The following is a 110615-nucleotide window of genomic DNA, read 5'->3' on the forward strand; positions in this document are numbered from 1 at the left end:
AGGTCCGGTCGCGGTAGCCGTTGCGCTGCGCCAGACGCTCGGGGTTCTTCTCGCCGTAGGCGGCCCCGGTCTGGCCTTCCACTTCCAGCTCCATCAGGCGCTGGGCAGCAAAGCCGATCATCTCGCGCAGCAGATCCGCATCGGGGGTCTTCTCCACGAGCGAGCGGAGGTTCATCATCTCATCGGTCATCGGTGGTTCCTCGAATCAGGTTGGTGTCAGCAACCCGACCCTACCGGCGAACTGCCGGTGACCACCGCAAAGCCGCCCGCCCGCTACGGCGCCATGGGAGGGCGCGCGTGCGGACGGCTTTGCTCTACCGAGCTACACCATCACCGGGGACACGACCTCGCTGGGAGCTTTTGCAGCGAAGACCGAAGGATGGCGTGAGGAGTTCGACTATGGGGATGTATTCGACGCCCAGACCATGCTTCTCAGGCTCGGAAATGTTGCGCTGGTCACAACGTTCAATGACGCATGCGGAGCGATAAATGGCGCGATGCCAAAACTTGAGAAAATCGAAGGATCGTTGTCAGAGCTCCAAGCGCGCGAGGTCATGGTTGACTTTGCCTTCATGAATCTGAGCCTGAAACACCGCCCACGTTTTTATACCGAGTGCGACATGGGGAACGAGACGATTACCGAAAAGGCCGTGATGCCAGATCGCTTCGAGTTGGGTGAACTCAACTTTGCGCTGCGAGGACGCCTGCTGCGCGACTCGCTCGGCGAAAGCGTGAAGCAGATACGAGTCGCGGGGAAGACACAGCAGGAGATCGAACAGGCGATCGACGGTGGCCGCTTCAGCCTTTTGGTCGATGAAACTGGCACCTTCATCAAGCAGAGTTTCACGCCTGATTCTAAAGTGACTAGCGCGGTCTGATGATCCCTACAGCAGGTGCTCGTGACGATCTCAATGTACGGCAGAACAGGGCGAACTTAGTAAGCGATGGAAGCGAAAATAAGCTGCGGCTGGGCTTACTGATTGGCGCGGCGAAGTTCGCCAACGTTCGCCGGCGCTTATTCAACGGATATTCGACGACTTTGCTATAACAGACCTAAGTCATTGAAATTTATGGCGCTCCCTAGGGGAATCGAACCCCTGTTTCAGCCTTGAGAGGGCCGCGTCCTAACCGCTAGACGAAGGGAGCGTGAGGGCTAGCCAATAGCCTCGAAATTTGTCCGCCGCAAGGACCCCGAGGGGCGTTTTACGGCTCATTGGCGAATTTCAGCCGTCCGGCCGACTTCAGGGTATGGGCATCGAAGGTGCGGATCTCGATGATTCCGCCGAGATCCAGCGTCACTACGAGGCGGTCGCCGGCGACCCCGGTCGAGACGATTCTGGCGCCCTTGGGCAGGGTGGCAGTGACATCGCTTGCCGCTTCGACCGCCCTTCCCTCAGACTTGAAAAGGCGGTAGCCCACCGCGATCAGCACGGCGCAGAACGCCAGCGCCGTGGTCAACCCCGCGATCAGCATCATCCGCCGCACCCGCGCGAACAGCGCGGCCTGCTCGGGGGTCGGTTCGGGAACAGCGGTATCAGACGTCGTCATGGAAAGCCCTGGGTCAGCGCAAAGGTTGGAGGTTGTGGTCGAAGGCTCCGAGGGCTCGGCCCGGCTCGACCGCGTGCTGGCGGCGCGCCTGCCGGAGCTGTCGCGATCGAGGCTGAAAGCCCTGATCCTGGCGGGCGCAGTGCACCTGAAGGCCTCCGCGGTCCGCGACCCCGCTTATCACGTCGCATCCGGCGATACGATCATAATCGACGTGCCGGAAGCGGCGCCCGCCGAGCCCAAGGGGGAGGACATCGCCGTCGATATCGTGTTCGAGGACGACGACATCGTCGTCCTCAACAAGCCCAAGGGCCTCGTCGTGCACCCCGCGGCCGGCCACGAGACCGGCACCTTGGTGAATGCGCTGATCGCCCATTGCGGCGCCTCGCTCTCCGGCATCGGCGGAGTGCGCCGGCCCGGGATCGTGCACCGGCTCGACAAGGACACGACGGGGCTGATGGTGGTTGCCAAGAACGATCTCGCCCACGCTTCATTGACGGCGCAATTCGCCGATCACGGCCGCACCGGCGCGATGCGGCGCGGCTACATGGCATTCGCCTGGGGCGTGCCGAACCGGCACCGCGGCACCGTCGATGCGCCGATCGACCGGCATCCGCATGCACGCGAGAAGATGGCCGTACGCCAGGGTGGCCGCGAGGCGGTGACGCATTGGGAAATCCTGGAGAGCTTTCATGGACGCGACGGCAAGGGCGTCGCCGCCCTGCTCGCCTGCGAGCTCGAGACCGGCCGCACCCATCAGATCCGCGTCCATCTCGCCCATATCGGCCACCCGCTGATGGGCGATGCCGTCTATGGCCCGCATTTCAAGACCAAGGCCAACCAGCTCGGCCCCGAGTCGCAGGCAGCTTTGGCGGCGCTGGGGCGGCAGGCCTTACATGCTTACCTGCTGGTATTGGAGCACCCGAGGACGGAAGAATTACTGCACTGGGAGGCGCCTTTGCCGGAGGATTTGCTTCTCCTGGAACGTGCGCTCAAGGCGGCGCTATGACGCAGGCCGCTTCAGAAAGCCTTTACATTACAAAAAGTTATAGCTGCCACACGGGGACGTGACGTCAGCAATCCTTCCCTTTTTGACCCCCGATGGGGTATATTGCGTCTGCGTTGAAATGACCAACGCGGAACATCGCAGCTACGGCCGGCTTTAACACAGCGGTCGTCTGCCTGGCCCGCCGCTATCGGGGGCCTGAACCTTTTGGAGGGCGCACTATGGCCCGTACCGCTGCTTTGCCGGTCCTCAATGGAGAATCCGGCCTTTCTCGCTACCTCGCCGAGATCCGCAAATTCCCGATGCTGGAACCGCAGGAGGAGTACATGCTCGCCAAGCGTTGGCGTGAGCATGACGATCGCGACGCGGCACACCAACTCGTCACCAGCCATCTCCGCCTCGTGGCCAAGATCGCCATGGGCTATCGCGGCTACGGCCTGCCGATCTCCGAGGTCGTCTCGGAAGGCAATGTCGGCCTGATGCAGGCGGTGAAGCGATTCGAACCCGAGAAGGGATTCCGTCTCGCCACCTACGCCATGTGGTGGATCAAGGCGTCGATTCAAGAGTACATCCTCCGTTCGTGGTCGCTCGTGAAGATGGGCACCACCGCGAACCAGAAGAAGCTGTTCTTCAACCTGCGCAAGGCGAAGAGCAAGATCAACGCACTGGACGAAGGCGATCTCCGCCCCGACCAAGTCAAGTTGATCGCCAAGCGCCTCGGCGTCACCGATCAGGACGTGATCGACATGAACCGCCGCCTCGGCGGCGACGCGTCGCTCAACGCACCGATCCGCGACGACGGCGAAGCCGGCGAATGGCAGGACTGGCTGGTCGACAACACGCCCAACCAGGAAGCCATGATGGCGGAGCACGAGGAGTATGATCACCGCCGTGACGCGCTGAACGGCGCCATGGGCGTGCTCAACCCGCGCGAACGCCGCATCTTCGAGGCCCGCCGCCTCGCCGATGAGCCGATGACGCTGGAAGACCTTGCTGCCGAGTTCGGCGTGTCGCGCGAGCGCGTCCGCCAGATCGAGGTCCGCGCCTTCGAGAAGGTGCAGTCCGCGGTCAAGGGCACGATCGCAAAGGCCGAACAGGCCGCGCTGGAAGCCGCGCATTAAGCGCGGCGGCTCAGCGCCAGAGATTGGCGGATCGAAAGAGACGAAAAGCCGGCGGCAACGCCGGCTTTTTTGTTGGTGTGATGCGAACTGCGCCCGATAGCGGTGCGTGTGGGCACACCGCCTACTCCCCCCATTGCCTTGCCATCGTCGCGAGCGTGCAGCCTTCGCAATAGCGGGCGTCCTTGTAGTCGATCCAGTTGTGCGCGTAGACCCGCTCGAGCGGGATGTCGTAGCGCGCGCGCAGCACTTTCACGAGGATCCTCCACGCCGCGACCTGTGCCTCGGTCGGCCCCGCCGTCACGTCGGGATAATTGCCGGCGAACTCGACGCCGATCGAATTGTCGCGCACCACCTGGCGGTAGGTCGGACGGTTGTCGATGTACTTGTTGTCGTTGCGGTTGGCGCCGTCGCTGTGGGTCGGCACGAGGTTCTCGGCGACCGCCCAATAGACCGTGCCGTCGGTCTCGACCCAGACCGTGACGCCGCGCCGCGTCGGGTTCTTCGCCTGGGCCTGCGCGCCGCCGCGGGCAGAGCCCGCCGGTCCCTCGGTCTGGTGCACGATGATGTTGCGCCAGGATCTTGCGCTAGCGAGGTCGCCCCACGGCGCCAGCCAGACGATCTTCAAGCCGGGGATGTCGGGCGTGCCGGAGGCGCGCGCGAGCCTGGCGAGCTCGGCATCCGCAGCAGCGGCGGGGAAGATCGGAAGGAGAGCGGCCAACACGGCCGCGAGCAGGCGAAATATCATCATGCAGGGTCCAATGCGACCCAAGCCTAACAGGCTTTACGCGAATGTCCTCACCGTCCCGACAGACTCGGGCGATAACGGCGGGGTGGGGTCATAGACCGCAAAATCGTTCTTGCCGTTCTTCTTGGCCGCATAGAGGGCATGGTCGGCATTGGCCATCAGGCGGTCCGGGAATTCCCCGATGCCGCGATCCCACTCCGCAACCCCGATCGAGATCGCGATCGGAATGTCGCGGCCGCTGCAGCTGACGGCATCCTGCCGGCAGACCTCAAGCACGCGGCGGGCGATCGCGGCAGCCTCGCGCAGCGACGAGGACGGCAGCACGATGCAGAACTCGTCGCCACCGGTGCGGGCGAGCATGTCGCCGGGCCGCAGGCGCGTCTGCGCCATCAGAGTGAAGTGCTTGAGGCAGGCATCGCCGGCGGCATGGCCATGGGTGTCGTTGATGGTCTTGAAGCCGTCGAGGTCGATCAGCAGCAGCGAGAACGGCTCACCGCTGCGCCCCGAACGGGCGCATTCCTCGGTCAGGCGCTGCAAGAGATGCCGCCGGTTGGCAACGCCGGTGAGATCGTCGAGCAACGCGAGGTCGGCAACCTCGCCCCGCAACCGGTCCATCGCCATCAGCAGGAAACCGAAATTGAGCGTCATCGACAGGAACAGCAGCCCGAGCACCATGATCGCATGGGCCTGGCCGCCGGCGCGCGCCGAGAGATCGTAGCCGAGCAGATTGCCCACGGTGCGCACGAGCAGGATCGCGATGATGCTGAGGATGACGATGCCGGACAGCTTGGCGCCCGGACTGACGCGGCCTTCCGGCGACAACAACAGACGCAGCGCCAGCATCAGCGGCAGGGCCTGACCGAACGTGTAGCTGAGCATGCGCAGCTGCATGTGCTCGAATCCGACCATGAAGAGCACGACGCCGACAAGGCTCAAGCACCCCGTCGCGGTCATCAGGCGCCACGAGACCGGCCGGTCGTAGAAGCGCTGAATTCCCATGGCGGCAAGGCAGCTCGCAGCGATGACACCGCCGGCGCCGAGCAGCAGCGGCAGGGGAGAGGCGACGAACAGACGGATCAAGGCCGTCATCGCGCCGGCGGCACCGACGAAGGCCGATGCCATCCAGAACCGCGCAGCCGCGAAATTCGGATAGGAACGCGTCACGTAGGCCCAGATCACGCCGAGCGCCAGGAAGTTGACGACGAAGACCGTCCACAATGTCGGTACGTTCAGCATGACGCGTACAGCACGCGCAGCGTCCCGCCCCCCGATCCCGGCAGCCGTCCGTCCATGACCCATCCCCGTTTTCTTGCGGAAGACAATGCGATGGTTGCGCTTAATGGAGTCTCACTGCGGCTCGCGAAAACGCGCCCTTGGTTTTGGATTCATGAACGGCACGCGGCTATTGCCGGATCGTTAAGGCTGCCGCGGCCGATGGCCGTGCTGACGCGTAGAGCGGATTCGCGCCAAAAATCACCCGAAAGTGCATCTGAGCTGTGGATAACAGGATGACACGGATGTGACGACGCGGGGCAGCCGGCTCCGAATCTGCTGAGTTTGTCGTCGAGGATGTTGCGAGGCTGGCCCTCCGCCGAGCACCCTCGTGTCGCGTTCCACCATTAACCCTTGAGAGGATACTATGGCTAAGAAAGCGAAGAAGGCGGCGAAGAAGAAGGCGAAAAAGGCCAAGAAGGCGAAGAAGAAGTAACGAGGCTTCTGTTTCTTTGCCCGGGTGGAGTGAGCTCCGCCCGGGCGTCGGGTCGATCGAAGGTGGCGGGCGCAAGGCCCGCTTTTTTATTGTGCGAGAGTTCGAAGTGTACCCGCTCTAACAGCGTCATGGCCGGGCTTGTCCCGGCCATCCACGCCTTGCCGCACAGTCCGAAGAGCGTGGATGCCCGGGACAAGCCCCGGCATGACGAGACCTTTCGAGAGGTGACGAAGACCTACCTTTCCGACAACGCCAGCTTGGCGCCGAGCGCGGCGAAGCCGGCGGCAAAGGAGCGGCGCAGCCAGGCCATGACGGCCGGGCGGGAGATGACGCGCTCGCGCACCGCGGCGGCGCAGAGGCCGTAGAGGACGAACACCGCGAACGTCATCGCCATGAAGGCGCCGCTCAATTCCAGCATGCGCGCCAGCACATGGGCCTCGTCCGCCGCGATGAATTGCGGCAGGAAGGCGAGAAAGAAGATCGACAGTTTTGGATTGAGGATGTTGATCAGGAAGCCGGTGACGATGACACGGCTGCTCGATCTTTCCCTGATCTCGCCGCCAACCGCCAGCGCCCCAGTCTCGCGCAGCGCCTGCCAGGACATGTAGAGCAGATAGGCGACGCCGCACCATTTCAGCGCGGCGAAGGCGAGCGCGCTGGTGTGGAGCACGGCGGCAAGACCGAGCATCGCCGCCGCCATGTGCGGCACGATGCCGAGCGTGCAGCCGAAGGCGGCCGCCACGCTGGCGCGCGAACCGCGGGTCAGCGCCGCGGCCAGCGTGTAGAGCACGCCGGTGCCGGGGGAAGCGACGACGATGAGCGAGGTGAGCAGGAAGGACCAGGTCATGGTCCGACCTTATCACCGCAGGGCGCTGCGAGAAAGCGGGCGCGTCAGGACAGCTGAGCGATCTCGGCCTCGCGCAGCACGTCGAGCGGCGCCCAGGGCTTGGCCCAGAACTTGGCGCCGTCGGGCAAGGCCTGCTTCAAGGGCCGGCCCGAGGTGACGACGACGTCGAGCTTCGGATTGCGGTCCTTGGCGACATGCGCGAGCTCGACACCGTTCATGCGGCCGGCCAGCTGGACGTCGGTCAGCATCAGACAGAGCGCGCCGGCGTTCTTGTCGAGCACGCGCTCGGCGGCCTCGGCGCTTTCGCACTGGATGACCTGGTAGCCGCTCTCCTCCAGGAGGACGCAAAGCATCTCCCGCTGCATGGCGTCGTCTTCAACGATCAGCGCTGTCGCGCGTAATGGCGTCGCTTGTCCCATCGGCGGCTCCCAATGCATGCCCTCATAACGGATGTTAAAAACCCAGGCGGACGTGGGTTCGGTTTCATTTCAAAAAAAAGTAATTCATAGTTCCATCATCGGGGACTTGACGGGGGAACTCATGACGACGATTCGGGGCGCCGCCGCCATCACGGGAGCCGCGAGCGGCATCGGCCGGGCGCTGGCGATCGAGCTCGCGCAACGCGGCTGCGACCTCGCACTGGCCGATCGCGACGAGGGTGGATTGAAGGCGCTCGCGGCGGAGATCGGAACAACGCGCAAGGTCAGCCTGCACCGCGTCGACGTCGGCGAGGCCGGCGACATCGCGCAGTTCGCGAGCGAGGCCATCGCCGCGCATCCTTCCCTCGGCATCGTCGTCAACAATGCCGGCGTTGCGCTGATGGGCACATTCGAGGAGATCGACCAGGCCCAGATGGACTGGCTGTTCGACATCAATTTCTGGGGCGTGGTGCACGGCACACGCGCCTTCCTGCCGCACCTGAAGACGATGAGCGAGGCCCACATCGTCAACCTCTCCTCGATCTTCGGCATCATCGCCCCGCCGGGCCAATCGGCCTATGCCGCGGCGAAGTTCGCAGTGCGCGGCTTCTCGGAGAGCGTGCGGCACGAGCTCAGCGTCGCGGGCAGCTCGGTGAAGCTGTCGGTCGTGCATCCCGGCGGCATCGCCACCGCGATCGCGCGCAACGCCCGCACCGGCGTCGGCGTCACCGACAATGCCCGCCGCGCGCAATCGATCGAACGGTTCGAGAACGCGGCGAAGACCTCGCCGAAGGACGCGGCACTGCGCATCATCAGGGGCATCGAGCGCAACGAGCCGCGCATCCTGATCGGCAACGACGCTCGCTTCATGGACCTGCTGCAGCGCTTCCGCCCGGGCACGTATTGGGCGCCGCTGCAGCGGCGGCTGGAGAAGATGGCGAAGGGGATAGAAAAGTAGCCAGGAGCGCAACGGCCTCCACACCCACCGCTGTCATTCCCCGCGAAGGCGGGGAATCCAGTACGCCGTGGCTTCTCGGCTCTAGCCGCGCCGCTCTGGAATACTGGATCACCCGCCTTCGCGGGTGATGACACCGATGATGTGGTCACTGCCCCATCAGCCGATCGGCGAAATAGCCGATGGTCTTGCGGTACACCACCGCCCTGTTCCACTCGCGCATCGCCTCGAAGTTCGGCGTTCCCTCGCCATAGGGCTGGCCCATCTTGAAGCCGCTCGTGTGCAGGAGGTTCGCGGTCGAGGCGAGCACGTCGGGGATGCTGTGGCGGAGATCGACATGGCCGTCGCCGTCGAAATCGACGCCGTACTTGATGTAGGACGATGGCAGGAACTGGGTCTGGCCGATCTCGCCGGCATAGGCGCCGATCATGTCGCGCAGCTGCAGGTCACCGCGCTGCACGATCTTGAGCGCCGCGAGCAGCTCGCCCTGGAACAGATCGGTGCGGCGGCAATCATGCGCGAGCGTCGCCAGCGTGCGGACCACCGGCAGCTTGCCGGTGTCGCCCTTGCCGAAATCGCTCTCCAGCCCCCAGATCGCGACCAGGATATAGCGGGGCACGCCGAACTTCTGCTCGATGCGCGACAGCAGCGCGGCATGCCGCTGCAGCATCGCGCGCCCGCCATTGACGCGGCCGGGGCCGACCCGGGTCGAGACGTACTGCTCGAAGGTCTTGTTGAAGGTGTAGCGCTGGCGCCGGTCGAAGGCGAGAACCGCAGGGTCGGGCGTCACGCCGCCGAGCGCCGCATTGGTCACGCCAGCCGAGACGCCGGCGGCCTGAGCCTCCTGCGCCATGCTGGCGACAAAACTGTTGAAGTCGCCGCCGCAGCGGGCGGCCTGCGCCGACCCGCCGGCCAGAGACACGACAAAGGCGGCAGCGAGAAGCAGTCTCAGCATGTGGAGCAATCCCCAAGAATCCCAGCGCGAAGCAGCGCTGAGGATCATGCCCGGGAACGCCACGAGCGTCAAAGCGCAAGGCTCGAAGGACAAGGCTCGAAGCAAGGCTTGATCCGCATCAAACCGTCTCACGCCATGCTTTCTAGACTGGACCGAGCAGGAGAACCGCACATGACCGGAATTACCTTGACCGCCGAGCAGATCCGCAATGCGCCCGCCCCGGTGCGGCAATGGATCGAGCAGGAGGTGATCGCCGCGCTCGGCCTTGCGCCACGGACGCCGGCGGCCGCGCCGCCGCAAGTCCCCCACCTCGTCGCCTGCAGCGTGGAAGACATGGCCGGCGTGCTCGAGCACATCCGCGGCGTGCTTCCGGCCGTGAACGTGCTGTTCGAGCTCGGCCGCCCCGGCATCAGCTTCGGCCGCCCCGCGGTGATGACGTTCCGCCTGATGGACCTCCTGCATCACACGCGCCTCTCGGACGTCAGCGAGGTCATGACGTGCCTCGAGATGATCAACCAGGCGCTGACCGAGGTGAAGAAGGACGCTTCCGTGCGGTTCTGCGGCTTCGACAATGAGGGCCATTGCCTGATCGCGCCGCAGACGCAACAGAGCATCGCGACGTTGTGGCAGACCATGATGGAGCGACAGCAGGCCGCGCGCGCCGCGCCGGCGGCGTGAGGGGAACGTCATCGCCATGCCCAATCGCCAGCAGCCTCCATCAACCCGCTCGCTCCTCCGCATCCCGCTATTTCGCCTGCTCGCCATCAATCTTGCGATCGGCGCCTGCGCCGCAATGCTATTGGTCGGCGGCCTGCTCTGGCTCAATCCCGGGCATCTGCGGGAGCTGATCTTCGCCGACCGCGCACCTGCCATTGCGCTCGTGCTGCTGCTCGCTTCCTTCCTCATCACCTTCGGCTCGGCCGCGATGGGCAGCGCGATCATGGCGCAGGGACGCAAGGAGCGTAGCAACAAAGGCGGCGGACGGGGATCGCGGCTCGCCGTGCAGGAGGTGGTGCACCGCCGGCGAGATTGAGGCGCGCAGCGCGAAGCGTGCGCGGCGGCGCCGAAACAAAACCGCAAAAACAACCCCATGCACAGTAGAAGTCTTGATGTGATCTTTGCGATTTTTCCGAATCGACGTTGACCGTCGGGCAAAACAGTGGTATGGTGCCAACATCGCAAGACTCCAGACGCTGACGCCCGCGCGCTCTCGTTGCCTTCCGAGAGCGCAGCAAGATGAACAAAGTACTTCGAGGATCCAAAGCATCTGATTTTCGAAATTGTGGGAAATCGCGATATCCATCAGCTGCATATCTGATGCGCCTGCTGCGACATCGTCGCGCGACGATTTACCTTGCCATCGCGGCGCGCCTTCTATAGCCTTCTATTTTAGGTTGTCGCCCTGCCAGCCCCGGGCGACGCTGAAAAGATAAACGGCGGGCTTCGGCCCGCCGTTTATTGAAGGGCGTGGCGACGATCGCGAAGGTCACAATCCCGAAAGTCATTTGACTGCGGCGTCCTGATCGAGGACAAGCCGCCATGGCCAAAAAACCCGGAACCAACCCCAAAGGCGAATTCGCCTTCTTCAACGTCGTCTACGAAGACGATTCCCAACGCTCCAACCGCCGCGTCCCTTCCGAACTGCTCGGCGGCCTCGACGGCGACGAACCCGCCCGCAACTTCATCATGGAACAGGACCGCGAGATCGCGGAAAAGAGCGGCCGCCCGGCGCTGGAGATCAAGCGGATCGAGCGGGTGGGAGCGAAGAAGAAGTAGGCGGGCACAGCGGGGCGTTCACCAGCGCCCGCTCCATTTATTCCAGGCAAATAGCAGATCGGCAAACCGGTCATAGGCAAACCGCGTGATCGGCAGCGCCACGCGATTGCCGAACAGCACCGCAAGCCACCCCTGCCCCGGCGTCAACCGCCACAGCGCAATCGCGACATCAGCGCCGACGACGAGCCGCCCGGCCTCATCCGTCGCGTGTAGGCGCCGCCTGATGTCGTCGAGCGAAGCGCCAAAGTGCGCCAGTGCATCAGGCTGCTCGTTGATGTCCCTGAACTCGACGGTGCCCGCGCGCACCAGCGCCAGCAGCTTGTTGCGCTGCCAGTCAATGCCGGCGTCGCAGACGGGGCAGCGGGTGTTGTAGTAGACGGTGAGGTGGGGTGGCATCAATGAGCCTTTCTCGTCGGAATTATAGTCCGAGAGAAAGCCAGATAAACGCCTTCGGCTGAAGCTGCCGATACAAAGGCACAAAGAAGGACGACCCGACCTCGGCCCGCCGAATTGCGCGGCAGCCTCGACGGCGGCGAGCCGCGCGCAACCTCATTGGGAGCAGGATCGAGAGTCGCGTAAAAGAGTGGGAGGTCGGCGCTGGAGATCGAGCGGATTGAAAGGAGGCGAAGAAGAAGCAGGGTTCGGCCCTATCCCCGTCATTGCGAGCGCAGCGAAGCAATCCAGAGATGCGTCTGTGGGGATGGGCGGCAGAGCAGACCTGATTTGCTCAACTTGAGTTCTTCGCATTGTGCCCCCGAAGCGGACATGATGCAGCGAATGACAACTCGACTATCGAGCCCTCCATTGCTCGCGGAATTGCCCGGGCGTCACGCCTGCAACCCGGCGGAATGCACGGGTAAAATGGGCGGGATCTGCGTAGCCCGAAGCAAACGCAATCTCGATGATCTTGGAATCCGTATCTCGCAAAAGCTTTCTGGCATTTTCAAACCTCACGGTATCCAACAGCCGCGAATATGTCATCCCGGCGCGAGATAGCTTGCGTTGAAGGCTGCGTGCGCTGACCCCCGCCATCTCCGCGACTTCCGCCAGCGCCGGAGGCCGCTCGTCCATGTAGGATGGCAGCATCAGCTTAAGTGCGTGGATAAAGTCAAAGTTCGAATGTTCGACAAAGTCGCTCTTCGGATGAGAAGGAGCTTGCTTCAATCTGTTAGGAAGGCCCAGCAATGAAACAGGTACGTCGATCCACGAAGCTTCTTGACCAGACAGGAATTGAGACGTCGGCCAGAAAGACCGACATGCCGGACCCGGCGTGTACCGCGCCTCAAAGGCGATAGTTGCCGGAGCCCAGTCCGGTCCGGCGAATTGGCGGACGATGTAAATCGGGAAAACGTTCTGAAGCCATTGTGAATGCTCGAGATGCTGAAGTCCGGCAGTGCCGGCTAGCTTGCTGCAATAGCGAACATGGTCGCCGTGGCGCTCGACCCAGTTGCTCAAGTTTGAATCTTCGAGCGAAGCTAATCTACAGGCCTGGTGCAGCGCGACGAGCAAAGTCGGAGAATGACTGATTAGATACCTGGTCTTCTCACTAAGGTGTCCGAAATTGAGCGACTTAGCAGCGTGGAATCCAAAATCTTCAATACCTTGCGACCGGCTGGCAAACTCCGCAAATTCGATAGCAGGCAAAATCGGGACGTAATGATCGGCTTTTTCCTCCAGAGAAGCGGGCAGCAGATACTTTTCCAGTAAAGAAGCGGTTGGCGCGCCGAGATTATCCAGAATGTCAGCGAAGGGACTGAGGTGCTGACAACGCGTCAAATGAATCTTTGGCATTGGTGCGTCTCGATCACTTAATTCAGCGCACGAGCGGCGTCGCAGGACGACAACTCCCTAAACAGGGAGCGCCGACGCCTGTCACACGCTTAGATTATCAGGACTGCAAGGCTCTTTGCGTGCTTTTTGTCGCCTGGCTATGCCTCCAGAGGATCGCAGTCTCAGCTCATTCCATTCGACGAACATTTTGGCGCCCAATGGCCAGATGCGCCTCTCAGCTTCCCTAATCCTATGGATCGATTTTCCGCTGTAGGAGCATAGGCTTCAGGCCTGACGTCAAACGATGAGAGCCGTCCGCTTGCCTTCATCCACGGCGGTCCGCACCGCCATCGTTGCATCACTGCGGCACGGTGACGCAACCCTCGATAGCACAGCGCATGCGCTCAGAATTAGCGGGCGCACATTACAGCGTCATCTAGAACGCATGGGCACAAGCCACAGCAAGATCCTCGACGAAGTCCGATTGGAGATTGCGTGCCGCCTGCTGGCCGATACGAGTAAGCGCTTGTCGGATATTGCAGAATTTCTAGGATACACGAACGCCAGCAGCTTCAGCCGCGCTTTCGTGCGTTTGATGAAAATTCAACCCATCGTTTATCGGCGGCAGCAACGCGGCCGCAAGCATGATCGGTCGCTCGTCCGCCGACGTTCTCACCCCACCAACCCGTTGAATGATTCCTGACGATTGGCGCGAAATGGCAAGACGCGCCGCGTGATTTGGCGCGAAATGCAGAGATGCCGCCGCCACTAGCGACGCTCTTGTCGCTTCCGAATTGCTCACGTGCTGTTCGAGGAAGAACGACCAGCCTGCAAAGGAGAGGATCATCATGACAATCCGCGTTGCCTTGATTGCGGTCTGCGCCGCTGGCTTAGTTGCAATTCCGCACAAGCTTCTTGCTCAATCTCAGGCCGAACCCAAGCCGCACATTCCGCTTGAGAAATCGATTGGTCAGGCCAAGCCGGAAGTGGTCCCATCGCTTTTTGTACTCAACTCACGCGGGGTGAGCCTGAAGGAGGGTAAGCTGGTGCTGAGTGCAATTTCTCCGAATGCGATCGTGTTTGCCGACCGGCCGGTTCGTGCCGCCGGGCATGATCTGACCTCCCGGATTATCGAGGACTGGGGCAATGGCAGCGACAACTTCGCTAAAGACCCGCCCAACGCCACGGTGTCAGGATTCAAGAAAGACGGATCGTCGGTGTTGGATGCCGTCGTCGTGTTGAAATCCCCCAAGCTTGAGGGTGATAAGCTGACGTTCGACGTCGATCTCCTCGAAGGTGATCTCGCCGGGGCGGACGGGCCGGCATCTGTCTTTATCGATATCATTGGCCGTCCGTTGACGCCGTTGTCTTTCGCCGGCGTCGCTCGCCGCACCGCCTGGCGCGGAGCGTTCTACCGCGGCGCTGCCGTGGCAGGAGCCGCTGCTGTGGCCGGGGCTGCGGCGTATCCCTATTACTCACCGCGCTGCGGCTACTACCCCTATCCGCCCTGCTATTGAACCGTTCGCCCGAGTGGCTCCGTTACAAAGGCGTGAACTGCGAATCCACGTGACTGGTTTTCTATAGGAAGGAGATTAGCGATGAACATCACCCGTCGATCCCTTGCATTTGGCGGAATGGGGCTGCTCGCGGGAGCCGCCGCCACACGACCGGCTCTTGCCCAGGATTCATTTTTCGGAGTGGGACAAGGCCTGGAGGATTTCTGGCTGGCCAGCGACGCCTACATCTTTGGCTACCCGCTGGTGACGATGGAGATGACCCGGCGGATCATCACGAATGTCGCCGAGCCCGTCGGCACGCGCGGTCCGATGGGACACATCATCAAGCTGCGCCAGTATCCCGATGCCTCCTTCAGGGATGTGACGGCACCGAATGCCGACACCTTGTACACGACATCCTTCTTCGACGTCGGAAAGGAGCCGTGGATACTCAGCATTCCGGACATGAAGGGCCGCTATTTCCTGATGCCGATGCTGGACGGCTGGACCACCGTGTTTCACGTGCCAGGTAAGCGCACCACCGGCACCGGGGCGCAGACCTACGCGATCACGGGGCCGGGTTGGAAGGGCACGCTGCCGGCGGGTGTCAAGGAGTACAAGTCTGCCACCAATATCGTGTGGCTGCTCGGCCGCATCTATTGCACCGGCACGGCGGACGATTACGCTGCGGTGCACAAGTTGCAAGACGAATGCAAGCTCGTTCCGCTCAGCGCTTATGGCAAAGCCTACACGCCCGCCCCCGGGAAGGTGGATCCAACAATCGATATGAAGGCGGCGGTCCGCGAGCAGGTCAATCGCATGGACGCGGTCTCATACTTCAAGCTGCTTTGCGAGTTGATGAAGACTAATCCGCCATACGCCGCGGACGCGCCTCAACTTGCGAAGTTTGCCCGCATCGGCATCGTCCCAGGGCAGGATTTTGATGAGAGTAAGCTGAAGGCAGACTTTCTGAGGCGCCTGCCGGAGGTGTCGTTCGACCGGATCATGCTGCAGTTCAAAATCAACAAGGCCATCAAAGACGAGAATGGGTTCGCGTTCACGACCAAGACCGGCATCTACGGCACCGACTATTTGATGCGGGCTTTGGTAACCGCGATCGGGCTTGGTGCCAACCGGCCGCAGGATGCCGTCTATCCGACCTCGCAAAAAGACGCCGACGGTCACAAGTACAGCGGCGCGAACAAGTACGTGATGCGATTTCCGAAAGGTCACTTGCCTCCAGCGGAGGGATTCTGGTCGCTTACGATGTACGACAGCGGCTATTTCTTCGTGAAGAACCCGCTCAACAGGTACTCCGTCAGCGCTCGGGAAGACTTGAAGGAGAATCCGGACGGATCAACTGATCTGTACATCCAGAAGGACTCTCCCGGCAAAGAGAAGGAGTCGAACTGGCTACCTGCGCCTGAGGGAGATTTCATCCTCATGTTGCGTATGTACTGGCCCCAGGAGACGGACCCCTCGATCATCAACGGCACATGGACGGTCCCGGCCGCCAGAAAAGTTGGAGCCTAGAGCAGGCAATCATGCCGGCGCGCATGCGCCGGCATGATTGCTAGGCCGCTCCCAGATGCCCCACAGCACGCTGTACTCGCTTTGGGTTTTCTGGGGCGAATGACACGGCATTCGCGATGCAGGAGGCCATGATGTCGGCACTTCACCTTGGAAAAGGAAAACAGCGCGTTGGACGGAGCGCGACAAAGCCGTCTCTCTCTTCTGCGTTCAGGAATGCAGCCATTGCCTCGGCAGTCATGACGCTGTCGGTGCCTGCTGCCACGGCTTACGCCGACGAAGGTGGCGTTTCCTACTGGCTCCCTGGCCGCTTCAGCAGCCTTGCCGCCACCCCTCAAGCCCCCGGCTGGTCAATGGCAGCGGTCTACTACCACACCAGCGTAAGTGCATTCGGCACCGCGGCTGCCGCAAGGGAAATTCACGTCGGCAGAATCCCCGCAACAGTAAACGTCGATCTGAACTTGCGTCTGAATGGGCGAGGGGATCTCGTCCTGCTCAATCCTACATACACGTTCGCAACCCCCGTGCTGGGCGGGCAACTGGCCATCGGAGTGACAGGACTGTTCGGACGATCGAGCGCTGATCTAGCAGGAACGCTCACCGCAACTGTCGGCCCCCTGGCCGTGACGCGCACGGGCAGCTTCGGCGACTCGATCACGTCAGTCGGGGATCTCTACCCGCAGGCGACGCTCAAGTGGAATGCAGGCGTCCATAACTTCATGACCTACGTAACCGGAGATGTTCCCGTCGGCGCTTACAGTTCGTCCCGTCTCGCCAATCTCGGCATCGGGCATGGCGCCATCGACGGCGGCGCCGGCTACACCTACTTCAATCCGCAAACTGGCCACGAGTTTTCCGCGGTGGCGGGCCTCACCTACAATTTCAAGAATCCGGATACGCAGTACCAGAACGGCATCGATCTTCACGTTGACTGGGGAGCCTCGCAGTTTCTGTCAAAGCAAACTTTCGTCGGCCTCGTTGGTTATGCCTATCAGCAGATAACTGATGACGTTGGCCAGCATCCCGCCCTAGGCGGCTTTCGGTCCCGAGTCTTCGCAGTTGGTCCGCAGATTGGCTTTCTATTTCCGGTAGGCGATATGCAGGGGTATTTGAATCTGAAGGGATATGGCGAGTTCGCTGCGGAGAATCGGCCGGCTGGCTGGAACACTTGGCTGACGTTCTCAATATCGCCGATAGCGCCGACCAGAACTGTCGCATCAACCCGGCGGATCACAAAATAGCAGCGTGGCCGCTTAGCCGATCTCGCCGACACACCATGGGTCGGTCGAACGTCTCACGTGAACATATCGAACTGAGCTGGTTATCTGCGTAGCCTCGAACCTTCCACCTGCTGAACAAAGCTGGCGTGAAGGTAGTCGAGAAGATCTACCTGCATCGAAATCCCGCACTTTGAAGAAGGAAAGTCGCCCCCCGGACCCGCACTTCCGCTTTCGGCCCATCTCGGAAGTCGGGCACCGTCCGCACTTTTGTTGCTGTTGGAATGGAATCGGACATGGGTAGGGCAATCGCCTGGTGGATTGCTTCGTCGCAAGCGCTCCTCGCAATGACGGGGCGAGAGCCGAGTCAAAGAAAAACGGCGGGCTGTTGGCCCGCCGTTTTCGTTCTGATTGAAATCGGATCAATTATCCAAAAAGCTCCGCAGCTTCCGGCTCCTTGACGGATGCTTCAGCTTCCGCAGCGCCTTCGCTTCGATCTGGCGGATACGCTCGCGCGTCACCGAGAACTGCTGACCCACCTCTTCCAGCGTGTGATCGGTGTTCATGCCGATGCCGAAGCGCATGCGCAGCACGCGCTCTTCGCGCGGGGTGAGAGAGGCGAGGACGCGCGTGGTGGTCTCGCGCAGGTTGGACTGGATCGCGGCGTCGATGGGGAGGATCGCGTTCTTGTCCTCGATGAAATCGCCGAGATGCGAATCCTCCTCGTCACCGACCGGCGTCTCAAGCGAGAGCGGCTCCTTGGCGATCTTGAGGACCTTGCGGACCTTCTCCAAGGGCATGCCGAGCTTTTCGGCGAGCTCCTCCGGGGTCGGCTCGCGGCCGATCTCGTTGAGCATCTGGCGGGAGGTGCGCACGATCTTGTTGATCGTCTCGATCATGTGCACGGGGATGCGGATGGTGCGGGCCTGGTCGGCGATCGAGCGGGTGATCGCCTGCCGGATCCACCAGGTGGCGTAGGTCGAGAACTTGTAGCCGCGGCGGTACTCGAACTTGTCGACCGCCTTCATCAGGCCGATGTTGCCTTCCTGGATCAGGTCGAGGAACTGCAGGCCGCGGTTGGTGTACTTCTTGGCGATCGAGATCACGAGGCGGAGGTTGGCTTCCACCATCTCCTTCTTGGCCTGGCGTGCCTCGCGCTCGCCCTTCTGCACGGAGTGCACGATCTTGCGGAACTCGACGATCTCGAGGCCGGTCAGCGCGGCGAGCTGATGGACCTCGTGGCGGAGGTCCTTGATGCGGTCCTTCTCGTGGTGGACGAAGTTCTTCCAGCCCTTGGCCGACAGCTTCGAGACGCGGTTGAGCCAGCGCGGATCGAGCTCCGAGCCGGTGTAGTTGCGCAGAAAATCCTCGCGGGCGACACCGTGGCTGTCGGCAAGGCGCATCAGGCGGCCCTCATGCGAGACGAGGCGCTTGTTGATGTCGTAGAGCTGCTCGACGAGGCTATCGATGCGCGCCTGGTTGAGGCGCAGCGACTTCACCTCGACGATGATCTCGTCCTTCAGCTTCTTGTACTTGCGCTCCTGATGCGGCGAGAGCGACTCGTTCTGGAGCTGGTTCTGGATGTCCTGCTCCTGAAGCTTGCGCAGCTTCTTGTAGCTGTCGGCGATGCGATCGAAGATCTCGACCACCTTCGGCTTGAGCTCGGCCTCGATCGCCGCGAGCGACATCTGGTTCTCGAACTCGTCGTCGTCCATGTCGGACTCGGCGGCGGCCTCGCCCGGATCCTTCTCCTCGCCCTCGGGGGCGGCCGCAGGCGCGGCGCGGAACGGCGTCGGCGACGGGGGCGCGGCAGGCGGCGCGACATGCGCGGGCGCAGCGGCGGACGCGGTGGCTTCGCCGCCCTCGGCCGAGGCTTCGCCGCCCTCGCCATTGGGTCCTGCGATCATCGCGGCGTTCATGCCGCCCTTGGCATCCGGGCCGGCATAGGTGGCTTCGAGATCGATGATGTCGCGGAGGAAGATCTTGCCCTCGTTGAGCTCGTCGCGCCAGATGATGATGGCCTGGAAGGTCAGCGGGCTTTCGCAGAGGCCCGCGATCATCGCCTCGCGGCCGGCCTCGATGCGCTTCGCAATCGCGATTTCGCCCTCGCGCGAGAGCAGCTCGACCGTGCCCATCTCGCGCAGATACATGCGCACGGGATCGTCGGTGCGCTCGCCCGGCTCGCTCTTCTTGACCTCGGTGACGGCCTTCTGAGTGACCTCGACGAGCTCGTTATCCGTCTCGTCGTCGCCCTCGTCCTTCTCTTCCTCGCCTTCGGTGTCGTCGGCTTCGGTGACGTTGATGCCCATGTCCGAGAGCATCGACATGATGTCCTCGATCTGTTCGGGCGAGGTCTGGTCGGACGGCAAGACTTCGTTGAGCTGATCGAAGGTCACGAAGCCGCGCTTCTTGGCCTGCTTGATCATCTTCTTCACGGCGGCGTCGGACAGGTCGAGCAAGGGCGAGGGCGCGTCCTGGGAATCCTTCTCCGGCGCATCCGCTGCCTTGTCGTCTTTTTCCTTGTCCTTCGCCTGCAGCGTCTTTGCCTTGGTGGCCATCCATTGCTCCTAAACGCGCTTCATGCGAGACGCGCCGCGCCTTCGCGTGAATTCACATGAACCTGTTGCTCGACGCTCTCGCTTCGGCAGCTCTCGACACGGAAAGGGCGGCGCACAAACCTCTCGCCACCCCCAACTCTCTCTCGCCGGAATTGCCTAACGCTTCGTCAGCCTCTTTGTCGCGGCGGATGCAGGTGTAGTGCCAACAGCGATTGCGCGGATTCATTCCTGACGCGTCTGTTATGCCTGCGGCCGCCTCTGGGCCAAAGTGCTACAAGACCGTTAAGCCTCGATTAACCCTGTTTTTGCCGCCAAACCTAGGATTTGGCGAGTCTTTTAGCGGTTCCAGCCGTGGCCGTCCGCATGTTTCTTTCATCACATGCTCTTCTGGAGCCGGCCCGACAGCTCGCCAAAACCCTCGATCAGGGCCTCGGTACCGTCGACTTCACCTATCCGAGCCTTGACGTCACGCAGCCACGCCAAATTGGCCTCGCTGGGATCCTCCCCCAAGGCCAGCTCGGCGTCTTTCAGCTCTCTAAGTAGTGAATGCCATTGCCGATGCAAGGCAACCAGCTGGTGCCAGGTGGCAAGAACGTCGTCCCTCGCCGCGCCCTCGCGGGCGGCCCACACCGCCTGGGTCGTGATGACATTCTCAACCCTTTGAAGAGTTTGAGAAAATCCGCCCTTTGCGAGGTCGCCGCGCATCTTTTCTGCCTGCTCGCCGGGGTCCGGCGAGTGGTGATGGTCGTTGGCGAAGGCGTCGATGATGCCGGCCCTGAGCTTGTGGGCCTCGGGATGGGCCAGCTCCAGGGCGGCGACCTCCTCCAGATGCTCGTGCAGCAGCCAGGGGTGGTTGATCAGGCATTGCAGGATCAGCGCCTCCCGGCGGGAGATGGCGCTGCGCTGGCCTCGCAGGATCGGGCTTGCCGCCAGCTGCGGGCTCGCCGCCTGGTAGGGGCCGGACGGCAGCGGGGTCGGACCCGGAGCGCCGCGGCGACCGCCGCCGAAGCCTTGTCCACCGAATCGATTCGCCCCGCCTCGCGGCTGGAACGGGCGGCCGCCACCGGGGCGGAAATTGCCCCGGCCGCCAAAGCCGCGGCCGCCTTCGGGCGCGAAGGCGCGCTGCAGCCGCTCGACGAATTCGTCGCGATAATAGCGCCGCACCACCTCATCGCGGATGCCGTTCGTGAGCTCCCTGATGCGCGCCTCCAGCGCGGCGCGCCGCTCGGGCGTGGCGAAATTGCCGCCCTCGAGCTCGCGCGACCAGATCATGTCGGCGAGCGGACGGGCGGCGGCGATGACCTCCTCGATCGCGCCGTGCCCGCCCGAGCGCACGAGATCATCGGGGTCCTGCCCTTCCGGCAGCAGCGCAAAGCGAAGACTCTTGCCGGGCGCGAGGAACGGCAAGGCAAGGTCCGCAGCACGATAGGCCGCCTTCTGTCCGGCGCGGTCGCCGTCGAAGCAGAGGATCGGCTCGTCCGCCATCTTCCAGAGCAGCGCGAGCTGGCTTTCGGTGAGCGCGGTGCCGAGCGGCGCGACGCTGCCGGCAAAGCCCGCGGTGACCATGGCGATGACGTCGACATAGCCTTCGACCACGATCAGTGGGCTGCCGTCATGGGTGGCTTTGCGCGCGGTCTGGTGGTTGTAGAGATTGTCGCCCTTGTGGAAGAGCGGCGTCTCCGGCGAATTCAGGTATTTGGCCGGAACGTCCTTCTCCAGCGCGCGCCCGCCGAAGGCGATGACGCGGCCGCGCAGATCGGCGATCGGAAACATCACGCGATCGCGGAAGCGATCGTAGGGAACGGGGATGTCGTCGCCGCCGATCAACAGACCGGTCTCGACCATGTCCTCGACGGAGACGCCGAGCTTGCCGAGATGCTCCTTCAGTGCGAATCTTTCGCCCGGCGCATAGCCGAGGCGGAACTGCAATTGCGTCGCCGGCGAAATGGCGCGATCGGCGAGATAGCCGCGCGCTTTCGCGCCCACGCGCGAGGCCAGCGTCTCGGCGAAGAATTTCGCCGCGAGATCCATCACGTCATGCAGCGAGCGCCGCCGCTGCTCCTCGCGCGCGGCGTTGGGCGTCACCGCCGGCAGCGGCAGGCCCGCCATATTTGCAAGCCGCTCCACCGCTTCCGCGAACGGCAGGCCGTCGGTCTCCATCACGAAGTTGATGATGTCGCCGTGCTTGCCCGAGGAGAAGTCGTGATAAAAACCCTTCTGGTCGTTGACGTAGAAGGACGGCGTCTTCTCCTGCTGGAACGGCGACAGCCCCTTCCACTCGCGCCCGGCCTTCTTCAGCTTGACGCGCTTGCCCACGACCTCGGAGACCGAAAGCCGGGCACGAAGCTCGTCGAGGAACTGGGGCGTGAAGCGCATGGGGCGAGTTTAGCCGAGCGTTTGAGTCGGGCGAAGGATCAGGGATATAGGGACGGCCCGGTCAAAGGCCAGGTTTGTCGGGCTTATCCGCGCTGTTCACAGCCCTCCGTCATTCCGGGGCGCCCCGAAGGGGCGAGCCCGGAATCCATCGAGCCACTGGAATGCTGGGAGAAATGGATTCCGGGCTCGCGCTGCGCGCGCCCCGGAATGACGAGCCACTTGAACCGCGCCCGGTTCCACGCTTCCATACCGCCATGTTCAGGACCTTTCGGGGCGGCCAGACCGGGGGTTGGCGGGTGACCTCGCTCTCGCCTGTGACGGGCGAGTCCCTGCCCTTCGTGCCGGCGCTGTCGGTGACCGACAGCGAGGCCGTCTCGTTGCCGCTGGTGCCCTCGCGCAATGCCTGGCGGCTGGTCGGCGTCGCCAGCAGCCTGCGCTACACCGAGCGGGCCGAGAAGCAGCAGCTCGTCGCCGTGCAGGCCGGCCTCGGCCGGCTGGAGGCCACCAGCGCGGCGCTGATCCCGATCCGCAAGTCGCAGGCCTGGTGGGAGCTGACCCAGGAAGAGCGCCGCAAGATCTTCGAGGACAAGTCGCACCACATCGCGAGCAGTCTTCGTTTCCTGCCCGCGATCGCGCGCCAGCTCTATCATTGCCGCGATCTCGGCGGCCCCTTCGATTTCCTGACCTGGTTCGAATTCGCGCCCGCGAACGCCTCGCTGTTCGAGGAGCTGGTGGCGATGCTGCGGCGGACCGAGGAGTGGACCTATGTCGAGCGCGAGGTCGACGTGCGCGTGGTCAAGGAAGTGCTGTCGGCTTAGCGATCGAGGAAGTGCCCGGACTCGATGATCGGCAGATCGGTGACGGGCCAATTGTAGACGTAGGTCCACACGTTTTCGCTGGCGCCGTCGGGCAACGTCACCTCCACCATCTGCCGCAGATATTCGGTCGGCTCCGGAAAGCCCTCGCCGCAGGCCTCGTACATGTCGAGCTCGCGCAAGAGTTCGTCCGGCACGCGCAGCTGAAACAACTCGCCATGGACGATGTCCGACGGCGCCTCGGAGAGCAGCAATCCCGGATAGTGCTTCACCAGAACGAGCCGGCCGCGGCAGGTGGCTTCACTGATGAATTCCGCATGGCCGGCGAGCAGCCGCGCCATCGGGTGGTCGAAGCCGCGCATCAGGGTGCCGTAAACGAAAAGTCGATCCGAGCTCATGCCGTTCCAACGTTGCGGCATCGGTGCGATACCGCTACTCCGTTTACACAGTTTGTCATTCCATAGGCAAATCAGGATGGCTTTGGATATAGCCGACGCAACCGACCAGCTGCTCGGCGAGGGCGACATTCCGCCCGTGCATGAGGTGAATGCGGCGGGGACATCGCCGTTCCTGCTCACCGCGGACCATTACGGACGGGTGCTGCCGCGCGCGCTCGGCGATCTCGGCGTCGCGGATACCGATCTTGTCAGGCACATCGCCTGGGACATCGGCATCGCCGGTGTCGCCGAGCGGCTCGCCGCGATGCTCGATGCGCATCTGATCGCGCAGCGTTATTCGCGGCTGGTGATCGACTGCAACCGCCCGCCCGGCGTCGCAAGCTCGATTCCCGTGATCTCCGAGGCGACCGCCATCCCCGGCAATGAGGATCTGTCGGCCGCGGCCAAGGAGATGCGCCGGCGCGAGATCTTCGATCCCTATCACCGCCGGATTAGCGCTGCGATCGATGCGCGCATCAGGGCGGGCAGGCCGACGGTGCTGGTGGCGCTGCACAGCTTCACGCCGGTCTTTTACGGCGAGCCGCGGCCCTGGCACATCGGCACGCTCTATCACCGCGACACCGTGCTGCCGCTTCTGATGCTGCAGCATTTGCGGGCCGAGAGCGCGCTCGTCGTGGGCGACAACCAGCCTTATGCGGTGAGCGACATCACCGACTACACGATTCCAATCCACGGCGAGGCGCGCGGCCTCGTCAACACCGGCATCGAGATCCGCCAGGACCTGATCGCCGACGAGGGCGGCCAGCAGCAATGGGCCGAGCGGCTGGCGCGGATCCTGCGCGAGATCGAGGCCGCGCTACGCGAGCAGGGAATGAGTTAAGCGGTCACTTCGCCCGCGTCAGTGCCAGCCAGATGCCGCCGCCGATCATGAAGCCGCCCGAGATGCGCGACACCATCCGCGTGCGCCGCGCCGAGAAGAATTTTCGGGCGCGCCCGGCGGCAATCGCGTAGAGCGCATCGGTCATCACCGCCGTCACCATGAAGGTGGCACCCAGCAGCGCGACCTGCGGGAAATGCGGCTGGCTCATGTCCATGAATTGCGGGATGAAAGCGCCGAAGAACACCAGCACCTTGGGGTTCGACAGCAGCACCAGGAATCCCTGCAGGAAGAAGCCGCCGCGCGGCGGCGGAGGCGGCGCGTCGACATCGACACCTTCGACCGGCTCCCAGATCAGCTTGATGCCGAGCCAGATCAGATATGCGGCGCCGGCAAAGCGCACCCAGTCGAACCAATAGCCCATGGTCGCCATCAGCGAGGTCAGGCCGATCGCAACGATGCCGATGACGATGGCAAGCCCGGCCTGCGCGCCGGCCACGTTGATGAGCGCCGCACGCGTGCCGTGGCGCAGGCCATTGGCGACGACGAGGGTGACGATCGGCCCCGGCAGCAGCGCCAGCGCAATGCAGGCGGCGACGAAGGCGAGGTAGGCTTGCATGGACATCATGGGAGGGACTCGCTGAAGGCGGTTTCGCCGCATTAATGCATGGCGAGCGCTGGAACGGAAGACGCGTCAGTCGCTCCAAGCCGATCCCTTGACATGCAACCATTTAGTTGCCTATTATCGCCGCCATGGATGAGGTCTTCAAGGCGCTCGCGGATAGCTCGCGACGTTCGCTGCTCGACAGGCTTCACGCCAGAAACGGCCAGACACTGAACGAGCTCTGCGAGGGGCTTGCGATGACGCGACAGGCCGTCACCAAGCACCTTGCCATCCTGGAGGAAGCGAACCTCATCACCACCATCAGGCATGGACGCGAGAAGCTGCACTACCTCAACCCGGTGCCGATCCATCAGATCGGCGAACGCTGGATCAGGAAGTTCGAGCGCAGCAAGCTCGCCGCGCTCAACGAGCTGAAACGTCAGTTGGAGAACGGCGACGAGTGAGTCCGCTCAACGAAGGATTTGATGCACGATGAACCTCGATCAATTCAAGCCGCTGACCGTCTACACCATCTACATCGCCTCGACGCCCGAGAAGGTGTGGGAGGCGCTGACGTCCGCCGAGTTCAGCCGGAAATATTTTTCCGGCTTTGCGGTGGAGATGGAGCCGAAGCTCGGCGGCAGTTTCGTCGTGCACGCGCCCGACGGCTCCGAGCACATCCGCGGCGAAGTGTTCGAATACGATCCGCCGAGGAGGCTCACGGTGAGCTGGAACGTCAATTGGCCGGACCTCGTGGAAAAGCTCGGCACCACCATTGTCACCTACGAGATCGAGCAGGCCGGCGAAGCCGTGCGCCTCACCCTGAGCCAACGCCACGACCGCGAGCTCAGCGACGACATCCTTTCCGGCGGCCGCACCGGCTGGCCCGCGATCCTCTCCGGATTGAAGAGCCTGCTGGAGACCGGCAAGGCGCCGCATATCGAGATGTCCCCGCCGGTGCGGTTGCTGGAGGCGCTGAAGGCGATGGGGATCAAGGTGCCGTAATTGAAGAAGGACAAGCGTAGGTCGCTTCTTCCCCTCTCCCCTTGTGGGAGAGGGTGGCTCGCCGCGAAAGCGGCGAGACGGGTGAGGGGTCTCTCTCCGCGCACACTTCTCTCAATGAGTCCGCGGAGAGAGACCCCTCATCCGGCGCTTCGCGCCACCTTCTCCCACAAGGGGAGAAGGAAGAGCGCCGACACTAAGCCACCGGCGCCACCAACCGGCGGTACAGGTGCCATGTCGCATGCCCGAGCACCGGCAGCGTGACCACCAGCCCGAGAAAATAGGGCAGCGCCGAGACGATCAGCAGCATCACGATCAATGCGGCCCAACCGATCATCGGCAGCGGGCTCGTCACCACCGCGCGCACGCTCGTCACCATGGCCGTGACGAAATCGACCTCGCGATCGAGCAGCAGCGGGAACGACACCACGGTCAGCGAGAACAGGATCAGCGACAGCACGGCCCCGACCGCATTGCCGATGGCCAGGAACAGCAGGCCCTCGCTGGTCGTCAGCACCACCGTCATGAATTCCTGCAAGCTCGAGAACGAGGCGTTGAGGCCGAGCAGCAGCGCGATCAGGAGCCGCACCTGGTACATCCAGACCACGAAGACGAACAACGTCACGAAGGCCATCCAGCCGATCTCGCTGCGCGAGCGGATCGCGGACCAGATCGCAGCGAACGAGACCGGCTCGCCGCGCTCGCGGCGCCGGCTGACTTCGTAGAGGCCGATCGCAACGAACGGTCCGATCAGCGCGAAGCCGGCAGCGAGGGGATAGACCAGGTAGACCATGCCGAAGGCGGTGAGACAGAGCATGATGACGATGCCGCCGGCGGCATAGAGCGCGCCGAAGCAGAGACCGTAGAGCGGCAGCGCCTGGAAATCACGCAGGCCCTCGACCAGCGCCTCGGCGATGTCGACCGCCGCCACGGGACGCACCACCGGATCGACCTTGCCCGAGATGGACATCAGCTTCCTCCGCACATCGGCGCGATCTTCGTCGCGCGCATGCCGCGATATTAGCGCCGCCGCGCGGCGGCGCAACTTGATGCCGGCCGGCGCAAAGGGTGGCAGTGAAAAGACGATGCTCGCACGGCGAAATCGTTAGCCTTTCGCGCGATTTTTGCACCGCCCGCTATGGACGGGGCAGATGATCGTGCCGCAAATTGCACCTCCGAATACCGTCGCCCGAGAGCCGATCGCCTACCGATGAGCCTGCGTACCCGGTTACTTATCCTCGTCATCGCGGCCATGCTCGTGCCGGCGATTCTGGTCGGGCTGCGCTTCGTGCAGAACCGGGCCAGCGAGATCGACGCGGCGCTGGCCAATCTCGCCGCATCCGCCGACGACATCGCCAGCGATCTCGGCGAGAAGATCCAGGGGACTGCCCAGCTTCATTACGGGCTCGCCCGTGCCCGCGACCTCGACACGCGCGACAAGGCGGCATGCTCGGCGTTTCTGTCGGATGTCCGCGAGGAATATCCGCAGTTCACGGGTATCCTGACCATCGATCCCGACGGCAGGCTGTTCTGCGACTCGCTGCGGACCAACCGCACGCTCGACCTGAACGACCGCGGCTATTTCAAAGAGGTCCAGACTCTTCACGGCCTCGTCGCGGTGGAACCGGTGTTCGGCCGCCTCACCGGACTGTCGGTGCTGCAGATCGCCTATCCGGTGCGATCGGATACAGGCGCGCTGAAATTCGTGCTGCTGGCCTCCTTCAACCTGAACAAATTCGCGGAGTTTCACGACAAGCGGCTGCTCGCCGAGAAGGACATCCTGCTCGTCGACGCCAAGGGCACGGTCCTGGCCGCCCCCAAGCGCGGCGGCTGGAGCGTACCCATCGGCGGCTCCATTGCGGGCTCCGACCTGTTCCGCTTCGCGGCAGATCCCGACGGCGAACCATTCCGGGAGATCGCCGATCGCGACGGCCGCACGCAGATCTGGGGCGTTGCCCGCTCGCCCGCGATCCGCAAGGCCGGACTCTATATCTTGGTGGGGCGGTCCAAGGACGGACTGATCGCGGCAGCGAACCGCCGGCTTTACGAGGACATGGCGATCCTGGCGGTGGCCTCGCTGCTGCTCCTCGCCGGCCTCTGGATCCTCACGACGGTGAGCATCGGACGGCAGGTCGGGCGGCTCGCTGCCATGGCGAAGAGCCTGGGGCACGGCGATCTCAGCGCGCGCATTCCGGAGCCCCACCCGGGGGGCGAGCTCGGCGGGTTGATGACGCTGCTCAACAGCACGGCCGAATCGCTCGAGCAGCAGCGCGCCGCCATCGCCGATCTCAGCCACAAGCTCAGCCAGTCGCAGAAGATGGAAGCCATGGGCCAGCTCACGGGCGGCGTGGCGCACGATTTCAACAATCTCCTGACCGTCATTCTCGGCAATTCCGAGCACCTCGCCGACAGGCTTGCAGGTAACAAGGAATTGCACCGGATCGCCGACGACATTGCGACCGCCGCCGAGCGGGGTTCCGACCTGACGCGGAGCCTGCTCGCCTTCGCGCGCAAGCAGCCGCTGCGGCCGCGCGAGATCGACATCGCCGAGCAGGTGACCGGCATGAAGCAGCTTCTGCAGCGGACCCTGGGCGAGCACATCGAATCCAGCTTCACGTTCGCGCCGGATCTCTGGCTCGCCAGCGTCGATCCCGGCCAATTGGCGACGGCCGTGCTCAACCTCGTGCTCAACGCGCGCGACGCGATGCCTGACGGCGGCAAGCTGATGGTCGAGGTGCGGAATGCATCGCTCGGTGAATCCGACCTCGACGTCAACGGCGAGCCGCGGCCCGGCGACTACGTCATGCTGGCCGTGAAGGATACCGGGTCCGGCATGAGCAGCGAGGTGTTGCAGCGCGCGTTCGAGCCGTTCTTCACCACCAAGGAGGTCGGCAAGGGGACCGGCCTTGGCCTCAGCATGGTCTACGGATTTGCGCAGCAATCCGGCGGACTCGTGCAGATGCAGTCCGAACCGGGTCAAGGCAGCGTGGTCAGGCTGTTCTTTCCTCGCCTGCCGACGTCGTCGAGCGAGGAGCCGTCACCGGCAGCGCGTGTCGCCGCACCCGAGGGATACGAAACGATCCTCGTCGTCGAGGACGACGACATGGTGCGCGCCTATGTCGAGAACGAGCTGAAGGCGCTCGGCTACCGCGTCATCACGACGGCAAACGGACCCGCGGCGCTGGACGTGCTGCGCCAGTCCGCGGACATCCAGCTGCTGTTCACCGACGTCGTGATGCCCGGCGGCATGTTCGGGCCGGAGCTGGCGAGGCAGGCCGTTCAACTGCGGCCTGGCCTCAAGGTGCTCTTCACGTCCGGCTACAGCCAGGATCCGGTCAAGACGCCCGACGGGATCGACGCGCGCATTCTGACCAAGCCGTTCCGGCGCAAGGAGCTCGCCGCAATGCTGCGCGCGGCCCTCTCGGAGCCGCCGCGCTAGATCAGGACGCGATCGTGAGCTGCAGCGCCACTGCGAGATTGGCGGCGAACAGAGCCGCATCGATGACGAAGATCCGGAGCATCGGGCCCTTCAACACCGGCCAATAGGCCACCCCGACGCGGCCGCCGCGCATCAGCACCGGGACGTTATAGGCGAACTGGCTGAAATGGCAGGCGGCAAAGAACAGGAACAGCGCGAGCTGCGCTTCGACCGGTTGGAAGAAGGACGGACGGGCGGCCAGAAGATAGAGCGACAAGAGCCCGATCGGCAGATTCATGCCGCCGAGGAACGCAACGCTCGCCGCAAGGGTCGGCGCGATCGGATTGCTGCGCTCCTCCCGCGGCAGCAGGATCTTCAACGTGTTGGTTTGCGCGATGCTGAACTGGATGAACGCGCCCACGAACCAGAGCGTGTTGAGAAGCAGGACGATATCCGAAAATCGCATGGTCATTTTCCGTAAAAGGCTTCACTGCGCACCACACGGCCCGCATCGTCGAAGTCCATGAATTCGCTGGCGCGCGTATCGCCCAATTGCCACCACACCGTCAGTCGCGCGATCGCCTCGTCCCAGCTCCAGTCCAGGATCTTCAGGTCGGCGCTTTCGATGTGGCCGTAGGCTTTCCGCCAGTAGGCGCGAATGTTCTCGGCGCCGGTGACAGTCGGAGACCCCGTCAGGGTGAGCGCGAGAGGACTGCGCATCTGTGCATCGTCGGCGAAATGGGCGACGACCGCGTCGATGTCCACTTTGCACCAGTTCGCGCACCATGCCGCGACGAAGCTTGCAGCGGCCGCGCGGTCCATTGCCTGTCCGCTCACGACACGGATCCTCCCTTCGGCTTGTGGCCCGGAAGGTGGCAAAGCGCGCGCCTCATGTCAACTATGTTGACTTGAGATTTCGGTCAGTTGTTGTCGGCGATCGCCTCCATCACGCCGATCCATCCGGCCGCACCGCTCGCCCCGGCGCGCGCGAACGCTTCGCGCAGGACCTGGCGCTCGTGGTCCGAGGCCCGTTGCTCGATGCGCCGCCCCGCTTCCGTCAGGCGCAGCAATTTCGAGCGGTGCTGCTCCGGCGCCCGCTTCGAGGTCAGGAGCTTGCGCTCGAGGAGCAGATTGAGCGGCCGGTTGAGAGCCTGCTTGGAAATGCCGAGGATCTCGATCAGCGCTCCGATGGCGATGTCGGGCCGGCGCGCCACAACGTAGAGGATGCGATGGTGCGGACGCGACAGGCCCTGCTTGGCCAGATATGCGTCGGCCTGCAGCGTCATGCCGCGCCAGCCGTAGTACATGAGCTCCAGCGCCGTATCGAGCTCGTGCAGCTTTGCAAGCGAGGCGCGGTGAAGCCCCGCGGCTTGAGACGTCTTTGCCATGATTGGAAGCTAGCCTCTCGCCCGCAGCTCGCGGCGCAGCACCTTGCCGGTCGCCGTCATCGGCAGCGTCTCCGTGAATTCGACGAAGCGCGGATATTCGTGCGCGGCAAGCTGCACCTTGACGAAGTCCTGAATCTCGCGCGCGAGCGCGTCGCTGCCGGCAAAGCCCGGACGCAGCACGATCCAGGCCTTGATCGATTCGGTACGGATCGGATCGGGAATGCCGACCACCGCAGCCATGGCCACCGACGGATGTTTCATCAGCGTGTGCTCGATCTCGGAAGGGCCGACGCGGTAGCCGGCGGTGGTGATGACGTCGTCCTCGCGGCTGACGTACCAGAAATAGCCGTCCTCGTCCTGCACGCCGAGATCGCCGGTGAGGAGGAAGTCGCCGGCGTATTTCTTCGCGGTCGCCTCCGGATTGCGCCAATATTCGAGCATGGTGACGGGGCACGGCTGGCGCACGCCGATGATGCCGCGCTGCCCCCGCGGCAATTCCTCGCCCTTGTCGTTGACGATGCGGACATCGAAGCCCGGCGTCGCCTTGCCCATCGAACCCGGGCGGATCGGAAACAGGTTCGCGTTGCTGCCGATCACGAGGTTGCACTCGGTCTGGCCGAACACCTCATGCGCGTCGACACCAAACGTCTCGCGCACCCAGCCGAGCAATTCACCCCCGAGCGATTCGCCGCCGGTGAAGATGCTGCGCAGCTTGACGCCGGAATGCTTGACGCCGGCCTGCCGCATCAGCTTCAGCGCCGTCGGCGGCAGGAAGACGTTGCGGACGGCAAGATCGGCCATCATCTGCATCGCCGCCTGCGGCTCGAATTTCCGCGCGCGATGGCCGACCAGGGGAATGCCGTGGTACCAGAACGCGAGCAGACCGTTGATGAGCCCGCCGATCCAGGCCCAATCCGCCGGCGTCCACATGAGATCGCCGGGCTTGGGCAAAAAGTTGTGGCACATCTCCACGTTCGGCAGATGGCCGAGCACGACACGATGCGCATGCAGCGCGCCCTTCGGGTTACCCGTCGTGCCCGATGTGTAGATGATCAGGGCGGGATCGTCGGCCGAGGTGTCCGCGCGCGTAAAGTCGGGCGAAGCGGCCTTCACCGCATCCCAGAACGATGTCGTGCCGGTGGGCACGCGCGCGCCGACGATGTAGACGCTCCTCAGCTCCGGCAGGCGGTCGCGGATCTTGGACAGCTTTTCCCAGCCAGCTTCGTCGGTGACGATCGCCTTGGCCTCGGAGTTCGACAGACGGAATTCCAGCGCGTCCTCGCCGAACAGGGCGAACAGCGGGATCGAGATCAGGGCCGAGCGAAACGCCGCCATGTGCACGATCGGCAATTCCAGCGACTGCGACAGGAACACCGCGACGCGGTCGCCCCGCACAAGCCCGTCCGCCCACAGCACATTGGCGAAGCGGCGCGACATCTCCGCGATCTCGTCGAAGGTGGTGCGGCTGGTGGCGCCGGTGTCGTCGACATAGATCAGCGCAAGCCGGCCGGTGCCGTCGGCATGGCGATCGCAGCACGCCTCCGCGATGTTGAAGCGCGCGGGGATATCCCAACGGAAGTTGCGGACGAGTTCGTCGTAGCTTGCGGCTTCGGTCAGCATGGGCTTGGTCGTTTCCGGTGTCTTGTTATTATCGTTCAGTCTAGGGCCGCGGGCGCACGGGACAAGTCCCTCGCCGTCATTCCGGGGCGCCCGAAGGGCGAGCCCGGAATCCATCGGGCCACAGGAAATGCCGCTTGATGGATTCCGGGTTCGACGCTGACGCGTCGCCCCGGAATGACGGCGGAGACTCACCGCACGGTCGCAAAAAACTTCCGGACATCGCGCACGAACAGCTCCGGCTGCTCGAAGGCGGCGAAGTGACCGCCCTTCTCCATCTCGCTCCAGTGAGTGATGCCGGGGAAGTTCGGCTCCATCCAGCGCCGCACCGGCGTGATGATCTCCTTTGGAAACACCGCGACGCCCGTCGGCACCTTCACCACCGGCGTGGTGCGGCGCTTGCCAAAGCTCTCCCAATAGAGCCGCGCCGACGAGGTCGCCGTCTGCGTCGCCCAATAGAGCATGACGTTGTCGAGCAGCTCGTCCTTGCTGAAGATGTTTTCGGGGTGGCCATTGCAATCGGTCCAGGCCCAGAATTTTTCCAGGATCCAGGCCGCCTGGCCGCTCGGCGAATCCGTCAGGCCATAGCCGAGCGTCTGCGGCCGCGTCGACTGCTGCTTGGAATAGCCGGAGTCGAGATCGGCGTAGTGCTTGAGGCCGGCCAGCGCCCGCTTCTCCTCTGGCGTCGGCTCGCCCTCGACCTTCGGCGCCGCGTTGAAGGCGAGCGTGATGTGGATGCCGGCGCAATGCTCAGCGTCCTGCGCTCCGAGCGAGGTCGTCACCGCCGAGCCCCAGTCGCCGCCTTGCGCGCCATAACGCGCGTAGCCCAGGCGGTCCATCAGCTTGGCCCAGGTCGCGGCAATGCGATCGACGCCCCAGCCGGTGGTCCCCGGCTTGCCCGAGAAGCCGAAGCCAGGCAGCGAGGGGCAGATCACGTGAAAGGCATCGGCGGGATTGCCGCCATGCGCGGCGGGATCGGTGAGCGGCGCGATCACCTTCTGGAACTCGACGATGGAGCCGGGCCAGCCGTGGGTGATGATCAACGGAAGCGCCGACGGCTCCTTCGCGCGCGCATGAATGAAGTGGATGTCGAGGCCGTCGATCTCCGTGGTGAACTGCGCAAAGCGATTGAGCTTTGCCTCGCGCGAGCGCCAGTCATACTCGTTGGCCCAATAGGTGCAGATCTCCTGGATCCATTTCAGCGGCGCGCCCTGGCTCCAGTCGTCGACCAGCTCGCGCTCCGGCCAGCGCGTGCGGGCGAGGCGTGACTTCAGGTCGGCGAGGACGTCGTCGCTGATGGCGATGCGAAACGGCTTGATGACGGTCATCGGTTGCTCCCGATTTGTTTCTGCCGGGAGAGTAGACCGAACCTATGCGGCATCAAAGGTGCCCCTTCTCCCCTTGTGGGAGAAGGTGGCGCGAAGCGCCGGATGAGGGGTCTCTATCCGCGTGAACTACTGGGAGAGGATCGCACCCCTCACCCGTCTCGCCGCTACGCGGCGAGCCACCCTCTCCCACAAGGGGAGAGGGGAAGAAGCTAGCCCGACAGCGCGGCCTTCACGAGACCAGACGCCTTGCCAAAATCCATCTGGCCCGCGTATTTCGCGCGCAGCACGGCGATCACCTTGCCCATGTCCTTCATGCCGCCCGCACCCGTCTCGGCGATCGCATCCGCAATCGCCTTCTTCACGTCGTCATCGGACATCTGCTTCGGCAGATACGCCGAGATCACCGCGATCTCCTCGCGCTCCTGTGCGGCAAGCTCGGCGCGGCCGCCCTTGTCATAGAGCTCGACCGCCTCCTGACGCTGCTTGATCATCTTCTGCAGCACTGCCAGGATGTCGGCGTCCGACAGCGGCGGCTTGCCGCTGCCGCGCGCGTCGATGTCGGCGTTCTTGATGGTCGAGTTGACCATGCGCAGCGTGGACAGCTTGCGCTCGTCCTTGGCCTTCATGGCCTCCTTGACCGCATTGTTGATGTCGTCGCGCAGCATGATCGTGATCCCTTCGAATATCCAACGCTTGATCTAGGCCGTTCGTGGCCTTCAGACAACCTCGGTTCGGAGCCATTCGGTCAGCGCTTGAACGGTCGCTTCCGGCCGCTCGGCTTGCGGCAGGTGCCCACAGCGATCGAGGATCACGAGCCTGGCGCCGGCGATCCCCTCGGCCATCTCCTTGGAGAAGGCGTTGGGGATGGTGTTGTCGGCATCGCCCGTCAGCACCAGCGTCGGGCATTTGATTGTCGCTAAGGTCGGCCGCGAATCCGCCCGCGCGATGATCGCGGCCTGCTGCCGCAGATAGCCTTCGACGCCGACGTCCTCGTCCTGCGCATGCACGAGCCTGAGAATCTCGGCGTCATCACGCCGCGACGGATGCACGAGCTCTGGAAAGCTCTCCTCGCGCACGGCGCGCAGCTCACCGCGTCTTGCGCGCTCCATCTGGGCACGGCGGCGTGCGGTGGCCTCCGGCGTGTCGGGCCGCGCCTGCGTGTTGATCAGCGCGAGCTTTGTCACGCGCTCGCTGGCCTGGCGCATGATCTCGAAGGCGATGTAGCCACCCATGGAATGGCCGGCGAGGGCAAAGCACGGCGGCGCCTCGGCGAGGATGCGGCGGGCGATCGCAACCATGCTGTCGTCGCGGATGTGATTGGCGACCGTCACCGGCCCGAAACGCCAGAGCGCAGGGATCACGGGCGCATAGATCCGGGCCGAGGACGCCAGCCCCGGAACCAGCACAATGGGGGTGGTCTGGTCCATTATTGCCTCGCAAGCCCAGGAAATTGCCGGAAATTGTGCGTCCGAGCTTAAGGGTGGGAGGAGGCCTGTCAAATATGCAAAAACGCATGTGAATCGGCCCTCTCTCGCTTTGACGTGCACACGCGGGGGGCTTATGAAGCGGGCTCATGACACAACATGACAACGATCCCGCCTGGCCGGACCACAAACCGACCGCGCTCCTCGTGCTTGCCGACGGCACGGTGCTGGAGGGCTTTGGTCTCGGCGCCGAGGGCCACGCCGTCGGCGAGGTCTGCTTCAACACCGCAATGACCGGCTATGAGGAGATTCTGACCGATCCCTCCTATGCCGGCCAGCTCATCACCTTCACCTTCCCGCATATCGGCAATGTCGGCACCAACGACGAGGATATCGAGACGGTGAACATGGCCGCGACGCCCGGCGCGCGCGGCGTGATCCTGCGCACCGCGATCACCAATCCCTCGAACTACCGCGCCACCAAGCATCTCGACGCCTGGCTCAAGGCGCGCGGCATCATCGGGCTCTCCGGCATCGACACCCGCGCGCTGACCGCGCTGATCCGCTCCAAGGGCATGCCGAACGCCGTGATCGCGCACTCGAAGTCTGGCGAGTTCGACCTGCACGGCCTCAAGGAGGAAGCGCGCGAGTGGCCGGGGCTCGAAGGCATGGACCTCGTGCCGATGGTGACGAGCGGCCAGCGCTTCACCTGGGACGAGATGCCCTGGGCCTGGGACAAGGGCTTCGGCCGCCAGGACAAGCCCGAGTTCAACGTCGTCGCCATCGACTACGGCATCAAGCGCAACATCCTGCGCCTGCTCGCCGGTGTCGGCTGCAAGGTGACGGTGGTGCCGGCGACGACCCCCGCCGAAGACATCCTGGCGTTGAATCCGGACGGCGTGTTCCTGTCCAACGGTCCGGGCGATCCGGCTGCGACCGGCAAATATGCCGTGCCCGTGATCCGCGACGTGATCAAGTCGGGCACGCCGACCTTCGGCATCTGCCTCGGCCACCAGATGCTGGGCCTTGCCGTCGGCGCCAAGACCAAGAAGATGCATCAGGGCCATCACGGGGCCAATCACCCGGTGAAGGACGAGACCACCGGCAAGGTCGAGATCACCTCGATGAACCACGGCTTTGCCGTGGACGAGACGACGCTGCCGAAGGGCGCGACGCAGACCCACATTTCCTTGTTTGATGGATCCAATTGCGGCATCCAGCTCGACGGCAAGCCGGTATTCTCCGTGCAATATCATCCCGAGGCCTCACCCGGCCCGCGCGACTCGCATTACCTGTTCCAGCGCTTCGCCGACCTGATGCGGCAGAGGAAGAGGGCGTAAGGCGCGTTCTCCCCGAATACTTCACCACAAAAGTCCGGGCTCGCCCGGACTTTTTCGTCATTCCGGGGCGCGCGTAGCGCGAGCCCGGAAATTCATCTGGCAACAGACTCTGCAGCGCGATGGATTCTCTGATGCGCAATTGCGCATCATAGCTCGACGCTGCGCGTCGCCCCGGAATGACGGTGGAACGAGGAACGTCGCCGCACGCGTTTGGTTGATCCCTGCTATTCTTGCGCAGGAGCACAGCCATGTCCGTCGTCCGCGACAAGGCCGAGCCGCTCGCCATTGTTTTCGAGGATGACGGGCTCGTGCCGAACAACATCCTTCCGTTCCTGGTTTACCAGGGCGCGGTGAAGCTCGATCCGGGACACCCGGAAGAGACCATCGAAAACCTGTTCGAAGCGAACGGCTGGGGCGGGACGTGGCGCAACGGCGTCTACGATTATCTGCATTATCATGCGACGGTGCATGAGGTGCTCGGCGTCGCGCGCGGCAGCGCCCGCGTGCGTTTCGGCGGCGATCACGGCCAGGAGCTTCAGATCAAGGCCGGCGACGTTGCGATCCTGCCCGCCGGCACCGGACATCAATGCATCAAGGCGAGCGATGATTTTTGCGTGATCGGCGGCTATCCGCCAGGCGCAAAAATGGAGATCACGCGCGCAACGCCGGAGAACCATGCGAAAGCGCTGAAGACGATTCCGCAAGTGGCGCTGCCGCCGGCTGATCCCGTGACCGGGAAGGACGGCGCGCTGATGCGGCTGTGGCGGTAGCCACACGCGTGGTGCAGTAGGGTGGGTTAGCTAAAGGCGTAACCCACCTCTTCTGTTTCCGCGGACAGAGACAGTGGTGGGTTACCCTTGCAGATGCGCTTCGCGCTTCTGCGAGGCTAACCCACCCTACGCATCCCGTTACGCCTCGTTGCCGCCCTCCTGCCTCGTCGCTTCAAACAGGAACCAGGTGCGGCGCTCGGTCTCGTCGATGAAGTTCTCCAAAATGCTGGCGCTGGCGACGTCGCCGGCCTCGTCGCACACGTCGTGCGCCTTGCGCATCGCGGCAGCGACGTGCTTGTTGTCCTGCATCAGCTCGCGCAGCATCTCGCGCGGCGGGACGTAGTCCTCGTTGTTGTCCTTGATGGTCTGGAGCTTTGCGACCTGGCCGATCGACTTCAGCGTGGTGCCGCCGATCTTGCGGACGCGCTCGGCGAGCTGGTCGGTGGTGGCGAAGATCTGGTCGGACTGCTCGTCGAGCAGCAGGTGGTAATCGCGGAAGTGGCGCCCGCTGATGTGCCAGTGGAAATTCTTGGTCTTCAGATAAAGCGCGAACGCGTCGGCCAGAAGCACGTTGAGCGCCTCAGAGACTTTCTTGACCCCGTCGGGCGACAGATCCGTGGGGGTATCGAGTTCGGGCGAGACCTTGTTGTTGGTTTTGCTCACGGGAGACCTTCCTGTTAGGACGCGGACATTGACGGCGCGCCGCCGCACCCCTAACGCAAGGTGGGCAGCGCGGTTCCTAGATAGGAACCCCTGGGCGGGATACCAATGGACGATTGGATCGATTATTACGACTCGACGCATACGATCTATGTCAGCAAGCTGCATCGCAACTTGCACTTCCAGATCATTGCGCGGGACATCATCGGCTACATCCCCTCGCCCGATGCGACGGTGCTGGACTATGCCTGCGGCGAAGCGCTGTCGGCGAGCCAGGTGGCAGCCGCCTGCGGCATGCTGATCCTGGCCGAGCCCGCGCCGGGCGTGCGCGGCCGGCTGATCGCGCGGTTTGCCCCAAACACCAAGATCCGCGTCCGCTCGCTCGAGGACGTCCGCAAGATGCAGGATCAGTCGATCGATCTCGTCGTGATGAACTCGGTCGCACAATACATGACGCCGGACGAGCTCGATGCGGCGCTATTGAACATCCGCCGCATCCTGAAACCCTCCGGCAAGCTGGTGCTGGGCGACATCCTACAGCCCAATGTCGGCATGGTCAGGGATGTGATGGCGCTGCTCGGGTTCGGCCTGCGTCACGGATTTCTGAAGGACGCGCTGATCGGGCTGATCAGCACCGCGCTGTCGGATTATCGCCAGCTGCGCTCGAAGATCGGACTGCAGCGCTACAGCGAGGACGAGATCACGGCCAAGCTGAAGGCGGCGGGCTTCGCGGTCCAGCGCGCCCACAGCAATATCGGGCACAACCGCTGGCGCATGACCTTCATCGCGAGGCCGCCTCTGGTCCGTTAAGCATAACGATCAGCTGAGGTGGCCTGGCGCACGCCGATCGGGAATAATCCTGATGGCCCGGTGGCGGAAATGTCTACGCGGGGGCGGTGCATCGCTCTTCATCCTGGTTCAAATCCAGGCCGGGTCTCCACGCTTCGCTCCTGTGGGGCTACGCGTGGCGCAGCCACGCAAGACCCGTAGGGGCGAAGCGTGTCCGGCGTAGCTGGAGCGTAGCGGAAGCGTAGACGGACTGCCTGCCCCGACGATCGCGGCAGCTGCCCCCTCCCCAAACCCCTGAAAATTGGCGGTTGATGGGCGTTTTTCGGGGTTTCGCCGCTCCAAAAACTGGTTTAAGACCCACCCGCGCGCGAGGGAGACCCCGCGCTCTCGCCAAATGGGGACGCGCGGCAAGCGCGCCCTTTTTTTGTGCCCAGATCCCAGCCCGTGAGCGGTGATGCCCAAACGAACCGACATCTCGACCATCCTGATCATCGGCGCCGGTCCCATCGTGATCGGCCAGGCCTGCGAGTTCGACTATTCGGGCACGCAGGCGGTGAAGACGCTGAAGGAAGAGGGCTATCGCATCGTCCTCGTCAATTCCAACCCGGCCACCATCATGACCGACCCGGAATTGGCGGATGCGACCTATATCGAGCCGATCACGCCCGAGATCGTCGCCAAGATCATCGAGAAGGAACGTCACGTCGTCCCCGGCGGCTTCGCGCTGCTGCCGACCATGGGCGGCCAGACCGCGCTGAACTGCGCGCTGTCGCTGCGCCGCCAGGGCACGCTGGAGAAGTTCGACGTCGAGATGATCGGCGCTACCGCCGACGCCATCGACAAGGCGGAAGACCGCCAGCTCTTCCGCGAGGCCATGACCAAGATCGGGCTCGAGACGCCGAAGTCTCGGCTCGCCAACGCCTCCGAGCTGAAGAAGTCGTTCCGCGAGAAATACCAGGCTGAACGCGAGAAGCTGTCGGGCGCCGCGCTCGAAGAGCTCGATCGGCAGTGGACGCTCGGCGAGAGCGAGCGTCGCAAGCGCTACCAGGAATACGCTTTCGGCCAGGCCATGATGGCGCTGTCCGAGATCGGCCTGCCCGCGATCATCCGCCCCTCCTTCACGATGGGTGGCACCGGCGGCGGCATCGCCTACAACAAGGAAGAGTTCCTCGACATCATCGAGCGCGGCCTTGACGCGTCTCCCACCAACGAAGTGCTGATCGAGGAGTCCGTGCTCGGCTGGAAAGAGTACGAGATGGAGGTGGTGCGCGACAAGAAAGACAATTGCATCATCGTCTGCTCGATCGAGAACCTCGATCCGATGGGCGTGCACACCGGCGATTCCATCACGGTCGCACCGGCGCTGACGCTGACCGACAAGGAATATCAGATCATGCGCGACGCCTCGCTGGCGGTGCTGCGCGAGATCGGGGTCGAGACCGGCGGCTCCAACGTTCAGTTCGGCGTCAATCCCGAAGACGGCCGCATGGTCGTCATCGAGATGAATCCGCGCGTGTCGCGCTCCTCCGCGCTGGCCTCGAAAGCCACCGGCTTTCCGATCGCCAAGGTCGCCGCCAAGCTCGCGGTCGGCTACACGCTCGACGAGATCGCCAATGACATCACCGGCGGTGCCACGCCGGCGTCGTTCGAGCCGACCATCGACTACGTCGTCACCAAGGTGCCGCGTTTTGCCTTCGAGAAATTCCCGGGCGCCTCGACCACGCTGACCACATCGATGAAGTCGGTCGGCGAGGTCATGGCGATCGGCCGCACCTTCCAGGAAAGCCTGCAAAAGGCGCTGCGCGGGCTCGAGACGGGATTGACCGGCCTCGACGAGATCGAGATCGAGGGCCTCGGCCGCGACGACGACAAGAACGCGATCCGCGCCGCGCTCGGCACCCCGACGCCGAACCGCATCCTCCAGGTCGCCCAGGCCATGCGGCTCGGCTGGTCGAACGAGGACATCTTCAACTCCTGCAAGATCGATCCGTGGTTCCTCGCCGAGATGCGCGGCATCGTCGAGATGGAGGAGAAGGTCAGGAAGAACGGCCTGCCTGGCAACGCCTTCGGCATGCGCACGCTGAAGGCCATGGGCTTCTCCGACGCGCGGCTCGCCGTGCTGGCCGAGACGACGGAGGCCGAAGTCAAGGCGAAGCGCCACGCGCTCGGCGTCCACCCGGTGTACAAGCGCATCGACACCTGCGCGGCCGAGTTCGCCTCGCCGACCGCCTACATGTACTCGACCTATGAGGCGCCGTTCGCCGGCCTGCCCGCGGACGAGAGCGCGCCGTCCGACAAGAAGAAGGTCATCATTCTCGGCGGCGGTCCCAACCGCATCGGGCAGGGCATCGAGTTCGACTATTGCTGCTGTCACGCCTGCTTCGCGCTGCACGACGCCAGCTACGAATCCATCATGGTCAACTGCAATCCGGAGACGGTGTCGACCGACTACGACACCGCCGACCGGCTCTATTTCGAGCCGCTCACCGCCGAGGACGTGCTGGAGATCATCGCCAAGGAGCGCAGCAACGGCACCCTGCACGGCGTGATCGTGCAGTTCGGCGGCCAGACCCCCCTGAAGCTGGCGCGCGCGCTGGAAGCCGCCGAAGTGCCGATCCTCGGCACCTCGCCCGACGCCATCGACCTCGCCGAGGACCGCGACCGCTTCAAGCGCGTGCTCGACAAGCTGCGCCTCAAGCAACCGAAGAACGGCATCGCCTATTCGGTCGAGCAGGCCCGCCTCGTCTCCGCCGATCTCGGCCTGCCGCTGGTGGTGCGCCCGTCCTACGTGCTCGGCGGCCGTGCGATGCAGATCATCCGCGAGGAGAACCAGCTCAATGATTATCTGCTCGGCACGCTGCCGGAGCTGGTGCCGGCTGATGTCAAGGCGCGCTATCCGAACGACAAGACCGGGCAGATCAACACCGTGCTCGGCAAGAACCCGCTGCTGTTCGACCGCTATCTGTCGGACGCCACGGAAATCGACGTCGACTGCCTGTGCGACGGCAAGGACACTTTCATCGTCGGCATCATGGAGCACATCGAGGAAGCCGGTATCCATTCCGGCGACAGCGCCTGCTCGCTGCCGCCGCACTCGCTCGATGAGAAAATGATCGAGGAGCTGGAGCGGCAGACCCGCGAACTCGCGCTCGGCCTCGACGTCATTGGCCTGATGAACGTGCAATACGCCATCAAGGACGGCGAGATCTACGTGCTCGAGGTCAATCCGCGTGCCTCGCGCACCGTGCCGTTCGTCGCCAAGGTGGTCGGGACGCCGGTCGCCAAGATCGCCGCGCGCATCATGGCCGGCGAGAAGCTTGCCGATTTCAAGCTGAAGAAGGCGGCGCTCAAGCACGTCGGCGTCAAGGAATCGGTCTTCCCGTTCGCACGCTTCCCCGGCGTCGACACTGTGCTCGGCCCCGAGATGCGCTCGACCGGCGAGGTCATGGGAATCGACCGCTCGTTTGCGGTCGCCTTCGCCAAGAGTCAGCTCGGCGGCGGCACGCGGGTGCCGCCTAAGGGCACTGTGTTCGTCTCGGTGCGCGAAAGCGACAAGACGCGCATCGCGGATGCCGTGCGCGAATTGCATTCGCTCGGCTTCAAGGTGCTGGCGACCTCGGGCACGGCGCGCTTCCTGACCGACCAGGGCATCCCGACCGAGAAGGTGAACAAGGTGCTGGAAGGGCGGCCGCACATCGTCGATGCCATCACCAATGGCGACGTCCAGCTCGTCTTCAACACCACCGAAGGCCCGCAGGCGCTGGCCGACAGCCGCTCGCTGCGGCGCGCGGCCCTCTTGCATAAAGTGCCATATTACACCACTCTTTCCGGGGCCGTGGCGGCCGCGCAGGGCATCCGCGCCTATTTGGGTGGGGACCTTGAGGTTCGTACCCTGCAGAGCTACTTTTCGGAAACCTGATCGCTAGCGGCAGCGAAGCTTCCGCTAAGTGATTGGCAATGAAGCCACAATGGCCGGAGGAACCGATCCGGCCAGGTGGCAGTTCTGTTCCGGCGCTAAAGCCCATATCTGTCAAGGTCCGGCAGCCCCTCTTTGGGCTCTGGAGGACTGACGAATCAAGGTTGCGGCGCCCATCCGCATTCTGGGGCGCACGATCGAAGGACGAGAGAGACGATGGAAAAGGTTCCGATGACCCAGGCCGGCTTTGTCGCGCTCGGGGAAGAATTGAAGCAGCGCCAGTCCGTGGACCGTCCGCGGATCATCGAGCATATCGCGGAGGCGCGCTCGCACGGAGACCTGTCGGAGAACGCGGAATATCATGCCGCGAAGGAAGAGCAGTCGCACAATGAGGGTCGCATCGCCGAGCTCGAGGACAAGCTCGCGCGCGCCGACATCATCGACATCTCCAAGCTCTCCGGCGACACCATCAAGTTCGGCGCCACCGTGACGCTGGTCGATGAGGACACCGAGAAGAAGACGGTGTGGCAGATCGTCGGCGAGGTCGAGGCGGACGCCAAGAAGGGCCGGATCTCGATCACCTCGCCGCTCGCACGCGCATTGATCGGCAAGAAGAAGGGCGCCACGGTCGAGGTCAACACGCCGGGCGGCGCCAAGGCGTACGAGATCACCAAGGTGGAGTGGCGGTAAGGATTTGCCGCTGCGTCTGCTGACGTTTCGAAAAGGCCGCGCAGTGCGCGGCCTTTTTGGCGTGTTGCTGGAGTTGTGGCGGACACACGTTCTCACCACACGTCATTGCGAGCGGAGCGAAGCAATCCAGACTGCCTCTGCGGAAAGACACTGGATTGCTTCGCTCCGCTCGCAATGACGGAGAGGACCGTGGACTGGTCTTCACCTCTCCCCGTAAGAACGGGGAGAGGGAAAAGACCCTACCGTCGTCCCTTCACCTCGAGCGGCACGGCCGCCTCGTACTTCGAATTGTGCAGCACCAATGACGTGCGCACGTTGCGGACATGCGGTGCCGCCGTCAGATGCGTGACGAAATCCTGGAAAGTCGCCATGTCGGGTGCGACGCATTTCAGGATGAAATCGACCTCGCCGGACAGCATCCAGCATTCCCGCACCAGGGGCTCGGCGCGGACGAACTCCTCGAACGCGCGCAAATCCGCTTCGGCCTGGCTGGACAGGTGCACGGCGGCGAAAACGGTGACGTCGAAGCCCAGCTTGCGTGCGTCCAGGAGGCCGCGATAGCCGTGGATGTAACCCTCCTCCTCCAGCGCCCGGACGCGGCGCAGACAGGGGGGCGGCGAGATGCCGACGCGCTTGGCCAGTTCGACATTGGTGATTCGACCGTCGGCCTGAATCTCGGTGAGAATTTTCAGGTCGATCTCGTCTAGGTTCCGCGACACGTGATTGGAACTCCTGGCCTTTGCGGCGGTATTGGGTGACTTGTCGAAATCCTCATAGCCCAATCCGCACCGCCGGCGCAATTTTATTGCGCGTGCAGCGCAATCGACTTTTGTTCCCTGTTGGAAAAATCCGCCGATAGGGAATGCAATTCTTGCATGGCTCGCCAGATTGCTTAGATTAGCTCTGATATTTCAGCGCCTCCGCTACGCCTCCCGGCACATTCCGCGCTCGCGCTGCAAATCCCCCGTGAAAGGCGTCCATCGAAATGTCCGCTCCTGTTCATGCAAAGGTCGTCATCATCGGCTCCGGCCCGGCTGGCTACACCGCCGCGATCTACGCCGCGCGCGCGATGCTTGAGCCGATCCTGATCCAGGGCATCCAGCCCGGCGGCCAGCTCACCATCACGACCGACGTCGAGAACTATCCAGGCTTCGCCGACGTGATCCAGGGCCCCTGGCTGATGGAGCAGATGGAGAAGCAGGCGGTCCATGTCGGCACCAAGATCGTCTCCGACCTGGTGACCAAGCTGGAGACGGCGCAGCGGCCGTTCCGCCTCACCTGCGATTCTGGCGACGTCTATCTCGCCGAGACCGTGATCCTGGCCACCGGCGCGCAGGCGCGCTGGCTCGGGCTGCCGTCGGAAGCCAAGTTCCAGGGTGGCGGCGTGTCGGCCTGCGCCACCTGCGACGGCTTCTTCTACCGTGGCAAGGAGGTGATCGTGGTCGGCGGCGGTAACACCGCGGTCGAGGAAGCCCTGTACCTCACCAACCATGCCTCGCAGGTCACGATCGTACATCGTCGCGATCATTTCCGGGCCGAGCGCATCCTGCAGGAGCGCCTGTTCAAGCACCCGAAGATCAAGGTGATCTGGGACGCCGCCGTCGACGAGATCTGCGGCACCGAGAACCCCAACAAGGTCACCCATGTCCGGCTCAAGAACGTCAAGACCGGCGCGCTCACGGACGTGAAGGCCGACGGCATCTTCATCGCCATCGGGCATGCGCCGGCCACCGAGCTCGTCAAGGATCAGGTCAAGCTGAAACCCTCCGGCTATATCGAGGTCGCCCCGAACTCGACCGCGACCTCGGTGCCCGGCCTGTTCGCCGCCGGCGACGTCGCCGACGAAACCTATCGCCAGGCCGTGACGGCCGCCGGCCTCGGCTGCATGGCCGCACTCGAAGCCGAACGTTTCTTGGCCCTTCGCGCCAGCGAGCGCGCGGCAGCGGAATAGAATCATGCCCCGAACACGCGACGGATTTACGGATATGGACTGGGACAAGCTGAAGGTGTTTCACGCCGCGGCGGAAGCGGGCAGCTTCACGCATGCGGGCGAGCAGCTCGGCCTGTCGCAATCGGCGGTATCGCGCCAGGTCTCGGCGCTGGAGCAGGAGCTCTCGGTCTCGCTGTTCCACCGCCACGCCCGCGGCCTGATCCTTACCGAGCAGGGCGACCTGTTGTTCCGCACGGCGCATGACGTGTTCATGCAGCTGCAGGCGGCGCGCGCCAAGCTGACCGACAGCCGCGAGCGGCCGAGCGGCGATCTCAAGATCACCACCACGCCCGGCGTCGGCATCAACTGGCTGATCCCGCGGCTCGGCGAATTCACCGCGCTCTATCCGGAGATCCGCATCTCGCTGATCGTCACCGACGAGGAGCTCGATCTGTCGATGCGCGAGGCTGATGTCGCGATCCGCACCCGCAAGCCGACGCAGCCGGATCTGATCCAGCGCAAGCTGTTCGCGATGGGCTTCCACGCCTATTGCTCGCCGGAATACATCAAGCGCTTCGGCACGCCGCGCACGCTGGAGGAGCTCGACTCCCACCGCATCATCACGCTCTCGGACGGCAACTTCGCGCCGCACCTGCAAAACCGCAACTGGCTGATCGAAGCCGGGCGCAACGGCTCGGGTCCACGCGAAGCCTATTTCAAGGTCAACAACATCCTCGGTCTCGTGCGCGCCTGCGCGCAGGGCCTCGGCATCGCCGCCCTGCCCGATTACCTGGTCGAGGAGCAGAGCAAGCTCGTGCAGCTGTTCGGCGAGTCGGACTCGATCCAGCTCGACACCTACTTCGTCTATCCCGAGGAGTTGAAGACGGTCGCGCGCGTGCAGGTGTTCCGCGACTTCGTGGTGAGCAAGGCGCAACGCTGGCCGTCCTGATTTCCGCATGACTGACATGCGGCCTCGGCTGTTGCTGCAAGGCACTCGGCAAGCCCATAATGTTTGCACGCTGAGCCTTCGCGTTGCGCATTTGTCCCCCTCCTCCAGTGGCGCGGGAGTTCAGTAATCCCTCTTGGAAGGTGATTGTGTCGGCCTCACGTGGCCAATACCTAAGCCGGGCCCTCGGGTCCGGCTTTTTTTCGTCAAAATGTGCTTCGCTCTCCGCGTGTGTTGACAGTTCCGCGCATACCCCGCATCATTCGCCCATGATCACGAAGTCGTGCGCAATCGTTTCGAAAAAGGGCCCCCATCCCGGGGCCTCGGAATATTGCGCGCGCTAAGCTGACTTCGTCATCGCGAGCCAATCCCGAAAACCCCGCCGCCTGGACGGGGTTTTTTCATGTGCCCTCCGTCTCAGGCATTTTTCCCGAGAAGGAGATGGAAACATGACCGGACTACGAGACCAATTGCACGGGCTGTGGCTGCCGCTGGTGACGCCGTTCCAGGACGGCGCGCTGGACGAGAGGTCGCTGCGGCGGCTGACCCGGCACTATTGCGCGCACGGCATCGACGGCCTCATCCTAGGCGCGACCTCCGGTGAAGGCATGACACTGCGCGCGGCCGAGCTCGAACGTCTCGTCGCCGTGGTGCGCGAGGAGATGGCGACCGCCGGCCGCAACTTGCCGATCTGCCTCGGACTGTCCGGTGCGGACACCTCGCGTCTGCAAGAGCGCCTCGACGAGACCGCGGACTGGCCGATCGACGGTTACCTGATCGCCAGTCCCTATTATGTGCGGCCGTCGCAGCGCGGCCTGCTGGCGCATTTCGAGACGCTCGCCGACCACGCTGCATGGCCGATCGCGCTCTACAACATTCCCTATCGCTGCGCCGTCAACATCACCAACCAGACCATGCTGCGCCTTGCCGAGCACAAGAACATCGTCGGCCTGAAGGATTGCGGCGCGAGCCGGGAGCAATCGATCGCGCTCTTGCGCGACCGGCCGAAGGGCTTTCGCGTGCTCACCGGCGAGGACGCCAATTTCTTCGAGGCACTCAGTGACGGCGCCGACGGCGGCATCGTGCTCTCAGCCCATGTCGAGACCGCAACGTTTGCGGCAATCTATAGCGAGCACAAGCGCGGCAACCACGATGCGGCGCTGGCGCGCTGGCACGAGGTCGGCGAGCTGACGCGGCTGTTGTTCGCCGAGCCGAGCCCCGCGCCGGCGAAGTACTGGCTGTGGCGATCCGGCCTGATCGACAGCCCGGAGGTGCGCCTGCCGATGGTGGAAGTGAGCAGCGAGCTCGCGGCAACGATCGATCGCGAGATCGAGCGACGGGTGACGATCGCGGCGTAGTTTTCTCTCCGTGCACGCTGCTCTTCCTTCTCCCCTTGTGGGAGAAGGTGGCGCGAAGCGCCGGATGAGGGGTTTTCTCCAAGCGCAAGACTGTTTGTGTGGAGACAGACCCCTCACCCGTCTCGCCGCTCCGCGGCGAGCCACCCTCTCCCACAAGGGGAGAGGGTGAAGCGTGCCTTTTGGTTAACCGCGCCCCAACGGCCTTCGCAGCTGCCGCAATCCGTATCCACGGCTCGTTTACGCAATCGCGCCTATCGTTCTGTCCAAAGTTACCGAAGGGGAACAACCATGGGGTATCGCACCCGGCCTACGGCCGCGAGCCAGTTCGCGCCCGCCGATCTCTTGAAGGGAATTCTCGTCGTCTCGTCGTTCGGGTTCTGGGCCGTGATGCTCGGCCTGATGCCGGTGCTGCTGTTTCGCGTCTGGCTGGTCGGCTGAAGCTGCGCGCGCGGGATGGTTAATCCGTGGTAGCACCTGTGTTCAAAATGCACGGGCAGATGCGATCCGGATCTTAAAACATCGCTGCTATCACTGACGTCCATAAGCGAAGAAATCGCGGGGGCGTTTGTGAATAGTCAGAATGAAATGGCGTCGCATTTCGACGCCGAACAGCAGGGCTTCAGCACCGAGGACATTCTCTGGGCCGTCGGCATCTGGTCGGTAATCCTGACCCTGTCGCCGGTCATCGTGTTCTACATGCTGATGGTGGCGTGAGCGAAATCAGAAACGCAAAACGCGCGGACTTCCGCGCGTTTTTCGCCGTTCGACATGATCAATGAAAATTAAGCTGCCTGCTTGTGCATTGCGCCGGAGGCCGACGCGGTGCCGCGGATAGCCTTCACCGAACGCTCGATCGCCGCCCAGAGCCTGGCGATTTCCTGAGCCGCACGGCTCTCGGCCTGATACTCGCGCGCGCCTTCGCCGTGGCTGAGCGCCATCAACAAATCCGAACGATTGGTGATCTGGCCGCCCCACACCGGAGCGCGGAATTTCGCCAGTGCTTCGCGGGCGATGGTGACGATCGGGCTTTCGGCTTCGTCGCGCTTGGCCGGGGCACCGTTGAGCACGACCGCGTAGGGCTTGCGCGCCGCGCGGCACATCTGGATGGTTTCCTGCACGGCGTTGACGTCGAACACGCCGGGACGCGCCGGGATGACCACCATGGTGGCGTTCTTGATCGCGTCGTCGACGACGGCCGACAGGTTCGGCGGCGTGTCGATCAACACCCATTCATAACCGTCGCGCTTGGCCGCGGAGACGATGCCGCTGACGGAGTTGACGGCAGCCTTGATCGGGGGCTCGTTGGTGCCGCGGAGCTTGTGCCACAGCGTCAGGGAGCCCTGCGGATCGGCGTCAACCAGCATGACTTGCTTGCTCGCCTTGATCTGCGCGGCGAGATGCGCGGCGAGGGTACTCTTGCCCGAACCGCCTTTACGTGATGCAAAAACAATGACGTTCATACCTTCCGCCTCCAGATTGACCCCAGGCCGCGAAAATGAATCAGCGCGCTGATTCGTGAAAGAAAAATTTGTCGGGAGCTGCGCGACAGCCACGAAATAACAAGACGTGTTGGCTTTTGAGTCACACTGCTTCGCGGGACGGAGACACGGGCCGCATCGAAATGCCGCTCGTGCGCGCGTCTGTGCGTTTTTTGAGCATTGCGCGGGACAAAGTGGAATGCAACCTTGCCGCGCAAATCTGCCCGCGTATCTTTTCAGGCGCGCCCGTCGACCGATGCAAGCCTGCGCGTCGTGCGAACAAAACGAGTCCGCTGGCTGCCCGCGAAGCCGAAGTCAGGGCCGGAACGAGGAAGGCGCGCGGTTGCGCGCCTTCGGCGGAGTTTCAAACCGGGAACGCGCTGCCGGGCGTTCAGCCTTGGTCGCTGGGCGCTCAGCCTTGGTCGCTGGGCGCTCAGCCTTGGCCGCTGGGCGCTCAGCCTTGGCTGGATTTCTTCTTCGGCGCCGGCTTGGCGGTCTTCTTCGCAGCCTTGGGCGCGATCTGGGTCGGCTTGCCGGCGCGCTGCTCGCGCGGCGCCGGTCCGCGGCGGAAGAACACCGCGCATTGCGGCGAGAGCTGCGCCTTCCTCTTGATCATGCAGGCGGTGATGGCATCGACGTTCGGGACGAACTCGCCGCACAGCCGCATCGCGTCCGGCGTGCAGGCCTGCTGCTCCTCCTGGGTGTAGGCGAAACCGGCGCGCGGCTGCGCCAGGATGGCCAGGGCAAGCGCGAGGCTTGCAACGGCCACGGGCTTTGCAAAGGACTTGAAGCGAAACGCCGGCATCGATCCCCCCCATCACGAGTCAGCGCGAATAGTGGGTGAACGGCGGTTCGTTGGCAACCGAGGGCAAGTGCGAAAGCCGGCACGTGTGCGCTCTCGGCAACAGGTCAGGGGCCTTGGCAGTTCCGGGAAACGAAACGAAGGCGCCGTTGTCGGCCCCAAACCAAAAGTGCGAAAACAACCCCATGCACAGTAGCCAAGTCATTGCAAACACTGAGGTCGCCAAATTTTAGGATTTTTCGAAGCCAAATTTGACTTGTCGGGCAAAACAGGGGCATCATGTCACCCTCAAGAAGATGCGCGTGGGGTGGCCGGCCTGTCTCCTGCGCTGGTCGAAAAGCGCACACGAGGAGGACAATCACATGACGGGGAATGAAGCGGAGCTGCCGCTGTCGGGTGTGACGGTGGTTTCGCTGGAGCAGGCGATCGCGGCGCCGCTGGCGAGCCGGCATCTCGCCGATTGGGGCGCGCGGGTGATCAAGATCGAGCGGCCGGGCAGCGGCGATTTCTGCCGCGACTACGATCACGTCATGAACGGCATGTCGAGCCAGTTCGTCTGGACCAACCGTTCCAAGGAAAGCCTTGCGATCGACATCAAGAGTCCCGAGGGCCGCAAGGTGCTCGACGCCCTGCTGCCGCGGGCGGACGTGTTCATCCAGAACCTCGCGCCGGGCGCGGCGGAGCGACTCGGCCTCGATGCCGCTTCGCTGCTGCGCAGATTTCCGCGCCTGATTGCCTGCGACGTCTCGGGCTATGGCACTGATGGCCCCTACAGCGACAAGAAGGCCTATGATCTCCTGGTGCAGTGCGAGGCCGGCGTGCTCGCCATCAACGGCACGGAGGCCGAGCCGGCCAAGGTCGGGCTTTCCGTCGTCGATATCGCCACCGGCATGTACATCCTCAACGGCGTGCTGATGGCGCTATATCGGCGCGAACGGACCGGCAAGGGCACGGCGTTCCAGGCCTCGCTGTTCGATTCCATCACGGACTGGATGAGCTATCCCGCCTTCTACACCGAGAGTACGGGCCGGCCGCTGCCGCGCACCGGCGCCAAGCATGCGACGATCGCGCCTTACGGCCCGTTCCGCGTCGGCGACGGCAACACCATTTTCTTCGGCATCCAGAACGACCGGGAATGGCGGTCGCTGTGCCGCATCGTGCTGGGCGACCCCGACTTCGCCGACGACCTGCGCTTCCGCACCAATCCGCTGCGCATGCAGAACCGCGACGAGCTGCAAGCGCATATCGAGCGGCGCTTTGCCTCGATGACCAGCGAGGAGGTGCTGCGGCTGCTGGACGAAGCCGCGATCGCGAATGCGCACCTGAACTCGGTCGAGGCGTTCCTGCAGCATGAGCAGCTGCATGCCCGCGCGCGGGTGAGAAGCGTGGGATCGCCGTGCGGGCCGGTGATGAGCTTCCTGCCCGCGCTCACCATTCCCGGCGTGACGCCGCGGATGGATCCGGTGCCTAATGTCGGCGAGCACAACGAGAAGATCCTCGGCGAACTTGGCCTCGTTAAGGGAACGTGAGAATGGCCTCGCAGCGCCCGACGCGGGCTTATCTCGCCGTTCCCGCGCATCGCGCCCGTGTCGTCGCCAAGGCGGCGGCATCATCGGCGGACGCGGTGTTCATGGACCTCGAAGACGCCGTGCCGCCCGCGGAGAAGGGCGTTGCGCTGACGGAAGCCGCCCGCGCGCTGTCCTCGCTCGACTGGGGCAGCAAGCACGTCGCGGTCAGGCTCAATGCCGTCGACAGCCCGTTCATCGCAGAGGAGATCCGCAGCTTGGCGGCCCTGCCCCGGCTGGATGCCGTGATCGTGCCGAAGGCGGAGCGGGTGAGCGACATCGTCGGCCTCGCCGATCGCTTCCGCGCAGCCGCGCCCGATCGCGCCGCGCCTCTCGCGCTCGAGCTGCTGATCGAGACCGCGCTCGGTCTCGTCAATGTCGATGCCCTCGCCGCCTGCGACGACAGCGTGGCCGCGCTGCATCTCGGCGTCGGCGACCTCGCAGCCTCGCTCGGCGCCCGCACCTCCGACATCGGCATCTCGCCGGATGGCTATCGCCACGTCGGCTCGGCGCAAAGCGGCTACGCCGCCGCGCCGCTCGACCTGTTCGCCTACCCCATGATGCGCCTTCTGGTCGCCGCTCGCGCGTGCGGCCTGCGCGCGATCGACGGCCCCTGCGGCGCATTCCGCGATGCTGGGCTGACCGAGGCCAGCGCGCAAAAGGCCGCTGCGATGGGCTTTGACGGCAAGCAGGTGATCCACCCCGACCAGATCGAGCCGACGCTGCGGGCGTTCACGCCGTCGGCCGAGGAGCTGGCCCAGGCGCGGCGGATCGTCGAAGCCATGGAGCAGGCCGAAGCGCAGGGCCAGGGCGCGGTGACGCTGGACGGCAAGATGATCGACTATGCCAATGTGCGCATGGCGCGGAGGATCATTGGGTTGGGGTCGTAGCGCTCGGAGGCTGAGATGCCTGCGGCGCATCCTTCGAGACGCCCGCTTCGCGGGCCCTCAGGATGAGGACGGACTGCGTGGCAGCAGTTTCGCGGGCACCGCTGCCGCTGATCCTCACCCTGAGGAGACCGCCACCGGGTCCGCGCGAAGCGTGGCCCGATGACAGGCTCCGCTGTCGTCTCGAAGGGCGAGGCGCTGGGCACGCCGCGCGCGGCGGTGGCGCTCGTGGTGGCGTTGCTGGTTCTCGCGCGGTCGCGTCCAAGCCACGACCAAGGCAAGCGGGCGACGCCGCGCGGCCTCGGATAGCATTGCCTCGATCAGCGCAGACCCAGGAACGAGAGCACCGCACCAATCACGACGACCAGCCCGATGATATAGATGATACCGTTCATGGCTCAGCTCCTCAGCGTTGTCTGTCCTGCCGCTGCTACAAACAGGCGGGAGCCTGAAAGGTTCGCCGGTACATCTCGCCATTTTCTGTCAGACGCGGGGAACGAAAATGTACCATCTGCTCCGCCGCGCCGGGGGCCGTGCCACTTCCAGATGATTTTGCCTTTGCACGCGAAGGTCGCTAGTCTCTCCTGATACGTTCAGGGAGGGGAATATGGCACAACGCGAAGAAATGCTCGCAGTGGTCCGGCGCGCCTATGCCGCACGCGACAATGATGATGCCGAGGGTCTGGTCGCCGCTTTTGATCCCAAGGGTCTGTTCACCTTGATGGGGGACAAGAATGCACTCGAATTGACGGGAAGCGTGGAGGGACACCCAAGCCTGCGTGGTGCCTTCAGCAAATTGATCGAAGACTTCGGTTTCGAAGGCCGCGAGATCCTGGCTGAGCTGGTTGACGGAGATAGGATCGCCATCCATTCCCGCGTCGACGTTCGATATCGTCCGACCGGAAAGGCGGTCAGCACCGAGATCCTGGACCTGTTCAGATTTCAGGACGGCAAGATCGTCGAGTTGATCGAGTTCGCGGATACGGCGCAGGTCAAGGCGATGATTTCCTGACGGACGCTGAGATGGATTGAAGCGCCCTCGCGCTAGGCCAGAAGATGAATGTCAGTCGGCTCCGGGTCTGCGCCCGCTGCCGTCAACATCGCGTGGACCTGACCTCGGTGGTGGGTTTGGTGATTGAAGAGTTGAACAGCAACCCGCGTCTTTGGCTTCTCGATCCGAGTTGAACCGTCTCCTGGATACCAAACAAGCATCCCGTTCAGGTCTGCGTCGCGCAATCGCGCTGACCACGCTTCGATTTCCTCGTTCCGTTGCAAGCGGAGCGCCTTGAAGGCCTCCCAATCCGAGGGATTTGCGAGGGAGTGCTTGATGGTTTCCTCCGGACGCGCGTTCCCTTTCAGCCGCTCCAGTATCAAGGCATCAGCCCAATAGAGATGGTTCAACGTAGCTGCAATCGACTGGAAGAACGCCCCCCGATCCTTCCAGCGATCCTCGTGGGTCAGCCGGTCGGCGGCAGCTACCAAAGAGGCGTTCTGCCAAGTGTTGTAGCGGGCCATAAGGCGGCAGTATTCGGCTGAGATCATTTTCTCAGGGCTCCAAAGGTTGTCGATGTTGGCTGATCTCGGGACGTTGCCCTAGACGTGCGCAAAGCAGGAAACCATCAACCTCAGACTTTGCCCGTTCGCAGCCCAAACAGCCGCTCGTCGTGAGGATAGCGCCCGACATGAGACACGCGGATGCGCGCCGCACCCACGTGTCTCGGATTGATGAGATAGTTCTGCGCAAACGGTACGATGACCGACGGCACCGACACCACGGCCGTGCGCATCTCGTCGAACCACGGCCTCAACACATCACGTGTCACCCTGGGATTCCCGGCCCAATTCGGCGATACTCTCTCAATATCGCTCAAGCTCACCTTTTCGACAGCCAGGTTATCAGGCACGTCAATACGAAGCAGTTGGTAGCTGGTCGGCAAGTCCTCCACATCAATTTCCAGATGCACCATCACTTCGAGCAGCGCCGAAGCCGGATGATCCGCGGCGTAGACCACGTGCCGGCCGCGATCGTGCCAGCGGCCGTCGGCCTTCAGGCCGCCGATACCGGAAAGATCGTCGAAATTGGAGATCCGCCAGATCCGCACGCCGAATCCTCAAGCGAGGATGCCGTGATCGATCCGATGCAACATCTCCTCAACCACGCGCGCTCCAGCCTCCGTCGCGAGGTATGCGAGCGGCGTCTCTCCGCCCAGCGCCTTCTTCGGCTTGCGCAGCCAGCGGTGCGCCTTTGCCGCATCGCCGAAGACATTTGCGGCGAGCCGGTCGACCCGCGCCAGCCGAACGGCCTTGTCGGTCTCCTCGACCGTCAGCGGCTCGCCGTCCGACAGCCGCCGCGCGAGCGTGCGCTTGGGCACGACGAGCGCGTGGATTTCGTCATCGCTGTAATTGGCAAGGCGTTTAAGCGCAGCGGGCTCGATGCGAAACAATCTGTTGCCGTCGATCACGACGTCGAACAGCTCGGCCGAGGAGTGCGCTTCATCCGCGGTTCTGCCGAGCCCGAGCGACGGCGCATCGGTGATCGTCGAGAGCCCCGTGACCGCATCGAAATGCCCTCGCACGACAACAGCGCCGGGTTGCGGTTGATAGGTCTGGTCCGGCTCAGCGGCGGAGAGGCGTTCAAGCCCTGCCGAAGGAGATTTACGAGACCCCCTCTTATGGTCAGGCCGCTGAGTAAGGGCCGACGCTGCAATCGCCTTGATCTGCTTGCTAGTCTGGGAGCCGGGGGCGCGAACGCCCCGCGAAGAATCTCGAGCAACGCCTTTGCCACTACGCTCGTTCTTACCCATAGTTTCTGCCTCGGCAGCCTCTTGCCAAATGCCAAAATAATCTTGCCAATTGGCATCTAAGCACATGCAGTGATGGATTCAAGCGTCGTCGCACTTGGGCTCAAACCGCAATCCGCGGGCGATCACCAAGTAGCGGTGAGCAATGCCCCGCCAACATTTTGGCTGGTCTAACGATGCGTCGAAATTCAGCGGTCGGAGCAATGCTGCATCGCGCGCCAATCACTGCGATCGTTGGTACAGTTGGGTGGGCTCGAACCACCGACCTCCTGTTCCACAGACAGGCGCTCTAACCAACTGAGCTACAACTGCATCCTTGCGAGCCGCGCCTTGGGCTGCCTGAAAAGGCTTGATGCCTGAGGGGGCTGGACGGGGCGGAAACTAGGTGCAACGGCCCGGTTTGGCAAGGCCGCAGAACCCGATATTTCCCCTCTTCAGCACGAGGAAAACCGGTCGATCGGTCGGGCGGGATCACCTCTAGCCGGCGGGGAGAGGTCGGATTGCTTTGGTGCGCGAATGCGCGCCGGAGCGATCCGGGTGAGGGGCCGCGGCGGGCAGTGAGACCTGAGCCCCTCACCCGGCCCGCGCCGGACGATGCTTCGCATCGCCGGGGGCGGTCCGACCTCTCCCTTTGGGAGAGGTGGACGGAGTGCTGGGCGCGAGCCGGGCGAACCCATTTCCAAAAGAAAAACCCGGGCCTTTCGGGCCCGGGTTTCGCATGTCACACCAAACTCACCGCTCAGGCGGCGGAAGGGTAGTACTTCGAGGCGCTGGCTTTGATCGGCTCGGCGGTCTCGTTGGCGACGCGCTGGGTGAGCTCGACCAGCTCCTTGGCCTGGGCCTGGTAGGTCTCGAGCTGCTTGCGGGCGTGGCCGGTCCACAGCTCCATCGCTTCGGTCGGCGACTTGGCGCCGAACAGCTGCTGGGCGAAGTCGAGCTGGGCGCTCGAATTGGCCTTCATGAACTCGACCAGCTTGGCGGTGTACTCGCTCGCGCCCTTGGAGGCCGAGGTGAACACGGCCTCGACGGTGCCGTTATGGGTCTCGGCGGCGTCCTTGAACTTGGCGTAGTTCTCGCGGGCCTGCGCCGCGCCCTTCTCGGCGAACGCACGCACCTGCTCGGGAACCTCGAACGGGATGATCGAGGCAGAAAACGGATCAGTCGCACCTGTCATGTTGGTCCCTCACGCTAATTGAAAAAATGGAGTGAGCCTTTCTGGCGCGCCCGCCGGCCCCGACCATGGGCCCTGCGCATTGAGCGGGTACGAAGACTGGAAACGCGAAACAAAGGTGATGGCTCGCCCAGCGCCAGAATTATGGCTGCCTATCATGTCAACATTGTGCATCGCAACGCGGCAGAGGGGTGCGATGCGAAATTTAATCTCGGGGAGGATGAGGTTCCCAGGCGAGGGAACCGGGGGTTGAGGTAGTGGGATGCGCCCGGCAACACACGCGCTCTTACCCTCCCCTGCAGGGGGAGGGTCGGCTCGCAACGAGTCAGCGATGCAAGCCGGGGTGGGGTGATCTCTCCCCTCGGGGACTGCCTGCGTGGAGAGACTGTCACCCCACCTCGGTTCGCTCTCCGCTTCGCTGCGTGCGAACCGATCCAAGGGCGAGCTACGCTCGTCCCGGACCCTCCAGGGGAGGATGGGCACCTGAGATGCCGCGCGGGTGCGTCTCTTCGCAAGCGCCCACGCCTTGAATCCCTTGGATGCAACGTCGGCTCGGCTTGCGGGGTTGGCGGGATTAAGGTTATCGCCGCTCGGGGGACGCTTGCGGGCGTTGGGCCGTGGACCTGGTCGCGCCTTCCGGCGATACTAACCCTTTCTTAAGGCTGTCATTCCCGGCAGCCGCCACTCGTGAAGCGTGAGATGCAGCCGGCCTGATGACGCGTTCGGATTTCCAGTTGCGAGGGGTGGGCGATCCGCGGCTGGCCGTGCATGCGACCTCTGCCCTGCCGGCCTGGCTATGGTCGACCGACGGCGCGCGCGTGCTGTGGGCCAATCCGGTCGGCGCAAAACTGTTCGGCGCGGCCAACAGCGCCGGCCTTGCGGACAAGGTGTTCGGCCCCGCCGACAGCCATCGCCGCCAAATCGTCAGGCTCGCCCCCCAGCTGCCGGCGAACGGCGCAATGCGGCTGCAGCGGCTGCGCGGCTTCGGCGCCCGGTTAGGGGCGCTGATGACCTGTGCTTGCGCGCGGCTCGACTTTGCCGATGGCGGCCATGCCGTGCTGGTCATCGCGATGGACCCGACGCTGCGCACCATGCCGCTGGTCGAGCGGCTGCATCGGCTGGTGGCCGGCGCGAAGGTGCCGATGGCGGCGTTCGCGCCCGACGGGCTGTTCGTCGGCGCGAGCGAGGCCGCGCGCCCCCTGCTCGGCTTCCGCGATCTGCTCGAGGCCGGGCTCGACCGCGCCCGCAGCGATGCGCTGGCAACCGGCCGCGCCGCGGCACCGATCGGCATCGGCCAGATGGTGCTGCAGCGGGTCGGCAGCGGCGCCGATATCGGCCTGGTCGCGCTGATCGAGCCGGCCGCCTCCACGGCGGCGCACGAGGCCGCGCCCGACGTCACGCCCGCGCAGCCTCCGGCCGCGGTGCCGGAGGACGCACAGCCTGCGCCAGACGAGGCACCGTCTGCGATTGCGCTGTTCGACGCATTCACTGAGCCGGCCGAACCGCCCGCCGAGACGATTGCGCCGACGCCGGAGCCGGTCGTCCCCGCGGCGGCCAAAACTCCGGTTGAAAACCAGCCGCAAGCCATTGTGTCGCCGCAGCCCGCGCCGATCAATGCGGGCATGGTCGAGCCGACTTCGGGCCAGGACTCTTCTAGCCACCAAGAGCCGCCCGCACCGCGTCAGCATCCGCTGCGCTTCCTCTGGCAGATGGATGAAGAGGGCCGCTTTGTGCTCGGCTCCGATGAATTCATCCGCCTGATGGGCACGCATACGGCCGCCGGCTTCGGCCGCCCCTGGCGCGAGATCGCCGAGGAATTCTCGCTCGATCCCGAGGGGCGCGTGGCGAAGGCGCTCGAAAGCAAGGATACCTGGGCCGGCATCACAGTGAACTGGCCGGCCGACGGCGGCGAGCACATTCCGGTCGAGCTCGCGGGCCTGCCGGTCTACGACCGCAACCGTGAATTCGCCGGCTTCCGCGGCTTCGGCGTCTGCCGCGATCTCGACGCGCTCAACCGGCTCGAGGCGCTCAGGCGCTTCGAGCTGCTGGTCGAGCCGCCGGCACAGGATCGCTCCACTGAGGCCGTCGCGTTCGATGCGGAGCCCGAGCCTGAAGCGGCGGCGGAAGCTGAGGCGGAGGGCGAAGCAGAGGCACCGCCGATCGCGCCATCCGAGCCTGAGCCGCAAGCCGAGCCCGAACCGCAAGCCGAACCCGACCTGCCAGAGCCCACAAGCGAGACGACTTCACACCCAACCGAACTGGACACGCCCGTGGAAACGCCTCCCAATGTCGTGCCGTTCCGCGTCGCCGGCGATACGCGGCCTCCGACGCTGACGCCGGTCGAGAACAGCGCGTTCAACGAGCTCGCGCGGCAATTGTCCGAGCGGCTTGAACGCGAGCGCGAGACCATCACGACCGACGCGGCCGGACCAGTGGCGGAGATCAGCGCCGAAGCACCGGAGCCGGAGCCGCCGCAGGCCGCAGCCGAATGGCTGACCGAGCCCGCACCGCCGCCGCGCGGGATGAGCGCGCGCGACCGCACGCTGCTCGACCTGTTGCCGACGGGCATCCTAATCTACCGGCTCGACCGCCTGCTCTACGCCAATCCCGCCTTCCTCGCGCGCATCGGCTATGACAGCCTGAGCGCGCTGGAGCATGCCGGCGGGCTGGATGCGCTCTATGTCGAGCCGGGCGTGTCGGCGGCCAGCAGCACCACGCAAGGCGGCACGCCTGTGACGATCAGCGCGACAATCGCGAACGGCGAAACGCCGCCGCCCGCGACGGAAGCGCATCTGCACACGATCGAGTGGGACGGCGACAGCGCGCATGCGCTGATCTGCGCGCTGCCGCAGGCGGCGCCGATCGCGGCGGCTGCCGTCGCAGAGACCGTGGTGGCCGCAGAGCCTGACGCCGCGGACGCGGAGCCCGCGGCCGGCGATGCCGATGCCGAGGATCTCGCCGCCATCCTCGACACCACGGCCGAGGGCATCGTGATGTTCGACGCCGAAGGCAACATCCACGCCTGTAACCGCAGCGCGGAGGCGCTGTTCGGCTATGACGGCGAGGCGCTGCTGCAGCAGAATTTGCTGACGCTGTTCGCCCCCGAGAGCCAGCAGATCGTCGCGGATTATCTGGAAAGCCTGAAGAGCCAGGACATCTCCAGCCTGCTCGATCACGGCCGCGAGGTGCTGGGCCGCGAGAAGAAGGGCGGCGTCATTCCGCTTGCGATGATCATAGGGCGCACCCGCCCCGACGGGCCGAACTTCTTCGCCGTGTTCCGCGATCTCTCGCACGCCAAGAAGGGCGAGAGCGAATTGACGAAGGCCCGCCGCCTCGTCGACGGCGCAGCCAACGCCAAGGCCGACATGCTGGCGCGGATCAGCCACGAGATCCGCACGCCGCTCAACGCCATCATCGGCTTTGCCGAGGTGATGATCTCCGAGCGCTTCGGCGCGCTCGGCAACGAGCGCTACGGCGAATACATGAAGGACATCCGCGCTTCCGGCGAGCGCGTCATCGCCATCATCGACGACCTCCTGGAGCTGTCGCGGATCGAGACCGGCAAGCTCGACCTGAATTTCGCGAACTTGAACCTGAACGATTTGGTCGAGGCCTGCGTGACGGTGATGCAGCCGCAGGCCAACCGCGAGCGCATCATCATCCGCACCTCGCTCGCCCATGCGCTGCCGCAGGTGAGCGTCGATGCGCGCGCGATGCGGCAGATCACCATGAACCTGATCTCGAACTCGATCCGGCTCGCCAGCGCCGGCGGCCAGGTCATCGTCTCGACCGCGCTGACCGATCGCGGCGAGATCGCGCTTCGCATCCGCGACACCGGCCATGGCCTTTCCGAGCGCGAAGTCGCCGCCGCGATGGAGCCGTTCCGCACGCCGCCGCCGGGCGATGCCGCCGACAGCTCGGCGCTGAGCCTGTCGCTGACCAAAGCGCTCGTCGAAGCCAACCGCGCCCGGTTCAACATCAAGAGCGCCGGCCACGGCACGCTGATCGAGGTGGTGCTCGCGCCCGCGCTGGCGGGGGCGTAGGGCGCGGCACGCTCAAGTCGTCATTCCGGGGCGCGCCTCTTGGCGCGAGCCCGGAATCCATCGATCCGCATCAATGGTGGTGCAATGGATTCCGGGCTCGTCGCTTCGCGACGCCCCGGAACGACGGCGGGGGCTCACGCCGCCCGCACCGTCTCCAGGAACCTGCTCACCTCGATCTTCAGCCGGCTGCTGTCGTTCGACAGCGATTGCGCCGCGGACAGCACCTGCGAGGAGGCAGATCCCGTCTCGGTCGCGCCCTGGCGCACGCTGGAGATGTTGGCGCTGACCTGCGTGGTGCCGGCGGCGGCGCTTTGGACGTTGCGCGAGATCTCGCTGGTCGCGGCGCCCTGCTCTTCCACCGCGGCCGCGATGGTGGAGGAGATTTCGGACAGGCGCTCGATGGTGCCGCCGATGGTCTTGATCGCACCGACGGAATCCTGCGTCGCGACCTGGATGCTCGAGATCTGCTGACCGATGTCGCCGGTCGCCTTCGCGGTCTGCTCGGCCAGCGCCTTCACTTCCGAGGCCACCACGGCAAAGCCGCGTCCGGCTTCGCCCGCACGCGCGGCCTCGATGGTGGCGTTCAGCGCGAGCAGATTGGTCTGGCCGGCGATGGCGTTGATGAGCTCGACCACGTCGCCGATGCGCGCGGCCGCCTTGGACAATTCGCTGACGCGGTCATTGGTCTGCCCGGCCTGGGTGACGGCCTCGCCCGCCATGCGCGCGGAGGCCTGCACCTGGCGGCTGATCTCGTTCACGGAGGCGGTCAGCTCCTCGGCGGCGGACGCCACCGACTGCACGTTGGTCGCCGCTTCCTCGGACGCCGCCTCGACCAACGTGGCAAGCTCGGTCGAGCGGCTGGCGGTCGTGGTCAGCGACGTCGCCGACGCCTCGAGCTCGTTGGCCGCCGACGACACGGTCTCGACGATCTCGCCGATCGCGCCTTCGAAATCGTCGGCCATCCTGATCATGTCCGCGCGGCGGCGCTCGGCGGCGAGCTTGTCCTGCCTGATCTTCTCTTCGGCCTCCTCCTGCGCCTTCCGCTCGGCGTTGATCTTGAACGTCTCGACGGCTTGCGCGATCTCGCCGATCTCGTCGGGCCGGCCGAGGCCGGGAAGAACGATGGCGAAATTGCCGTTGGCGAGCTCGATCATCGCCGCGCGCATCGCGGTCAAAGGCCTCGAGACCGAACGTCCGATGAAGATGCCGAGGCCGAGCACGCTCGTCGCAATCAGCGCGATCGCCACTGCAATCCAGAACTGGATGCTGGTGCGCTCGGCCTCGTTGAGACGGTCGGCATCGGCACGGATGCGGTCGACCGATGTCGAGACCTGCTCGATCACGGGCTCGACCGACGCGAAGGCCTCGGACATCGCCTTCGATTCGGCCGCCAGCTTCAGCGCGGTCTCCATCCAGGCGGAGAAGTCGCGCTGATAGTCGGCGAGCTTCTGGCGCAGCTCGGCCTTGGCGCCGTCGGCAATGGCTGCCGCGTCGAGGCCGGCGGCAAATTCGGACGCGCGCTTCTTCATCTCCTCGCCATATCTGGCGTTCCGACGCAGCATGAAATCCTTCTCATGCCGGCGCATCATCAGCATGATCACCTTGAGCTCGGAATTCTGGAACTGGTCGACCTGGCTCTCGATACCGTGGACGGAAGCGCGCAGGCGGCCTTCGAGCCCGGACTTCTCGTCGAGGCCGAGCCGCTGCCGTTCCTCGACCACCGCGGCGAAGCGGGCCTGATAGGTCTTCAGCGACGCATTCATCGCGTCGATCTTGTGCGCCAGCTCGGGCTGGCCGAGCGCTGCGATCTTGCCGCGGAGCGTCTCGATGTCGAGCGCCACCTGCCGGCTGATCTCGACCTGTCGCTGCGCCCTGGCCGGATCGCTGCGCAGCAGAAAATCCTTCTCGGCGCGGCGCGCCTCGAGCAGCTCGACCGCGATCCTGTTGTTCAGCTCGAACACGGTGCGCGCATCCTCGGCCGCGTCGCGATAGACGCCCATCCTCCGCTCGCCGTAGAGGTGAATGCCGCCGATCAGGACGACGCCGATGACGCCAATGACGCCGATCGCGGTGATCTTGTGAGTGAGTCGCAGGGAGAGGAGCCGCATCGTGAACCAAGCTGGTGGTGAGCGATGCCATTGATGAAGCGATATTCGGTGAAAGCTTCCGTTAATTTGCGGGCACGTATTAATACGTGTATTTCACTACAATGCTCGCCGTTGTGCACGGTGACGTGCACAGGCACAGTTCCAAAAAAGAAGCACGGCGCTTCACCAGCGCCGTGCTTCCTTGTCTGCGCGAGACTTGGGCCTTTAGTGATAGATCTCGAACAGGCCGGCGCCGCCCTGGCCGCCGCCGATGCACATCGTCACCACGCCCCACTTGGCCTTGCGGCGGGCGCCTTCCTGCAAGAGGTGGCCGGTGAGACGGGCGCCGGTCATGCCGAAGGGATGGCCGATCGCGATCGAGCCGCCGTTGACGTTGTACTTGGCGGGATCGATGCCGAGCTGGTCGCGGCAATACAGGCACTGGCTGGCGAAGGCCTCGTTGAGCTCCCACAGATCGATGTCGTCGATCTTGAGGCCGGTGCGCTTGAGCAGCTTCGGAATCGCGAACACCGGGCCGATGCCCATCTCGTCCGGCTCGCAGCCGGCGGTAGCCCAGGCGACGAAGCGGCCGAGCGGCTTGAGGCCGCGCTTCTCGGCGTCCTTGGCTTCCATCAGCACCACGGCGGCGGCGCCGTCGGAGAGCTGGCTGGCATTGCCGGCGGTGACGAACTTGCCCGGGCCCTTCACCGGCTCGAGCTTTGCCAATCCTTCCATCGTCGTTTCGGGGCGATTGCATTCGTCGCGATCGACGGTGTAGTCCACGATCGACTCGGCCTTGGTCTGCTTGTCGACGACCTTCATCTTGGTCTTCATCGGGACGATCTCGTCCTTGAACTTGTTCGCCTGCTGGGCCGCGGCCATGCGGCGCTGCGATTCCAGCGAGAACTCGTCCTGATATTCACGGCTGAGCTTGTAGCGCTCGGCGACGATGTCGGCGGTGTCGATCATCGCCATGAAGATGTCGGGGGCGACCTTGAGCAGTTCCGGATCGACCGATTCCTTCGGCGTGCCGCCGCCGGGAATCGAGATGCTCTCGACGCCGCCGGCGACGATGCAATCGGCGCCGTCGGAGCGGATCGAATTGGCGGCCATCGCGATGGTCTGCAGGCCCGACGAGCAGAAGCGGTTCACCGACACGCCGGCGGTGGTCTTCGGCAGGCCCGCGAGCAGCGCAGCCTGGCGGCCGATGTTCGGCGCGCCATGGGCGCAATTGCCGAGATAGCAGTCCTCGACATAGTCCTTCTCGACGCCGGCGCGGTCCACCGCGTGATGAATGGCGTGGGCCGCGAGCGACATCGGCGGCGTGATGTTGAACCCGCCGCGGCCGGATTTCGCCAGGCCCGTGCGCGCATAGGAAACGATGACGGCTTCACGCATTGTTTTCTCCCTTGTCGAACGATTTGGAACGGAGCGTCCTGACGCCATTGGTACACAAAGATTGGGGGTGGGGAAAATGAAAACGCCGCCTCCGGCGATGGAGACGGCGTTGTTCCGCGTGTCGGAATATATGATATGATGATCGTCATTCCGGGGCGTGCGCGCCCGCTCTATCCACACGTCATGCCCGGGCTTGTCCCGCCTGCGCGGCCGAAGCCGCTTCGGCGCGGCGAAGGCCCGGGCATCCACGTTCTTCGCGCCGAGCGGCAAGACGTGGATGGCCGGGTCATAGGCGAGCGGAAGCGACGCCGTCCTTCGGACTGCTATGCCCGGCCATGACGCCGGTGGGAGCCGCTCAGAACGTCAGCGCCTTGGCCTGCTTGACCTGCGGCAGGGCCTGCACCTTGGCGAGCACGTCGGCCGGCACCACACCGTCGACCTCGACCAGCGCAATGGCATCGCTGCCCGGAGCGACCCGGCCGAGATGGAAGGTCGCGATGTTGATCTTGGCGTCGCCCAGAAGCCCCGCGAACTTGCCGATGAAGCCCGGCTTGTCCTCGTTGGTGACGTAGATCATCGACTTGCCGAACTCGGCGTCGACGCGGATGCCCTTGATGTCGACGAGGCGCGGCTTGCCGTCTGCATAGACGGTGCCCGAGACCGACCGCTCCTGCCGCTCGGTGGTGACCGTGACGGTGATCAGGCTCTCATAGTCGCTCTGGGCGGCGCGGACGATCTCGTCCACCACCATGCCGCGCTCCTTGGCGACGACCGGCGCGGACACCACGTTGACCTCGCCCAGCATCGGCCGCAGCAGGCCCGACAGCACCGCGGAGGTGATCGCCTTGATCTTCATCTCGGCGACGTGGCCCTCATATGTGATCTCGACCTTGAGAATGCCGCTCTCGGTGAGCTGGCCGGCAAACGAGCCGAGCTTCTCGGCGAGCGCGATGAACGGCTTCAGCTTCGGCGCTTCTTCCGCCGTGATCGAGGGGAAGTTGACCGCGTTCGAGATCGCGCCGGTGAGCAGGTAATCCGACATCTGCTCGGCGACCTGCAGCGCGACGTTCTCCTGCGCTTCGGTGGTGGAGGCGCCGAGATGCGGCGTGCAGATCACGTTGGGATGGCCGAACAGCACGCTCTTGGTCGCGGGCTCCTCGACGAAGACGTCGAAGGCGGCGCCGGCAATGTGCTTGGCGTTGAGCGCATCGACCACCGCCTGCTCGTCGACGAGACCGCCGCGGGCGCAATTGATCAGGCGCACGCCCTTCTTCATCTTGGCGATCGCGGCCGCGTCGATGATGTTCTTGGTCTTCTCGGTCAGCGGCGTGTGCAGCGTGATGAAGTCGGCGCGCCTGAGCAGATCGTCGAGATCGACCTTCTCGACGCCGATGTCCTTGGCGCGCTCCGGCGACAGGAACGGGTCGAACGCGATCACCTTCATGCGCAGGCCGAGCGCGCGGTCGGCGACGATCGAGCCGATATTGCCGCAGCCGACGACGCCCAGCACCTTGCCGGTGATCTCCACGCCCATGAAGCGGTTCTTCTCCCACTTGCCGGCCTGCGTCGAGGCATCGGCCTGCGGGATCTCGCGGGCGAGCGCGAGCATCAGGGTGATGGCGTGCTCGGCGGTCGTGATCGAATTGCCGAACGGTGTGTTCATCACGATGATGCCCTTGGCCGTCGCGGCCGGGATCTCGACATTGTCGACGCCGATGCCGGCGCGGCCGATCACCTTCAGCCTGGCCGCCTTCTCGAGGATCTTGGCGGTCGCCTTGGTCGCGGAGCGGATCGCAAGGCCGTCGTAATTGCCGATGATCTCGGCCAGCTTGTCCTTGTCCTTGCCGAGATTGGGCTGGAAGTCGACCTCGACGCCGCGATCCCTGAAGATCTGCACGGCAGCGGGCGAGAGCGCGTCGGAAATGAGAACTTTGGGTTTGGTCATGGGATTTGTCCTTCACACCCTCCCCTGGAGGGGGAGGGTCGGCGCGAAGCGCCGGGGTGGGGTGAAGCTGCAACAAAGAAAGTCGCCGGTACGTCGTGTGGAGAGATCACCCCACCCCGCCGCACCTGGCGGTGCGTCGACCCTCCCCCTCGGGGAGGGTAAGAAACTTACGCCGCCTTCGCGAGCGTGGCCTTGGTCTCGGCGAAGGCCCAGTCGATCCACTGCGTCAGCAGCTCGACGTCCTTTGCTTCCACCGTGGCGCCGCACCAGATTCGCAGGCCGGCCGGCGCGTCGCGGTAATAGGCGAAGTCGTAGCCCGCGCCTTCCTTCTCGACGAGGGCCACCAGCTTCTTGCTGAACTCCGCCTGCGCGTCCTCGGAGAGCGAGGTGATCGCGGGATCGGTGAACTTCAGGCACACCGAGGTGTTGGAGCGGATCGATGCGTCCTTGGCGAGGAAGTCGATCCAGGGCGTCTTCGCCTTCCAGTCCGCCAGCACCTTGGTGTTGGCGTCGGCGCGCGCGATCAGCGCCTTGAGACCGCCGATCGACTTAGCCCAGTTCAGCGCATCGAGATAATCCTCGACGCAGAGCATCGACGGCGTGTTGATGGTCTCGCCGACGAAGATGCCTTCGTTGAGCTTGCCGCCCTTGGTCATGCGGAAGATCTTCGGCAGCGGCCAGGCCGGCTTGTAGGTCTCGAGCCGCTCCACCGCGCGGGGCGACAGGATCAGCATGCCATGCGCGGCCTCGCCGCCGAGCGCCTTCTGCCAGGAGAAGGTGACGACGTCGAGCTTGGCCCAGTCGAGCGGCTGTGCAAACGCGGCGGAGGTCGCATCGCAGATGGTCAGGCCTTCGCGGCTCGCGCTGATCCAGTCCGCGTTCGGAACGCGCACGCCCGACGTGGTGCCGTTCCAGGTGAAGACGACGTCGCTCTTGGGATCCACCTTCGACAGATCGGGGATCTCACCGTAAGCCGCATTGAGCTTGGTGACGTCCTTGAGCTTCAATTCCTTGACGATGTCGCTGACCCAGCCCTCGCCGAAGGATTCCCAGGCGAGCGTGGTGACGGGCCGTGCGCCGAGCAGCGACCACAGCGCCATCTCGACCGCGCCGGTATCGGAGGCCGGCACGATCCCGATACGGTAATCGGCGGGGACCTCGAGCACTTCGCGCGTCAGGTCGATCGCGAGCTTGAGCTTGGTCTTGCCGATCTTCGCGCGATGCGAGCGGCCGAGAGCTGCGTCCTTGAGATTTTGGGCGTTCCAGCCGGGGCGCTTGGCGCAGGGGCCGGAGGAGAAATGCGGCACGGTCGGCCGCGAAGCGGGCTTCGCTACAGTCATGATCTACCCTTCCAGATAGTAAGCCTCCCGTTGGGGGGAGGTGTCCCGCCGCGGCTGATACGGGAATCGGGAAGGTCCGTCAAGGAAGTTCCGGGGCCTCACGCGCCAGTGATGGCGCTTCCGGTGCAATATCAGGGGATTCGACGACAGTGAGCGCATTCAGCAAGTCCGTGGCATCGCTGATCAATTGCGCCGCCTTGCGGCGGCTTCCGACCTTCAAAACGCATTTGTCATTGGCCTGCACGACGTAGTCGTTGCCGACCTTGATCATCGAATAGCTTGTCATCGAAATGTCCCGAACCGAGCGAGCCCGGTGTCAGATGCCCCCGTAGCACCCTTCGTTCCTTCATCAATGTGAACGACGGAGCGGTAGTTTACCGGCTCTTAACACGACCGAGTGAAAAGCCCGCTTTTCGCCGGCTGCGCAGCGCTCGCGTCGCGCTGCCTCAAAAGCGGACAGTCATTCCGACGTGACTCGCCGTGAAGCCGAGCCGCTTGTAGAAGCGCTGCGCATCGACGCGCGTCTGATGCGTGAGCAACTCGACCAGATTGCAGCCGCGCGCCTTTGCTTCCGTCACGGCCCATTGCACCAATTGCTCGCCGATGCCGCGGCTGCGACACTCGGTGGCAACGCGAACATCCTCGAGCAGGCCGCGCGATCCGCCTTGCGAGCTCAGGCCCGGCAGGATCGCGAGCTGCAGGCAGCCGACCACCCTGCCCTCACTCTCGGCAACGACCAGCGTGAGATTCGGATCGCGCGCGATCCGCGCGAATGCGTCGTAATAGGCGGACGGCAACGGATCCTCCACGCGCTCGCGCGCGCGGCCGAGATGATCGTCGGCGAGCATCGCCACGATCGCGGCGACGTCCTCGCGGCGCGCGGGACGGATAGAGACGGCTTCGGCATTCATCTCAGGCGACTCCGCACCTCAGCGCGCCGGCGGAAGGCCGAGACACGCTTCGACGTCACCGATCCAGCGGCGGACGGAGGCATAGCGGCCGAGGTCGAAGCCGCCTTCATGGGCAACACGCGTATAGGCGAGCAGCGACACGTCGGCGAGCGACACCTCGTCGCCGGCGAACAAGCGGCTGGCTGAGAGGTGTTGCTCCATGCGGTCGAGCGCCGCATAGCCGCGCTTGACCTTTTCAGGATCGAGCTCGGAGGCATCCTTGCCGAGATAGACGATGAGGAAGCGGCACACGGCGATATAAGGCTCGTGGCTGTACTGCTCCCAGAACAGCCATTCGTCCATCTTGGCCGCCGTGAAGGCGTCGCGCGGAACCAGCGCGCTGTCGCGGGCGACATAGCGGATGATGGCGTTGGACTGCGCCAGCGTACGGCCGTCGTCGAATGCAACGGTGGGGACCTGGCCGGCGCCGTTCATCTTCAGGAATTGCGGCGTGCGCGTCTCGCCCTTACGGGTGTCGATCTCGATCCACTGGTAGGGCACAGCGAGCTTGTCGCAGACCCACTTCACCTTGAGACAATTGCCGGAATTGCTGTCGCCGTAGATCTTCATCGCTGCCGCCCCGCTTTCGGAACGAGAGAGCATCAGGACGAAGCGCAGCTGTCAACAGGAAGCGGACGGCTCAGAACTTGTAGCCGACGCCGAGGCGCGCGTTGTTCAACGTCACCTGCGTGTTCATGACGGGCGAGAATCTCACATATTCGTATTCGATGCGGGCGAACAAGCCGTCCCAAACGCAGTATTCGAGCCCGAGGCCGGCGGTCCAACCCACTGCGTAAGTGTTGGTCCTGTGCTGACCTTGCGTGCCCGACTGCGCAGGAACTGGGCCCCACGTTCCAAGTGTCGTCGTGGTGTTGCCGAAGAAATCCGTCGTCGTCGTGTCCTGTCGCATCGAGACGCTGCTGGTCACGGTGCGCGACACGTCCATTCGCCCGACGGCAGCGCCCATGAAGGCATAAGGCATGAAGCTGCCGCCGTCCCAACCCACGCGGCCGCGGAGCGTCACCATGTCTTTGACCTGTGCCGCCGCGGCACCCGTCAGCGTGACGGCATAGTTGTTGGTGACGCCGGGCGCCCGCACCTCACCAGGCGGGTTGACGATGACGAGCGAGTTGGTTCCTGACGTCAATGTCGCCATATCGTTGAAGTAGCTGTAAGTGCCCTCGAGACTGAGAACGGCATCATACCATTGCCAGTTGCGGCCGACGAAGCCACCAAAATTGGTGCTTTGAGTGTTGGTCTTGTTCAGCAGCGACCACGTCGAGGTCGGCCCCTGGAGTACGCTGTCGCGGAAGATGTAGTTGGTCAGTCCGACCACGCTCTGACTGAAATCCGTGGCATCTGCGGTATAACCGCCATGACCGCCGACATAGAAGCCATTCCAATTGACGGAGGTCTTCGACAGACCGTCCGCGAAGCCGCCGCGCAGCACGGGCAGGTCCGGCATGTCGGCCGCTTGCGCGGCAGACACCGTCCCCAACATCGCCGCTGCCAACACCAGCCTACGCATCACCACGCTCCATCGGACTCGAACTGTTGCGATGATCATCGCCTGTTAACCTTAACCAATGGTTGCGCCGGGCGCCTTCGCCGCACCTCGCCATGAAAAATACGCAAAGCAAAACGGCGCGGGATGATCCCGCGCCGTTAAGGAGTCCAAACCGATCAGGTTGCGATCAGCCCTTGGTGACCAGCGGCGGCGGCACGTAGGCCGGCGGGCTGTTGAGATCCCAACGCACGCCGAGCTTGACGTCGTGCGAGGTGATGTCCCTGACCTTGATCGAGGTCGGGCCGGAAGCGCTGTTGTCGAACAAGCGGTAGTTGCCGGGCGCGGCATCGCCGAGGTTCATGTAGCTGTAGGCCAGTTCGACGGTGAAGCCGGGATTGACCTTGTAGGCAAGACCGGCGTGAGCGGCCCAGGCGAGGTTCCACTTTCCGTTGTCGGCAAAGTAGGCGACGCTGTTGTTGAGCAGCGGGCTGTAGGACACGCCGTCGTCGCGGAAGCCGCTGAGCTTGTTGTAGGAGCCGCCGACGCCCGCGCCGATGAACGGAGTGACGCACCACCAGGTGCCGAGGTCGACATAGGCGTTGGCCATCACGAGCCACTCGGACTTGCTGCCGCTGTAGTTGTTGACGCCGACGAAGCCGGGTCCCACGACATTGTCGCTACCGTGCAGATTGGCCTTGCCCCGGTACTGGCCGATGACGTCGGCGCGGAACCAGTTGTTGAAGCGATAGCCGACGCCGAGGCCGAACAGCGGCGAGGAGTCGAAGCCGAGGCCTTCCGTCGTCTTCGAGTACCCGGCCGGCAGGGCGCTCTCGATGCGCTTGGCGCTCTGGTTGGTCATGCCGATGTCGCCGCGCAGATACCAGCCGCCGAAGTCGGCGGGCGGAGCCGGCGGCGCGTACATCGGAGGGGGGGCGGCGATCGGCATATCGGCGGCGAACGCCATCGACGAGATCAGGGTCGCCGCACCCGCGGCAAGGAGAGACTTAACGCTACGCATTGGCTTCGTCCTTATGGCCGGTGAGGCTGAATACGAGCGCCTCACGTTCTGGAAACTCACGGGGGGACGATGCCAGCAAATGTTTAAGCGCCACTTAACCCTAATTTTTAAGGTTGATTTTTTCTCACCCTACACGCGCGCGCCGTGCGAGCGTTGCAAAAATGCCGCGCCAAATGCGACATCGGCGCCGCACTCCCTAACGATGTGTGAAGCCGCAACGCGGCAAGAGAGGATGCGTTAACGCGCGTTTCGCGGCAGCTTGGGTAGGAACACCGCGAGCAGCCCGATCGCCGGCAGCCAGGCGCAGACCTGGTAGACGAACTCGATCGAGGTGTGGTCGGCGAGCTTGCCGAGCACGGCCGCGCCCAGGCCCCCGATGCCGAAGGCGACGCCGAAGAACACGCCGGAGATCATGCCGAAGCGGTGCGGCACCAGCTCCTGCGCAAACACGATGATCGACGACGTCGTCGAGGAGATGATCAGGCCGATGGCGACGCTGAGCACCGCGCTCGCAACGAGCCCGGCATAGGGCAGCGCCAGCGTGAACGGCAGCGCGCCGAGGATCGAGATCCAGATCACGATCTTGCGGCCGAAGCGGTCGCCCAGCGGACCGCCGAGAAACGCACCCACGGCGTTCGCCGCGAGAAAGACGAAGAGATAGATCTGGGCTGCCTGCGTCGACACGCCGAAACGGTCGATCAGGTAGAAGATGTAATAGCTCGACAGGCTCGAAACGTAGAGCTGCTTGGAGAACAACAGCACGACGAGCACTGCGAGCGCTACCGCGACACGGCGCGAGCTCGGCGCACCGGGCTGGGTGTGGACGGGCGCCGCTTTCTTCGTCGCGATCTGCGGCGCGTACCAGCGCCCGATGCGCCAGAGAATCAGGATGGCGAGAAACGCGATCGAGGAGAACCAGGCGATGCTGCCCTGCCCGAACGGCACCACGATCAACGCGGCGAGCACCGGCCCCATCGAGGTGCCGAAGCTGCCGCCGAGCTGGAACACCGATTGCGCAAAGCCGTAGCGTCCGCCCGAGGCGAGCCGCGCGATGCGCGCCGATTCCGGGTGAAACACCGCCGAGCCGAGGCCGACCAGCGCGGCGGCGACGAGGATGACGAGATATTGGTGCGCGACGCTAAGCAGCAGCAGGCCGAAGAAGGTCGAGGCCATGCCGATCGCGAGCGAATAGGGCTGCGCCTTCTTGTCGGTGTAGTGCCCGACCACCGGCTGCAGCAGCGAGGCCGTGAACTGGAATGCCAGCGTGATCATGCCGATCTGCGCGAAGTCGAGCGCGTAGGCGTCCTTCAGGATCGGGTACACCGAGGCGATCAGCGACTGCATGGTGTCGTTGAGGAAGTGCGAGACGCTGATGCCGGCGAGCACGATATAGGCCGGCCCCTTGGCGGCGGCCGGCGCCAATTCGGCGACGACGACGGGCTCGGTCAGCGTTTCCTCTGAGACGACGACAGGCTTGTTCAAGGCGGCAATCCGGCGCGGCAGATTGCCGCGAGGTGCTGATTACGACGCAAGCGACGGTGGGACCAGCGTCAATCGCAAATGGCTGGGATGCGCCTCTTACCCTCTCCCCTTGTGGGAGAGGGTGGCTCGCCGCGTTAGCGGCGAGACGGGTGAGGGGTTTCTATCCTCACGAGCTGTGTTGCGAGCGGATAGAACCCCTCATCCGGCGCTTCGCGCCACCTTCTCCCGCAAGGGGAGAAGGAAGGACTCAAGCCGCGGCCTGCCCCAATGCCGAAACAATGGTGTCGACGACGTCCTCGACGAGGTGACGGTCCTCGCCTTCGCCCATGACGCGGATCACGGGCTCGGTGCCGGAGGAGCGGATCAAGAGGCGGCCGTGGCCGTTGAGGCGCTTCTCGCCGTCGGAAATCGCCGACTTGACGTCGGAATCATCGAGCGGCTTGCCGCCCTTGTGGCGGACGTTCTTGAGGATCTGCGGCAGCGGATCGAAGCGGTGGCAGACCTCGGACACCGGGCGGCGCAGCTTCTGCACCACGGCGAGCACCTGCAATGCGGCGACAAAACCGTCGCCGGTCGTGGCGTAGTCGGACAGGATGATGTGGCCGGACTGCTCGCCGCCGAGATTGTAGCCGCCGTTCAGCATCTGCTCGAGCACGTAGCGGTCGCCGACCGGCGTGCGCACGAGCTCGAGCCCCTGCCCTTGCAGGAAGCGCTCCAGCCCGAGATTGGACATCACGGTGGCAACGATGCCGGGACGCGAGAGGCGTCCATCCTCCTTCCAGCTCTGCGCGATCACCGCGAGCAGCTGGTCGCCGTCGACGACATGGCCGCGCTCGTCGACCAGGATGACGCGATCGGCGTCGCCGTCCAGCGCAATGCCGATGTCGGCGCGCATCTCGCGCACCTTCTTCGACAGCGCCTCCGGCGAGGTCGAGCCGCAATCCTTGTTGATGTTGAAGCCGTCGGGCTCGACGCCGATCGGCACCACGTCGGCGCCCAATTCCCACAGCGCCTCGGGCACCACCTTGTAGGCGGCGCCGTTGGCGCAATCGATCACGACGCGAAGGCCCTCGAGCGAGAGGTCGCGCGGCAGCGTGCGCTTGGCGAATTCGATGTAGCGGTCATGCACGCCGTCGATGCGGCGGGCACGGCCGAGGCTCGCGCTCTGCGCGAGCCGCTTGTCGAGCGATTCGTCGAGCAGCTGCTCGATCTGCCGCTCGACATCGTCGGACAGCTTGAAGCCCTGCGGGCCGAACAGCTTGATGCCGTTGTCCTCGAACAGATTGTGCGAGGCCGAGATCATCACGCCGAGATCGGCGCGCATCGACTTGGTCAGCATCGCGACCGCCGGCGTCGGCATCGGGCCGACCAGCAGCACGTCCATACCGACCGAGGTGAAGCCTGCGACCATGGCGTATTCGATCATGTAGCCGGACAAACGGGTGTCCTTGCCGATCACGACGCGGTGGCGGTGGTCGCCGCGCTGAAACGCAAGGCCCGCGGCCTGGCCGACCTTGAGCGCGAGCTCCGGCGTGATCAGTCCGTTGGCGCGGCCCCTAATCCCGTCCGTCCCGAAATATTTCCGGCTCATATCGTCCCCCAAGCAGCAACCAGGGACTCCCCTCTACAACCACGGGCTGCCCCAACGGGACCCGCATCCCTGATTTGCCGAGGTCTTATAAAGCTATCGCGGCTAACTTGGCTTCAAAAAATATGATGAATCATTACGGAACCGGCGCCGCGACCGCCCCCGATAACAGATTGTTAACATTGCAATTCCGGCGTGACTAGCGAAAAGCGGTGGAACTCGCCTTAATCCGAGCGCTTCACATGGCCGTCCGCGCGGCTGGGCGCCGGCTGGGTGACGTTGACGGGATCGGAGCCCGGGAAGGTCTCCTCCAGCCCCTCTTCGAGCGCCTCCTCGAGATCATGCTTCTCCTTGATCTCTTCCGGCGAAGGTCCTGCGTGCGGCTTCGTCATGACGCTCTCCTTGGCACTCTCCTTCCAAAACGTTCTGCAAACGATTTGGCTGTGCATCCAACCATGCTAGATGACCCCGAAATCTTCCGATGCAAGACTGTTTGGTACGTGACGGGCCGGGGAAACGACATGAAGCATATTACCTGTATCGACGATCTTCGCACGCTGCATCGGCGCCGCGTGCCGAAGGCATTCTTCGACTATTGCGACCGCGGCTCCTACGCCGAGGAGACGCTGCGCGCCAACCGCGAGGACATGCAGGCGATCAAGTTCCGCCAGCGCATCCTGGTCGACGTCTCCAAGCGCGACACCTCGACCACGATCCTCGGCGAGCCGTCGACGATGCCGCTGATCCTCGCGCCGGTCGGCCTGCTCGGCATGCAGCACGGCGACGGCGAGATCCACGCCTGCCGCGCCGCGCAGGCCGCCGGCATCCCGTTCACGCAATCGACGATGTCGATCTGCTCGATCGAGGACATCGCCGCCAGCGTCGAGAAGCCGTTCTGGTTCCAGCTCTACGTCATGAAGGACCGCGGCTTCATCAAGGAATTGATCCAGCGCGCGATGGCCGCCAAGTGCAGCGCGCTGGTGCTCACGGTGGACCTGCAGGTGATCGGCCAGCGCCACGCCGACATCAAGAACGGCATGACGGTGCCACCGGAATGGTCGCTGTCGAAGCTGCTGGACTTCGCCAGCAAGCCCGCCTGGGTCTCCGGCGTGCTGCAGGGCAAGCGCCGCACCTTCGGCAATATCGCCGGCCACGTGAAGAACACTGAAGATCTCAACCGCCTCGCCGAATGGACGGCCTCGCAGTTCGACACCTCCTTGAACTGGAAGGACGTCGAGTGGGTCCGCAGCATCTGGCCGGGCAAGCTGATCATCAAGGGCATCCTCGACGTCGAGGACGCCGAGGAAGCCGCCAAGACCGGCGCGCAGGCGCTGGTGGTATCCAACCACGGCGGCCGCCAGCTCGACGGCGCGCCGTCCTCGATCGAGGTCCTGCCCGAGATCGCGGACGCGGTGGGCGACAGGATGGAGATCATGTTCGACGGCGGCATCCGCTCGGGCCAGGACGTGATGCGCGCGCTGGCGCTCGGCGCAAAGTCGTGCATGATCGGCCGCGCCTATGCCTATGGCCTCGGTGCCGGCGGCCAGGCCGGCGTCGCCAAGGCGATCGACATCATCCAGAAGGAGCTGCTCACCACGATGGGCCTGTGCGGCGTCAACCGGGTGGACGAGATCGACGATCACGTGATTGCGGTGTGAGTGCGTCTGCCGGGATGCCGCAGCAATAATCACTGTCGTCCCGGACAAGCGCGCCCAAAGCGCGCGCCGATCCGGGACCCATAGCCACAGAAGGGTGTGGCTATGGGGGCTCGGAGTGGCCTGCTTCGCGCAACAACTTTTCCCTGTGGTTATGGGTCCCGGACCTGCGCTGACGCTTGTCCCGGACGACGGGGGCATTTGAGGCGGCAGGTGCGCGTCTCACAGCCCCTCACATCGGCGGCGTCAGGCCGTCGCGGCCGACGCTGACGCGGTTGGTCTCGAACGAGCCGTCGGGCAATTGCTTCATGAAGGCGATCACCTTGGCGCCGGGCTTCAGCTCGGATTTGTCGCCGGGCACGAAGGTCACGACCGGCGTGTCGTCGGCGACGAACACCTTCTTCTCGCCGTCCTTGTACTTGACCAGCAGCGTGTGACCGTCATTGCCGACGACGCTCTCCGCGACGGTCGCATTGGTCATGCTGGAGTTGGGCTTGAGGTCCCAGGGTCGCGAGCCTTCGCCGGTGCCGCGCATGCTTTCCGGAAACACGTGCACCTCGACGGCGTTCTGGCTGCCGTCCGGTCCCGGCACGGTGGTGGCGCCGATGAACGAGCCCGGCTTGATGTCGGCGAGCGAGATCTTGGTAACGCCCGACACGTTCACGTCGGAGGCGAGGCGAAGCTTGAGCTCTTCACCGCTGCGCGATTTGACCTGCATGGTGTCGCCATTGACGCTTTCGATGGTGCCGCGCACGCGCGTCGGCACCGGCGCTCTCTGGGCGAAGGCGCAGTAGGTCGAGACGACCACCATCGCGACGGCGATCAGGGGGCGTGTGAAAGTTGCACGTTGAACAGGCATGACGGTCTCCGATTGTCCCACGACGTAGAACTCCAGAGATGGTGTGCTATTCGCCGCGCCCCTCTCAAGTCTTCGTGAGATCGGCTTCGACCAATGCGCGCAGCTCGGCGGTGACCTCGGGCCGCCGCCCGAACCACAGCTCGAAGCCGCGCACCGCCTGATGCAGCAGCATGCCGAGCCCATCGGCGGTCTTCAGGCCACGCGCCGTCGCCGCGGCGAGCAGCGGCGTCACCAGGGGAACGTAGACGAGGTCGGCGACGACGGCATCTTGCGGCAGGCGCGCGAGGTCGACGTCGAGTGAAGGCTGGCCATGCATGCCGAGCGAGGTCGTGTTCACGAGAAGCTTTGCGCGCGGCAGCACCTCGCCGATCGCGTCCCACGGCAGCGGATGCACGTTCGATCCGAACTGTTGTGCCAGCGTCTCGGCCCGCGCCATGGTGCGATTGGCGACATGCACGCAGCTGATGCCGCGTTCCAGCAACCCAAACACGACCGCGCGCGAGGAGCCGCCGGCCCCCAGCACCAGCGCTTCCTCGGCCATGTCCCAGCCGGGCGCGCTGGCGTCGAGATTGTTGATGAAGCCTTCGACATCGGTGTTGGTGGAGCGCTGCTCGCCGTCGGCAAACCACAGCGTGTTGGCGGCGCCGACCGCCCTGGCGCGCGCGTCGGGCGTTGACAGCGCCAGCACGGCTTCCTTGTGCGGGATGGTGACGTTGGCGCCGACGAAGCCGCGCAGCGACAGCCGCAGCACGAAATCGCGCAGATCCTCGGGCGGCACCGCCTCGATGACATAGCCGCCCTCGATGCCGAGCGTGCGCAGCCAGTGATGGTGGATCAGCGGCGAGCGCGAATGCGCGGCCGGCCATCCGATCAGACAGGCTGCAGGGGGCTTGGGCGCGGTCATCTTTCCCTCGGGTCGTTTCCGAGGCGATCCATTTCGCGTCGCGCCCGCTCTGTCAAGCGCGCGCGGTCAGCTCGCAGCGGTCTCATCGGCGGCCCGGCCCTTGATGTCGGCGATGGCGCGCTCGAGGCTCGTGCGGTAACGCGCGCGCGGCGGCGTGACGCCATGGGTGAGCAGCGCGCGGCGGACCGCGGGCGAGGCCCCCGTGATGAACAGCCGGATGCCTTGGCGGTGCGCCTTGGCGGCGACGCGGCCGATCACGTTGGCCGCGGTCGAATCCAGGAACGGCACCGCGGCGAAATCGACCACGAAGGCCTTACGCCTGTCGGCAATGCCGTCGAGCACGCTGCCGATCGCCGAGGCCGCGCCGAAGAAGAACGCGCCGGTGATGCGATAGACCAGCACGTCGCGGTCGACCGCAAGCGCGGGATCGTAACGCACACGGTCGCCGTTGCCGTCGTCGGGGCGATCATCCGCAACCAGTGGCGTCCGCTCCTCGATGCCGGTCATCTCCGCCATGCGATGGATGAACAGCACCGCGCCCAGCGCGAAGCCGACCAGGATGCCCTCGGTGAGATCGCGAAAGATCGTGAGCAGGAAGGTCGCGAGCAGCACCACGGCATCGCCCCATGACGAGCGCAGCAGAGTTGCGAATTCATGCTTCTCCGCCATGGTCCAGGCCACCACCACCAGCACCGCGGCGAGCGCGGCCAGAGGGATGTAGCTTGCAAGCGGCGCCGCGACCAGCATGAACAGCAGCAGGAACACCGAATGCAGCATGCCCGCGAGCGGCCCGCGCGCGCCGGCGCGGATGTTGGTCGCGGTGCGCGCGATCAGCCCGGTGACGCAGATGCCGCCGAACAGCGCCGAGCCGATATTGGCCGCACCTTGCGCCACCAGCTCGCAATTGGAGCGATGACGGCGGCCGGTCATGCCGTCGGCCACCACCGCCGACAGCAGCGATTCGATCGCCGCCAGCAGCGCGAACGCGATCGCATCCGGCAACACCGCCCTTGCCTTTTCCAGTGAGAACGCGGGCAGCGCCGGCGATGGCAATTCGCGCGGGATGCCGCCGAAGCGCGAGCCGATGGTCTCGACCGGCAACGACAGCACCGCGCTGGCGACGGCTGCAAACACGACCGCGATCAGGATCCCGGGCCAGGACGGCCGCCAGCGACGCAAGGCGGCGATAATGCCGATGCTGACGAGGGCGACCGCGACGGCGGACGGATTGATCGTGTTGAGGCCGCCGGCGAGCGCGACGAGCTTGGGCACGAACTCGCTGGGCTCCTTGCCCACGAGCGTGATGCCGGAGAGATCGCGGAGCTGGCTGGCAAAGATGATGACGGCGATACCGGCGGTGAAGCCGACGGTGACGGGATAGGGAATGAACTTGATGTAGGTGCCGACCCTGAGCAGCCCTGCGCCGATCAGGAACAGGCCCGCCATCATGGTGGCGAGGATGACGCCATCGACGCCATGCCGCTCCGCAGTCGCCGCGACCAGAACGATGAACGCACCGGCAGGGCCGCCGATCTGGAACCGGCTGCCGCCGAGCAAGGAGGCGATGAAGCCGCCGGCGACGGCGGTGTAGAGGCCGCGGTCCGGCGTCACGCCCGAGGCAATCGCGATCGCCATCGACAGCGGCAGCGCGACGATCGCGACCGTGAGGCCTGCGAAGACGTCGGCGCGGAAATCCGCGAGGCCGTAGCCTTCGCGAAAGACGGTGACGAGCTTCGGCAGATACAGTTCGGCAAAGGTCGGCTGACGCAGCTGGTGCAGCCGTCCTGCCTGATCGCTCGTGATGCTCATGTCAGCAAGGTGCTCCGCTGGCCCCACAATGCTCCGAAGCATCGTGCGTCCCAAGGTGCGACGATGCGCTAGCCCATCTTGATCCCGGGCACGATCAACGCGCGATCATGCTCCGACACGGCGCGGCGGCCCCGGCTCTTTCAAGCGAACGCCACGTCCGCCGCTGTCGCTGCGGGCCTGCTCGCCGATCAGCTCGACGCCGGCCCGGTCGAACGCCTCGACCACCTTGATCAAGGTCTCGACCACGCCACGAACATTGCCGGTGGAGGCCTCCATCCGCTGGATGGTCGGCAGCGACACGCCGGCGAGCTCGGCCAGGGTTTTCTGGTCGATGCCGAGCAACGCGCGGGCTGCCCGCATCTGGAACGAGGTGATCACCTTGGCCTCACTTACGAGCAGTTATAAGTGATATCTGGAACATATACAATGATGTAAAATACATCATACGGTGGCGAAAGCAAGGGAGGCGTCGTCCATAGCCTCCGTCATTGCGAGCGTAGCGAAGCAAATCCAGAATCTTTCCGCGGAGGGATTTCTGGATTGCTTCGCTGCGCTCGCAATGACGGAGTGTGGTGCAGTGGCATACGAGAATCTCGTGTCCCGGACGCGCTGCAACGCTCTTGGCGTTGCTGCGCAGAGCCGGGACCCACAAATTCCGAGCAGGCCCGCTGATACATGGGCCCCGGCTCTGCAGCGCACCGCTGAACGAGCGCTGCGCTGCGTCCGGGGCACGAGATCGCCTAACCGGTCACGCCGCGTGCTGATGTGCGGCGATGATCTGGTCGGCGGCGCGGCCGGTGACTTCGGCCATGTGGTCGAACTGGCGCGTGAAGCTGCCGGCGCCGGCGGTGGCCGAGCGCAGCTCCACGATCAGCTCGCCGATCTCCGCTTCCGGCATCATGGCGCGGACACAGTCCCAGCCGGTCCAGCCCTCACGGGTGTCAAAGCCGAGAATCTGGCCGCGCCGCGCCGACAGGATCGCGTTGATCTTGGCGGTAGCGTCGGTCGGGCAGACGATCTCGACCATGTGGATCGGCTCCAGCAGCACCGGCTGGCATTGCGGCAGGCCTTCGTTGAGCCCGACCCGCGCGGCCGTGCGGAAGGCGAGATCGGAGCTATCGACGCTGTGATAGGAGCCGTCGGTCAGCGTCACCTGCACGTCGGTGACGGGGAAGCCGAGCGGACCGCGCGCCAATCCATCGACGACGCCCTCCTCCACCGCCGGGATGTAGTTGCGCGGCACCGCGCCGCCCACCACCTTCTCGGCGAACTTGAAGCCGTCGCCGCGCGGCAGCGGCGTGATGTCGAGCACGACATCGCCGAACTGGCCGTGGCCGCCGGACTGCTTCTTGTGACGGCCGCGCTGGGTGATCGGCTTGCGGATGGTCTCCTGATAGCCGATCGCAGGCGGATGCGAGGTGATCTTGACGCCGAAGCGGTCGCGCAAGCGCTCGCTGGCGACGCGCAGATGCATCTCGCCCTGGCCCCACAGCACGGTGTCGTGAGTCTTGGCGTTCTGCACGATCATGAGCGAGGGATCCTCCTCATGCAGGCGCGTCAGCGCCTGGCCGAGCTTGACGTCGTCCTTGCGGTCGGTCGCCGCGACCGAGATCGCGAGCACCGGCGGCGTCGGCTCGATCGTGATCAATGCCGCGGGCGCCGTCTTGCCGCTCGAAACCGTGTCACCGGTCTTGACCGGATCAAGCTTGGCGAGGGCCACGGTCTCGCCGGCTTCGGCCGAGGCGCGCTTGGTGTCGTAGGCGCCGTTGACGGCGAGGATGCCAGAGATGCGCCCGGCACCGCCGGATGAGGATTGCAGCGTAGCGCCGTCGTCGAGATGGCCGGCGAGCAACCGCGTCAGCGACAACTTTCCGCCGTGCTGCGAATGCAGCGTCTTGAAGACATAGCCGAGCGCGTCCTTGGTCTCGGGTACGCCAAGACGTTTTGCGGTCTCCGCAACGCCGGGCGCCTCGTGACGCAACGCCTTCATCAGGCGCAACACGCCGTTTTCGCGCACGGCGGCGCCCAGCAGCACCGGGCAAATCAGCCCTTCCCGCAATTCGCGGGCGAGATCGTCGAAGACGGCATCGCGCGGCGGCTGGATGTCCTCGAGCAGCTGCTCCATCAGCGCATCGTCGTGATCGGCGAGCTTCTCCAGCATCGAGAAGCGGGCTTCCTTCTCGCGATCGAGATCGCCGCCTTCGAGCGCGATCACCTCGGAGGCCTTGTGCTCGCGATAGATGAAGGCGCGCTCCAGCGCGAGATCGACGAAGCCCTCGATCAGCTCGCCCTTCCAGATCGGGATCTGGCGCAGCACCAGCGGCACGCGCGAGGCGGGCTGCAGCATCGCCAGCGTCTCGCGGATGCGCTGACTGGCGCGGTCGATCTTGTTGAGGAACAGGAAACGCGGGATCTTCAGCTCCTCCAGCTCGCGCAGGATGATCTGAAGCTGCGGCAGCTTCTTCTCGTCGGCCTCGCAGACCACGATTGCGGCGTCGACCGCCGGCAACGCGGCGCGCATGTCGTGGGCAAACTCGACGGAACCGGGACAATCGAGGAAGGTGTAGCTGTCGCCCATGAAACTCGTGGTGGCGGCAGTGAGGCCGACGGTCATTTTGTGATGACGGGCCTCGGGCGTAGCGTCGCCGACGGACGTTTCGGCATCGACGCTGCCGGCGCGCGGGATTGCACCCGTTCGCGCCAATATTGCTTCCAAAAGTGTGGTTTTACCGCTTTGGAAAGGGCCCACCAGCGCGATGCACCGTGGACCTCGGGGACTTCTGACGTCTTGTCCCATTCGCCGCCTCCTTGGTGTGGAGCTCGGCCCGTGATTGGGTCGGCAAACGCCGATGCTCTGCCCCTCCCCGAGATTTGGCAAGCATCAAACGTCGCTGCGGTGCGTCGTCAGCAAAATCGCGCCGCTTCCCGCGGCGCGATCACACGCAGAAGTGTCAACGGCCCGGACGGAGTTCCAGGCTCTCGAGGCCGGCGGCGATGTTGAGGCCGACCTGGCCCTGCACGCTCAGCGGCTGCAGCGCGATCGAATTGTTGGAGCCGCCGACCAGCACGTTGCCCCCCAAGCCGACACCGACCGAGGCGCTGCCCTGCGCGCCGACGTAATTGCCGGAGAGGTCGCCGGGGCCGAGCCGGTCGACCGGCGCGAACACGCCCCAGGCCAAAGCCGTCTCCTGGGTGATGCCGATGTCGAGGCCCACTTTCCGGATGGTCGCGACGTAGCGGTCGTCGGGCAAGCCGTCGGCGCGCAGCACGCAGCCGAGATGAGTCACCGATCCCACGATGAAGCCGACGCTGGCGCCGCCGCGGCATTCGAGCACGCCGACCCGCGCCATCCGCTGCTGCGCGCCGGTGTTCACGACGGAGGCGATGAGGCCGGCAGCGGTGAGTGCGGCGAAGAGGAACGAACGGCGCATGAATGTCTCCGGCAAAAAATGTGATGCGAGCAGAGAGAGTGCCCCACCCGTGTTGCGGGTCTATGCCACAAGAGCCGCGGCCGTGCCAGCTCGCGCGCGTTTAGAATCGAACTTGCGGAGAGACCCCTCACCCCACCCTCTCCCCGTAAGAACGGGGCGAGGGAGTGAGAGAGCCGTGCGTCCCTCACAATGCAACGTCGCCGGCCTTGCTTAACCTCTCCCCGCTCTTCCGCGGGGAGAGGTCGGATCACATCGCAGATGTGATCCGGGTGAGGGGCCGGGCACAACGCCGACCAGAAACAAAAAGTCCATCCGACTCCTCTTATCGAAAAACAACAAAAAAGGCCCGCCGAAGCGGGCCTTTCCGATTCTTGTCGCGACCGTCTTACCGCAGATTGCCGCAGAAGCGCTGGATGCGCTTGCAGGCGTCTTCGAGGTCCGAGGTCTTGGTCGCGTAGGATATGCGGAACGCCGGTCCAAGGCCGAAGGCCGACCCCTGCACCACGGCGACGCCTTCGGTCTCCAGGAGCTCGGTGACGAAGTCCTCGTCATTGGCGATCACCTTGCCCGACGGCGCGGTCTTGCCGATCGTGCCGGCGCACGACGGATAGACGTAGAACGCGCCTTCGGGACGCGGGCACTCGATTCCCTTGGCCTGATTGAGCATGGAGACGACGAGGTCGCGCCGCTCCTTGAACACCTTGTTGTTGGCGGGGATGAAGTCCTGCGGACCGTTCAGCGCCTCGACCGCGGCCCATTGTGCGATCGACGACGGGTTCGAGGTCGACTGCGACTGGATCGTCGACATCGCCTTGATGAGCTGCACGGGACCGCCGGCGTAGCCGATGCGCCAGCCGGTCATGCAATAGGCCTTCGAGACGCCGTTCACGGTGAGCGTGCGGTCGTAGAGTTTCGGCTCGACCTGCGCGACCGTGGTGAACTGGAAGTCGTCATAGACGAGATGCTCGTACATGTCGTCGGTCATCACCCAGACGTGGGGATGCTTCACCAGCACGTCGGTGAGCGCTTTCAGCTCCGAACGCGTGTAGGCAGCTCCGGTCGGGTTCGACGGCGAGCACAGGATGACCCATTTGGTCTTCGGCGTGATCGCGCGCTCGAGCGCCTCGGCCTGGAGCTTGAAGCCGGTCGCGGCGGTGCAGACCACCGGCACCGGCTCGCCGCCCGCGAGCGCGACCATCTCGGGATAGCTGACCCAATAGGGCGCGGGAATGATCACCTCGTCGCCCGGATTGATGGTCGCCATCAACGCGTTGTAGAGCACCTGCTTGCCGCCGGTGCCGACGATGATCTGGTTCGGCTTGTAGGCGACGCCGTTCTCGCGCTGAAATTTCGCGATGATGGCTTCCTTCAGCTCGGGAATGCCGTCGACCGCCGTGTACTTGGTCTTGCCGGCCTCGATGGCGCGGATCGCCGCCAGCTTGATGTTGGCGGGCGTGTCGAAGTCGGGCTCGCCGGCACCGAGGCCGATGACGTTGCGGCCCGCCGCTTTCAGCGCGCGTGCTTTATCCGTGACCGCGATGGTCGCGGACGGCTTCACACGGTCGAGCGCAGCGGCAAGGAAGGACATCATCATCTCCTGGCGAGCGTCGTGAAGCCCTTCGCCTCACGACTCCAATTGTGGGAATGAGCCACCCTAAAACGTGTGCCGCTGGGCCGCAAGAAACTTCGGCCAGATCCCGGAAAAGTTTACGATTTGGAGCGCTGCGAGGCGCGGTTTCCCGCAATATTCCGTAACTTTTGCCTCCGGAATTGCTCATATCCGACAAGGCCTGTCCTCGGAGCAATTCTGGATGGTGCACGTCTCCAGGAAACCGCTCGTCGTCATGCCCGGGCTTGTCCCGGGCATCCACGTTCTTCGTGCGGCAAGTGAGACGTGGATGGCCGGGTCAAGCCCGGCCATGACGATGCGGAAACACTGGCGTCCTAATCTCGATCGTCTATGCGGTAGCCTACGTAGAGCGATGTGTCCGCAGATTGACGTACATGTGAACTGAACTGCATCGTCGCGAAAATGATCTTCCCCTCCATTGCAGTGCGGTAGGGTTTTCGAGTTTTTCTATCGGCCGGCACTTGCGGCGGATTCGCATCGGCATCATTGTTTAACCGCCTCGCGGGGCAACGGGCGCCGCGTCTTCTCGTCCTCGGATTTCGAACGCCAGAATGTACAAGCTCTATTCGATGCAACGCTCGGGCAACAGCTACAAGGTCCGCCTTGCGCTGGCGCTGCTCAACCTGCCTTACGAAGCGGTGGAGGTGGACATTCTGCGCGGCGAGAGCCGCACGCCGGATTTCCTGTCCAAGAACCCGTCGGGGCAGGTGCCGCTGCTCGAGGTCGGCGAGGACCGCTACCTCGCCGAGTCCAACGCCATCCTCTGGTACGTTGCCGTCGGCACGCCGCTCGCGCCGGAAAACCGCATAGACCGCGCCGAGGCGCTGCAATGGATGTTCTTCGAGCAGCACGCGCTCGAGCCGAACATCGGCGCGGCCTATTTCTGGCTGTCGCTGGTCAAGGGCGGCCGCGACCTGCAGACCCATTCGCTGGAGGACTGGATGGAGCGCGGCTATGGCGCGCTCCAGGTGATGGAGAATCACCTCAAGACCAATTCCTATTTCGCCGCGCGCCAGCTCACGGTCGCCGACATCGCGCTGTACGGCTACACCCACCTCGCCGACCGCTGCGACTTCGACCTCCAGGCCTTCCCGGCGATCCGGGACTGGCTCAAACGCGTCGAAGCCGCGCCCGGCTTCGTGACCATGGACTGGCGCCCGGCCGACATCGACGACCCCGCCAGCATCGCCGCGAGCGCCTGACGGCGCGTCCGCTCCGGCGAATAGCGGGCATAAGGGCCGCCTTTGCCGCAATCCCGCCACTTTCGGCGCGGTCGTCGCCGCAATGTTGCCGGTTGAAACTGGGAAATTCTGGAAAGTCGCGGGTGATTCGCTCGCGTGTTGAAGGATTTAGACCATGATGCGGGCGTCCGGCACAGCGGGGTTTCAGAGCCCATCCGCTACCGTCGCGTCTTCCCGGCTCACCCATGCGGTCGCGGCTTCGCTCGCCGTCGCCGCGCTTTCGCTGTGCCTGATCGTCACCCTGACGGTGTTGTCGACCAAGGCGACCATGGCGATGGGCCTGCCGGTCTGATTCCCGTTTCATCCTGGACCAGCCTTCAGGGCGCCGTGCGGCCCGCGCCGACCGGCATCGCGACAGGACGTCGATGAAATCACCTGTGGTAGTCGTTGCAATCACCCTGACTGCGGCCATCCTGGTCGCGGCCTCGCTGCTGATCATCGTCGGCACGCGCAAGGGCACGGGCACGTCGACGCTGCATGCGCCGACGCTGCAGCAGCGCGCGCACATGGTCTAAAGCGCGATGCGATTAGGATGAATCGTCATCGCGCTTTAGGTTATTGTTTGAGCATGATCTTTTCGGAAAACCGCTTCACACTTTTCCGGATCATGCTTTAAAATCATCCGAAAGCCTTACGCTTGCACGCAACCGCGCCTTAAGCACGCCGCACGAAATCGCATCGCAGTCACGCAACAATCAGCCAGTGTTGCGGCCTTACCTCTTTCGGGAGGAGCGAGACAGGTCCATGCGGTTCGGATGGCGTGCGATCTCCGGTCCGGCGCTGACGGCAGCGACCCTGCTGCTGGCGATGCTGCTCGATCGCTTCGTCCCCGCGCCCTCGCCCGCCCCGCTGTTCGTCGCCATCGTGGCTCTCGCCGGCGCGCTCGCAGGTCTCGCCTCCGCCGTGACGACCGCGATTGTCGCGGTGATCGGCGCGGCGCTGTTCTTCCTCAACCGCCACGGCGTCTCCGGCCATGGCACCGCCGATCTGGCGCCGCTCGGCCTCCTGGCCGTCACCGTTTTCGGAACCGCCGGCATCACCGGGCTGATGCGCGAGCGGCTGCTCGGCAGTTTCGCGGCCGAGCGCCGCAGCCACGCCATTGCCGCGCGGCTGTCGGCCGCGCTCGACAAGGTCGATATCGGCATCGTGCTGCTCGATGCCGAGACCCGGGCCGAATTCATCAACCGCGCGTTCCGCGACTATTTTGCGGTGCCGGACGAGGTCGCCGAGGCGAAGCCACCCTTCATCGCGCTGATGTATCACGGCCGCGACACCGGCGCGTTCGCGCTGCCCGAGGACGAGCTCGGCACTTTCATCGCGCAGCGCATGGAGATGGTGCGGGTCGGCGATGCCACGCCGATCAACGTCGCGCTGCGCAACGGCGAGGTGCTGCGCTTCGTCTGCGCCGCACTGCCGGACGGCGGGCGGATGCTGAGCTACACGCCCGTGACCGACCTCGTGCGCCACACCGATGCGCCGGCGCGCGCCGACTACTACCGCTCGCTGCGCGATCCGACCGGCCGCAAGCTGATCCAGTACTTGCGCGTTGCGGAGTGAGGCGAGTGTGCGATTGATCGGCAATACGATCATCACGTATGAAGGACATCCCTTCATCGCGCACCTCCGAGATCGCGGAAATTCACATGTCGCTCATCATTCGCGCCGTCACCAGGCAGGATTACGATCAATGGCTGCCGCTGTGGGACGGCTACAACGCCTTTTACGGCCGCTCCGGTCCGACCGCGCTCGCGCCCGAGATCACTGCGATGACGTGGCAGCGCTTCTTCGATGCTTATGAGCCGATGCATGCGCTGGTCGCCGAGGACAACGGCCGCCTGCTCGGGCTGACGCATTATCTGTTCCATCGCAGCACCACCGCGATCGAGCCGTCCTGCTATTTGCAGGACCTGTTCACATCAGAGGCCGCGCGCGGCAAGGGCGTCGGCTCGGCGCTGATCCATGGCGTCTACGAGCGGGCGAAGCTGGCGGGATCGCCGCGCGTCTACTGGCAGACGCACGAGACCAATCTCACGGCGCAGCGCCTGTACGACAAGGTCGCGGAGCGCTCCGGCTTCATCGTCTATCGCAAGATCTTCTGAGGCGTGCCGGGAGCCTGTGGATAACTCCACCTGTCACCCGCGCGTAACACAGCAAGGCTAGGCTGCCCCTGCGTCTGGTCAGGCCCCCCGTCACCGATCATGCGCCCCAAGCGGTCCCCGTCAGTCGCCGCGTCTGACAGGGGCCGCATTTTTTTGCTGGCAGCGTTACTTGGCAGCGTTACTTGGCGCCGCGCCCCACGGTCTGCATCACCTCGAAACCTTCGAACTGGGGATGGCCGAGATAAAGCGGCTTGTTGTCGCCGGCCTTATGATGCGCGGCGCGAAACGCTTCCGACTTGGTCCAGGCCTCAAACGCCGCATAATTCGCCCACACAGTGTGCGAGGCGTACAGCGTGTGGTCCTCGGCTTCCGGCCCGCGCAGCAGGTGAAACTCGATGAAGCCAGGCACCTTGTCGAGATGGGTGTCGCGCGTGAGCCAGACCTGCTCGAAGGCAGCCTCGGAGCCCTTGGCGACGCGGAAGCGATTCATGGCGATGTACATGGGGTGGTGTCTCCTGTGGGCGCGATCGTCAGGATGCGGTGCTCTCTCGCTCCCTCTCCCCGTTCTTACGGGGAGAGGGTGGGGTGAGGGGCTGCCTCCGCGAGTTCGGTCTCGATTGTAGGCGATGTGCGCGATGCACGCACGGTCAATGTGGGAATCGGATGGACTCCCCTCTCGGGAATAGTGTGCCGTGCCCCTCACCCGAATTGCTCAGGCGCACGCGCCTGAGCAATCCGACCTCTCCCCGCAGAAGGGCGGGGAGAGGTTAAGTCCCGCCTCCCGCCATCGCGAGTTCAGCCTGAATCACGAGGAGAACTCCTTCGGTGTTAAGGACATCGTTGTTCCAGAAACGCAGTACCTTGTAGCCCTTCTCCCTTAAGCGCTCGTCTCGCATTGCATACGTTGCGGATTCATTGTGCTGCCCGCCGTCGACCTCGATGACGATCCGCTTCTCGCGACATACGAAATCGCAGATGTAGCCGATGATCGGTTCTTGCCTGACGAATTTGTGCCCATCGACCCTCCGATTGCGAATGCGATTCCAGAGGACCGTCTCGGCATCTGTTTGATCAGCGCGCAAGCGTCTTGCGAGTCGGATGGATTTTTCGTTGTGGCCACGCATTTCCCTGCCCCTCACTCGTGATTGACGCACTGTTCTCACGCTCCCTCGCCCCGTTCTTACAGGGAGAGGGGTGGGGTGAGGGGCTGTCTCCGCGAGTTCAGTGTGGATTGTAGATTCGGTGCGCTCAATCGCAATCGTTTGCGTGTCGGAAGGATTTGATTCGTGGCAACAGAATGCGCTGCCCCTCACCCGGATTGCTCAGGCGCACGCGCCTGAGCAATCCGACCTCTCCCCGCAGAAGGGCGGGGAGAGGTTAAGTCAGACCACAAGCCCCTTCATCGGCCTTGCGCTTGCGCTGTCGGGGAACACCGTCTCGGCCAGCGTGCGATCGGACAGGCCGAACTGATCTTGCAGCACGCCTTTGATCACCGAGCGCAGATCCGTGGTCGGCTTGAGGTCACGGCCCTCATACAGGTTCGCGAGCTTGAGGCCGGGCCAGTCCGCGATCACCCGGCCGCCTTGCACCGCGCCGCCGGCGAGCAAGGCGACCGTAGCCGTGCCGTGATCGGTCCCCTCGGTGCCGTTGATGCGCGCGGTGCGGCCGAACTCGGTGGCGACAACCACGACGGTGTCGCGCCAGCGATCCTTTAAGCCGCTTTCGAATTCGGCGAGTGCGCCGTCGAGGCCGCCGAGCAGGAAGGCGAGACGCCCCACAGGGCCGCCCTCATTGGCATGCGTGTCCCAGCCGTCGAAGGCGAGCGCGGCGATGCGCGGGCCATCATCAGCCGCCATCAGCTTTGCGGCGCCGCGCGCGACCTGGCGCATCTGCGCGACCGCATTGCCGCGCGTCGCTTTCATGTCGTCGCCGCTCGCGACCTTGTCGAGCTGGAGGCCTTGCGACAGCGCGGAGGCCAAAGCGGGATCGCGATGACGGTAGAGCTCGACGAGGCGCATGGCCGTGTCGTCGTCGGCCTGCGGCAGCGCGACCGGCGCCCAGCCGACGGTCAGCGCATTGCCGCGCAGCACCAGCGGCGTGGTAGGACCGACCGCAAGCCCGCTCGACACGCGCTCGCCGCGCGGCAGCGCTTCCAGTGCGCGATTGAGCCAGCCGGACTGCACGCGGCCAGGGCCGGCATAGCCGCTTTCGAGCACGTCCTGGCCGTCGAAATGCGAGCGGTCGCGATAGGGCGTCGCCACCGCGTGGATCACCGCCGCGTGCTTGTCGCGATACATGCGCGCAAACTCCGGCATTGCCGGATGCAACGCGAAGAACGAGTCGATCATGATCGCGGGATGGGCACCGTCGGCGCTGAGCGCGATCGATCCATGCAGGCCGGCATAATCGGGATCGCCCAGCGGCGCGACGGTCGAGAGCCCGTCCAGCGCCCCGCGCAGGATCACCACGATCAATCGCGGATCGCGCCCGTCGGCCGCGCGGGCGAATTTCGGCAGGTAGGCCCAGGCTGCAAAGGACGCGCCGCCGAGCAGGAGACCGCGGCGGGAGGTGAGGAGCCGGTTCTCGACGCAGTCGGTCATCATCATCTCCTCTGCATTTCCGGCGACATCAGCAGCAGCGCCAGCGCCTGCTGCCGCGACTCCGCGCGCTCGATGGTCCGCCGCGTCTCGGCCGAGGCGGCACCGGCGGCGGCGAACTGCAGCAGGTCGAGCGGATCGATGTTGTTGCCGAGCCGCGCGCCGATCTGCGCCGCGATGTCGAGCCTGAGCTTGATGCCTTCAGGCGCGCCCCAGGCGGCATTGCTGTCGGGAAAGCCGTTGGGGCCCGGCGGCGACCACAGCGGCTGGCCGAGCAGATTGAGGTTGTTGAGATAGGCGCCGGGATCCTCCGGCACGCGCGCCAGCAGCCGGCCGCTCGCGACCAGGAAATCGTATGGTGAGCGCAGCTTGGTGAGCGGCGCCTTCCATGCTTCCTCGGAATCAACCAGCGCCGTCGCCAGCGCCTTGAGATCGCCGTCGGTCTTGACGAAGACGTCGCGCAGGCGCGCAACGAGCGCCGGCGGCGGCTCGTCCGCGACGAAGTGACGGACGAATTTGGTGGGGATGAAACTCGCGGTCGAGGGATGCCGCGCGAGATCGGCGAGCGCAACTTCGCCCTGTGCGAGGCCGGCCTGATCGTAGGTCTTGCCGAGCAGCACCTGCGGCCCGGGCTGATGCGCATTGGTGTTGAAGACAAAGGAGCCGGGAACCCCGAGCTGCCCTTGCCTGCCGGCAAAGGTCCAGCCGGTGATGATGCGCGCGAGCGAGGTGACGTCGCCTTGGGTGTAGCCGCCGCCGACGCCGAGCGTATGCAGCTCCAGGATCTCGCGCGCGAGATTTTCGTTCAGCCCGCGCTTGCGGTTTTGCCCGGCGCGCGAGTCAGGTCCAAGCGATTGCTGGTTGTCGAGGAAGAACAGCATCGCCGGGTGCTGCTCGACCGCCCTCAGCATGTCGGCGAAGCGCCCGAGCACGTGCGGCCGGATCGCCTCGCGCTCGAACGCGCCGGCCCAGATCCGCGCCAGCTCGCCCTTACTGGCAGAGATGCAGAAATGATTGGACCAGAACGCGACGAGGCGCTCGGTGAAACCGCACTCGACGAGCGTGGCGCGCTGCAGCCGCGCCAGTGCCTCGGCGCGAAAGGTTTTCTGGATGACATTGAGCGGCTGCGGCGCTGGCTTGGCAGCAGGCGGCGCGACGTTCGGCTGCATGGCCTCGGGCCGAACGGTGTTCTCGGCGGGCTTTGCATCGGCCATTTGGCCGGTGATCTCTGCCGCTGCATTCAGCGAGAGATTGCGGCGCAAGGGCACGTTCTGATCGGCGGGCGGCGTCTCGGCGGGCGCAGCGGCCTTCGCCGCCTCACGCGCCTGCTTGACCTGGTCCTGATAGGCAAACACGGCCTGCCCGAGCTGCGGCGTCGATTGCAGGCCCGGCGCTTCCAGCAGCACGCCATTGGCACGCGAAAGCTCCGCCTTCACGAAGCCGCGCGGGTCGGAGCTTGCGTTGACGAGATCGCCCGATGCACCGCCGCGGGCGCCGAAGCCGAAGCGGTTGAGCGCGACGAGAGCGGCTTGCGAATCGCGGGCCATCGATGATCTGTCCTTCGCGCGCTGCGAGATGCTTTCCTTTCGACGCGGTCGGCGCGTAATATACTGCAGCGGCAGATGAACCCGCCATGAAAATGACGGCGAAGCTTCGACGTAAAACATGACAAATCCGAAAGAAATCCCGTCAGCGCCGGCACTTGCGCGCCGTCTCACCTGTTCCCGTTGCGGCAGCGAATTCGGCTGCGATCTCTCAGGGACTTGCTGGTGCGCGGAGGAGACGGCAAAACTGCCGATGCCGCTCGAGGGCGAGGACTGCCTGTGCCGGGAGTGCTTGCGGAAAGCGGCGGCGCGTAGCCCGGATGGAGCGCAAGCGTAATCCGGGAATCGTTCCGCTAGCACCGGCCCCGGATTTCGCTGCGCTCCATCCGGGCTACGAAGTTTACACCTCATGTCCCGGCGACTTCCGCGCCATGCGGTCGAACGCATCCAGCAGCCTCTCGCGCCAGGCATAGACTGGATCATCCGCTTCGAGCAGCTTGAACGGGCTGACCACGCGCGCCCATTGGAATCCGCCGAACACGATGTAGTCGGCGTAGTTCGGTGCCTGCCCGCCGAGAAAAGGCTGCGTCTTGAACGTCTGCCGCATGATCTCGAGCGATTTGCGGAACGCGACGACGCCGGCATCGCGGCCCGCCATGATCTCCTCGAGCGTCTTGCCGCCGAAGCGCGCCTCGCGCGACTTGCGGAAATAGGCGGCATCGACCTCATTCAGATTGTTCGGGATGTCGGCGATGATGAGCGGAAAGATGCCGCCGACGATGGCGATGTCGCCCCACGCATTGATCATGCGCGCCATCGCGCGGCCGCCCTCGCCGCCGAACAGCGACGGGCGATCCGGAAAAGTGTCCTCGAGATAGTTCGCGATGGTCCAGGAATCCACCACCGCCCTCTCGTGATGCAGCAGCACCGGGACCTTCTCCGAGCCGTGCGGCGCGATCGCGCTCTTCTCGGTGAAGCGCCAGGGCAGCGATTCCGCCGCAAGGCCCTTGTGCGCCAGTGCCATCCGCGTGCGCCAGCAATACGGGCTGAAGGGGCGCGCGGGATCGGTGCCGACGAGTTCGTAGAGTTTGAGCGACATTGAGCAGTGCTCCGTCATTGCGAGCGCAGCGAAGCAATCCAGGCTGCCGCCGCGGTGACATTCTGGATTGCTTCGCTTGCGCTCGCAATGACGATGTGGAGAGAGGTGTGCGCGTCACCGCCCGTTCCCGCGCAACAGCCTCTCGCCGCCTTCCGTCACCGCGATCACCAGCCCGAGACCGGCAATCGTCTCGCGCGCGACATAGCCGCGCTCGGCGGCGTCCTCCCAGATGGTGAGGCGCGGGCACGAGGTCTTCCAGGTCGCGATCACCTCGGCATAGGCGCGCGGCTCGCGCGCGACCCATTCGACGAAGTCCAGCACCAGCGGATCGGCGTTACAGCTCATTGCAAACCTCCCTTGTCGAAGGCGGCCAGAACCGGCGCACGCAGCAACAGCCAGCCGCCGTGGACGATGTAGTAGCAGGCGATGGTGGTGATCAGCTTGTTGGACCAGGCGATGAACTGCTGGTCGGTCATGGCTTCGAGGATGCGCCGCGCCAGCGTGGTGCCGAGCATCGAGGCTGCGATGGCGACGGCAGCGAGCACGGGATCGAGGCCCGCGGCCTGGTCGATGATGCCGCCGAAATAGATCAGCTTGGTGAAATGGCTGACGACCTGGCACATCGCTTTGGTCGCCACCTTCTCGCGCCGGCCGAAATCGCCGCCGAGGAAGAAGGTGTCGAGCAGCGGGCCGGAGACGCCGGTCATCAGCATCAGGCCCATGCAGATCGTGCCGTAGACCGTGCCCTGCCAGAGGCTATCAGGGTCCGGCTTGATGTTCGCCGGCAAAAGCCGCGCCATGAACGGGGTGATGCCGAGCAGCAGCAGCGCGACCGGCTTGTCCGGCACGTAGCGGGTCAGCGACCACGCCGCGAGCGCCACGGCCGCGCCGACCATATAGTTCGCAACCGGCCGCCAGCGGATATGCGCCCGCCACAGGAACGCGCGCCAGCCGTTCGAGGCCATCTGCGTGATCGCATGCAGCACCATGGCGGTCGGCAGCGGCATCAGGGCCAGCAGCACGCCGATCAGGATCAGCCCGCCCGCCATGCCGAACAGCCCCGACAGGAACGCGGTGGCCACCATCAGCAATCCGAGGGCAGCGATCATGATGGGCGTCACGAGGAATTCTCCGGTGATGGCACGGACAGTCAGGGAGGCACGCTGTCTCACTCCCTCGCCCCGCTTGCGGGGAGAGGGTGGGGTGAGGGGGAGTCTCCGCGGGGACGGTGAGAGTGAGACTCGCGGAGAGTCCCCCTCACCCGGAATTTGCTAGCGCAAATTCCGGCCTCTCCCCGCAAGCGGGGAGAGGCGAAGATCGCGGTGGCCGCCTGGAACACAACTTGGAATTACACTCGTTGTTGTGCCTCGCTTGCGCCTCTTCCGCAAACTGAGATATCTTGCCCTGGCATCAGCTTTCCTGAGGGTGGGTCATTTGCGGCGGCTGCTGTTTCTCAACGGCATCAAGGCGTTCGAGGCGGCGGCGCGGACCGGCAGCTTTGCTGCGGCCGGGCTGGAGCTGAGCGTATCGGCGGCCGCCGTTAGCCGCATGGTGCACCTGCTCGAAGAGCGGCTCGGCGTCGCATTGTTCGAGCGTAAGGCCAACAGGCTCGTGCTGACGCAGGCGGGCCGCGCCTATCAGAGCGGGCTGACCCCGATCTTCGATGCGCTGGCGAGCCTCACGGCGCAGGTGACGGCGCCCGCCAGCGTGCGCGTGCTCACCATCGGCGTCGGCCACACCTTTGCGATGCGCTGGCTGATCCCGCGCCTGTCGGAGTTTCGCAGCGAGGAGCCCGACATCGAGGTGCGCTTCACCACCGGCGGCGCCGCGGTGCCGTTCGGCGAGGACTGGAACTGCGGCATCAAGCTCGGCACCGGCGACTGGCCCGGCCTCGTCGCCGAGCCGCTGTTCGCCGGTGATCTCACCCCCGTCTGCGTGCCGCGCCTTGCCGGCGGATTGAAACGCCCGGCCGACCTGAAGGGACCGAGCCTGATCCGCGTCGCGCACTCACCCGAGGACTGGCCGATCTGGCTGAAGGCGGCGGGGACAGCGAGGATCAACGCGCGCGGGCCCGAGTTCCAGTTCTACGGCCAGGCGCTGCAGGCCGCGGCCGACGGGCTCGGCATCGCGATGGGCATCCGCCCCTATATCGACGACGATCTCGCGGCCGGCCGGCTGGTGGCGCCGTTCGACCTCTCGGTGCCCAAGGGCATGCGCTGGTATCTGCTCTATCGCAGCTTCCAGACCGAGCAGCGCGACTTTGCCGCCTTCCGCCGCTGGATCATGCGGGCGGCATCGGAACCTGCCGCCCGTCCACGGCGGATCGGCCGCGCCGCAGCGCGGAACTGAAGCCCGGCGGGCAAAAAAGCCGCCTGCTTGTGAACGGCTTCACATCCCAAATTCCGCAGACGTGGTCTCGTGACCCTCCGAAAAGAAACGTGGGACCTACACTCATGACGACCCTCTACGACGGCTTTGACATCGAATCCTTCGAAGCTGGCAAGGGGCTGTGGCACGCGCGGATCCGCCGGGCCGATCTCAGCCCGGTGGCCATCGACGGCGTGCTGTTTCCGGCCATGGAAGTCGGCTTCGCCTGGCCCGATCGCGATGCCGCGATTGCCGATGCCAAGCACCACATCGATCGTTTCCGGCGGCGGGCCGGCGAGGACGAATAGGCGGTCCGGAGGCCGACCAGAGACAGGGCGGCGAAAAAAGGGGGGAACCGGTCATGTCCATCATCGAAACCGATGCAGTGCAGCCGCGGATTTACGCCCGCGCAGTGCTGTCCAACTGCCCGGAATGCGACGGCGCTCTCTCGGTGCTCCGCGTGATCGGCGGCCGTGCCGGATGCGAGTACTGGGCCATGCGCTGCACCGACTGCGGCGGCATTCATCTCGACATCCTCGAGCCGAATGTCACCGCCGGAGACGACGAGGGGCCGCTGCCGGCGGCGTGAACCGCAGGGCTGCTGCCAACCTGCTGTCAGCAGCCTGCATCGCCAGGGGCATTCACCCTTTATTGCGGGGCGGACTCGTCCCATATTCGCCTGATGGCGAAGAAACCTGCATCCTCCGAAAAATCCAGCAAATCCCCCAAGACCAAGGCTCCGAACTCGAAGGCGCATCGCCCCGACGTGCAGCCGATCGGGCCGGCGCTGGCTGAACTGCTGAATCCCGCGATCAATCGCGGCGATGCCGGACTTGGCTCGGGCACCGGCCTGCAGCCGCCGCCGGATAATTCGCGCGACCGCCGCGCCGGGGGCGAGGCCGCCGCGCATCGCGCGCGGGCTTCGACGCCGAAGGAGTTTCCGCAAGATGCGGCGCGGCCGATGCCGCTGCGGCCCAATCCGCAGCCGCCGGGCGCCCGTCAGTCCGGCGAGCTTGCCGGGCTGGAGGAGGCGCCGCAGGCCAATTACGGAACTGCGGCCACCATCCCGACGCTCGATCCGGAACTGGCGCGGCAGCTCGGCCTGCCCACCGAGGAGGACGATGCCGAAGCGCTGGCGCGTCCGCCGCGTTCCAAGATGGAGGCACTGGGCGTCAAGGCCACCGCGGATGCGCTGGAATCGCTGATCCGCGAGGGCCGGCCGGAATTCCGCAAGGGCGACGGCTCCATGAAGGTGTGGACGCCGCACCGGCCGCCGCGCCCGGAGAAGTCCGAAGGCGGTGTCCGCTTCGAGATCAAGTCGTCCTACGAGCCGAAGGGCGACCAGCCGACCGCAATCGCCGAGCTGGTCGAGGGCATCAACCGCAACGACCGTTCGCAGGTGCTGCTGGGCGTCACCGGCTCCGGCAAGACCTACACCATGGCCAAGGTGATCGAGGCGACGCAGCGCCCGGCCCTGATCCTGGCGCCGAACAAGACGCTGGCCGCCCAGCTCTATGGCGAGTTCAAGAACTTTTTTCCGGACAACGCGGTCGAGTATTTCGTCAGCTATTACGACTACTACCAGCCGGAAGCGTATGTGCCCCGCACGGACACGTACATCGAAAAGGATTCCTCGATCAACGAGCAGATCGACCGCATGCGACACTCGGCGACGCGCGCGCTGCTCGAACGCGACGACGTCATCATCGTCGCGTCGGTGTCCTGCATCTACGGTATCGGCTCGGTCGAGACCTACACCGCGATGACCTTCGCGCTGAAGAAGGGCGAGCGCATCGACCAGCGCCAGCTGATCGCCGACCTCGTCGCGCTGCAGTACAAGCGTACCCAGGCCGATTTCACCCGCGGCACGTTTCGCGTGCGCGGCGACGTCATCGACATCTTTCCGGCTCACTATGAAGACCGCGCCTGGCGCGTGAACCTGTTCGGCGACACCATCGAGACCATCGAGGAGTTCGATCCGCTCACCGGCCACAAGCAGGACGAGCTCGAATTCATCAAGATGTACGCCAATTCGCATTATGTGACGCCGCGCCCGACCTTGGTGCAGGCGATCAAGTCGATCAAGTTCGAATTGAAGCAGCGGCTCGACCAGCTCAACAACCAGGGCCGCCTGCTGGAAGCGCAGCGGCTAGAGCAGCGCACCACCTTCGACCTCGAAATGATGGAGGCGACGGGCAGCTGCGCCGGCATCGAGAACTATTCGCGCTACCTCACCGGCCGCCGCCCCGGCGAGCCGCCGCCGACGCTGTTCGAATACGTGCCCGACAACGCGCTGATCTTCGCCGACGAAAGCCACGTCACCATCCCGCAGATCGGCGCCATGTTCCGCGGCGACTTCCGCCGCAAGGCGACACTGGCCGAATACGGCTTCCGCCTGCCCTCCTGCATGGACAACCGCCCGCTCCGCTTCGAGGAATGGGACATGATGCGGCCGCAGACTGTCGCGGTGTCGGCGACGCCGGGCAGCTGGGAGCTGAACGAGAGCGGCGGCGTGTTCGTCGAGCAGGTCATTCGCCCCACCGGGCTGATTGATCCTCCCGTTGATATTCGCCCCGCCCGCACGCAGGTCGACGATCTCGTCGGCGAAGTGCGCGCCACCGCGCAGGCGGGCTATCGCTCACTGATCACGGTCCTCACAAAGCGCATGGCGGAGGACCTCACCGAATATCTGCACGAGCAGGGCATTCGCGTCCGCTACATGCACTCGGACATCGACACGATCGAGCGCATCGAGATCATCCGCGACTTGCGTCTCGGTGCCTTCGACGCGCTGGTCGGCATCAACCTCTTGCGCGAAGGTCTCGACATCCCCGAATGCGCCCTGGTCGCCATTCTCGACGCCGACAAGGAAGGTTTTCTGCGCAGCGAGACCTCGCTGATCCAGACTATCGGCCGTGCCGCGCGCAACGTCGACGGCAAGGTGATCCTCTATGCCGACCAGATGACGGGATCGATGGAGCGCGCCATCGCCGAGACCAACCGCCGCCGCGAGAAGCAGGTCGAGTACAACAACGCCAACGGCATCACGCCGGAGAGCGTGAAGAAGCAGATCGGCGACATCCTCAACTCGGTCTACGAGCGCGACCACGTGCTGGTCGAGGTCGGCGGTCACGACATGACCGACGACGTCATCTCGATCGGCCATAATTTCGAAGCCGTGCTCGCCGATCTCGAAACGAGGATGCGCGAGGCCGCCGCCGATCTGAACTTCGAGGAAGCCGCCCGCCTGCGCGACGAGGTCAAGCGCCTGCGCGCGACCGAGCTCGCCGTGGTCGACGACCCCACCGCCAAGCAGCGCACCGTCGCGACCAAGGCGGGCGCCTATGCAGGAGCGAAGAAATACGGCGATGCCGCCAACCTCCCGGTCAGCGCCATGAAGAACAAGAGTGCCGCAACCGCGCTCAAGGCCGGCGGGGCTAAGGGCTCCCGCGTGCACAAGCCGCATCTCGACGAGATGCACGGCCCGGAGTCGTTGCCCTATCGCGAGAGCCGCGCGCTGCCGTCAAAGCCGTTCGGCAGCACCAGCAGGATCATCCAGCCGACGGATTCGCGGCAGTCGGGACCGGAGTTCGGGCCCGCGCCGAAGTCGACGGGCGGGGCACCGGGGCGAAGGGGTGGGTGGAAGAAGAGGTAGACGCGTAGGTTTATCGGCGACGTTCGTGGTTACCCCCTCACCCCACGCTCGCCGCCACCACGGCCATCACCGACAGCAGCAGCACGATCGTCACCAGTTGCAGCGAGGCGACGGGCTGGGTGCGCCAGGCCGTGATTTTGTCGGAGAGCGACAGATGGGCCTCGAAGAATTTCGGCTCGTAGACGGTCTTGAACAGGTGCGGGAAGCTCGGGCCGAGGGTCACGGCGATCAGGGCGTGGGTGAACGAGGCGAAGGCGACGAAGATGGCGACGCCGGGATCGCCGACGAGGTCGTGGTCGCCGCAGAGCTTGAGCAGGAAGGCCGATGTGGCGAAGGTCGGGAAACTCTGTAGGGTCGCGGTCAGCGCGAGGCCTTCGAGCGCGTTATGCAGGCGGGACTTTCTCGTGGCGGCGATGGTGGCCATGGCACGTCTCCCTGATGACTTGGGGATGACGGTAGCGGCGTCTGGACAGGCGCGACGTGAGATGGATCACGCGGGCCGGCGATGCCGGCTGCGTCTCTCCCCTCCACGTTCACCCAAGCTTCGGCGCACGAGAGCGGGCCGCCTATGTTCCCGGCGCGCGGCTTTGCGGGTTCGTCCACGCGGGCTTGCACACCAAGCAGCCGAAGACGCCGCGAACCCCATGAACCGGGCATTGCGCTCGCACGTCAAAACCTCTGCAAACATCCCTGTGATCTTGCGGATTGCGCCGGCGTGAGACCACGCGCTAGGCTTGCAAAAGGCACAAGACCAAGGAGGGCGGATGGCAATGACGGTGGAGCAGCTGAATCGCCAACGCGTCGTGCACCTGCTCGATGCCTTCGCGCGCGGCGATATCGAGACGGCGCTGGCCAGCTGCACCGACGACGTCTATTTCCTCACCCACGCCCCGATTGACGTGCTGCCACATCTGGTGCCGCGCCAGGGCAAGCAGGAGCTGCGCGAGCTGTGGCAGACGGTCTGGTCGCGCTATTCGGAGGTTCGTTACAAGACGCCGCATATCGTCGCCGAGGGCGAGGCCGTCGCGACCTACATGCACGCTTTTTTCAAGAAGCGCAGCAACGACCGCATCGTGCAGTTCGACATGGCGGTGTTCTACACGTTTCGCGGCGGACTGGTGGCGGAGATGCGCGAGATCATCGATTCCTACGACCTGGTGCAGCAGGTGCTGGAACGGGAGATCGGGCCGCTGATTGCCGGGGCGGACTGAGCGCCGGGACCCGGACAATTACGGGGTTGTATTGTAAATCTCACAAAACCCGTTCAAGTGTGCATTGCGAAAACGTGAATTGCGTTTTGGCCGAAATCTGCTAATTTGTTCGTATACAAATGAGTTGAGCCCTGGCGCCTTGGTGCGCATGGGGTTGTTTGCCGTTTTTTTTTCCGTAAAGCCAGCTTCAGGACTGCCCCAAATGACAGAGCACAGCCTCTGGCGTTTCTCGCGTGCGTTGCACCGCGCGATCAACGACCGGGATTTTAGGGATATCGAGGCCCTGATCGACGAGGACGTCGAGTGGGCGCTCTACGGCCCGATCGACATGTTTCCGTTCCTCGGCGCGCGCCAGGGCAAGGATGCCGTGCTCGACGTCATCCGCCAGCTCGCCGACAATTTCCAGGTCCGCCGCTTCGACCGCGAGAGCATCATGCTGGGCGTGGATTCCGCCGCCTCGATGGTGCGCTATTCGCTTACGGCGCTGGATTCCAACAAGCCGATCAGCCTGCGCGTGGCGCAGTTCGCCCAGTTCAGGGCCGGCAAGCTGATCAGCATGCGGGTGCTGATCGACACCTTCGACCTGGTCGAGCAGGCACTCGGCCGCGCCATTCATCTGCCGAAGATGACCAGCGTCGGCTAACGAATGATCCGGACCTGAAGGGCCGCGTTAGCGCAAAGTGCGAAGCGGTTTTCCGAGAAGATCATGCGCAAACAACAACCTGAAGCGCGGTGATGATCATCGCGCTTCAGGGGGGACGCCAACGGGCCCCGCTGTTCGGGACCGATGACGAGGCGATCGCGACGTCCTGGCCTCCAGCCCCGCCGGATGCCGTCGCATCACGAACCTGTCATCGGGCGCGCGCCTTTCGCGCGGCCCGTTGGTTCGCCTTCCCTTGCGAACCGCCACAATTCCGCAACGATAAACCGGCACTTTCAGCGCCGGAATGGCGCATGGTCATTGCAACCGCTATAGTGGGGCGGACAGCATGCGCTGGGGTTCGCGGGCAGGACGATGGAATTCTCGACAGGGTTTGGCTGGACCAGGCTGCCGTTGCTGGCGGCCGCATTCATCTTGAGCTCGGTGCTGACGTTACAGGCACAGATCATTCCGCCCTTCTCCTCACCCGCATCCGACGACGAGGCCGAGGCGGCCGAAGCCCCCGACGTCAATGATCCCGACATCATGAAGGGCATCGACGTCGACAAGCTCGACTGGAGCCAGATCGCGGTCGATGCCGGGACCGGCATCGACCCGATGGCCGCCAAGAAGCGCGCGCAGGCCGCCGCCAGGGAAGGCCTCGACTGGTCGTCGAATCCCAATGCCAACGGCTCCTCGGCGGTGACCGTGAAGCAATCGGTGTCCTCGTTCTGGGATACCCGAGTCGGCGCCGACATGACGCTGGCGAGCGAGCCCAGGACGATGTCCGAGCTGCTGGCGCAGAAGGCCACCAACGGCGGCAACCTGCCGCAATCCTCGGGCAGCGCCTGGGCGACGGCAACCGCGCCGGGCGCGGGCGCGATCTGGGACAAGACCGCGGTGGAAGCCAGGGTCGATCCCGGCGCCGAGCACAGCAAGATCGGGGCGTCGCTGACCAAATCGATGCCGCTGTCGGGCGACACCTCGCTGACGCTGCAGAACGGCTACAGCGTCAACCAGCAGGGCACCAGTGCGGTCCCCGGCATCGGCGGCCACGTCACGCGCAATTACGAGACCGACCAGAGCGCCAAGGTCACCGTGACCGACACCGGCACCAGCATCGTTGCCGGCCAGACGCTGTCGACCACCGACGACAAATGGCTGCGCAAGCTCGGCGCCGAGCAGAAGCTGTTCGACAACGTCACCGTATCAGGCTCGGTCGGTGAAACCTCGCAAGGCACGCTGAACAAGAGCGTGACGGCGGGCTTCAAGAAGAGCTGGTGAGGCCGGCGCCTCTCCCCGCCTGCGGGGAGAAGGCCATCACCGCGGCAGCATTCACCCTTCCCTAACCATACGCCACGGCAAAACCCCCGAATGGTCCGGCCTTGCCGCATCTCGGCCCATTTGCGGTCAAAATCGGACGCCCTGATACGGCCTGCCTCACAGACGTCGTCGTGCGGGGGAGACTCGCGCTGCGCTCAACGCGAACAGGGGAACAACGATGAACGCCATGCGTCCTGAAAAGGTCGAAGCCACCGAGACCGAGACGGTCGACACCAACCTCGCCGCCGTGACCGAGGTCGAAGCCGGCATCCGCGACTTCGTCCGCAACGACATCGCCTATCTGCGCCGTCCGGCCGCGACAACCGCCGACGCGCCGCCGCTCGACCCGAGCGCGGAAGCCACCGTCAACAACGTCAACTCGCTGATCCAGCGCGTCGCCGGCACCTCCCTCGCCGAGATCGAAAATTTGATCTCCGAGCTCGAGAGCCTGCGCGACCTGCTCCACGCCGAAGGCCAGCGCGTCCAGCGCGAGATCTCCGGCTACGCCCAGCTCAGCCAGGCCGCGATGAAATCGACCCGCATGATCGCCGACAACGTCGCGCAGTGGAAGCGCGCCGCCGACGGCCTGCGCAACAGCTGATCGCCGGTACGAACGCATCATTGGCCGCCGCGTTCCGGAAGGGAGCGCGGCGGTTTTGATTTGTTGGTGGGTCACGCAGCCGTTTCTCCAACACAGGTGTCATCACCCGCCTGTGCGCAATTGCGCACAGGGGCGGGTGATCCAGTATTCCACCAGCGCCGGTGATTGAATCGATAGGCCGCGGCGTACTGGATGCCCCGGACAAGCCGGGGCATGACAGCGGAGAATGTGGCGCGGCCAACGGCCACCATTGAACCCTCCGGCCCACCCCGGCGACCAACGCCAAGCGCCCGTGCTACGGCCGGGCTCAGGGGACATTTCAGATGGAAAGCATTCGGCCCGACACCACGGACCCGATCCCGTTGCGGCCCGCGCCGAATCAATTCGGCACGATCATGCTGCGCTTTGTCGGGCTGCTGGCGGTTGCGATCGCCATCCTGGCGTTCGTCTATAGCCGCTGAGCTGCGGCCGGATGCCGGCCGCGATCGTTAACGAATTCTTACCGGGCCGCTTCCGCCGTCGAGGCTTCCAGCGTGTAGGCGCCATCGGCGTAGCCCTTCGCCACCATGCCCGCGACCAGCATCACGGCCAGCGTCGCGGTCGCGAAGATGAATCCAACAAATTTGAGTGCGCCGCGATCAGCCATGGTCCTCGTCCCCTGTCGTCTGCCTATTCGTTTCAAATAGACAGCGACAGGTTCATAATTAGTTAGCAACTGACTGGTTCCGCGAAACTGCTTCGCCGTAACCATGTTGCGCAGGCTTATGGCAGCCACCCGGAATCGCGTCCATAGCGCGCGGGCAACACTCGCGCACTCATTTGCCCGTTCATCTTGGAACAGATCTAACCGCCCTTGCGCAGCGGCACGAAGGCGGAGGCGGTGATGGAATAGACCTCCTCGCCGCGCTGGTTGGTGCCGGTGGTGCGGGCCGTCAAAATGCCCCAGCCGGGACGGGAGGCGGAGGCGCGCTTGTCGATGACTTCATTGACGTAAGCGACGGTGTCGCCGGCGAGCACCGGCCTGATCCAGCGCAGGTCGCGAAAGCCCGGCGACGGGCCCCACACCGCGACCTCCTCGCCGCGCGAGGCGGCCTCGCGTGCCAGGCGCTGGCCGTCGGCGACAAGCAGGCTCATGCAGGCCGAGCCGACATGCCAGCCCGAGGCCGCGAGCCCGCCGAACAGCGAGTTCTTGCCCTCCTCCTCGTCGAGGTGAAAGCGTTGCGGATCGAACTTGGCGGCGAAGGTCTTGATCTTTTCCGCCGTGAACGTATAGGCGCCGATCTCGCGGCGCTGACCGATCGCGATGTCTTCGAAGAACCGCATCAGGCCGCTCCCTCGCGCCGCTTGATCAGGATCGGCGAGGTCATCTCGGCGAGCGCCTGCCCCGCCGCATTGCGCGCGGTGCATTTGAACTTGACAATGCCGAGCTCAGGTCGGCTCTTCGAGGCCCGCGCCTCCAGGACATCGACGTCGAGCGTGAGATCGTCGCCGGGCCGCAGTGGCGACAGCCAGCGCACCTCGTCGACGCCGGGAGATCCCAGTGACGCGGCGCGCGTGATGAAGCCGTCGGCCATCATCCGCATCATCAGCGAGCACAGGTGCCAGCCCGAACCGGACAGGCCGCGCAGCATGCTCTCAGCTGCTGCCGCCTCGTCGAGGTGCATCGGCTGCGGATCGAACTCGGCGGCAAAGGCCAATATCTCGTCGCGGGTGACGTGGCGCGGGCCGAACGTTCCGAACCGGCCAGGCGGGAAATCTTCGAAGGTCAGGGTCATCTCGGAAAGCTTTGCGGGAATGACAGATTGTGGCCGCACTTTGCGGCAATCTCAACCCGCCGGCCCGCATGGCTCGTGCTACATACTTGAGATCGGCGTTGATTTGAGTCGGATCGATCGACGGCCGAAGCCCGATTTGAAGTCCCGATTTGCCTTGCGATTTGCCTTGGGGAGAGCAATGTTCTCATTCAGCGACCTGTTCCAGTGGGACCGCTTCATCACGCCGACGATCATCAAGACCTTCTACTGGCTGGTGATCGCGCTGATCTGCCTGTTCGGGCTCTCCGGCATCTTCTCAGGGTTGGCCGCGATGGCGATCAGCCCATTCGGCGGCTTCCTGGTGCTGCTGTCGTCGATCGCCAGCGTCGTGGTCGGCATCGTGTTCTCGCGCATCGTCGCGGAGCTGATCCTGATCGTCTTCCGCATCAACGAGCATCTCGGCGCGATCCGGGACCAGGGATCAGGGATGCGGTGATTCCCGTCATTCCGGGGCGCCTCGAAGAGGCGAGCCCGGAATCCATTGAGCCACAGAACAAGCGTATAGATGGATTCCGGGCTCGCGCTTCGCGCGCCCCGGAATGACCAGCTCCTACGTATTAAACCTGAAATGCATCACGTCGCCGTCGGCGACGACGTAATCCTTGCCTTCGAGGCGGAGCTTGCCGGCATCGCGGGCACCGGCTTCGCCGCCGAGCGCGACGTAATCGTCATACGCGATGGTCTCGGCGCGGATAAAACCCTTCTCGAAATCGGTGTGGATCACGCCGGCCGCCGCCGGCGCCTTGGTGCCGCGATAGATGGTCCAGGCGCGCGCTTCCTTCGGGCCCACGGTGAAGTAGGTGATGAGGTCGAGCAGGGTGTAGCCGGCGCGGATCAGGCGATCGAGGCCGGCTTCTTCGAGGCCCAAGGTCTCCAGGAAGTCCGCGCGCTCGTCACGCGAGATGGTCGCGATCTCGGATTCGATCTTGGCGGAGATGACGACGGCAACCGCGCCCTCCTTCGCCGCCTGCTCCTCGACCGCCTTGGAGAAGGCGTTGCCTGTCGCGGCCGAGCCTTCCTCGACGTTGCAGACATAGAGCACGGGCTTGGACGACAGCAGGCCGAGCATCGAGAAGGCCCGCTCCTCCTCCGCCTTGCGCTCGACGAGGCGCGCGGGCTTGCCTTCGCGCAAGAGCACCAGGGTGCGGTTGACGAGATCGAGCTGCTCCTTGGCGTCCTTGTCGTTGCCCTTGGCCTTCTTGGTGAGATTGTCGACGCGCTTCTCGAGGCTGTCGAGATCGGCGAGCATCAGCTCGGTCTCGATGGTCTCGATGTCCGCGAGCGGGGCGATCTTGCCTTCGACATGGGTGATGTCGGAGTCTTCAAAGCAGCGCACGACATGCGCGATGGCGTCGACCTCGCGGATATTGGCCAGGAACTGGTTGCCGAGGCCTTCACCCTTGGAGGCGCCGCGCACGAGGCCTGCGATGTCGACGAAGGTCAGCCGGGTCGGGATGATCTGGCCCGACTTGGCGATGGCCGCGAGCTTGTCGAGCCTGGGATCGGGCACGGCGACCTCGCCGACATTCGGCTCGATGGTGCAGAAAGGATAGTTCGCGGCCTGCGCCGCGGCCGTCTCGGTCAGCGCATTGAACAAGGTCGACTTGCCGACATTGGGCAATCCGACGATCCCGCATTTGAATCCCATGGTGGTCCTGGCCTCCGCGCTTCGCGCGCAAATGTCTTTCGAACTCGTCATGCGCGGGCTTGATCCGCGCATCCATCGTCTTCGAAGGATGGATCGCCGGATCAAGTCCGGCGATGACAGGTGTTATTCCTTGCCGTTCTCGTCCTTGGTCAAAAACCCCTTCGCCTGCATGGCCAGATGCACCCTGTTGGCGAAGGTCGCGTCCGTGCCCTTGGCAAGCAGCGCGGCATGCTCGGCCACCGCATCGCAGAGCGTCGCCACCCATTCGTTGTCGGCCTTGGCGAAGTCCGACAGCACATGGCCGTGCACCAGCTCCTTGACGCCGGGATGACCGATGCCGAGCCGCACCCGGCGATAATCGTTGCCGATATGCGCCGAGATCGAACGCAGGCCGTTATGGCCGGCAATGCCGCCGCCGATCTTCACCCGCACCTTGCCTGGCGGCAGCTCGAGCTCGTCGTGGAACACGGTGGTGTCGCCCGCGGCGATCTTGAAGAAGCTCGCCGCTTCCTGAACGCTGCGTCCGGACTCGTTCATGTAGGTCGTGGGCTTGAGCAGGATCACGCGCTCGGGTCCGAGCGCACCTTCCGAGGTCTCGCCCTGAAAGCGGCGGCGCCACGGCGCAAAACCATGACGCCGCGCGATCTCGTCGACGGCCATGAAGCCGATATTGTGCCGGTTACGTGCGTATTTCGCGCCGGGATTGCCGAGCCCAACAAAGAGTCGCATGACGCGGCGCGCCCCCCGCTCGGCGCGCGGTCAAGGACCGCGCGCCAGCTTCGAGAGATTACTTCTTCTTGTCGCCGCCGGCGGGAGCCTTGGCAGCAGCGGCAGGAGCAGCAGCCGGAGCCGCGGCACCAGCGGCCGGAGCAGCCGCAGCGCCCGGGGCCGCACCAGCAGCGGCAGCCGCAGCAGCGGCCTTCTGCTCTTCGGCGTAACCGGACGGCGGCACGATGGTGACGAGGGTCGCGTCCTCGCGGGTCAGCGCCTTGACGCCGGCCGGCAGCTTGACGTCGGCCAGATGCAGGGAGTGACCGATCTCGAGCGCGCCGACATCGGCCTCGATGTATTGCGGGATGCTCTCGACGCCGCATTCGAGCTCGATCGCATGCGCGACGATGTTCACGGTGCCGCCGCGCTTCACGCCCGGAGAGGTTTCGGCCTTCACCACGTGCAGGGGAACGCTGATGCGGATGGTGGCGCCTTCGCCCAGCCGCAAGAAGTCGACATGGATCGGGAAGTCCTTGACCGGGTCGAGGTGATAGTCGCGCGGAATGACGCGGTGCTTCTTGCCCTCGAGGTCGATGTCGACCAGCGTGGTCAGGAACCGGCCGGCAAGGATGCGCTGGCGCAGTTCACGATCCTCGATCGAGATCGTCAGCGGGGGCTGGTTGTTGCCGTAGATCACTCCGGGCACTCGCCCGGCGCGACGCTCAGCCCGGGCGGCCCCCTTGCCGCTCTTCGGACGTGCGGTCGCCTTCAATTCCTTGACGGTCGTCGCCATGTCGTTAAGTCCTTGTTTTTGCAAAAGTTAATGGGCCGCAAGGCGGCCCATGGCATAGTCCACAGCAAGCCTCCAGGGGTGCGGGGGCCGCGGACGTGGCGGGCTTTTACCCGGAAGCTGCGGAAATGACAAGGAGAATGGGCTGGTACCCTCCCCTGGAGGCCCGGGTCCTTACCCTCCCTTGGAGGGGGAGGATCGGCTCATATGGAGCGTAGCAAAACGTGAGCCGGGGTGGGGTGACAGTCTCTCGATCGAGGCGGTGCCCGAGTGGAGAGATCACCCCACCCCGGCGCTACGCGCCGACCCTCCCCCTCCAGGGGAGGGTAAGAGACCGCGCTTTACGACGTCGGGGTCCCCCCGAGCTTCGCCTCCAGCGCTGCGAGCCGCGCCTTCAGGGCTTCGTTCTCCTCGCGCGCCAGGCGCGCCATGTCCTTGACCGCCTCGAACTCCTCGCGCTTGACGAGGTCCATGTCGCGCAGGAATTTTTCGGCCTGGCTGCGTATCACGGAATCGAACTCGCGCTTGACGCCCTGGGCAGCACCGGCGGCGTCGTTCATCAGGCGGCCGATCTCGTCGAAAAACCGGTTGTTGGTCTGGGTCATTGTGGGCCTCCGATAAACTTTGCGCGAACACGCAGAATGACAATGGCAATCCGACGGGGCCGGTTCAAGAGCGAAGCGGCGGTATCCTTGTCATGCGCCGGTTTCCTTGCAATCGTATTCAACGTCCCTGCATAAGAGGAATCACGGGGCGTCTGCCGGCGCCGACCGCCGCGATCCCGCTTGGACACAGAAGGCGCGATGCCGTTTCTGCTCATCGACTTCCCCGCCTTCAACCCGATCGCGCTCGAGATCGGTCCGTTCGCGATCAAATGGTATGCCTTGGCCTATATCTGCGGCATCGTGTTCGGCTGGCTTTATGCCCGCGCGCTGCTGAAGAGCGAACGCCTGTGGGGCGGACCCGCGCCGATCTCGCTGCTTCAGATCGACGACTTCATCCTGTGGGTCACGCTCGGCATCATCGTGGGGGGCCGCGCCGGCTACGTGCTGTTCTACAACCTGCCCTTCTTCATCGATCATCCCGCCGCGATCTTTAAGTTGTGGGAGGGCGGGATGTCGTTCCACGGCGGCTTCCTCGGCTGCGTCGTCGCGGTGATGTGGTTCGCCTGGCGCAATGGCATCTCGATCCTGTCGCTCGGCGACATCACCACCGCGGTCGCCCCGGTCGGGCTGTTGCTCGGACGCATCGCCAATTTCATCAACGGCGAATTGTGGGGCCGCGCCACCGACCCGACCCTGCCCTGGGCGATCATCTTCCCCAACGATCCGACGCAGTTGCCGCGGCATCCGAGCCAGCTCTACCAAGCCGGCATGGAGGGCATCCTGCTGTTCACGGTGCTCGCGATCATGATCCGGTTCGGTGCCTTAAAGCGCCCCGGCATGATCCTCGGCGCCTTCATCCTGGTCTATGGTCTGGCCCGCATCGCCGGCGAGCATTTCCGCGAGCCGGACGCGCAGCTCGGTTTCCTCTGGGGCGGATTAACCATGGGCATGCTGCTGTCGATCCCGATGCTTATCGTCGGCCTCATTCTTATTGTATTGGCAGTGAGGCGCGGTGCGCCGACGCCCGTCCAGGCCATTCGTTAATTCATTTCGAGAAGATCGCCGTGACCGACCAGCCGCTGCTCAACGAGATCAAGGCGCTGATCAAATCTTCCGGGCCCATGCCGGTCTGGCGGTACATGGAACTGTGCCTGATGCATCCGCGCTACGGCTATTACGTCTCGCGCGATCCGCTCGGGCGCGAGGGCGACTTCACCACGGCGCCCGAAGTCAGCCAGATGTTCGGCGAGCTGTTGGGGTTGTGGACCGCCTCGGTCTGGAAGCAGATGGGCTCGCCGCAGTTCCTGCGGCTGATCGAGCTCGGCCCCGGCCGTGGCACCATGATGGCGGATGCGCTGCGCGCGCTCCGCGTGCTGCCCCCGCTCTACCAGGCGCTCCACATCCACATGGTCGAGGTCAATCCCGTGTTGCGGGACCGGCAGAGCGCGACGCTCGCCAACGTGCGCAACATCGCCTGGCACGACAGCATCGACGAGGTGCCGGAGGGCCCGAGCATCATCCTCGCCAACGAATATTTCGACGTGCTGCCGCTCCACCAGATGGTCCGGCTCGAGAACGGCTGGCACGAGCGCGTGATCGAGATCGATCCCAACGGCAAGCTTCAGTTCGGCGCGGCGCCGGAGCCGACGCCTCGCTTCGACGTGCTGCTGCCGCCCCTGGTGCGCGCCGCCCCCATCGGCGCCGTGTTCGAGTGGCGCCCCGACGGCGAGATCATGAAGCTTGCCACGCGCGTGCGCGACCAGGACGGCGCGGCGCTGATCATCGATTACGGCCACCTCCGCAGCGACGCCGGCGACACGTTCCAGGCGATTGCGCGCCACACCTTCGCCGATCCCTTGAAGGCGCCGGGCCAGGCCGACGTCACCGCCCATGTCGATTTCCAGGCGCTGGCGCGCGCGGCCGAGGATGTCGGCGCGCGCGTGCATGGGCCGGTGACGCAAGGCGACTTCCTCAAGCGGATCGGCATCGACACCCGCGCCGCCGCCTTGATGCAGAAAGCAGCGCCCGACGTCGCCACCGACATTTCGGTGGCGCTCAGGCGCCTGACCGATACCGGGCGTGGCGGCATGGGCTCGATGTTCAAGGTGCTCGGCATCTCGGAGCCGCGGCTGGCAAGCCTTGCCGGCCTCAGCGATCTCGAACAGACAGGAGAGGCCTCATGACGATAGCTTCGTCGCTGCTGTCGGCCGTGCCCGGCCTGCGCCATGCCTTCTTCACCCGCGAAGGCGGCGTCTCCGGCGGCATTTATTCCGCGCTGAACGGCGGGCTCGGCTCCAACGACGATCAGACCCTGGTCGCCGAGAACCGGCGCCGCATGGCCGAGCATGTCGGCGTTGCGCCCGAGCGCTTCCTCAGCCTGCACCAGATCCATTCGCCCGACGTGCTGGTTGCCGAGGCACCGTGGCCGAGCGGGCCACGGCCGAAGGGCGATGCGCTGGTGACGAAGACGCCAGGCATCGCGCTCGGCGTCTCCACCGCCGATTGCGGGCCGGTGCTGTTCGTCGATCCCCAGGCGCGCGTGATCGGTGGCGCGCATGCGGGGTGGAAGGGCGCACTGACGGGCGTGCTGGAATCCACCATCGCGGCGATGGAGCAGCTCGGCGCCACGCGCGGCGGCATCATCGCCGCGATCGGCCCCTTGATCCGCCAGGACAGCTACGAGGTCGGCAACGAGTTCGTCGCGCGCTTCATCGAACAGGATGCCGAGAACGCTGTGTTCTTCATCCCCTCGGTGCGCGAGGGCCACGCGATGTTCGATCTCGCCGGCTTCATCCGCAAGCGGCTCGAGGCCGCCGGCATCCTGATGATCGACGATCTCGGCCTCGACACCTACGCCGACGAGCGCTTCTTCAGCTATCGCCGTTCGGTCCATCGCAAGGAGCCGGATTACGGCCGTCACGTTCACGCGATTGCGCTGGATGGGTGAACACAGGGGCAACCCCGTGTCACTCCGGGGCTCGCGAAGCGAGAACCCGGAATCCATCGTGCGGCAATTCACGCGGCGA

General features: G+C 64.7%; 114 protein-coding genes and 2 tRNA genes. 51 read left to right on the forward strand and 65 right to left on the reverse strand.

What is annotated here, in order from left to right; all coding sequences use genetic code 11:
- Positions 1-190, reverse strand: a 190-nt coding sequence (locus GA0061099_RS21290) for a transposase (protein WP_208604914.1), incomplete at its 3' end; no start/stop codon positions are given.
- Positions 191-425: 235 nt separating this feature from the next.
- Here GA0061099_RS21290 and GA0061099_RS21295 point away from each other — a divergent pair.
- Positions 426-878 (forward strand): hypothetical protein, encoded by a 453-nt coding sequence (locus GA0061099_RS21295; protein WP_074448033.1) that lies wholly within the window; start codon positions 426-428, stop codon positions 876-878.
- A gap of 193 nt (positions 879-1071) precedes the next feature.
- Here GA0061099_RS21295 and GA0061099_RS21300 read toward each other — a convergent pair.
- Positions 1072-1146: transfer RNA gene (locus tag GA0061099_RS21300), tRNA-Glu, on the reverse strand.
- A gap of 57 nt (positions 1147-1203) precedes the next feature.
- Complete coding sequence (locus GA0061099_RS21305) at positions 1204-1548, reverse strand: hypothetical protein (RefSeq protein ID WP_036009606.1); 345 nt, start codon at positions 1546-1548, stop codon at positions 1204-1206.
- Between GA0061099_RS21305 and GA0061099_RS21310 the strand changes: the two genes are divergently transcribed.
- Both GA0061099_RS21310 and rpoH read left to right on the forward strand, forming a co-directional pair.
- A complete protein-coding gene (locus GA0061099_RS21310; protein ID WP_036030400.1) occupies positions 1547-2554 on the forward strand; it encodes an RluA family pseudouridine synthase in 1008 nt (335 codons plus the stop codon). The two genes, GA0061099_RS21305 and GA0061099_RS21310, sit on opposite strands and share 2 nt — an antisense overlap.
- Before the next feature lie 218 nt (positions 2555-2772).
- The gene (gene rpoH, locus GA0061099_RS21315; RefSeq protein WP_036009602.1) at positions 2773-3672 is read left to right on the forward strand and encodes an RNA polymerase sigma factor RpoH; all 900 of its coding nucleotides are present in this window, start codon (positions 2773-2775) and stop codon (positions 3670-3672) included.
- Positions 3673-3793: 121 nt separating this feature from the next.
- Here the strand turns inward: rpoH and GA0061099_RS21320 are convergent, their stop codons facing one another.
- From GA0061099_RS21320 to GA0061099_RS21335, 4 genes are all read right to left on the reverse strand, one after another.
- Positions 3794-4420 (reverse strand): peptidoglycan recognition protein family protein, encoded by a 627-nt coding sequence (locus GA0061099_RS21320; protein WP_036030397.1) that lies wholly within the window; start codon positions 4418-4420, stop codon positions 3794-3796.
- 33 nt (positions 4421-4453) lie between these two features.
- Positions 4454-5653: a GGDEF domain-containing protein gene (locus GA0061099_RS21325; protein WP_036030394.1), complete on the reverse strand. Its 1200-nt coding sequence runs from the start codon at positions 5651-5653 to the stop codon at positions 4454-4456.
- A 707-nt stretch (positions 5654-6360) separates the two neighbouring features.
- Positions 6361-6972, reverse strand: a complete 612-nt coding sequence (locus tag GA0061099_RS21330; RefSeq protein ID WP_036030390.1) for a LysE family translocator — start codon at positions 6970-6972, stop codon at positions 6361-6363.
- Positions 6973-7016: 44 nt separating this feature from the next.
- Positions 7017-7391, reverse strand: a complete 375-nt coding sequence (locus GA0061099_RS21335; protein ID WP_036009616.1) for a response regulator — start codon at positions 7389-7391, stop codon at positions 7017-7019.
- Between the two features lie 121 nt (positions 7392-7512).
- On the opposite strand from GA0061099_RS21335, the gene GA0061099_RS21340 reads away from it, so the two are divergent.
- Positions 7513-8349 (forward strand): SDR family NAD(P)-dependent oxidoreductase, encoded by an 837-nt coding sequence (locus tag GA0061099_RS21340; RefSeq protein ID WP_036030388.1) that lies wholly within the window; start codon positions 7513-7515, stop codon positions 8347-8349.
- Positions 8350-8494: 145 nt separating this feature from the next.
- On the opposite strand, the gene GA0061099_RS21345 is transcribed toward GA0061099_RS21340, so the two are convergent.
- Entirely contained in the window at positions 8495-9301 is an 807-nt protein-coding gene (locus GA0061099_RS21345; protein ID WP_036030385.1) for a lytic murein transglycosylase, read from the reverse strand.
- A gap of 171 nt (positions 9302-9472) precedes the next feature.
- On the opposite strand from GA0061099_RS21345, the gene GA0061099_RS21350 reads away from it, so the two are divergent.
- From GA0061099_RS21350 to GA0061099_RS21360, 3 genes are all read left to right on the forward strand, one after another.
- Positions 9473-9979, forward strand: a complete 507-nt coding sequence (locus GA0061099_RS21350; RefSeq protein ID WP_036030382.1) for a hypothetical protein — start codon at positions 9473-9475, stop codon at positions 9977-9979.
- Positions 9980-9995: 16 nt separating this feature from the next.
- A complete protein-coding gene (locus GA0061099_RS21355; protein ID WP_036030379.1) occupies positions 9996-10334 on the forward strand; it encodes a hypothetical protein in 339 nt (112 codons plus the stop codon).
- A gap of 506 nt (positions 10335-10840) precedes the next feature.
- On the forward strand, positions 10841-11077 hold the full coding sequence (locus GA0061099_RS21360; protein WP_036009587.1) for a hypothetical protein: 237 nt from the start codon (positions 10841-10843) through the stop codon (positions 11075-11077).
- Between the two features lie 18 nt (positions 11078-11095).
- Here GA0061099_RS21360 and GA0061099_RS21365 read toward each other — a convergent pair whose 3' ends face one another.
- Both GA0061099_RS21365 and GA0061099_RS21370 read right to left on the reverse strand, forming a co-directional pair.
- Positions 11096-11473: a thiol-disulfide oxidoreductase DCC family protein gene (locus GA0061099_RS21365; protein WP_036009586.1), complete on the reverse strand. Its 378-nt coding sequence runs from the start codon at positions 11471-11473 to the stop codon at positions 11096-11098.
- A 393-nt stretch (positions 11474-11866) separates the two neighbouring features.
- Entirely contained in the window at positions 11867-12868 is a 1002-nt protein-coding gene (locus GA0061099_RS21370; protein WP_074448034.1) for a helix-turn-helix transcriptional regulator, read from the reverse strand.
- Between the two features lie 424 nt (positions 12869-13292).
- Between GA0061099_RS21370 and GA0061099_RS42130 the strand changes: the two genes are divergently transcribed.
- The 4 genes from GA0061099_RS42130 (at position 13293) to GA0061099_RS21390 (ending at position 17114) form a co-directional block, all read left to right on the forward strand.
- On the forward strand, positions 13293-13550 hold the full coding sequence (locus GA0061099_RS42130; protein WP_244429400.1) for a helix-turn-helix domain-containing protein: 258 nt from the start codon (positions 13293-13295) through the stop codon (positions 13548-13550).
- A 145-nt stretch (positions 13551-13695) separates the two neighbouring features.
- Entirely contained in the window at positions 13696-14364 is a 669-nt protein-coding gene (locus GA0061099_RS21380) for a hypothetical protein (RefSeq protein WP_225144267.1), read from the forward strand.
- A gap of 81 nt (positions 14365-14445) precedes the next feature.
- On the forward strand, positions 14446-15876 hold the full coding sequence (locus GA0061099_RS21385; protein WP_036030373.1) for a DUF1254 domain-containing protein: 1431 nt from the start codon (positions 14446-14448) through the stop codon (positions 15874-15876).
- A gap of 236 nt (positions 15877-16112) precedes the next feature.
- Positions 16113-17114, forward strand: a complete 1002-nt coding sequence (locus GA0061099_RS21390) for a SphA family protein (protein WP_036030370.1) — start codon at positions 16113-16115, stop codon at positions 17112-17114.
- Positions 17115-17512: 398 nt separating this feature from the next.
- Here the strand turns inward: GA0061099_RS21390 and rpoD are convergent, their stop codons facing one another.
- A complete protein-coding gene (rpoD, locus tag GA0061099_RS21395; protein WP_036009578.1) occupies positions 17513-19648 on the reverse strand; it encodes an RNA polymerase sigma factor RpoD in 2136 nt (711 codons plus the stop codon).
- A 375-nt stretch (positions 19649-20023) separates the two neighbouring features.
- On the reverse strand, positions 20024-22024 hold the full coding sequence (dnaG, locus tag GA0061099_RS21400) for a DNA primase (RefSeq protein WP_074448036.1): 2001 nt from the start codon (positions 22022-22024) through the stop codon (positions 20024-20026).
- Positions 22025-22278: 254 nt separating this feature from the next.
- Between dnaG and GA0061099_RS21405 the strand changes: the two genes are divergently transcribed.
- Positions 22279-22842 carry a chlorite dismutase family protein gene (locus tag GA0061099_RS21405; protein ID WP_036009569.1) on the forward strand — a complete coding sequence of 188 codons (564 nt, stop codon included), beginning with the start codon at positions 22279-22281 and terminating at the stop codon, positions 22840-22842.
- On the opposite strand, the gene GA0061099_RS21410 is transcribed toward GA0061099_RS21405, so the two are convergent.
- The gene (locus GA0061099_RS21410) at positions 22839-23237 is read right to left on the reverse strand and encodes a gamma-glutamylcyclotransferase family protein (protein ID WP_036030361.1); all 399 of its coding nucleotides are present in this window, start codon (positions 23235-23237) and stop codon (positions 22839-22841) included. The two genes, GA0061099_RS21405 and GA0061099_RS21410, sit on opposite strands and share 4 nt — an antisense overlap.
- A 76-nt stretch (positions 23238-23313) precedes the next feature.
- Between GA0061099_RS21410 and GA0061099_RS21415 the strand changes: the two genes are divergently transcribed.
- Positions 23314-24117, forward strand: coding sequence for an N-formylglutamate amidohydrolase (locus GA0061099_RS21415; protein ID WP_036030348.1), 804 nt, complete (start codon positions 23314-23316; stop codon positions 24115-24117).
- A gap of 4 nt (positions 24118-24121) precedes the next feature.
- On the opposite strand, the gene GA0061099_RS21420 is transcribed toward GA0061099_RS21415, so the two are convergent.
- Positions 24122-24742 (reverse strand): LysE family translocator, encoded by a 621-nt coding sequence (locus tag GA0061099_RS21420; RefSeq protein WP_081493057.1) that lies wholly within the window; start codon positions 24740-24742, stop codon positions 24122-24124.
- 125 nt (positions 24743-24867) lie between these two features.
- Here GA0061099_RS21420 and GA0061099_RS21425 point away from each other — a divergent pair, with 125 nt between their 5' ends.
- Positions 24868-25182, forward strand: coding sequence for an ArsR/SmtB family transcription factor (locus GA0061099_RS21425; RefSeq protein ID WP_036009566.1), 315 nt, complete (start codon positions 24868-24870; stop codon positions 25180-25182).
- Between the two features lie 28 nt (positions 25183-25210).
- Positions 25211-25723: an SRPBCC family protein gene (locus GA0061099_RS21430; RefSeq protein ID WP_036009564.1), complete on the forward strand. Its 513-nt coding sequence runs from the start codon at positions 25211-25213 to the stop codon at positions 25721-25723.
- Positions 25724-25916: 193 nt separating this feature from the next.
- On the opposite strand, the gene GA0061099_RS21435 is transcribed toward GA0061099_RS21430, so the two are convergent.
- Positions 25917-26690 (reverse strand): DUF2189 domain-containing protein, encoded by a 774-nt coding sequence (locus GA0061099_RS21435; protein WP_036009562.1) that lies wholly within the window; start codon positions 26688-26690, stop codon positions 25917-25919.
- A 240-nt stretch (positions 26691-26930) separates the two neighbouring features.
- On the opposite strand from GA0061099_RS21435, the gene GA0061099_RS21440 reads away from it, so the two are divergent.
- Complete coding sequence (locus GA0061099_RS21440) at positions 26931-29159, forward strand: ATP-binding protein (RefSeq protein ID WP_036030345.1); 2229 nt, start codon at positions 26931-26933, stop codon at positions 29157-29159.
- Position 29160: 1 nt separating this feature from the next.
- Here GA0061099_RS21440 and GA0061099_RS21445 read toward each other — a convergent pair whose 3' ends face one another.
- The 7 genes from GA0061099_RS21445 to GA0061099_RS21475 all read right to left on the reverse strand — a co-directional run bounded on the left by GA0061099_RS21445 (position 29161) and on the right by GA0061099_RS21475 (position 34898).
- Complete coding sequence (locus GA0061099_RS21445; protein WP_036030342.1) at positions 29161-29604, reverse strand: hypothetical protein; 444 nt, start codon at positions 29602-29604, stop codon at positions 29161-29163.
- 2 nt (positions 29605-29606) lie between these two features.
- Entirely contained in the window at positions 29607-29960 is a 354-nt protein-coding gene (locus GA0061099_RS21450) for a nuclear transport factor 2 family protein (RefSeq protein ID WP_036009556.1), read from the reverse strand.
- Positions 29961-30058: 98 nt separating this feature from the next.
- A complete protein-coding gene (locus GA0061099_RS21455) occupies positions 30059-30526 on the reverse strand; it encodes a MarR family transcriptional regulator (protein WP_036030339.1) in 468 nt (155 codons plus the stop codon).
- A 9-nt stretch (positions 30527-30535) separates the two neighbouring features.
- Entirely contained in the window at positions 30536-32146 is a 1611-nt protein-coding gene (locus GA0061099_RS21460; RefSeq protein ID WP_036030337.1) for an acyl-CoA synthetase, read from the reverse strand.
- 188 nt (positions 32147-32334) lie between these two features.
- Positions 32335-33471 carry an epoxide hydrolase family protein gene (locus tag GA0061099_RS21465; RefSeq protein ID WP_036030333.1) on the reverse strand — a complete coding sequence of 379 codons (1137 nt, stop codon included), beginning with the start codon at positions 33469-33471 and terminating at the stop codon, positions 32335-32337.
- Positions 33472-33680: 209 nt separating this feature from the next.
- Positions 33681-34136, reverse strand: a complete 456-nt coding sequence (locus GA0061099_RS21470; RefSeq protein ID WP_036030330.1) for a GatB/YqeY domain-containing protein — start codon at positions 34134-34136, stop codon at positions 33681-33683.
- Positions 34137-34187: 51 nt separating this feature from the next.
- Positions 34188-34898, reverse strand: coding sequence for an alpha/beta fold hydrolase (locus tag GA0061099_RS21475; protein ID WP_036030328.1), 711 nt, complete (start codon positions 34896-34898; stop codon positions 34188-34190).
- A 146-nt stretch (positions 34899-35044) separates the two neighbouring features.
- Between GA0061099_RS21475 and carA the strand changes: the two genes are divergently transcribed.
- Both carA and GA0061099_RS21485 read left to right on the forward strand, forming a co-directional pair.
- Entirely contained in the window at positions 35045-36235 is a 1191-nt protein-coding gene (gene carA, locus GA0061099_RS21480; protein ID WP_036030325.1) for a glutamine-hydrolyzing carbamoyl-phosphate synthase small subunit, read from the forward strand.
- A 248-nt stretch (positions 36236-36483) separates the two neighbouring features.
- Positions 36484-37005, forward strand: coding sequence for a cupin domain-containing protein (locus GA0061099_RS21485; RefSeq protein ID WP_036030322.1), 522 nt, complete (start codon positions 36484-36486; stop codon positions 37003-37005).
- Between the two features lie 138 nt (positions 37006-37143).
- Here GA0061099_RS21485 and GA0061099_RS21490 read toward each other — a convergent pair whose 3' ends face one another.
- On the reverse strand, positions 37144-37668 hold the full coding sequence (locus tag GA0061099_RS21490) for a Dps family protein (protein WP_036009542.1): 525 nt from the start codon (positions 37666-37668) through the stop codon (positions 37144-37146).
- A gap of 105 nt (positions 37669-37773) precedes the next feature.
- On the opposite strand from GA0061099_RS21490, the gene GA0061099_RS21495 reads away from it, so the two are divergent.
- The 3 genes from GA0061099_RS21495 to greA all read left to right on the forward strand — a co-directional run bounded on the left by GA0061099_RS21495 (position 37774) and on the right by greA (position 43060).
- Positions 37774-38475, forward strand: coding sequence for a class I SAM-dependent methyltransferase (locus tag GA0061099_RS21495; RefSeq protein ID WP_036030319.1), 702 nt, complete (start codon positions 37774-37776; stop codon positions 38473-38475).
- Between the two features lie 433 nt (positions 38476-38908).
- Positions 38909-42373: a carbamoyl-phosphate synthase large subunit gene (gene carB / locus GA0061099_RS21500; RefSeq protein ID WP_036030316.1), complete on the forward strand. Its 3465-nt coding sequence runs from the start codon at positions 38909-38911 to the stop codon at positions 42371-42373.
- Between the two features lie 213 nt (positions 42374-42586).
- Entirely contained in the window at positions 42587-43060 is a 474-nt protein-coding gene (greA, locus tag GA0061099_RS21505; RefSeq protein WP_036009537.1) for a transcription elongation factor GreA, read from the forward strand.
- 239 nt (positions 43061-43299) lie between these two features.
- Here the strand turns inward: greA and GA0061099_RS21510 are convergent, their stop codons facing one another.
- Entirely contained in the window at positions 43300-43779 is a 480-nt protein-coding gene (locus tag GA0061099_RS21510; RefSeq protein WP_008135853.1) for an Lrp/AsnC family transcriptional regulator, read from the reverse strand.
- Positions 43780-44045: 266 nt separating this feature from the next.
- On the opposite strand from GA0061099_RS21510, the gene trxB reads away from it, so the two are divergent.
- The 5 genes from trxB (at position 44046) to GA0061099_RS42775 (ending at position 48008) form a co-directional block, all read left to right on the forward strand.
- A complete protein-coding gene (gene trxB, locus GA0061099_RS21515; protein ID WP_036009535.1) occupies positions 44046-45011 on the forward strand; it encodes a thioredoxin-disulfide reductase in 966 nt (321 codons plus the stop codon).
- A 4-nt stretch (positions 45012-45015) separates the two neighbouring features.
- Entirely contained in the window at positions 45016-45939 is a 924-nt protein-coding gene (locus GA0061099_RS21520) for a LysR family transcriptional regulator (protein ID WP_025032176.1), read from the forward strand.
- A gap of 446 nt (positions 45940-46385) precedes the next feature.
- Complete coding sequence (locus GA0061099_RS21525) at positions 46386-47294, forward strand: 4-hydroxy-tetrahydrodipicolinate synthase family protein (protein WP_036030313.1); 909 nt, start codon at positions 46386-46388, stop codon at positions 47292-47294.
- A gap of 288 nt (positions 47295-47582) precedes the next feature.
- Entirely contained in the window at positions 47583-47732 is a 150-nt protein-coding gene (locus GA0061099_RS41270) for a hypothetical protein (RefSeq protein ID WP_167361666.1), read from the forward strand.
- 147 nt (positions 47733-47879) lie between these two features.
- The gene (locus GA0061099_RS42775; protein WP_260345777.1) at positions 47880-48008 is read left to right on the forward strand and encodes a hypothetical protein; all 129 of its coding nucleotides are present in this window, start codon (positions 47880-47882) and stop codon (positions 48006-48008) included.
- A gap of 68 nt (positions 48009-48076) precedes the next feature.
- Here GA0061099_RS42775 and GA0061099_RS21530 read toward each other — a convergent pair whose 3' ends face one another.
- Positions 48077-48754 (reverse strand): ParA family protein, encoded by a 678-nt coding sequence (locus tag GA0061099_RS21530; RefSeq protein WP_025032179.1) that lies wholly within the window; start codon positions 48752-48754, stop codon positions 48077-48079.
- A gap of 472 nt (positions 48755-49226) precedes the next feature.
- Positions 49227-49577 (reverse strand): hypothetical protein, encoded by a 351-nt coding sequence (locus GA0061099_RS21535; RefSeq protein WP_036030311.1) that lies wholly within the window; start codon positions 49575-49577, stop codon positions 49227-49229.
- 359 nt (positions 49578-49936) lie between these two features.
- Between GA0061099_RS21535 and GA0061099_RS21540 the strand changes: the two genes are divergently transcribed.
- From GA0061099_RS21540 to GA0061099_RS21550, 4 genes are all read left to right on the forward strand, one after another.
- Positions 49937-51103: a CaiB/BaiF CoA transferase family protein gene (locus GA0061099_RS21540; protein ID WP_036030356.1), complete on the forward strand. Its 1167-nt coding sequence runs from the start codon at positions 49937-49939 to the stop codon at positions 51101-51103.
- Between the two features lie 2 nt (positions 51104-51105).
- The gene (locus tag GA0061099_RS21545; protein WP_036030309.1) at positions 51106-52029 is read left to right on the forward strand and encodes an HpcH/HpaI aldolase/citrate lyase family protein; all 924 of its coding nucleotides are present in this window, start codon (positions 51106-51108) and stop codon (positions 52027-52029) included.
- A 159-nt stretch (positions 52030-52188) separates the two neighbouring features.
- Positions 52189-52335, forward strand: a complete 147-nt coding sequence (locus GA0061099_RS41275) for a hypothetical protein (RefSeq protein ID WP_157784037.1) — start codon at positions 52189-52191, stop codon at positions 52333-52335.
- Positions 52336-52651: 316 nt separating this feature from the next.
- Positions 52652-53038, forward strand: coding sequence for a nuclear transport factor 2 family protein (locus GA0061099_RS21550; RefSeq protein ID WP_225127150.1), 387 nt, complete (start codon positions 52652-52654; stop codon positions 53036-53038).
- 32 nt (positions 53039-53070) lie between these two features.
- Here GA0061099_RS21550 and GA0061099_RS21555 read toward each other — a convergent pair whose 3' ends face one another.
- The 5 genes from GA0061099_RS21555 to GA0061099_RS21575 all read right to left on the reverse strand — a co-directional run bounded on the left by GA0061099_RS21555 (position 53071) and on the right by GA0061099_RS21575 (position 56001).
- Complete coding sequence (locus GA0061099_RS21555; RefSeq protein ID WP_036030307.1) at positions 53071-53568, reverse strand: DinB family protein; 498 nt, start codon at positions 53566-53568, stop codon at positions 53071-53073.
- Positions 53569-53651: 83 nt separating this feature from the next.
- Positions 53652-54128, reverse strand: a complete 477-nt coding sequence (locus GA0061099_RS21560) for an RES family NAD+ phosphorylase (RefSeq protein WP_036009526.1) — start codon at positions 54126-54128, stop codon at positions 53652-53654.
- Positions 54129-54137: 9 nt separating this feature from the next.
- Positions 54138-54830: a type II RES/Xre toxin-antitoxin system antitoxin gene (gene parS, locus GA0061099_RS21565; RefSeq protein WP_081493056.1), complete on the reverse strand. Its 693-nt coding sequence runs from the start codon at positions 54828-54830 to the stop codon at positions 54138-54140.
- A gap of 232 nt (positions 54831-55062) precedes the next feature.
- Positions 55063-55139: transfer RNA gene (locus tag GA0061099_RS21570), tRNA-His, on the reverse strand.
- Between the two features lie 427 nt (positions 55140-55566).
- A complete protein-coding gene (locus tag GA0061099_RS21575; protein ID WP_036030951.1) occupies positions 55567-56001 on the reverse strand; it encodes a phasin in 435 nt (144 codons plus the stop codon).
- A gap of 710 nt (positions 56002-56711) precedes the next feature.
- Here GA0061099_RS21575 and GA0061099_RS21580 point away from each other — a divergent pair.
- Positions 56712-60041: a PAS domain-containing sensor histidine kinase gene (locus tag GA0061099_RS21580; protein WP_036030948.1), complete on the forward strand. Its 3330-nt coding sequence runs from the start codon at positions 56712-56714 to the stop codon at positions 60039-60041.
- Positions 60042-60175: 134 nt separating this feature from the next.
- On the opposite strand, the gene GA0061099_RS21585 is transcribed toward GA0061099_RS21580, so the two are convergent.
- From GA0061099_RS21585 to GA0061099_RS41280, 12 genes are all read right to left on the reverse strand, one after another.
- A complete protein-coding gene (locus GA0061099_RS21585) occupies positions 60176-62149 on the reverse strand; it encodes a methyl-accepting chemotaxis protein (protein WP_036030946.1) in 1974 nt (657 codons plus the stop codon).
- Positions 62150-62353: 204 nt separating this feature from the next.
- Positions 62354-63526, reverse strand: a complete 1173-nt coding sequence (locus GA0061099_RS21590; RefSeq protein WP_036030944.1) for a thiolase family protein — start codon at positions 63524-63526, stop codon at positions 62354-62356.
- Positions 63527-63881: 355 nt separating this feature from the next.
- Positions 63882-65471 carry a phosphoglycerate dehydrogenase gene (serA, locus tag GA0061099_RS21600; RefSeq protein ID WP_036030940.1) on the reverse strand — a complete coding sequence of 530 codons (1590 nt, stop codon included), beginning with the start codon at positions 65469-65471 and terminating at the stop codon, positions 63882-63884.
- A 167-nt stretch (positions 65472-65638) separates the two neighbouring features.
- Positions 65639-66811 (reverse strand): phosphoserine transaminase, encoded by a 1173-nt coding sequence (locus GA0061099_RS21605; RefSeq protein WP_036040116.1) that lies wholly within the window; start codon positions 66809-66811, stop codon positions 65639-65641.
- Between the two features lie 79 nt (positions 66812-66890).
- On the reverse strand, positions 66891-67082 hold the full coding sequence (locus GA0061099_RS21610) for a hypothetical protein (protein WP_225133856.1): 192 nt from the start codon (positions 67080-67082) through the stop codon (positions 66891-66893).
- Between the two features lie 175 nt (positions 67083-67257).
- Positions 67258-67722 (reverse strand): GNAT family N-acetyltransferase, encoded by a 465-nt coding sequence (locus GA0061099_RS21615; RefSeq protein WP_036030931.1) that lies wholly within the window; start codon positions 67720-67722, stop codon positions 67258-67260.
- An 18-nt stretch (positions 67723-67740) separates the two neighbouring features.
- Complete coding sequence (locus tag GA0061099_RS21620; RefSeq protein WP_036030927.1) at positions 67741-68331, reverse strand: glutathione S-transferase family protein; 591 nt, start codon at positions 68329-68331, stop codon at positions 67741-67743.
- A gap of 70 nt (positions 68332-68401) precedes the next feature.
- Positions 68402-69289: an outer membrane protein gene (locus tag GA0061099_RS21625; protein ID WP_036030923.1), complete on the reverse strand. Its 888-nt coding sequence runs from the start codon at positions 69287-69289 to the stop codon at positions 68402-68404.
- A gap of 166 nt (positions 69290-69455) precedes the next feature.
- The gene (locus GA0061099_RS21630; protein WP_036009511.1) at positions 69456-70286 is read right to left on the reverse strand and encodes an outer membrane protein; all 831 of its coding nucleotides are present in this window, start codon (positions 70284-70286) and stop codon (positions 69456-69458) included.
- A 237-nt stretch (positions 70287-70523) separates the two neighbouring features.
- Entirely contained in the window at positions 70524-71768 is a 1245-nt protein-coding gene (locus tag GA0061099_RS21635; RefSeq protein WP_036030920.1) for an MFS transporter, read from the reverse strand.
- Between the two features lie 247 nt (positions 71769-72015).
- Positions 72016-73359, reverse strand: a complete 1344-nt coding sequence (glmM, locus tag GA0061099_RS21640) for a phosphoglucosamine mutase (protein ID WP_036009507.1) — start codon at positions 73357-73359, stop codon at positions 72016-72018.
- 221 nt (positions 73360-73580) lie between these two features.
- Positions 73581-73748, reverse strand: a complete 168-nt coding sequence (locus GA0061099_RS41280) for a hypothetical protein (protein WP_167361667.1) — start codon at positions 73746-73748, stop codon at positions 73581-73583.
- 129 nt (positions 73749-73877) lie between these two features.
- Between GA0061099_RS41280 and GA0061099_RS21650 the strand changes: the two genes are divergently transcribed.
- Complete coding sequence (locus tag GA0061099_RS21650) at positions 73878-75014, forward strand: alpha-hydroxy acid oxidase (protein WP_036009502.1); 1137 nt, start codon at positions 73878-73880, stop codon at positions 75012-75014.
- Between the two features lie 229 nt (positions 75015-75243).
- Here GA0061099_RS21650 and GA0061099_RS21655 read toward each other — a convergent pair whose 3' ends face one another.
- From GA0061099_RS21655 to GA0061099_RS21685, 7 genes are all read right to left on the reverse strand, one after another.
- Positions 75244-75870, reverse strand: a complete 627-nt coding sequence (locus GA0061099_RS21655; RefSeq protein WP_036030974.1) for a hypothetical protein — start codon at positions 75868-75870, stop codon at positions 75244-75246.
- A gap of 64 nt (positions 75871-75934) precedes the next feature.
- Positions 75935-76774 (reverse strand): shikimate dehydrogenase, encoded by an 840-nt coding sequence (locus GA0061099_RS21660; RefSeq protein WP_036030918.1) that lies wholly within the window; start codon positions 76772-76774, stop codon positions 75935-75937.
- A gap of 66 nt (positions 76775-76840) precedes the next feature.
- Positions 76841-78583, reverse strand: a complete 1743-nt coding sequence (locus tag GA0061099_RS21665) for a SulP family inorganic anion transporter (protein ID WP_036030914.1) — start codon at positions 78581-78583, stop codon at positions 76841-76843.
- 105 nt (positions 78584-78688) lie between these two features.
- The gene (locus GA0061099_RS21670) at positions 78689-78961 is read right to left on the reverse strand and encodes a helix-turn-helix domain-containing protein (protein ID WP_008566993.1); all 273 of its coding nucleotides are present in this window, start codon (positions 78959-78961) and stop codon (positions 78689-78691) included.
- 370 nt (positions 78962-79331) lie between these two features.
- Positions 79332-81380: an elongation factor G gene (locus GA0061099_RS21675; RefSeq protein WP_036030911.1), complete on the reverse strand. Its 2049-nt coding sequence runs from the start codon at positions 81378-81380 to the stop codon at positions 79332-79334.
- Between the two features lie 154 nt (positions 81381-81534).
- Positions 81535-82014, reverse strand: coding sequence for a DUF992 domain-containing protein (locus GA0061099_RS21680; protein WP_036030909.1), 480 nt, complete (start codon positions 82012-82014; stop codon positions 81535-81537).
- A gap of 385 nt (positions 82015-82399) precedes the next feature.
- The gene (locus GA0061099_RS21685) at positions 82400-83602 is read right to left on the reverse strand and encodes a pyridoxal phosphate-dependent aminotransferase (RefSeq protein ID WP_036030971.1); all 1203 of its coding nucleotides are present in this window, start codon (positions 83600-83602) and stop codon (positions 82400-82402) included.
- 593 nt (positions 83603-84195) lie between these two features.
- On the opposite strand from GA0061099_RS21685, the gene GA0061099_RS21690 reads away from it, so the two are divergent.
- From GA0061099_RS21690 to GA0061099_RS21700, 5 genes are all read left to right on the forward strand, one after another.
- A complete protein-coding gene (locus tag GA0061099_RS21690; protein ID WP_025032208.1) occupies positions 84196-84846 on the forward strand; it encodes a glutathione S-transferase family protein in 651 nt (216 codons plus the stop codon).
- 154 nt (positions 84847-85000) lie between these two features.
- A complete protein-coding gene (locus GA0061099_RS41285) occupies positions 85001-85177 on the forward strand; it encodes a hypothetical protein (RefSeq protein ID WP_162832045.1) in 177 nt (58 codons plus the stop codon).
- 73 nt (positions 85178-85250) lie between these two features.
- Positions 85251-85400 carry a hypothetical protein gene (locus tag GA0061099_RS40175; protein ID WP_036009463.1) on the forward strand — a complete coding sequence of 50 codons (150 nt, stop codon included), beginning with the start codon at positions 85251-85253 and terminating at the stop codon, positions 85398-85400.
- Positions 85401-85629: 229 nt separating this feature from the next.
- Positions 85630-86442, forward strand: a complete 813-nt coding sequence (locus GA0061099_RS21695; protein WP_036030906.1) for a PAS-domain containing protein — start codon at positions 85630-85632, stop codon at positions 86440-86442.
- An 86-nt stretch (positions 86443-86528) separates the two neighbouring features.
- Complete coding sequence (locus tag GA0061099_RS21700) at positions 86529-86984, forward strand: GNAT family N-acetyltransferase (RefSeq protein WP_036030968.1); 456 nt, start codon at positions 86529-86531, stop codon at positions 86982-86984.
- Positions 86985-87162: 178 nt separating this feature from the next.
- On the opposite strand, the gene hmuQ is transcribed toward GA0061099_RS21700, so the two are convergent.
- The 4 genes from hmuQ to GA0061099_RS21720 all read right to left on the reverse strand — a co-directional run bounded on the left by hmuQ (position 87163) and on the right by GA0061099_RS21720 (position 91128).
- Positions 87163-87486: a heme-degrading protein HmuQ gene (hmuQ, locus tag GA0061099_RS21705; protein ID WP_036030903.1), complete on the reverse strand. Its 324-nt coding sequence runs from the start codon at positions 87484-87486 to the stop codon at positions 87163-87165.
- A 265-nt stretch (positions 87487-87751) separates the two neighbouring features.
- The gene (locus GA0061099_RS21710; RefSeq protein ID WP_074448038.1) at positions 87752-88108 is read right to left on the reverse strand and encodes an endonuclease domain-containing protein; all 357 of its coding nucleotides are present in this window, start codon (positions 88106-88108) and stop codon (positions 87752-87754) included.
- Between the two features lie 258 nt (positions 88109-88366).
- Positions 88367-89584, reverse strand: a complete 1218-nt coding sequence (locus GA0061099_RS21715; protein WP_036027220.1) for a DUF1501 domain-containing protein — start codon at positions 89582-89584, stop codon at positions 88367-88369.
- A 2-nt stretch (positions 89585-89586) separates the two neighbouring features.
- Complete coding sequence (locus GA0061099_RS21720) at positions 89587-91128, reverse strand: DUF1800 domain-containing protein (RefSeq protein WP_036027218.1); 1542 nt, start codon at positions 91126-91128, stop codon at positions 89587-89589.
- Positions 91129-91246: 118 nt separating this feature from the next.
- On the opposite strand from GA0061099_RS21720, the gene GA0061099_RS42135 reads away from it, so the two are divergent.
- Positions 91247-91462, forward strand: coding sequence for a cysteine-rich CWC family protein (locus GA0061099_RS42135; RefSeq protein ID WP_036009451.1), 216 nt, complete (start codon positions 91247-91249; stop codon positions 91460-91462).
- A gap of 63 nt (positions 91463-91525) precedes the next feature.
- Here GA0061099_RS42135 and GA0061099_RS21730 read toward each other — a convergent pair whose 3' ends face one another.
- The 3 genes from GA0061099_RS21730 to GA0061099_RS21740 all read right to left on the reverse strand — a co-directional run bounded on the left by GA0061099_RS21730 (position 91526) and on the right by GA0061099_RS21740 (position 93345).
- Positions 91526-92224: a glutathione S-transferase family protein gene (locus tag GA0061099_RS21730; protein WP_036027216.1), complete on the reverse strand. Its 699-nt coding sequence runs from the start codon at positions 92222-92224 to the stop codon at positions 91526-91528.
- Positions 92225-92338: 114 nt separating this feature from the next.
- A complete protein-coding gene (locus tag GA0061099_RS21735) occupies positions 92339-92569 on the reverse strand; it encodes a hypothetical protein (protein ID WP_036027215.1) in 231 nt (76 codons plus the stop codon).
- Positions 92566-93345, reverse strand: a complete 780-nt coding sequence (locus GA0061099_RS21740; RefSeq protein ID WP_036027212.1) for a sulfite exporter TauE/SafE family protein — start codon at positions 93343-93345, stop codon at positions 92566-92568. Before GA0061099_RS21740 ends, GA0061099_RS21735 begins: the two co-directional genes overlap by 4 nt.
- A 313-nt stretch (positions 93346-93658) precedes the next feature.
- On the opposite strand from GA0061099_RS21740, the gene GA0061099_RS21745 reads away from it, so the two are divergent.
- From GA0061099_RS21745 to uvrB, 4 genes are all read left to right on the forward strand, one after another.
- Positions 93659-94573, forward strand: a complete 915-nt coding sequence (locus tag GA0061099_RS21745) for a LysR substrate-binding domain-containing protein (RefSeq protein ID WP_074448039.1) — start codon at positions 93659-93661, stop codon at positions 94571-94573.
- A gap of 104 nt (positions 94574-94677) precedes the next feature.
- Positions 94678-94899, forward strand: coding sequence for a hypothetical protein (locus GA0061099_RS21750; protein WP_036027200.1), 222 nt, complete (start codon positions 94678-94680; stop codon positions 94897-94899).
- A 53-nt stretch (positions 94900-94952) separates the two neighbouring features.
- Positions 94953-95180 (forward strand): hypothetical protein, encoded by a 228-nt coding sequence (locus GA0061099_RS21755; RefSeq protein ID WP_036027199.1) that lies wholly within the window; start codon positions 94953-94955, stop codon positions 95178-95180.
- A gap of 93 nt (positions 95181-95273) precedes the next feature.
- A complete protein-coding gene (gene uvrB / locus GA0061099_RS21760) occupies positions 95274-98246 on the forward strand; it encodes an excinuclease ABC subunit UvrB (protein WP_074448040.1) in 2973 nt (990 codons plus the stop codon).
- Between the two features lie 37 nt (positions 98247-98283).
- Here the strand turns inward: uvrB and GA0061099_RS21765 are convergent, their stop codons facing one another.
- Positions 98284-98670 (reverse strand): hypothetical protein, encoded by a 387-nt coding sequence (locus GA0061099_RS21765; protein ID WP_036027197.1) that lies wholly within the window; start codon positions 98668-98670, stop codon positions 98284-98286.
- A gap of 346 nt (positions 98671-99016) precedes the next feature.
- Between GA0061099_RS21765 and GA0061099_RS21770 the strand changes: the two genes are divergently transcribed.
- The 5 genes from GA0061099_RS21770 to GA0061099_RS41290 all read left to right on the forward strand — a co-directional run bounded on the left by GA0061099_RS21770 (position 99017) and on the right by GA0061099_RS41290 (position 102482).
- Positions 99017-99457 carry a nuclear transport factor 2 family protein gene (locus tag GA0061099_RS21770; protein ID WP_036027203.1) on the forward strand — a complete coding sequence of 147 codons (441 nt, stop codon included), beginning with the start codon at positions 99017-99019 and terminating at the stop codon, positions 99455-99457.
- Between the two features lie 202 nt (positions 99458-99659).
- Positions 99660-100100, forward strand: a complete 441-nt coding sequence (locus GA0061099_RS21775; RefSeq protein ID WP_036009417.1) for a nuclear transport factor 2 family protein — start codon at positions 99660-99662, stop codon at positions 100098-100100.
- A 372-nt stretch (positions 100101-100472) separates the two neighbouring features.
- Complete coding sequence (locus GA0061099_RS21780; RefSeq protein ID WP_050996010.1) at positions 100473-101381, forward strand: hypothetical protein; 909 nt, start codon at positions 100473-100475, stop codon at positions 101379-101381.
- A gap of 217 nt (positions 101382-101598) precedes the next feature.
- Positions 101599-102021 carry a hypothetical protein gene (locus tag GA0061099_RS21785; protein WP_036027195.1) on the forward strand — a complete coding sequence of 141 codons (423 nt, stop codon included), beginning with the start codon at positions 101599-101601 and terminating at the stop codon, positions 102019-102021.
- Between the two features lie 323 nt (positions 102022-102344).
- Positions 102345-102482: a hypothetical protein gene (locus tag GA0061099_RS41290; RefSeq protein WP_007614812.1), complete on the forward strand. Its 138-nt coding sequence runs from the start codon at positions 102345-102347 to the stop codon at positions 102480-102482.
- Positions 102483-102520: 38 nt separating this feature from the next.
- Here GA0061099_RS41290 and GA0061099_RS41295 read toward each other — a convergent pair whose 3' ends face one another.
- From GA0061099_RS41295 to GA0061099_RS21795, 3 genes are all read right to left on the reverse strand, one after another.
- Positions 102521-102667 (reverse strand): hypothetical protein, encoded by a 147-nt coding sequence (locus tag GA0061099_RS41295; protein WP_036009412.1) that lies wholly within the window; start codon positions 102665-102667, stop codon positions 102521-102523.
- Positions 102668-102864: 197 nt separating this feature from the next.
- Entirely contained in the window at positions 102865-103344 is a 480-nt protein-coding gene (locus tag GA0061099_RS21790; protein ID WP_036027193.1) for a MaoC family dehydratase, read from the reverse strand.
- Positions 103344-103796: a MaoC family dehydratase gene (locus GA0061099_RS21795; RefSeq protein ID WP_036027191.1), complete on the reverse strand. Its 453-nt coding sequence runs from the start codon at positions 103794-103796 to the stop codon at positions 103344-103346. The genes GA0061099_RS21790 and GA0061099_RS21795 overlap by 1 nt, the downstream gene beginning before the upstream one ends.
- Positions 103797-103974: 178 nt before the next feature.
- Between GA0061099_RS21795 and GA0061099_RS21800 the strand changes: the two genes are divergently transcribed.
- Positions 103975-104271 (forward strand): DUF4282 domain-containing protein, encoded by a 297-nt coding sequence (locus GA0061099_RS21800; protein ID WP_028134403.1) that lies wholly within the window; start codon positions 103975-103977, stop codon positions 104269-104271.
- Between the two features lie 114 nt (positions 104272-104385).
- Here GA0061099_RS21800 and ychF read toward each other — a convergent pair whose 3' ends face one another.
- The 4 genes from ychF to GA0061099_RS21820 form a co-directional block, all read right to left on the reverse strand.
- The gene (gene ychF, locus GA0061099_RS21805; RefSeq protein ID WP_036009406.1) at positions 104386-105483 is read right to left on the reverse strand and encodes a redox-regulated ATPase YchF; all 1098 of its coding nucleotides are present in this window, start codon (positions 105481-105483) and stop codon (positions 104386-104388) included.
- Positions 105484-105606: 123 nt separating this feature from the next.
- Positions 105607-106212 carry an aminoacyl-tRNA hydrolase gene (gene pth, locus GA0061099_RS21810; protein ID WP_036009403.1) on the reverse strand — a complete coding sequence of 202 codons (606 nt, stop codon included), beginning with the start codon at positions 106210-106212 and terminating at the stop codon, positions 105607-105609.
- A 58-nt stretch (positions 106213-106270) separates the two neighbouring features.
- Positions 106271-106987 (reverse strand): 50S ribosomal protein L25/general stress protein Ctc, encoded by a 717-nt coding sequence (locus GA0061099_RS21815; protein WP_074448041.1) that lies wholly within the window; start codon positions 106985-106987, stop codon positions 106271-106273.
- Between the two features lie 338 nt (positions 106988-107325).
- On the reverse strand, positions 107326-107589 hold the full coding sequence (locus GA0061099_RS21820) for an accessory factor UbiK family protein (RefSeq protein WP_036027178.1): 264 nt from the start codon (positions 107587-107589) through the stop codon (positions 107326-107328).
- Positions 107590-107787: 198 nt separating this feature from the next.
- Between GA0061099_RS21820 and lgt the strand changes: the two genes are divergently transcribed.
- Genes lgt through pgeF form a run of 3 tightly spaced genes read left to right on the forward strand, consistent with a single transcriptional unit; the run spans position 107788 to position 110536 of the window.
- Positions 107788-108633: a prolipoprotein diacylglyceryl transferase gene (gene lgt / locus GA0061099_RS21825; RefSeq protein WP_036027175.1), complete on the forward strand. Its 846-nt coding sequence runs from the start codon at positions 107788-107790 to the stop codon at positions 108631-108633.
- A gap of 20 nt (positions 108634-108653) precedes the next feature.
- Positions 108654-109772: a class I SAM-dependent methyltransferase gene (locus tag GA0061099_RS21830; RefSeq protein ID WP_036027174.1), complete on the forward strand. Its 1119-nt coding sequence runs from the start codon at positions 108654-108656 to the stop codon at positions 109770-109772.
- Positions 109769-110536 (forward strand): peptidoglycan editing factor PgeF, encoded by a 768-nt coding sequence (pgeF, locus tag GA0061099_RS21835; RefSeq protein WP_036027172.1) that lies wholly within the window; start codon positions 109769-109771, stop codon positions 110534-110536. Before GA0061099_RS21830 ends, pgeF begins: the two co-directional genes overlap by 4 nt.
- Positions 110537-110615 lie beyond the last annotated feature (79 nt).

The sequence above is a fragment of the Bradyrhizobium yuanmingense genome, assembly GCF_900094575.1.
Lineage (GTDB): Bacteria > Pseudomonadota > Alphaproteobacteria > Rhizobiales > Xanthobacteraceae > Bradyrhizobium > Bradyrhizobium yuanmingense.

Bases quoted from the DNA above. Each gene is read 5' to 3' on its own strand.
- GA0061099_RS21525 (WP_036030313.1), top strand. From the start codon at position 46,386: ATGACCGGACTACGAGACCAATTGCACGGGCTGTGGCTGCCGCTGGTG.
- GA0061099_RS21650 (WP_036009502.1), top strand. From the start codon at position 73,878: ATGAAGCATATTACCTGTATCGACGATCTTCGCACGCTGCATCGGCGC.
- GA0061099_RS21625 (WP_036030923.1), bottom strand. From the start codon at position 69,289: ATGCGTAGGCTGGTGTTGGCAGCGGCGATGTTGGGGACGGTGTCTGCC.
- GA0061099_RS21750 (WP_036027200.1), top strand. From the start codon at position 94,678: ATGACGACCCTCTACGACGGCTTTGACATCGAATCCTTCGAAGCTGGC.
- GA0061099_RS21430 (WP_036009564.1), top strand. From the start codon at position 25,211: ATGAACCTCGATCAATTCAAGCCGCTGACCGTCTACACCATCTACATC.
- GA0061099_RS21665 (WP_036030914.1), bottom strand. From the start codon at position 78,583: ATGAGCATCACGAGCGATCAGGCAGGACGGCTGCACCAGCTGCGTCAG.
- GA0061099_RS21470 (WP_036030330.1), bottom strand. From the start codon at position 34,136: ATGCTGCGCGACGACATCAACAATGCGGTCAAGGAGGCCATGAAGGCC.
- GA0061099_RS21380 (WP_225144267.1), top strand. From the start codon at position 13,696: ATGACAATCCGCGTTGCCTTGATTGCGGTCTGCGCCGCTGGCTTAGTT.
- rpoD (WP_036009578.1), bottom strand. From the start codon at position 19,648: ATGGCCACCAAGGCAAAGACGCTGCAGGCGAAGGACAAGGAAAAAGAC.
- GA0061099_RS21355 (WP_036030379.1), top strand. From the start codon at position 9,996: ATGCCCAATCGCCAGCAGCCTCCATCAACCCGCTCGCTCCTCCGCATC.
- GA0061099_RS21690 (WP_025032208.1), top strand. From the start codon at position 84,196: ATGTACAAGCTCTATTCGATGCAACGCTCGGGCAACAGCTACAAGGTC.
- GA0061099_RS21310 (WP_036030400.1), top strand. From the start codon at position 1,547: ATGGAAAGCCCTGGGTCAGCGCAAAGGTTGGAGGTTGTGGTCGAAGGC.
- GA0061099_RS21465 (WP_036030333.1), bottom strand. From the start codon at position 33,471: ATGACCGTCATCAAGCCGTTTCGCATCGCCATCAGCGACGACGTCCTC.
- GA0061099_RS21385 (WP_036030373.1), top strand. From the start codon at position 14,446: ATGAACATCACCCGTCGATCCCTTGCATTTGGCGGAATGGGGCTGCTC.
- GA0061099_RS21550 (WP_225127150.1), top strand. From the start codon at position 52,652: ATGCTCGCAGTGGTCCGGCGCGCCTATGCCGCACGCGACAATGATGAT.
- GA0061099_RS41295 (WP_036009412.1), bottom strand. From the start codon at position 102,667: ATGGCTGATCGCGGCGCACTCAAATTTGTTGGATTCATCTTCGCGACC.
- GA0061099_RS21350 (WP_036030382.1), top strand. From the start codon at position 9,473: ATGACCGGAATTACCTTGACCGCCGAGCAGATCCGCAATGCGCCCGCC.
- GA0061099_RS21520 (WP_025032176.1), top strand. From the start codon at position 45,016: ATGCCCCGAACACGCGACGGATTTACGGATATGGACTGGGACAAGCTG.
- GA0061099_RS21455 (WP_036030339.1), bottom strand. From the start codon at position 30,526: ATGGCAAAGACGTCTCAAGCCGCGGGGCTTCACCGCGCCTCGCTTGCA.
- GA0061099_RS21360 (WP_036009587.1), top strand. From the start codon at position 10,841: ATGGCCAAAAAACCCGGAACCAACCCCAAAGGCGAATTCGCCTTCTTC.
- parS (WP_081493056.1), bottom strand. From the start codon at position 54,830: ATGGGTAAGAACGAGCGTAGTGGCAAAGGCGTTGCTCGAGATTCTTCG.
- GA0061099_RS21620 (WP_036030927.1), bottom strand. From the start codon at position 68,331: ATGAAGATCTACGGCGACAGCAATTCCGGCAATTGTCTCAAGGTGAAG.
- GA0061099_RS21790 (WP_036027193.1), bottom strand. From the start codon at position 103,344: ATGCGGTTCTTCGAAGACATCGCGATCGGTCAGCGCCGCGAGATCGGC.
- GA0061099_RS21390 (WP_036030370.1), top strand. From the start codon at position 16,113: ATGACGCTGTCGGTGCCTGCTGCCACGGCTTACGCCGACGAAGGTGGC.
- GA0061099_RS42130 (WP_244429400.1), top strand. From the start codon at position 13,293: ATGGGCACAAGCCACAGCAAGATCCTCGACGAAGTCCGATTGGAGATT.
- GA0061099_RS21785 (WP_036027195.1), top strand. From the start codon at position 101,599: ATGAACGCCATGCGTCCTGAAAAGGTCGAAGCCACCGAGACCGAGACG.
- GA0061099_RS21575 (WP_036030951.1), bottom strand. From the start codon at position 56,001: ATGACAGGTGCGACTGATCCGTTTTCTGCCTCGATCATCCCGTTCGAG.
- GA0061099_RS21415 (WP_036030348.1), top strand. From the start codon at position 23,314: ATGGCTTTGGATATAGCCGACGCAACCGACCAGCTGCTCGGCGAGGGC.
- GA0061099_RS21605 (WP_036040116.1), bottom strand. From the start codon at position 66,811: ATGACTGTAGCGAAGCCCGCTTCGCGGCCGACCGTGCCGCATTTCTCC.
- GA0061099_RS21335 (WP_036009616.1), bottom strand. From the start codon at position 7,391: ATGGGACAAGCGACGCCATTACGCGCGACAGCGCTGATCGTTGAAGAC.
- GA0061099_RS21715 (WP_036027220.1), bottom strand. From the start codon at position 89,584: ATGACCGACTGCGTCGAGAACCGGCTCCTCACCTCCCGCCGCGGTCTC.
- GA0061099_RS21450 (WP_036009556.1), bottom strand. From the start codon at position 29,960: ATGGACCGCGCGGCCGCTGCAAGCTTCGTCGCGGCATGGTGCGCGAAC.
- GA0061099_RS21735 (WP_036027215.1), bottom strand. From the start codon at position 92,569: ATGAGCTGTAACGCCGATCCGCTGGTGCTGGACTTCGTCGAATGGGTC.
- GA0061099_RS21410 (WP_036030361.1), bottom strand. From the start codon at position 23,237: ATGAGCTCGGATCGACTTTTCGTTTACGGCACCCTGATGCGCGGCTTC.
- GA0061099_RS21445 (WP_036030342.1), bottom strand. From the start codon at position 29,604: ATGCGATTTTCGGATATCGTCCTGCTTCTCAACACGCTCTGGTTCGTG.
- GA0061099_RS21720 (WP_036027218.1), bottom strand. From the start codon at position 91,128: ATGGCCCGCGATTCGCAAGCCGCTCTCGTCGCGCTCAACCGCTTCGGC.
- GA0061099_RS21440 (WP_036030345.1), top strand. From the start codon at position 26,931: ATGAGCCTGCGTACCCGGTTACTTATCCTCGTCATCGCGGCCATGCTC.
- rpoH (WP_036009602.1), top strand. From the start codon at position 2,773: ATGGCCCGTACCGCTGCTTTGCCGGTCCTCAATGGAGAATCCGGCCTT.
- lgt (WP_036027175.1), top strand. From the start codon at position 107,788: ATGCCGTTTCTGCTCATCGACTTCCCCGCCTTCAACCCGATCGCGCTC.
- GA0061099_RS21495 (WP_036030319.1), top strand. From the start codon at position 37,774: ATGGACGATTGGATCGATTATTACGACTCGACGCATACGATCTATGTC.
- GA0061099_RS21685 (WP_036030971.1), bottom strand. From the start codon at position 83,602: ATGTCCTTCCTTGCCGCTGCGCTCGACCGTGTGAAGCCGTCCGCGACC.
- GA0061099_RS21320 (WP_036030397.1), bottom strand. From the start codon at position 4,420: ATGATGATATTTCGCCTGCTCGCGGCCGTGTTGGCCGCTCTCCTTCCG.
- GA0061099_RS21815 (WP_074448041.1), bottom strand. From the start codon at position 106,987: ATGGCGACGACCGTCAAGGAATTGAAGGCGACCGCACGTCCGAAGAGC.
- dnaG (WP_074448036.1), bottom strand. From the start codon at position 22,024: ATGCGCTTCACGCCCCAGTTCCTCGACGAGCTTCGTGCCCGGCTTTCG.
- GA0061099_RS21795 (WP_036027191.1), bottom strand. From the start codon at position 103,796: ATGACCCTGACCTTCGAAGATTTCCCGCCTGGCCGGTTCGGAACGTTC.
- GA0061099_RS40175 (WP_036009463.1), top strand. From the start codon at position 85,251: ATGAAATCACCTGTGGTAGTCGTTGCAATCACCCTGACTGCGGCCATC.
- GA0061099_RS21730 (WP_036027216.1), bottom strand. From the start codon at position 92,224: ATGTCGCTCAAACTCTACGAACTCGTCGGCACCGATCCCGCGCGCCCC.
- pth (WP_036009403.1), bottom strand. From the start codon at position 106,212: ATGCGACTCTTTGTTGGGCTCGGCAATCCCGGCGCGAAATACGCACGT.
- GA0061099_RS21325 (WP_036030394.1), bottom strand. From the start codon at position 5,653: ATGCTGAACGTACCGACATTGTGGACGGTCTTCGTCGTCAACTTCCTG.
- GA0061099_RS21540 (WP_036030356.1), top strand. From the start codon at position 49,937: ATGACGGGGAATGAAGCGGAGCTGCCGCTGTCGGGTGTGACGGTGGTT.
- GA0061099_RS21405 (WP_036009569.1), top strand. From the start codon at position 22,279: ATGTTCAGGACCTTTCGGGGCGGCCAGACCGGGGGTTGGCGGGTGACC.
- GA0061099_RS41270 (WP_167361666.1), top strand. From the start codon at position 47,583: ATGGGGTATCGCACCCGGCCTACGGCCGCGAGCCAGTTCGCGCCCGCC.
- GA0061099_RS21340 (WP_036030388.1), top strand. From the start codon at position 7,513: ATGACGACGATTCGGGGCGCCGCCGCCATCACGGGAGCCGCGAGCGGC.
- glmM (WP_036009507.1), bottom strand. From the start codon at position 73,359: ATGAGCCGGAAATATTTCGGGACGGACGGGATTAGGGGCCGCGCCAAC.
- GA0061099_RS21770 (WP_036027203.1), top strand. From the start codon at position 99,017: ATGACGGTGGAGCAGCTGAATCGCCAACGCGTCGTGCACCTGCTCGAT.
- ychF (WP_036009406.1), bottom strand. From the start codon at position 105,483: ATGGGATTCAAATGCGGGATCGTCGGATTGCCCAATGTCGGCAAGTCG.
- GA0061099_RS21655 (WP_036030974.1), bottom strand. From the start codon at position 75,870: ATGCCTGTTCAACGTGCAACTTTCACACGCCCCCTGATCGCCGTCGCG.
- GA0061099_RS21545 (WP_036030309.1), top strand. From the start codon at position 51,106: ATGGCCTCGCAGCGCCCGACGCGGGCTTATCTCGCCGTTCCCGCGCAT.
- GA0061099_RS21365 (WP_036009586.1), bottom strand. From the start codon at position 11,473: ATGCCACCCCACCTCACCGTCTACTACAACACCCGCTGCCCCGTCTGC.
- GA0061099_RS21800 (WP_028134403.1), top strand. From the start codon at position 103,975: ATGTTCTCATTCAGCGACCTGTTCCAGTGGGACCGCTTCATCACGCCG.
- GA0061099_RS21820 (WP_036027178.1), bottom strand. From the start codon at position 107,589: ATGACCCAGACCAACAACCGGTTTTTCGACGAGATCGGCCGCCTGATG.
- GA0061099_RS41280 (WP_167361667.1), bottom strand. From the start codon at position 73,748: ATGACGAAGCCGCACGCAGGACCTTCGCCGGAAGAGATCAAGGAGAAG.
- GA0061099_RS21535 (WP_036030311.1), bottom strand. From the start codon at position 49,577: ATGCCGGCGTTTCGCTTCAAGTCCTTTGCAAAGCCCGTGGCCGTTGCA.
- GA0061099_RS21460 (WP_036030337.1), bottom strand. From the start codon at position 32,146: ATGCTGACCGAAGCCGCAAGCTACGACGAACTCGTCCGCAACTTCCGT.
- carB (WP_036030316.1), top strand. From the start codon at position 38,909: ATGCCCAAACGAACCGACATCTCGACCATCCTGATCATCGGCGCCGGT.
- GA0061099_RS21475 (WP_036030328.1), bottom strand. From the start codon at position 34,898: ATGGACCAGACCACCCCCATTGTGCTGGTTCCGGGGCTGGCGTCCTCG.
- GA0061099_RS21590 (WP_036030944.1), bottom strand. From the start codon at position 63,526: ATGCGTGAAGCCGTCATCGTTTCCTATGCGCGCACGGGCCTGGCGAAA.
- GA0061099_RS21660 (WP_036030918.1), bottom strand. From the start codon at position 76,774: ATGACCGCGCCCAAGCCCCCTGCAGCCTGTCTGATCGGATGGCCGGCC.
- GA0061099_RS21485 (WP_036030322.1), top strand. From the start codon at position 36,484: ATGTCCGTCGTCCGCGACAAGGCCGAGCCGCTCGCCATTGTTTTCGAG.
- carA (WP_036030325.1), top strand. From the start codon at position 35,045: ATGACACAACATGACAACGATCCCGCCTGGCCGGACCACAAACCGACC.
- GA0061099_RS21680 (WP_036030909.1), bottom strand. From the start codon at position 82,014: ATGCGCCGTTCGTTCCTCTTCGCCGCACTCACCGCTGCCGGCCTCATC.
- GA0061099_RS21630 (WP_036009511.1), bottom strand. From the start codon at position 70,286: ATGCGTAGCGTTAAGTCTCTCCTTGCCGCGGGTGCGGCGACCCTGATC.
- GA0061099_RS21695 (WP_036030906.1), top strand. From the start codon at position 85,630: ATGCGGTTCGGATGGCGTGCGATCTCCGGTCCGGCGCTGACGGCAGCG.
- GA0061099_RS21345 (WP_036030385.1), bottom strand. From the start codon at position 9,301: ATGCTGAGACTGCTTCTCGCTGCCGCCTTTGTCGTGTCTCTGGCCGGC.
- GA0061099_RS21425 (WP_036009566.1), top strand. From the start codon at position 24,868: ATGGATGAGGTCTTCAAGGCGCTCGCGGATAGCTCGCGACGTTCGCTG.
- GA0061099_RS21765 (WP_036027197.1), bottom strand. From the start codon at position 98,670: ATGGCCACCATCGCCGCCACGAGAAAGTCCCGCCTGCATAACGCGCTC.
- serA (WP_036030940.1), bottom strand. From the start codon at position 65,471: ATGACCAAACCCAAAGTTCTCATTTCCGACGCGCTCTCGCCCGCTGCC.
- GA0061099_RS41285 (WP_162832045.1), top strand. From the start codon at position 85,001: ATGATGCGGGCGTCCGGCACAGCGGGGTTTCAGAGCCCATCCGCTACC.
- GA0061099_RS42775 (WP_260345777.1), top strand. From the start codon at position 47,880: ATGGCGTCGCATTTCGACGCCGAACAGCAGGGCTTCAGCACCGAGGAC.
- GA0061099_RS21295 (WP_074448033.1), top strand. From the start codon at position 426: ATGCTTCTCAGGCTCGGAAATGTTGCGCTGGTCACAACGTTCAATGAC.
- GA0061099_RS21305 (WP_036009606.1), bottom strand. From the start codon at position 1,548: ATGACGACGTCTGATACCGCTGTTCCCGAACCGACCCCCGAGCAGGCC.
- GA0061099_RS21585 (WP_036030946.1), bottom strand. From the start codon at position 62,149: ATGCGGCTCCTCTCCCTGCGACTCACTCACAAGATCACCGCGATCGGC.
- GA0061099_RS21580 (WP_036030948.1), top strand. From the start codon at position 56,712: ATGACGCGTTCGGATTTCCAGTTGCGAGGGGTGGGCGATCCGCGGCTG.
- uvrB (WP_074448040.1), top strand. From the start codon at position 95,274: ATGGCGAAGAAACCTGCATCCTCCGAAAAATCCAGCAAATCCCCCAAG.
- pgeF (WP_036027172.1), top strand. From the start codon at position 109,769: ATGACGATAGCTTCGTCGCTGCTGTCGGCCGTGCCCGGCCTGCGCCAT.
- GA0061099_RS41275 (WP_157784037.1), top strand. From the start codon at position 52,189: ATGACAGGCTCCGCTGTCGTCTCGAAGGGCGAGGCGCTGGGCACGCCG.
- GA0061099_RS21755 (WP_036027199.1), top strand. From the start codon at position 94,953: ATGTCCATCATCGAAACCGATGCAGTGCAGCCGCGGATTTACGCCCGC.
- GA0061099_RS21530 (WP_025032179.1), bottom strand. From the start codon at position 48,754: ATGAACGTCATTGTTTTTGCATCACGTAAAGGCGGTTCGGGCAAGAGT.
- GA0061099_RS21435 (WP_036009562.1), bottom strand. From the start codon at position 26,690: ATGTCCATCTCGGGCAAGGTCGATCCGGTGGTGCGTCCCGTGGCGGCG.
- hmuQ (WP_036030903.1), bottom strand. From the start codon at position 87,486: ATGTACATCGCCATGAATCGCTTCCGCGTCGCCAAGGGCTCCGAGGCT.
- GA0061099_RS21420 (WP_081493057.1), bottom strand. From the start codon at position 24,742: ATGATGTCCATGCAAGCCTACCTCGCCTTCGTCGCCGCCTGCATTGCG.
- GA0061099_RS21780 (WP_050996010.1), top strand. From the start codon at position 100,473: ATGGAATTCTCGACAGGGTTTGGCTGGACCAGGCTGCCGTTGCTGGCG.
- GA0061099_RS21615 (WP_036030931.1), bottom strand. From the start codon at position 67,722: ATGAATGCCGAAGCCGTCTCTATCCGTCCCGCGCGCCGCGAGGACGTC.
- trxB (WP_036009535.1), top strand. From the start codon at position 44,046: ATGTCCGCTCCTGTTCATGCAAAGGTCGTCATCATCGGCTCCGGCCCG.
- GA0061099_RS21370 (WP_074448034.1), bottom strand. From the start codon at position 12,868: ATGCCAAAGATTCATTTGACGCGTTGTCAGCACCTCAGTCCCTTCGCT.
- GA0061099_RS42135 (WP_036009451.1), top strand. From the start codon at position 91,247: ATGACAAATCCGAAAGAAATCCCGTCAGCGCCGGCACTTGCGCGCCGT.
- GA0061099_RS21610 (WP_225133856.1), bottom strand. From the start codon at position 67,082: ATGATCAAGGTCGGCAACGACTACGTCGTGCAGGCCAATGACAAATGC.
- GA0061099_RS21700 (WP_036030968.1), top strand. From the start codon at position 86,529: ATGTCGCTCATCATTCGCGCCGTCACCAGGCAGGATTACGATCAATGG.
- GA0061099_RS21675 (WP_036030911.1), bottom strand. From the start codon at position 81,380: ATGGGACAAGACGTCAGAAGTCCCCGAGGTCCACGGTGCATCGCGCTG.
- greA (WP_036009537.1), top strand. From the start codon at position 42,587: ATGGAAAAGGTTCCGATGACCCAGGCCGGCTTTGTCGCGCTCGGGGAA.
- GA0061099_RS41290 (WP_007614812.1), top strand. From the start codon at position 102,345: ATGGAAAGCATTCGGCCCGACACCACGGACCCGATCCCGTTGCGGCCC.
- GA0061099_RS21775 (WP_036009417.1), top strand. From the start codon at position 99,660: ATGACAGAGCACAGCCTCTGGCGTTTCTCGCGTGCGTTGCACCGCGCG.
- GA0061099_RS21330 (WP_036030390.1), bottom strand. From the start codon at position 6,972: ATGACCTGGTCCTTCCTGCTCACCTCGCTCATCGTCGTCGCTTCCCCC.
- GA0061099_RS21555 (WP_036030307.1), bottom strand. From the start codon at position 53,568: ATGATCTCAGCCGAATACTGCCGCCTTATGGCCCGCTACAACACTTGG.
- GA0061099_RS21710 (WP_074448038.1), bottom strand. From the start codon at position 88,108: ATGCGTGGCCACAACGAAAAATCCATCCGACTCGCAAGACGCTTGCGC.